The sequence below is a fragment of the Streptomyces sp. NPDC021093 genome (assembly GCF_044333135.1).
Lineage (GTDB): Bacteria > Actinomycetota > Actinomycetes > Streptomycetales > Streptomycetaceae > Streptomyces.
Genome location: NZ_JBIRQJ010000020.1, coordinates 1 through 115,343 on the forward strand (window position 1 = coordinate 1; position 115,343 = coordinate 115,343).

The 115,343-nt window shown below is 70.8% G+C and carries 85 protein-coding genes, 1 tRNA gene and 1 other RNA gene; 54 read left to right on the forward strand and 33 right to left on the reverse strand.

Features of this window, described 5'->3' with window-relative positions; genetic code table 11:
• Window positions 1-168 precede the first annotated feature (168 nt).
• The 5 genes from ACH4SP_RS41450 to ACH4SP_RS41470 are packed head-to-tail and all read right to left on the reverse strand — an operon-like array spanning window position 169 to window position 5,657.
• Complete coding sequence (locus tag ACH4SP_RS41450) at window positions 169-1,479, reverse strand: DUF58 domain-containing protein (protein ID WP_398423511.1); 1,311 nt, start codon at window positions 1,477-1,479, stop codon at window positions 169-171.
• A 12-nt stretch (window positions 1,480-1,491) separates the two neighbouring features.
• The gene (locus tag ACH4SP_RS41455; protein ID WP_398423513.1) at window positions 1,492-2,478 is read right to left on the reverse strand and encodes an AAA family ATPase; all 987 of its coding nucleotides are present in this window, start codon (window positions 2,476-2,478) and stop codon (window positions 1,492-1,494) included.
• The gene (locus ACH4SP_RS41460; RefSeq protein ID WP_398423515.1) at window positions 2,475-3,695 is read right to left on the reverse strand and encodes a DUF4350 domain-containing protein; all 1,221 of its coding nucleotides are present in this window, start codon (window positions 3,693-3,695) and stop codon (window positions 2,475-2,477) included. Before ACH4SP_RS41460 ends, ACH4SP_RS41455 begins: the two co-directional genes overlap by 4 nt.
• Window positions 3,692-4,381, reverse strand: coding sequence for a DUF4129 domain-containing protein (locus ACH4SP_RS41465; protein ID WP_398423517.1), 690 nt, complete (start codon window positions 4,379-4,381; stop codon window positions 3,692-3,694). The genes ACH4SP_RS41460 and ACH4SP_RS41465 overlap by 4 nt, the downstream gene beginning before the upstream one ends.
• Before the next feature lie 7 nt (window positions 4,382-4,388).
• Complete coding sequence (locus ACH4SP_RS41470) at window positions 4,389-5,657, reverse strand: glycerophosphoryl diester phosphodiesterase membrane domain-containing protein (RefSeq protein ID WP_398423518.1); 1,269 nt, start codon at window positions 5,655-5,657, stop codon at window positions 4,389-4,391.
• Window positions 5,658-5,806: 149 nt separating this feature from the next.
• Between ACH4SP_RS41470 and mtnA the strand changes: the two genes are divergently transcribed.
• From mtnA to ACH4SP_RS41505, 7 genes are all read left to right on the forward strand, one after another.
• Complete coding sequence (gene mtnA, locus ACH4SP_RS41475; protein WP_398423520.1) at window positions 5,807-6,952, forward strand: S-methyl-5-thioribose-1-phosphate isomerase; 1,146 nt, start codon at window positions 5,807-5,809, stop codon at window positions 6,950-6,952.
• Between the two features lie 4 nt (window positions 6,953-6,956).
• The gene (gene mtrA / locus ACH4SP_RS41480; protein ID WP_362430714.1) at window positions 6,957-7,646 is read left to right on the forward strand and encodes a two-component system response regulator MtrA; all 690 of its coding nucleotides are present in this window, start codon (window positions 6,957-6,959) and stop codon (window positions 7,644-7,646) included.
• Window position 7,647: 1 nt separating this feature from the next.
• Entirely contained in the window at window positions 7,648-9,849 is a 2,202-nt protein-coding gene (gene mtrB / locus ACH4SP_RS41485; RefSeq protein WP_398423523.1) for an MtrAB system histidine kinase MtrB, read from the forward strand.
• Between the two features lie 139 nt (window positions 9,850-9,988).
• On the forward strand, window positions 9,989-11,800 hold the full coding sequence (locus tag ACH4SP_RS41490; RefSeq protein ID WP_398423726.1) for an LpqB family beta-propeller domain-containing protein: 1,812 nt from the start codon (window positions 9,989-9,991) through the stop codon (window positions 11,798-11,800).
• Window positions 11,801-11,965: 165 nt separating this feature from the next.
• A complete protein-coding gene (locus tag ACH4SP_RS41495) occupies window positions 11,966-12,898 on the forward strand; it encodes a ComF family protein (protein ID WP_398423525.1) in 933 nt (310 codons plus the stop codon).
• A 313-nt stretch (window positions 12,899-13,211) separates the two neighbouring features.
• Window positions 13,212-13,907, forward strand: a complete 696-nt coding sequence (gene hpf / locus ACH4SP_RS41500) for a ribosome hibernation-promoting factor, HPF/YfiA family (protein WP_398423527.1) — start codon at window positions 13,212-13,214, stop codon at window positions 13,905-13,907.
• Between the two features lie 221 nt (window positions 13,908-14,128).
• Entirely contained in the window at window positions 14,129-14,890 is a 762-nt protein-coding gene (locus ACH4SP_RS41505; RefSeq protein WP_398423528.1) for a response regulator, read from the forward strand.
• A 24-nt stretch (window positions 14,891-14,914) separates the two neighbouring features.
• Here the strand turns inward: ACH4SP_RS41505 and ACH4SP_RS41510 are convergent, their stop codons facing one another.
• Window positions 14,915-16,090, reverse strand: a complete 1,176-nt coding sequence (locus tag ACH4SP_RS41510) for a winged helix-turn-helix domain-containing protein (protein ID WP_398423530.1) — start codon at window positions 16,088-16,090, stop codon at window positions 14,915-14,917.
• Window positions 16,091-16,099: 9 nt separating this feature from the next.
• A complete protein-coding gene (locus tag ACH4SP_RS41515) occupies window positions 16,100-16,711 on the reverse strand; it encodes a GNAT family N-acetyltransferase (RefSeq protein WP_398423532.1) in 612 nt (203 codons plus the stop codon).
• Between the two features lie 281 nt (window positions 16,712-16,992).
• Here ACH4SP_RS41515 and secA point away from each other — a divergent pair, with 281 nt between their 5' ends.
• Window positions 16,993-19,812 (forward strand): preprotein translocase subunit SecA, encoded by a 2,820-nt coding sequence (gene secA / locus ACH4SP_RS41520; protein WP_398423534.1) that lies wholly within the window; start codon window positions 16,993-16,995, stop codon window positions 19,810-19,812.
• A gap of 144 nt (window positions 19,813-19,956) precedes the next feature.
• Here secA and ACH4SP_RS41525 read toward each other — a convergent pair whose 3' ends face one another.
• Window positions 19,957-20,397 carry an Rv3235 family protein gene (locus ACH4SP_RS41525; RefSeq protein ID WP_398423536.1) on the reverse strand — a complete coding sequence of 147 codons (441 nt, stop codon included), beginning with the start codon at window positions 20,395-20,397 and terminating at the stop codon, window positions 19,957-19,959.
• A gap of 334 nt (window positions 20,398-20,731) precedes the next feature.
• Between ACH4SP_RS41525 and ACH4SP_RS41530 the strand changes: the two genes are divergently transcribed.
• Together ACH4SP_RS41530 and ACH4SP_RS41535 are read left to right on the forward strand one after the other, a co-directional pair.
• Complete coding sequence (locus ACH4SP_RS41530; protein ID WP_398423538.1) at window positions 20,732-21,241, forward strand: DUF6912 family protein; 510 nt, start codon at window positions 20,732-20,734, stop codon at window positions 21,239-21,241.
• 106 nt (window positions 21,242-21,347) lie between these two features.
• The gene (locus tag ACH4SP_RS41535) at window positions 21,348-22,004 is read left to right on the forward strand and encodes an HAD family hydrolase (protein WP_398423539.1); all 657 of its coding nucleotides are present in this window, start codon (window positions 21,348-21,350) and stop codon (window positions 22,002-22,004) included.
• A gap of 230 nt (window positions 22,005-22,234) precedes the next feature.
• Here ACH4SP_RS41535 and ACH4SP_RS41540 read toward each other — a convergent pair whose 3' ends face one another.
• Window positions 22,235-22,801 carry a DJ-1/PfpI family protein gene (locus tag ACH4SP_RS41540; RefSeq protein WP_398423541.1) on the reverse strand — a complete coding sequence of 189 codons (567 nt, stop codon included), beginning with the start codon at window positions 22,799-22,801 and terminating at the stop codon, window positions 22,235-22,237.
• 486 nt (window positions 22,802-23,287) lie between these two features.
• On the opposite strand from ACH4SP_RS41540, the gene ACH4SP_RS41545 reads away from it, so the two are divergent.
• Window positions 23,288-28,222, forward strand: coding sequence for an NAD-glutamate dehydrogenase (locus ACH4SP_RS41545; protein WP_398423542.1), 4,935 nt, complete (start codon window positions 23,288-23,290; stop codon window positions 28,220-28,222).
• A gap of 97 nt (window positions 28,223-28,319) precedes the next feature.
• Here ACH4SP_RS41545 and ACH4SP_RS41550 read toward each other — a convergent pair whose 3' ends face one another.
• From ACH4SP_RS41550 to ACH4SP_RS41570, 5 genes are all read right to left on the reverse strand, one after another.
• Window positions 28,320-30,230, reverse strand: a complete 1,911-nt coding sequence (locus ACH4SP_RS41550; RefSeq protein ID WP_398423728.1) for a serine/threonine-protein kinase — start codon at window positions 30,228-30,230, stop codon at window positions 28,320-28,322.
• 200 nt (window positions 30,231-30,430) lie between these two features.
• A complete protein-coding gene (locus tag ACH4SP_RS41555) occupies window positions 30,431-31,594 on the reverse strand; it encodes a serine/threonine-protein kinase (RefSeq protein ID WP_398423544.1) in 1,164 nt (387 codons plus the stop codon).
• A gap of 43 nt (window positions 31,595-31,637) precedes the next feature.
• Complete coding sequence (locus ACH4SP_RS41560) at window positions 31,638-32,951, reverse strand: glycosyltransferase 87 family protein (protein WP_398423546.1); 1,314 nt, start codon at window positions 32,949-32,951, stop codon at window positions 31,638-31,640.
• Between the two features lie 199 nt (window positions 32,952-33,150).
• The gene (locus ACH4SP_RS41565; RefSeq protein WP_398423548.1) at window positions 33,151-33,942 is read right to left on the reverse strand and encodes an ABC transporter ATP-binding protein; all 792 of its coding nucleotides are present in this window, start codon (window positions 33,940-33,942) and stop codon (window positions 33,151-33,153) included.
• Window positions 33,935-34,897, reverse strand: a complete 963-nt coding sequence (locus ACH4SP_RS41570) for an ABC transporter permease (protein ID WP_398423550.1) — start codon at window positions 34,895-34,897, stop codon at window positions 33,935-33,937. Before ACH4SP_RS41570 ends, ACH4SP_RS41565 begins: the two co-directional genes overlap by 8 nt.
• Before the next feature lie 122 nt (window positions 34,898-35,019).
• Here ACH4SP_RS41570 and ACH4SP_RS41575 point away from each other — a divergent pair, with 122 nt between their 5' ends.
• From ACH4SP_RS41575 to ACH4SP_RS41590, 4 genes are all read left to right on the forward strand, one after another.
• A complete protein-coding gene (locus tag ACH4SP_RS41575) occupies window positions 35,020-35,760 on the forward strand; it encodes a TetR/AcrR family transcriptional regulator (RefSeq protein WP_398423552.1) in 741 nt (246 codons plus the stop codon).
• A 95-nt stretch (window positions 35,761-35,855) separates the two neighbouring features.
• Complete coding sequence (locus ACH4SP_RS41580; protein ID WP_398423554.1) at window positions 35,856-36,581, forward strand: methyltransferase domain-containing protein; 726 nt, start codon at window positions 35,856-35,858, stop codon at window positions 36,579-36,581.
• Between the two features lie 350 nt (window positions 36,582-36,931).
• A complete protein-coding gene (locus ACH4SP_RS41585) occupies window positions 36,932-38,542 on the forward strand; it encodes a hypothetical protein (protein WP_398423555.1) in 1,611 nt (536 codons plus the stop codon).
• Between the two features lie 74 nt (window positions 38,543-38,616).
• Entirely contained in the window at window positions 38,617-39,441 is an 825-nt protein-coding gene (locus ACH4SP_RS41590; protein WP_398423556.1) for a TylF/MycF/NovP-related O-methyltransferase, read from the forward strand.
• Window positions 39,442-39,565: 124 nt separating this feature from the next.
• Here the strand turns inward: ACH4SP_RS41590 and ACH4SP_RS41595 are convergent, their stop codons facing one another.
• The 5 genes from ACH4SP_RS41595 to ACH4SP_RS41615 all read right to left on the reverse strand — a co-directional run bounded on the left by ACH4SP_RS41595 (window position 39,566) and on the right by ACH4SP_RS41615 (window position 50,546).
• The gene (locus ACH4SP_RS41595; protein WP_398423557.1) at window positions 39,566-42,403 is read right to left on the reverse strand and encodes a CDP-glycerol glycerophosphotransferase family protein; all 2,838 of its coding nucleotides are present in this window, start codon (window positions 42,401-42,403) and stop codon (window positions 39,566-39,568) included.
• A 254-nt stretch (window positions 42,404-42,657) separates the two neighbouring features.
• Entirely contained in the window at window positions 42,658-43,539 is an 882-nt protein-coding gene (locus ACH4SP_RS41600; RefSeq protein WP_398423559.1) for a carbohydrate ABC transporter permease, read from the reverse strand.
• Window positions 43,536-44,891 (reverse strand): carbohydrate ABC transporter permease, encoded by a 1,356-nt coding sequence (locus ACH4SP_RS41605; RefSeq protein ID WP_398423561.1) that lies wholly within the window; start codon window positions 44,889-44,891, stop codon window positions 43,536-43,538. Before ACH4SP_RS41605 ends, ACH4SP_RS41600 begins: the two co-directional genes overlap by 4 nt.
• 4 nt (window positions 44,892-44,895) lie before the next feature.
• The gene (locus tag ACH4SP_RS41610) at window positions 44,896-46,317 is read right to left on the reverse strand and encodes an ABC transporter substrate-binding protein (protein ID WP_398423563.1); all 1,422 of its coding nucleotides are present in this window, start codon (window positions 46,315-46,317) and stop codon (window positions 44,896-44,898) included.
• Between the two features lie 278 nt (window positions 46,318-46,595).
• Window positions 46,596-50,546 carry an FtsK/SpoIIIE domain-containing protein gene (locus ACH4SP_RS41615; RefSeq protein WP_398423565.1) on the reverse strand — a complete coding sequence of 1,317 codons (3,951 nt, stop codon included), beginning with the start codon at window positions 50,544-50,546 and terminating at the stop codon, window positions 46,596-46,598.
• A 584-nt stretch (window positions 50,547-51,130) separates the two neighbouring features.
• Between ACH4SP_RS41615 and ACH4SP_RS41620 the strand changes: the two genes are divergently transcribed.
• The 4 genes from ACH4SP_RS41620 (at window position 51,131) to ACH4SP_RS41635 (ending at window position 56,834) form a co-directional block, all read left to right on the forward strand.
• The gene (locus tag ACH4SP_RS41620; RefSeq protein ID WP_398423567.1) at window positions 51,131-52,837 is read left to right on the forward strand and encodes a serine/threonine-protein kinase; all 1,707 of its coding nucleotides are present in this window, start codon (window positions 51,131-51,133) and stop codon (window positions 52,835-52,837) included.
• Window positions 52,838-53,069: 232 nt separating this feature from the next.
• Complete coding sequence (locus tag ACH4SP_RS41625; protein ID WP_398423569.1) at window positions 53,070-54,323, forward strand: serine/threonine-protein kinase; 1,254 nt, start codon at window positions 53,070-53,072, stop codon at window positions 54,321-54,323.
• Between the two features lie 294 nt (window positions 54,324-54,617).
• Complete coding sequence (gene prfB / locus ACH4SP_RS41630; RefSeq protein ID WP_398423571.1) at window positions 54,618-55,724, forward strand: peptide chain release factor 2; 1,107 nt, start codon at window positions 54,618-54,620, stop codon at window positions 55,722-55,724.
• Window positions 55,725-56,063: 339 nt separating this feature from the next.
• A complete protein-coding gene (locus ACH4SP_RS41635) occupies window positions 56,064-56,834 on the forward strand; it encodes a hypothetical protein (RefSeq protein ID WP_398423573.1) in 771 nt (256 codons plus the stop codon).
• A gap of 135 nt (window positions 56,835-56,969) precedes the next feature.
• Here the strand turns inward: ACH4SP_RS41635 and ACH4SP_RS41640 are convergent, their stop codons facing one another.
• A complete protein-coding gene (locus tag ACH4SP_RS41640) occupies window positions 56,970-57,164 on the reverse strand; it encodes a hypothetical protein (RefSeq protein WP_398423575.1) in 195 nt (64 codons plus the stop codon).
• 267 nt (window positions 57,165-57,431) lie between these two features.
• On the opposite strand from ACH4SP_RS41640, the gene ftsE reads away from it, so the two are divergent.
• From ftsE to ACH4SP_RS41680, 8 genes are all read left to right on the forward strand, one after another.
• The gene (ftsE, locus tag ACH4SP_RS41645; protein WP_362411984.1) at window positions 57,432-58,121 is read left to right on the forward strand and encodes a cell division ATP-binding protein FtsE; all 690 of its coding nucleotides are present in this window, start codon (window positions 57,432-57,434) and stop codon (window positions 58,119-58,121) included.
• Window positions 58,122-58,131: 10 nt separating this feature from the next.
• Complete coding sequence (ftsX, locus tag ACH4SP_RS41650; protein ID WP_398423578.1) at window positions 58,132-59,052, forward strand: permease-like cell division protein FtsX; 921 nt, start codon at window positions 58,132-58,134, stop codon at window positions 59,050-59,052.
• Window positions 59,053-59,150: 98 nt separating this feature from the next.
• On the forward strand, window positions 59,151-60,338 hold the full coding sequence (locus tag ACH4SP_RS41655; protein WP_398423579.1) for a S41 family peptidase: 1,188 nt from the start codon (window positions 59,151-59,153) through the stop codon (window positions 60,336-60,338).
• Between the two features lie 18 nt (window positions 60,339-60,356).
• A complete protein-coding gene (smpB, locus tag ACH4SP_RS41660) occupies window positions 60,357-60,848 on the forward strand; it encodes an SsrA-binding protein SmpB (protein WP_398423581.1) in 492 nt (163 codons plus the stop codon).
• A 109-nt stretch (window positions 60,849-60,957) separates the two neighbouring features.
• Window positions 60,958-61,327, forward strand: a transfer-messenger RNA (tmRNA) gene (gene ssrA / locus ACH4SP_RS41665).
• A 362-nt stretch (window positions 61,328-61,689) separates the two neighbouring features.
• Window positions 61,690-62,541, forward strand: a complete 852-nt coding sequence (locus ACH4SP_RS41670; RefSeq protein ID WP_398423583.1) for a hypothetical protein — start codon at window positions 61,690-61,692, stop codon at window positions 62,539-62,541.
• 100 nt (window positions 62,542-62,641) lie between these two features.
• Window positions 62,642-64,768 carry a bifunctional polysaccharide deacetylase/glycosyltransferase family 2 protein gene (locus ACH4SP_RS41675; RefSeq protein WP_398423730.1) on the forward strand — a complete coding sequence of 709 codons (2,127 nt, stop codon included), beginning with the start codon at window positions 62,642-62,644 and terminating at the stop codon, window positions 64,766-64,768.
• Entirely contained in the window at window positions 64,765-66,576 is a 1,812-nt protein-coding gene (locus ACH4SP_RS41680) for an acyltransferase family protein (protein ID WP_398423584.1), read from the forward strand. The genes ACH4SP_RS41675 and ACH4SP_RS41680 overlap by 4 nt, the downstream gene beginning before the upstream one ends.
• A gap of 230 nt (window positions 66,577-66,806) precedes the next feature.
• On the opposite strand, the gene ACH4SP_RS41685 is transcribed toward ACH4SP_RS41680, so the two are convergent.
• Window positions 66,807-67,328 (reverse strand): GNAT family N-acetyltransferase, encoded by a 522-nt coding sequence (locus ACH4SP_RS41685; protein WP_398423586.1) that lies wholly within the window; start codon window positions 67,326-67,328, stop codon window positions 66,807-66,809.
• Window positions 67,329-67,456: 128 nt separating this feature from the next.
• Between ACH4SP_RS41685 and ACH4SP_RS41690 the strand changes: the two genes are divergently transcribed.
• From ACH4SP_RS41690 to ACH4SP_RS41715, 6 genes are all read left to right on the forward strand, one after another.
• Window positions 67,457-68,077, forward strand: a complete 621-nt coding sequence (locus tag ACH4SP_RS41690) for a CGNR zinc finger domain-containing protein (protein WP_398423587.1) — start codon at window positions 67,457-67,459, stop codon at window positions 68,075-68,077.
• 104 nt (window positions 68,078-68,181) lie between these two features.
• Complete coding sequence (locus ACH4SP_RS41695; protein ID WP_398423589.1) at window positions 68,182-68,772, forward strand: sigma-70 family RNA polymerase sigma factor; 591 nt, start codon at window positions 68,182-68,184, stop codon at window positions 68,770-68,772.
• Window positions 68,769-69,554, forward strand: coding sequence for an anti-sigma factor family protein (locus tag ACH4SP_RS41700; RefSeq protein ID WP_398423591.1), 786 nt, complete (start codon window positions 68,769-68,771; stop codon window positions 69,552-69,554). The genes ACH4SP_RS41695 and ACH4SP_RS41700 overlap by 4 nt, the downstream gene beginning before the upstream one ends.
• 131 nt (window positions 69,555-69,685) lie before the next feature.
• Window positions 69,686-72,058: a HelD family protein gene (locus ACH4SP_RS41705; protein ID WP_398423593.1), complete on the forward strand. Its 2,373-nt coding sequence runs from the start codon at window positions 69,686-69,688 to the stop codon at window positions 72,056-72,058.
• 450 nt (window positions 72,059-72,508) lie between these two features.
• A complete protein-coding gene (locus tag ACH4SP_RS41710; protein ID WP_398423595.1) occupies window positions 72,509-73,954 on the forward strand; it encodes an NAD-dependent malic enzyme in 1,446 nt (481 codons plus the stop codon).
• Window positions 73,955-74,305: 351 nt separating this feature from the next.
• The gene (locus ACH4SP_RS41715) at window positions 74,306-74,587 is read left to right on the forward strand and encodes an HU family DNA-binding protein (RefSeq protein ID WP_003954777.1); all 282 of its coding nucleotides are present in this window, start codon (window positions 74,306-74,308) and stop codon (window positions 74,585-74,587) included.
• 133 nt (window positions 74,588-74,720) lie between these two features.
• Here ACH4SP_RS41715 and ACH4SP_RS41720 read toward each other — a convergent pair whose 3' ends face one another.
• Window positions 74,721-75,353, reverse strand: a complete 633-nt coding sequence (locus ACH4SP_RS41720; RefSeq protein ID WP_398423598.1) for an HAD family hydrolase — start codon at window positions 75,351-75,353, stop codon at window positions 74,721-74,723.
• A gap of 52 nt (window positions 75,354-75,405) precedes the next feature.
• Window positions 75,406-76,176 carry a GntR family transcriptional regulator gene (locus tag ACH4SP_RS41725; protein ID WP_398423600.1) on the reverse strand — a complete coding sequence of 257 codons (771 nt, stop codon included), beginning with the start codon at window positions 76,174-76,176 and terminating at the stop codon, window positions 75,406-75,408.
• A gap of 246 nt (window positions 76,177-76,422) precedes the next feature.
• Between ACH4SP_RS41725 and ACH4SP_RS41730 the strand changes: the two genes are divergently transcribed.
• From ACH4SP_RS41730 to ACH4SP_RS41750, 5 genes are all read left to right on the forward strand, one after another.
• On the forward strand, window positions 76,423-77,586 hold the full coding sequence (locus ACH4SP_RS41730; RefSeq protein WP_398423602.1) for an ABC transporter substrate-binding protein: 1,164 nt from the start codon (window positions 76,423-76,425) through the stop codon (window positions 77,584-77,586).
• A 2-nt stretch (window positions 77,587-77,588) separates the two neighbouring features.
• Window positions 77,589-78,548, forward strand: a complete 960-nt coding sequence (locus ACH4SP_RS41735; RefSeq protein ID WP_398423604.1) for an ABC transporter permease — start codon at window positions 77,589-77,591, stop codon at window positions 78,546-78,548.
• Window positions 78,545-79,417 (forward strand): ABC transporter permease, encoded by an 873-nt coding sequence (locus ACH4SP_RS41740; protein ID WP_398423606.1) that lies wholly within the window; start codon window positions 78,545-78,547, stop codon window positions 79,415-79,417. The genes ACH4SP_RS41735 and ACH4SP_RS41740 overlap by 4 nt, the downstream gene beginning before the upstream one ends.
• A complete protein-coding gene (locus ACH4SP_RS41745; RefSeq protein WP_398423608.1) occupies window positions 79,417-80,541 on the forward strand; it encodes an ABC transporter ATP-binding protein in 1,125 nt (374 codons plus the stop codon). The genes ACH4SP_RS41740 and ACH4SP_RS41745 overlap by 1 nt, the downstream gene beginning before the upstream one ends.
• Window positions 80,542-81,654: 1,113 nt before the next feature.
• Entirely contained in the window at window positions 81,655-83,160 is a 1,506-nt protein-coding gene (locus ACH4SP_RS41750; protein WP_398423610.1) for a hypothetical protein, read from the forward strand.
• An 87-nt stretch (window positions 83,161-83,247) separates the two neighbouring features.
• Here ACH4SP_RS41750 and murA read toward each other — a convergent pair whose 3' ends face one another.
• The gene (gene murA, locus ACH4SP_RS41755) at window positions 83,248-84,588 is read right to left on the reverse strand and encodes a UDP-N-acetylglucosamine 1-carboxyvinyltransferase (RefSeq protein WP_398423612.1); all 1,341 of its coding nucleotides are present in this window, start codon (window positions 84,586-84,588) and stop codon (window positions 83,248-83,250) included.
• 265 nt (window positions 84,589-84,853) lie between these two features.
• Here murA and ACH4SP_RS41760 point away from each other — a divergent pair, with 265 nt between their 5' ends.
• The 11 genes from ACH4SP_RS41760 to ACH4SP_RS41810 all read left to right on the forward strand — a co-directional run bounded on the left by ACH4SP_RS41760 (window position 84,854) and on the right by ACH4SP_RS41810 (window position 99,702).
• Complete coding sequence (locus tag ACH4SP_RS41760; RefSeq protein ID WP_398423614.1) at window positions 84,854-85,450, forward strand: YqgE/AlgH family protein; 597 nt, start codon at window positions 84,854-84,856, stop codon at window positions 85,448-85,450.
• Between the two features lie 142 nt (window positions 85,451-85,592).
• Window positions 85,593-85,892, forward strand: a complete 300-nt coding sequence (locus ACH4SP_RS41765; RefSeq protein ID WP_185031735.1) for a DUF3039 domain-containing protein — start codon at window positions 85,593-85,595, stop codon at window positions 85,890-85,892.
• Between the two features lie 306 nt (window positions 85,893-86,198).
• Window positions 86,199-87,509 (forward strand): extracellular solute-binding protein, encoded by a 1,311-nt coding sequence (locus tag ACH4SP_RS41770; RefSeq protein WP_398423616.1) that lies wholly within the window; start codon window positions 86,199-86,201, stop codon window positions 87,507-87,509.
• A 316-nt stretch (window positions 87,510-87,825) separates the two neighbouring features.
• Window positions 87,826-88,800 carry a carbohydrate ABC transporter permease gene (locus tag ACH4SP_RS41775; protein WP_398423618.1) on the forward strand — a complete coding sequence of 325 codons (975 nt, stop codon included), beginning with the start codon at window positions 87,826-87,828 and terminating at the stop codon, window positions 88,798-88,800.
• Window positions 88,801-88,928: 128 nt separating this feature from the next.
• Entirely contained in the window at window positions 88,929-89,714 is a 786-nt protein-coding gene (locus tag ACH4SP_RS41780; RefSeq protein WP_398423732.1) for a carbohydrate ABC transporter permease, read from the forward strand.
• A complete protein-coding gene (locus tag ACH4SP_RS41785; RefSeq protein WP_398423620.1) occupies window positions 89,714-91,369 on the forward strand; it encodes a beta-N-acetylhexosaminidase in 1,656 nt (551 codons plus the stop codon). Before ACH4SP_RS41780 ends, ACH4SP_RS41785 begins: the two co-directional genes overlap by 1 nt.
• Window positions 91,370-91,765: 396 nt before the next feature.
• Complete coding sequence (locus ACH4SP_RS41790; RefSeq protein ID WP_398423622.1) at window positions 91,766-92,659, forward strand: FAD binding domain-containing protein; 894 nt, start codon at window positions 91,766-91,768, stop codon at window positions 92,657-92,659.
• Complete coding sequence (locus ACH4SP_RS41795) at window positions 92,656-95,061, forward strand: 2Fe-2S iron-sulfur cluster-binding protein (RefSeq protein ID WP_398423624.1); 2,406 nt, start codon at window positions 92,656-92,658, stop codon at window positions 95,059-95,061. Before ACH4SP_RS41790 ends, ACH4SP_RS41795 begins: the two co-directional genes overlap by 4 nt.
• On the forward strand, window positions 95,058-97,361 hold the full coding sequence (locus ACH4SP_RS41800) for a xanthine dehydrogenase family protein molybdopterin-binding subunit (protein ID WP_398423626.1): 2,304 nt from the start codon (window positions 95,058-95,060) through the stop codon (window positions 97,359-97,361). Before ACH4SP_RS41795 ends, ACH4SP_RS41800 begins: the two co-directional genes overlap by 4 nt.
• A gap of 167 nt (window positions 97,362-97,528) precedes the next feature.
• Window positions 97,529-98,083, forward strand: a complete 555-nt coding sequence (locus tag ACH4SP_RS41805; protein WP_398423628.1) for an AAA family ATPase — start codon at window positions 97,529-97,531, stop codon at window positions 98,081-98,083.
• A 443-nt stretch (window positions 98,084-98,526) separates the two neighbouring features.
• Entirely contained in the window at window positions 98,527-99,702 is a 1,176-nt protein-coding gene (locus ACH4SP_RS41810; protein ID WP_398423630.1) for a lactonase family protein, read from the forward strand.
• A 146-nt stretch (window positions 99,703-99,848) separates the two neighbouring features.
• Here ACH4SP_RS41810 and ACH4SP_RS41815 read toward each other — a convergent pair.
• Window positions 99,849-99,923: transfer RNA gene (locus tag ACH4SP_RS41815), tRNA-Cys, on the reverse strand.
• A gap of 581 nt (window positions 99,924-100,504) precedes the next feature.
• On the opposite strand from ACH4SP_RS41815, the gene ACH4SP_RS41820 reads away from it, so the two are divergent.
• From ACH4SP_RS41820 to ACH4SP_RS41835, 4 genes are all read left to right on the forward strand, one after another.
• A complete protein-coding gene (locus ACH4SP_RS41820; RefSeq protein ID WP_398423632.1) occupies window positions 100,505-101,986 on the forward strand; it encodes an MFS transporter in 1,482 nt (493 codons plus the stop codon).
• A gap of 363 nt (window positions 101,987-102,349) precedes the next feature.
• On the forward strand, window positions 102,350-104,131 hold the full coding sequence (locus ACH4SP_RS41825) for a DEAD/DEAH box helicase (protein WP_398423634.1): 1,782 nt from the start codon (window positions 102,350-102,352) through the stop codon (window positions 104,129-104,131).
• 606 nt (window positions 104,132-104,737) lie between these two features.
• Window positions 104,738-105,379 (forward strand): IclR family transcriptional regulator, encoded by a 642-nt coding sequence (locus tag ACH4SP_RS41830; RefSeq protein WP_398423636.1) that lies wholly within the window; start codon window positions 104,738-104,740, stop codon window positions 105,377-105,379.
• 288 nt (window positions 105,380-105,667) lie between these two features.
• Window positions 105,668-106,492 (forward strand): hypothetical protein, encoded by an 825-nt coding sequence (locus ACH4SP_RS41835; protein WP_398423638.1) that lies wholly within the window; start codon window positions 105,668-105,670, stop codon window positions 106,490-106,492.
• A 109-nt stretch (window positions 106,493-106,601) separates the two neighbouring features.
• Here ACH4SP_RS41835 and ACH4SP_RS41840 read toward each other — a convergent pair whose 3' ends face one another.
• From ACH4SP_RS41840 to ACH4SP_RS41870, 7 genes are all read right to left on the reverse strand, one after another.
• Window positions 106,602-106,847: a hypothetical protein gene (locus ACH4SP_RS41840; RefSeq protein WP_398423640.1), complete on the reverse strand. Its 246-nt coding sequence runs from the start codon at window positions 106,845-106,847 to the stop codon at window positions 106,602-106,604.
• A gap of 124 nt (window positions 106,848-106,971) precedes the next feature.
• Window positions 106,972-107,637: an ArsR/SmtB family transcription factor gene (locus ACH4SP_RS41845; protein ID WP_398423642.1), complete on the reverse strand. Its 666-nt coding sequence runs from the start codon at window positions 107,635-107,637 to the stop codon at window positions 106,972-106,974.
• A 135-nt stretch (window positions 107,638-107,772) separates the two neighbouring features.
• Window positions 107,773-108,738 (reverse strand): glycine betaine ABC transporter substrate-binding protein, encoded by a 966-nt coding sequence (locus tag ACH4SP_RS41850; RefSeq protein WP_398423644.1) that lies wholly within the window; start codon window positions 108,736-108,738, stop codon window positions 107,773-107,775.
• On the reverse strand, window positions 108,735-109,649 hold the full coding sequence (locus ACH4SP_RS41855) for an ABC transporter permease (protein WP_398423647.1): 915 nt from the start codon (window positions 109,647-109,649) through the stop codon (window positions 108,735-108,737). The genes ACH4SP_RS41850 and ACH4SP_RS41855 overlap by 4 nt, the downstream gene beginning before the upstream one ends.
• On the reverse strand, window positions 109,646-110,869 hold the full coding sequence (locus tag ACH4SP_RS41860; protein ID WP_398423649.1) for a betaine/proline/choline family ABC transporter ATP-binding protein: 1,224 nt from the start codon (window positions 110,867-110,869) through the stop codon (window positions 109,646-109,648). Before ACH4SP_RS41860 ends, ACH4SP_RS41855 begins: the two co-directional genes overlap by 4 nt.
• Window positions 110,862-111,509 (reverse strand): ABC transporter permease, encoded by a 648-nt coding sequence (locus ACH4SP_RS41865; protein ID WP_398423650.1) that lies wholly within the window; start codon window positions 111,507-111,509, stop codon window positions 110,862-110,864. Before ACH4SP_RS41865 ends, ACH4SP_RS41860 begins: the two co-directional genes overlap by 8 nt.
• A gap of 130 nt (window positions 111,510-111,639) precedes the next feature.
• Complete coding sequence (locus ACH4SP_RS41870; RefSeq protein ID WP_266653353.1) at window positions 111,640-112,110, reverse strand: Lrp/AsnC family transcriptional regulator; 471 nt, start codon at window positions 112,108-112,110, stop codon at window positions 111,640-111,642.
• Window positions 112,111-112,294: 184 nt separating this feature from the next.
• On the opposite strand from ACH4SP_RS41870, the gene hppD reads away from it, so the two are divergent.
• Window positions 112,295-113,443, forward strand: coding sequence for a 4-hydroxyphenylpyruvate dioxygenase (gene hppD, locus ACH4SP_RS41875; RefSeq protein WP_398423652.1), 1,149 nt, complete (start codon window positions 112,295-112,297; stop codon window positions 113,441-113,443).
• A 195-nt stretch (window positions 113,444-113,638) separates the two neighbouring features.
• On the opposite strand, the gene ACH4SP_RS41880 is transcribed toward hppD, so the two are convergent.
• Window positions 113,639-115,066 carry a tetratricopeptide repeat protein gene (locus ACH4SP_RS41880; RefSeq protein ID WP_398423654.1) on the reverse strand — a complete coding sequence of 476 codons (1,428 nt, stop codon included), beginning with the start codon at window positions 115,064-115,066 and terminating at the stop codon, window positions 113,639-113,641.
• Window positions 115,067-115,343: the final 277 nt, after the last annotated feature.

A 115,343-nucleotide genomic window follows, 5' to 3' on the forward strand; every position in this document is an offset into this window, starting at 1 on the left:
GGAAGCTAAGCCTTTCCGCGCCGATGGTACTGCAGGGGGGACCCTGTGGGAGAGTAGGACGCCGCCGAACAATCATTGTGGGAAAGCCCCGCACCAGGTAACTGGTGCGGGGCTTTTCTGCGTTTACGGCCAGGTGGAGTCCTTCGGCTCCGCTCTGACGTGAGAACGCTAGAGGCGACCGGTTGCTTTGAGAGCGAGATAGGCATCGGCGAGAGCGGGTGCCAGGTTTTCGGGGGTGGCGTCCACGACAGTGACCCCGTGACGCTTGAGTTTCTCTGCGGTCCGTTGGCGTTCTTCCTGGGCCTGAGCGCCGGCTGCGGCTTCGTATACAGACTCGATCGAGCCCCGGGCAGCGGCCATTTCCTCAATGCGGGGATCAGCCACCGAAGCGACGAGGACCGTGTGGCGTTGGGTGAGCTGAGAGAGGACGGGGAGAAGACCCTCTTCCACCGGAGCGGCTTCGAGGTTGGTCAGGATGATGATGAGAGAACGACGGGGAGCGCAGGCCAGAGCCGTAGCGCTGAGTCCACGGGTATCGGATTCCACCAGCTCCGATTCCAGCGGTGCCATGGCATTGACCAGAGCGGGAAGAAGCTCGCCTGCCGACCGGCCCTGGACCTGGGCGCGCGTACGGCGGTCGTAGGCGAGGAGGTCTACCCGGTCGCCGGCGCGTGAAGCCAGCGCTGCCAGTAGCAGAGCCGCGTCCATGGAGGCGTCGAGGCGGGGGACGTCGCCCACGCGGCCTGCTGAGGTGCGGCCGGTGTCCAGGACCAACAGGATGTGGCGGTCTCGTTCCGGGCGCCAGGTGCGGACCGCGACCGTGTTGTGGCGCGCGGTTGCACGCCAGTCGATGGAGCGGGTGTCGTCGCCGGGTACGTAGTCCCGGAGGCTGTCGAATTCGGTGCCTTCGCCGCGGGTCAACACGCTGGTACGGCCGTCAAGTTCACGTAGCCGGGCCAGCTTGGAAGGAAGGTGCTTCCGGCTGGTGAAGGGAGGCAGGACACGCAAGTTCCACGGGACCTCGTGACTGCCCTGACGGGTGGCCAGACCCAGGGGGCCGTACGAGCGCACGGTGATGCGCTGCGCCTGGCGGTCGCCCCGTCGGGTGGGACGCAACTCCGTGGTGAGGCGCCGGCGTTCGCCGGACGGGATGGTCACCGTGTGGCGGGAGGCGGCGAATTCGGTACCGGGTTTCCAGCTGCTGGGCGGCCAGGCGTCGCGGATGTGGGCGCGCAGGCGTCGCGGAGCAGGGTTGGTGACGGTGAGTTGGACTGTGGCGGTTTCTCCGAGTCGAACGGATGTGTCACCGGTTCGGGTGAATTGAAGCTTTCGCACTGGCGCGGCGAGAGCGTAGTCGCACAGAATTGCGAGTGTGAGGGGCGCGTTGATCGCGAGGATCCCCGACCAGTTCGGCGCGAGGATGCCGACGGGGAGGGAGCCGAGGGCGGCGAGCAGCGCGGTTCGTCCGGTGAGGGCCATGGTCGCCGGCGCTCAGCGGGGGACGGGGACGTGGGCGAGGACGGAGGTGATGACGGAGTCGGGGGTGACGCCCTCCATCTCCGCTTCGGGGCGGAGCTGGATGCGGTGGCGGAGTGTGGGGAGGGCGAGCGCCTTCACGTCGTCGGGGATGACGTAGTCCCTGCCGGTGAGCCAGGCCCAGGCGCGGGCAGTGGAGAGCAGGGCAGTGGCGCCTCGCGGGGAGACGCCGAGAGTCAGTGAGGGGGATTCACGGGTGGCACGGCAGATATCGACGACATAGCCGGTGATCTCGGGCGACACCGAGGTCTTGGCGACGGCGGACCGGGCGGCTTCCAGGTCCGCGGGACCGGCGACGGGACGTACGCCCGCTGCTTTGAGGTCTCGGGGGTTGAAGCCTTCCGCGTGGCGGGTCAGGACGTCGATCTCGTCCTGGCGGCCGGGGAGGGGGACGGTGAGCTTCAGGAGGAAGCGGTCCAGTTGCGCTTCGGGGAGGGGGTAGGTGCCTTCGTACTCGACCGGGTTCTGGGTCGCGGCGACCAGGAAGGGGTCGGGCAGGAGGCGCGAGACGCCGTCGAGGGTGACCTGGCGTTCTTCCATCGCTTCGAGAAGGGAGGCCTGGGTCTTGGGCGGAGTGCGGTTGATTTCGTCGGCGAGGAGGAGGTTGGTGAAGACCGGGCCTGGCTGAAAGGAGAACTCGGCGGAGCGGGCGTCATAGACCAGGGAACCGGTGACGTCGCTGGGCATCAGGTCGGGGGTGAACTGGACGCGCTTGGTGTCGAGTTCGAGGGACGCGGCCAGGGCACGCACCAGCAGGGTTTTGGCGACGCCGGGGACTCCTTCGAGGAGGACGTGGCCGCGGCAGAGGAGGGCGACGACGAGGCCGGTGACCGCCGGGTCCTGACCGACCACGGCCTTGGCGATCTCGGTACGCAGAGCCTCCAGGGAGGCACGGGCGCTGTCGGGGGTCTCGGCGGGGATCTCTGCGTGCTGGGCGCTCATGAGGCGCGGACCTCTCTTTCGAGGGCGTCGAGTTCGTCTGCCAGGCGGATGAGGCCGGCGTTGTCGGACGGGGCGGGGCCGAAGAGGAGGGAGTTGAGGTCTTTGGAGGTATGGGGGAGGTGAGAGGAGACGGATGGGAGGAGGGCGGCCGGTGAGTGGGAGTGGGCAGCTGGGACGCCCAGGAGGGAGGCGAGGCGGGTGCGGGTGGCGGTGCGCAGGGCCGAGGAGGCCCGGTCGCGGGCGTTGGCCTTGAGATAGAGACGTGCGCGGCCCTCCGTGGTCTCGGAGGCGCGGACGGCGACGGGCAGACGTTCCGTCACCAGGGGACCGAGACGGCGGGCTCGCCACAGGGCGGCGAGCACGGCGGCCAGGGCGAGTTGGAGGGTTCCCCAGAGCCAGCCGGGCGGGACCTGGGAGAGGAAGCCGTTGGTGGTGTCGGTGCTGGAGCGGGGTTCGCCGTCGGGGTCGGTGGCGTCGCTCGCTGACGGGTCGTTGAGGGAGGGGAGGTACCAGACGAGATGGGGTCGGGAGCCGAGGAGTTGGAGGGCGAGCGAGGCGTTGCCCTGGTGGGCGAGACGCTCGTTGTGGAGAGGGTCGGGGGCGCCGAGGAGGATCGTGTCGCCGGTGGAGGCGTTGAGGCGCAGCAGGGAGGGGCGGCCCTCGACGGGGTAACAGGCGTCGTGAGGTGCGTCGGTGGTGTAGCGGATGCCGCCGAGTTCCGCGGTACCGGCGGTGGTTGCCGCGGGCAGGGCGCAGCGGGGCTCGCGGGTGGTGACGGGTACCGACGTCGGTGCGGCGCGTACGCCCGGGGCGAGGGTGGGGACCGAAGGGGGGCCTGCGGCGACGAGGACGGTGCGGCCGCCGGAAGGAGCGGTGGCGCGGTGGAGCTCGGTCTGCTGGGACCGGGTGAGGAGGTTCGGGGAGGTGACGAGGAGGGTGGTGTCGGAGCCGGCAGCAGCGGTGGCTTCGGCGAGGGTGGTGACGACGCGGGTGGAGACGCCGCGGTCCTTGAGGAGTTCGGCGACGGCGCGGCTGCCCTGGGGGTCGGCGGAGCGGGGGTCGAGACGGCCGTGTTGCTCACCGGACTGGAGTACGGCGATGACGATGCCCGCAGTGAGGAGGACGCCGAGGACGAGGAGCAGGCCGCGGGTGCGCTTCCACACTTGGCGGGGAGTGGGGGAGACCGAGGTGGAGGGCGGCGCCGTGGTGCTGGTCATTCGGCGGCTCCATGGGGAGAGGCGCCGGACAAGGACGGCTTCGTACGGTCGAGGTCGAGGTCCAGTTCGCGCAGGCGCAGGTATGCGGGCTCGTCGGCGGTGCGGTCGCCGTATGTGACGTCGTCGAAGGTGCGGGCGGCGGCGTGCAGGCGGGCGGCGTGGTCGGGCAGGGTGCGGCCGACGTCGGCAGCGGCCTCGTCGGCAGTGCGGCCGGGGCGCGGGTCGAGGAGGGTGCGTTCTTCGAGGGAGCGGACGATGGCGCGCATCCGTTCCTGGACCGCCGGGTTCCAGCGGTGGGCGGAGGCGTGTGCGTCGGCGGCGGTGCGGTGTTCGGCGGCGCTGCGCGGGCCGTCGTCGAAGAGGGAGGCGGGGGAAGCGGGGGTGCGGCTCGGGGTACCGAGCCGCCACCACAGGCCGAGGATCAGCAGGGCGACGACCACAACGATGACGACCAGGCCGAGCGTGCCCCCGGGAGTTGCCCCGGAGGCCGCGTCGAAGAGGTTGCCGATCCATTCCCAGAGACGGTCGAGCGCGCGCTGGAGGAGGTTGGGGTCGTTCTCGTGGTACATCGGGTGGGACAGTTCGCGCTCCGCGGCTTCGCGGGCCGGGACGCGAGGGATGTCCACGGGAGGGTCGTCAGCCGTACGAACCCGCAGCAGTGTCGCAGTGTCCCCCGTCACCGACACCGGTGAATCAGCTCCCTGGAGTCTGGTCGGCGGGCTGTTCGGTGCCGTGGCCGGGGAGGCCTGCGGCGCGGGCGAGGTCCAGGTCGAGGGCTTCGCGGCGGATCCGCTGGTCGATGTAGAGCAGGACCGTCACCCCGGCGGTGAGCGGGTAGGTGATGGAGGCGGCGATCACCGATCCGATGCCGCTGATGATGAGGAAGCCCCAGCCGAAGTTCGGGTCGGCACCCTTGAGGAGGTTGCCGAAGCCGTCGCCGTCGACGAGCACGGCGATGAAGCCGAAGAACATTCCGATGATCATCGTCACGACGAAGGTCAGGAGCATCGTCAGCAGCATGATGCCGAAGACCCGCCACCAGGCGCCCCGGACCAGCTTCGCCGAGCGGCGCAGGGACTGGACGATGCCCTGACGTTCCAGCATCAGCGCCGGGGGAGCGAGGAAGAAGCGCACCATCAGCCAGATGGCGACGACGAATGCCGCGAGCCCGCCGAGTGCGGCGAAGGCCGCGCCGCCGGCGGAACCGATCAGGATGCCCGGCACCAGACCCACGGCCATGATCGCGAGGGCGCCGATGGGGAACAGCAGGGTGAGGCCGAGCAGCGGGACCAGCCGGGGCCTGGCCTCGCGCCACGCGTCGGAGAGATTCACCGGGCGGCCGAGCACGGACCGGCTGACCACGATGGTCAGCAGTGCCGTCGTGAAGAGCGTTCCGATGAGGCCGATCAAGGTGGTCGGGCCCATGCTGATCAGGGTGCTCTGCATCGACTCGCCGAGCTGGCGGACGGCCTCCGTCGGGTCGGCGTTCGGGTCGATGGTGACCGGCTCGGGCAGCAGATAGCGCTGGACCAGGATCTCCGCGATCTGCATGAGGACGGCGACGGTGACCGTCACTCCGAGCACCGTGCGCCAGTGGGCGCGCATCGTGGACACGGCACCGTCGAGGATGTCGCCGACGCCGAGTGGACGGAGCGGGATCACGCCCGGCTTGGCGGCGGGCGGCGGGCCGCCCCAGCCGCCCGGGCCCGGGGGTGTTCCCCAGCCGCCGGCCTGCTGCGGACCCTTCCAGCCCTGCCGGGGCGGGGTCTGGGCGTGGCTGCGCGGTGGGGCGGCGCCCGGCGCGGACCACTGGCCCGCGGGCGGCTGTTCCTTCGACCACTTCGAGGCGGGTGCCTGGTCGGCGTCCCGCTCGTCGGCGGGCTCGGCGGCCCCGGAGTTCTCCGGGGGACGGCCGTCGGAGGGGGCGGGTCCGGGCGAGGCCCAGCCCGGAGAGTCATTCATCGTCGCTCCTTCACGGTGCCCGTCCGCATGTGCGGCGGCAGGTTGGCAGCCATCGTGCCACGGGAGGTGCGTCGGCGGACCGGCCCCCGTACGCGCTCTCTCCCCTCGGCACCTTCAATTGTCGGTGCGGTACGGGGCAGACTGGGCGGATGGCTGATCAGGACGCACACAGCACGGTGGGCGCAGAACCGTCCGCACTGCCCTCGCTGCGATGGGAGGAGCCGCCGGAGGGGCCGGTGCTGGTGCTCCTCGACCAGACCCGGTTGCCGATGGAGGAAGCGGAGCTGGTCTGTACGGACGTGCCCGCCCTGGTGCAGGCAATACAGACCCTCGCGGTACGGGGTGCCCCGCTGCTCGGCATCGCCGGAGCGTACGGGGTGGCGCTCGCCGCCAGACGCGGGTTCGACGTGGACGACGCGGCGGCGCTGCTGGCGGGTGCGCGGCCCACCGCGGTCAACCTCGGATACGGAGTGCGGTGGGCCCTCGGGGCGTACCGGGAGGCTCTGGAGAAGGGGGCGGGGGACGCCGGAGCTGCCACGGCGGCGCTGGATGCCGCCCGGGAGCTGCACCGGGCGGACGCCGAGGCCAGTGCGGCGATGGCCGGGCACGGGCTCGCGTTCCTCGACGAGCTGCTGCCCGGCGGCAGCCATCGCATCCTGACCCACTGCAATACCGGGGCGCTGGTCTCCGGCGGCGAGGGCACGGCGTTCGCCGTGGCGCTGGCGGCGCACCGGGCGGGTCGGCTGCGGCGGCTGTGGGTGGACGAGACGCGGCCGCTCCTGCAGGGGGCGCGGCTCACCGCGTACGAGGCGGCGCGCAATTCGATGGCGTACACCCTGCTTACGGACAACGCGGCCGGCTCGCTGTTCGCGGCGGGTGAGGTGGATGCCGTGCTGATCGGGGCGGACCGGATCGCGGCCGACGGTTCGGTGGCGAACAAGGTGGGGAGCTATCCGCTCGCGGTGCTGGCCAAGTACCACCACGTGCCGTTCCTGGTGGTCGCGCCGTTGACCACGGTGGATCTGGACACGGCGGGCGGAGCGGCCATCGAGGTGGAGCAGCGGCCCGGGTCGGAAGTGACGGAATTCACCGCGGGGCTCTCGGCGACGGGTGCGGAAGGAGGCGGCGGACTGGTGGTGGCACCGCTCGGGACGCAGGCGTACAACCCCGCCTTCGACGTGACGCCGCCGGATCTGGTGACGGCGATCGTCACCGAGGAGGGCGTCGTTTCACCGGTGACCGGGACCGCTCTCGCAGAGCTGTGTGCCAGGTCACGACGGGCAACGATGAGCTAATGGGATGATGGCGTTTATGAAAGGTCGCGTTCTTGTAGTTGACGACGACACCGCACTCGCCGAGATGCTCGGCATTGTGTTGCGTGGAGAAGGTTTTGAGCCGTCGTTCGTCGCCGACGGTGACAAAGCGCTGGCTGCGTTCAGGGAGGCCAAGCCGGACCTGGTGCTGCTGGACCTCATGCTGCCCGGACGGGACGGCATTGAGGTGTGCCGGCTGATCCGGGCCGAGTCCGGAGTGCCGATCGTCATGCTCACGGCGAAGAGCGACACCGTCGATGTGGTGGTCGGTCTTGAGTCCGGTGCCGACGACTACATCGTCAAGCCGTTCAAGCCCAAGGAGCTCGTCGCCCGGATCCGGGCGAGGCTGAGGAGGTCGGAGGAGCCCGCGCCGGAACAGCTGGCCATCGGTGACCTGGTCATCGACGTGGCCGGTCACTCGGTGAAGCGGGAGGGCCAGTCGATCGCACTGACCCCGCTGGAGTTCGACCTGCTGGTCGCGCTGGCCCGCAAGCCCTGGCAGGTGTTCACCCGTGAGGTGCTGCTGGAGCAGGTCTGGGGATACCGGCACGCCGCGGACACCCGGCTGGTCAACGTCCATGTGCAGCGGCTGCGCTCCAAGGTCGAGAGGGACCCGGAGCGCCCGGAGATCGTCGTGACCGTGCGCGGTGTCGGCTACAAGGCCGGACCGAGCTGACATGAACCGAGGCAGCGCTGCTCCGAAGCCCGGGGAGCCGGGAGGCCGTACGGAGCGGGCTGCGGGACCGGGACCCGGACCTGGAGCCGACCCCGGACCTGGTCCGGGACCCGGTGCTTCTGGTCGTCCCGGGCGTCGTACGTCCCGGGCCGGCCGACTGCTCCAGGGCGGTCGGCTGCTCCAGGACGGGGCGCCCGGCGGGCCCGTGCTGCGTCTCGTCGTACGACTGGTGCGGCGTCCGCTGCTGCCGGCCGTACGGCTGTGGCGGCGCAACATTCAGTTGCGGGTGGTTGCCGCGACCCTGCTGATGTCGCTCGGAGTGGTGCTGCTGCTCGGCTTCGTCGTCATCAGCGCAGTGAAGAACGGGCTGCTCAACTCGAAGCTGGAGGCGGCTCAGAACCAGGCCCGCGGCGGTTTCGCCGCGGCCCAGGAGCGGGCCAGTGCCCCGGCGGACCCAGGCGGCCAGGAGGGCGAGAGCCCCGATCACAAGGCCGACCGCCGCAATGCCGCGAACTGGCGCTCCGACCTGGTGGAACAGCTCGCCAGCGGTGGCCAGAAGGCCTTCAACGTGGTGGCGCTCAGCGCCGTCTCCGACGAGGAGACCAGTCAGCCCGGACCGCGTGCCTCGGGCGGTGTCGACCCTCTGGCGAGCGTGCCGCAGGATGTGCGCGACGCCGTCGACGAGGGCGCCGAGGCGTATCAGCGGTACGTACGGATCGTCTACAGCAACGACGCACAGCCGTCCGAGCCCGGCCTGATCGTGGGCAAGCGGCTGAACGACGTGAGCGGGCAGCCGTACCAGCTCTACTACCTCTTCCCGCTGGCGCAGGAGGAGGCTTCGCTCAAGGTCGTCAAGAACACGCTGACGACCGCCGGACTGTTCGTGGTGGTCCTGCTCGGGGCGATCGCCTGGCTGGTGGTACGGCAGGTCGTGACGCCCGTACGGATGGCTGCCGGGGTCGCCGAGAGGCTCTCCGCGGGGCGCCTCCAGGAACGTATGAAGGTCACCGGCGAGGACGACATCGCGCGCCTCGGCGAGGCCTTCAACAAGATGGCGCAGAACCTGCAGCTGAAGATCCAGCAGCTGGAGGACCTGTCGCGGATGCAGCGGCGGTTCGTCTCCGACGTGTCGCACGAGCTGCGGACCCCGCTGACGACGGTACGGATGGCTGCCGACGTCATTCATGACGCCAAGGAAGACTTCGATCCCGTGACGGCGCGCTCGGCGGAGCTGCTGGTCGGGCAGATCGATCGTTTTGAGTCATTGCTCGCCGACCTGCTGGAGATCAGCCGCTTCGATGCCGGCGCCGCGGCCCTGGAGGCCGAGCCGATAGATCTGCGTGAGGTCGTACGGCGTGTGATCGACGCGGCGGAGCCCCTGGCCGAGCGCAAGGGCAGCGTCGTCCGGGTCGTCGGGGACGAGCAGCCCGTGGTCGTCGAGGCCGATGCCCGGCGGGTCGAGCGGGTGCTGCGCAACCTCGTCGTCAACGCTGTCGAGCACGGCGAGGGACGGGATGTGGTGGTACGGCTGGGGGCCGCCGGAGGCGCTGTCGCCGTCGCCGTACGGGACTACGGCGTGGGGCTGAAGCCCGGAGAGGCGACCCGGGTGTTCAGCCGCTTCTGGCGGGCGGACCCGGCACGCGCGCGCACCACCGGCGGCACCGGGCTCGGCCTGTCGATCGCCGTCGAGGACGCCCGGCTGCACGGCGGGTGGCTGCAGGCCTGGGGCGAGCCCGGCGGTGGATCGCAGTTCCGGCTGACCCTGCCTCGCACGGTCGACGAGCCGCTGCGCGGATCGCCCATACCGCTGGAGCCGGAGGACTCCCGGCGCGCGCGTGCGCGCGTGGCGGAGGCGGAGCGGGCGGGCAGTGGTTCGGACGGTGCGAACACCCGGCTGGCCACCGTGCCCGTACAGCCGATGGGGGAGCGGAGGTCCGGACCGATATCCCCGCCCCGTACGGCCACCGTGCCTGCGGCGGATCCGACGGCGCTGCCCGGCAGCGGTGCACGGGTGGTGTCGCGACGGGCGGGGGACGAGCCGCGTGACGGTCACGGCGACGGCGGAAACAGTGACGGCAGTGGCGACGGCAACAGTGACGGCGGCAGCGGCGACAGCAGCGGTGGCTACGGCGGCGACGGCCGCGCGACGGGCGAGAGCGCGCCGCAGGACATGGACCGGGAGGACATTCCGCGTGGGCGTTGAGCGTCGTGGCAGCGGCAGTGGCAGGAGTGACGGCGCCGGCAGGAACGGTGGCGCCGGGAGCAGTGGTGGCGCCGCTAGCAGTGGTGGTCCGGAGCGTGGCCGGAAAGCGACCGTCCTCGTGGTGGCCGCCGGACTGCTGATGACCGCCGTGGGCTGCGGGTCGATGCCCGACCACGGGGACGTACGCGAGGTCAAGGGTCCCCAGGCGGTCGACTCCCAGGTACGGGTCTACAGCGTGCCGCCGCGCTCCGGGGCCAGGCCGGACGAGATCGTCGAAGGCTTCCTGGAGGCGATGAAGAGCGACGACCCCGGGTTCGACACCGCCCGCAAGTACCTGACGAAGAGCGCCTCCAGGGAGTGGAACCCGAGCGAGGCCACGGCTGTGCTGGACGAAGGCCCGAGCAGGCAGGAGCCGTCGGTCCGGGACAACGGGGCGACGCCCGTGTACACGCTCACCGGACGGCAGGTCGCGCTCCTCGACAAGCAGAGCGCCTACCAGCCCGCCAAGAAGCAGTACAGCCAGAAGCTCCGCCTGGTCAGGGAGAAGGGTTCCGACAAGAAGCCGGACAGCGGCGAGTGGCGCATCGACACACCGCCGAAGGGACTGGTGCTCGGTGCGTCCGACTTCCAGCGCATCTTCCGGTCCGTCAACAAGTACTACTTCGCGTCGGACTCGGCGACCATCGACCCCAAGGAGCGGTGGCTCGTCGCCGACCCCGTGTACGTACGCAAGCGGACCGACCCGCAGTCCCGGCTGGACCCCGTGGCGCAGGCTGTCACGGCTCTGCTGGACGGCCCCTCCAACTGGCTGAAGCCCGTGGTCAGTTCGCGCTTCCCCACCGGTGCCACCCTCAAGGGCGGCGTCAAGGCCCTGACGATCGGCGACCACAACTCGCTCAAGGTGCCGCTCAACGCGAAGGCGGCGAACGTCAATCACCGGGGCTGCATGGAAATGGCCGCCCAACTGCTCTTCACGCTCCGGGACCTGACGTCCACGTCGAGGCTCGAACAGGTGGAGATCGAGGACAGCGAGGAGTCCCAGCTGTGCGTACTCACCGGCGACCAGGCCGGCGCGTACGCACCGGGCGGCAGTTCCAGGACCCCCGACTTCCAGTACTTCCTGAACGACAAGCAGCGTCTGGTGCGGATCCCCAACGATCCCAACGACGTGGACACCAATGAGGCGAAGCCCGTCCCGGGGGCGCTCGGTGAGAACGGTCCGCAGCTGAAGTCGGTCGGTGTGTCGCGGGACGAGAGGTACGTCGCGGGAGTGTCGGCCGACGGGCACCACCTGCGGGTCGCTTCGATGGCGGCCGGCAGTGGTGCCCCCGACCCGCTGTACACCAGCAAGGCGAAGACCAAGGAACCGCTGTCCGCGCCCAGTTGGGACAGTCGCAACGACCTGTGGATCGCGGACCGGGACCCGAAGGCGCCGCGGCTGCTGCGCATGGCGGACGGCACGGGCAAGCCCGAGGAGATCCCGGTCGAGGGCCTCGGTGACGGGTACGTCGACTCGCTGCGGGTGTCGGCCGACGGAGTGCGCATCGCGCTGCTGGTGGTCGACGAGAAGGGCCGCAAAACGCTGCGGGTGGGCCGGATCGAGCGTCGCGGCGCGGGGGAGGAGAGCGCGGTCGCGGTCGTCGGACTGCGGGCCGGCGCACCGCAGATGGAGCAAGTGACCGCCATGTCCTGGGCGGGGCACAGCAGGCTGGTCGTGGTGGGTCGGGAGAAGGACGGGGTCCAGCAGATGCGGTACGTCCAGACCGACGGCTCCACGTCGGCCGCGGGTCTCCTGCCCGGCGCCAACCAGGTGACGGCGGTCGCCGCGTCGGACGTGGACCGGTTCCCGTTGCTGGCGCAGTCGCAGGAGGACGGCATTCTGCGCCTGTACCCCGGGGCCAACTGGAAGACGGTGGCACGGGAGGGGTCGCTTCCGGTCTACCCGGGGTAGCGGGGGCCGTTTCTGGTCTGTCCGGGGCGGCACGGGGTCGCTCTCGGTCCTCCCGGGGCGGTGGACCGATGCTCCGACTCACTGTTTTCCACAGGGAGTTGAGGGTCTTCGGCAGGTTTTCCACAGGAGTGGCACGGTCTTGGCGGCCGTGGGCACAGTGGAGGCATGCGAGAACTACGGGGATGGTGGCGGGAATTCGCCGGTCTGGTGCTGCCGGTGGCCTGCGGCGGCTGCGGCAGGCCACGCGCACCGTCGGGTGTGTGCGAGGAGTGCGCGGGCGCGCTGTACGGGGGTCGGCCGGGGCGGGTGCGGCCCGCGCCGGAGCCGGCGGGACTGCCCGCCGTCCACGCGGCGGCACGGTACGAGGACGCGCCGCGTGCGGTGCTGCTCGCGCACAAGGAACGGGGCGCGCTGGGGCTGGCACGGCCGCTCGGGGCCGCATTGGCGGGGGCGGTGCGCAGCGCAGTGAACGACCCCGTCCGAGGCGGCGGGGACGGGGCTGCGGGTGCCGGGGGAGGGGCCGCGGACGGTGTGGACGAGGCTGCTGACGGCGTGACGAGTGGGGCGGGGGTGGCGTATCCCCGGCCCGGATGGGTAAACGGTCCAGCAGTGGACGCGACGCAGGAGCTGGTACTGGTGCCCGTGCCGTCCGCGCGGCGTTCGGTCGGCGCGCGGGGGCACGACCCGGCGCGGCGGATCGCTTGTGCGGCCGCAGCCGAGCTGCGCCGGAGCGGGACACCGGCCAGGGTCGCGCCGGTCCTGCGGCAGCGGCGCACGGTGGACGACCAGGCGGGCCTGAGTGCCCGGCAGCGGCTGGTGAACCTGTCCGGGGCCCTGGAAGTGGTGGCGGGTGGCCGCAGGCTGCTGGAGGGCGGCCGGGTGGTCCTGGTGGACGACCTCATGACCACGGGTGCGTCGCTCGTGGAGGCGGCTCGGGCCTTGGCAGCACCGGCCGGAGTACCGGAACGTGCCGTACCAGGACGCCGAGTACCGGTACGGAGATCGACGGGGCGAAGACCCGGAAATACCGGAAACCGGGGTCCTGTCGCTGCGGTTGTCGCGGCTCCGCCGATATCTTTCGAAATAAACTGGAACTGAACGGGAACTTGCATCGTTGCAGGTAGTGAGAGGGAAAAACCACCTGAACGGAGGTACGCGCCGGTAGCGGGTGCCGACACCCGGCCGGGCGGGCTATGTTCAGAAGTGAGGAATAGCGGTTGCTGTGCCTCACTTATTGCACTGCCGTGCTTCAGGTTTTCCCTCGCACCCCGAGAATTCGGGGGTGTGGATCTTCCCGACGGGGGAGGAGGAGGTGAAGTCGCCAAGTCCGAGACTTCGGGACTGACCGGAGTCTGGTGCAAGAGGGAGACGCTCCGCCAGCGAGCGGAGCAATCCGGGAACGGAGTTCTGCGTGGACATCGTCGTCAAGGGCCGCAAGACAGAGGTACCCGAGCGGTTCCGCAAGCACGTGGCGGAGAAGCTCAAGCTGGAGAGGATCCAGAAGCTCGACGGCAAGGTGATCAGCCTCGACGTGGAGGTGTCCAAGGAGCCGAATCCGAGGCAGGCGGACCGCTCGGACCGTGTGGAGATCACGGTTCACGGGCGAGGGCCCGTCATCAGGGCAGAGGCGTCGGCGGGCGACCCGTACGCGGCGCTCGACCTGGCGACCGGCAAGCTGGAGGCGCGGCTGCGGAAGCAGCACGACAAGCGCCACACCCGCCGCGGCACCGGCCGCCTGTCCGCCGCAGAGGTCGGCGCGACGGTGCACGATGCGGCGGTCATCGACGGAGACGGCCGTCTCGCCGTGGACCAGGCCGAGTCGGACACGTCCGTACCCACGAAGAAGATCGGTTCGCTCGAAGTACAGGGCGACGGGCCGCTGGTGGTCCGCGAGAAGACCCATGTCGCCGCACCCATGTCGCTCGACCAGGCGCTCTACGAGATGGAGCTGGTCGGGCACGACTTCTACCTCTTCGTCGAGGCGGAGACGAAGGAGCCCAGTGTCGTCTACCGGCGGCATGCGTACGACTACGGAGTCATCCGCCTGAACACGGACCCGCTTGCCGATTCCGAAGCCGGCGGTGCGGGTGGCGCACTCGGCGGCTGACCGTCAGGGCGGCGGCGCCCGGCGCGCCGTGCCACCTGGTGATGGTGCCCCCGGAGAGCGTGTGCGCCTCCGGGGGCACCCTCGTGTGCGTCCTGAAGAGGCCGTTCCGTCGCACGGGCATGGAATCATGTCACCGCAAGTCAAGAGGTGCTCTGCGGACTGTGGTTGGCGCAGCACATGAACTTCGGGCCATGGTCTCAGCGGCCTCAGGGGGAGGAACGATGGCGGACAGCTTCGGTCCGGTGCAGAGCGGCCGATACGCCCGCGGCGCCGACCGCGTCGCCGATGCCGAGACGGACACGGACGTGGGCGGGTCCCGCAAGGAGCCGATCAGGGTTCTCGTGGTGGACGACCATGCGCTCTTCCGGCGGGGGCTGGAGATCGTTCTCGCCCAGGAGGAGGACATCCAGGTCGTCGGTGAGGCCGGGGACGGGGCCGAGGCCGTGGACAAGGCGGCCGATCTGCTGCCGGACATCGTGCTGATGGACGTACGGATGCCCAAGCGGGGCGGGATCGAGGCGTGCACCTCGATCAAGGAGGTGGCCCCCAGCGCCAAGATCATCATGCTGACGATCAGCGACGAGGAGGCCGACCTCTACGACGCGATCAAGGCCGGTGCCACGGGATATCTGCTGAAGGAGATCTCGACGGACGAGGTCTCCACGGCGATCCGGGCGGTGGCGGACGGCCAGTCGCAGATCAGCCCCTCCATGGCGTCGAAGCTGCTGACCGAGTTCAAGTCGATGATCCAGCGCTCCGACGAGCGGAGACTGGTACCGGCGCCCCGGCTCACGGACCGGGAACTGGAAGTACTGAAGCTCGTCGCCACCGGGATGAACAACCGGGACATCGCCAAGGAGCTGTTCATCTCGGAGAACACCGTGAAGAACCACGTGCGCAACATCCTGGAGAAGCTGCAGCTGCACTCCCGGATGGAGGCCGTGGTCTACGCGATGCGCGAGAAGATCCTCGAAATCCGCTGACCCCGAAGCCCGTGGGCCCCACGGCTAGCCGAGCTCATGCCGCAGGGGTTTGTGCAGCTCGGAGGGGGTGGTGCGGTCCACCCGCAGCTCCGTGCAGCCGACCCAGGAGGCTGCTTCCCGGAGGGCCTTCGCCATGGCGGGGACGGCCTTCGGAGAGTCCAGTGAGACCTGCCGGGCAACCAGAGTGGTGCCCTCCCGGGCCGGGTCCGCACGTCCCAGCAACCGGCCGCCCGAGAGCAGCGGCATCGCGAAGTACCCGTGGATGCGCTTCGGTTTGGGGACGTACGCCTCCAGGCGGTGCGTGAAACCGAAGATGCGTTCCGTGCGCGGGCGGTCCCAGATCAGGGAGTCGAAGGGCGACAGCAGTGTCGTGCGGTGCCGGCCGCGCGGGGCGGTGGCCAGGGCCTCCGGGTCCGCCCAGGCGGGCTTCCCCCAGCCCTCGACCTCGACCGGAACCAGGCCCGAGTCTGCGATCACCGCGTCCACCTGGGCGTTTTTCAGCCGGTGGTAGTCGGAGATGTCCTCCCGGGTGCCGACCCCCAGTGAGCGGCCGGCGAGAGCGACCAGGCGTCGTACGCACTCGGAGTCGGTCAGGTCGTCGTGCTGGAGCTCGCCGGGAATCGCGCGCTCGGCCAGGTCGTACACCCGCTTCCAGCCGCGTCGCCGGGTGCAGACCACATCGCCGTACATCAGGGCGCGCTCGACGGCGACCTTGGACTCCGACCAGTCCCACCACTCCCCGCCGTTCTTCGCGCCGCCCAATTCCGTTGCCGTGAGGGGGCCTTCGGCGTGGAGCTGTTTGATCACCCGCTCGTACGCGCCCTCCGTCAGCTCGTGGTGCCACTGCGGGCGGGAGCGGTAGGCGCGGCGGCGGAAGGCGAAGTGCGGCCACTCCTCGACGGGGAGGATGCAGGCGGCGTGCGACCAGTACTCGAAGGCGTGCGCGTCCTCGGAGTCGGGGGACCAGTACGCGGACTCGACCTTCGGGCGGTCCACCGCGCCCAGCCGGGCGTACGGAATGAGCTCGTGCGAGCGGGCCAGTACGGAGATCGTGTCGAGCTGCACCGCGCCCAGGTGCCGGAGCACGCCCCGCACTCCGGCACGGCGGTCCGGCGCCCCCACAAAACCCTGCGCGTGCAAGGCGATCCGACGTGCTTCGTCGGTGGAGAGAGCGACGGCTGCGGGCGGCTGGAAGGTCATGCCGAAAGACTAGAGGGCGGCACTGACATCGGGCTCCGGCGCCCGGCTTCCGGTGGCCGGGAGGTACGGATGCAGACCTGGCAGGCCCAGGTCCGAGGGGAGCAGCGAACCGACCCAGGCGTCGCGTGCGGTGCCCTGGTGGACCGTGGCTGCGCGCTGCACACCCTCCATGGTGAAGCCGAGCTTCCGGGCGACGGCACGCGACGGTTCGTTGCCGACCTCGGCCCGCCAGAGCAGCCGGTCGACGGCATGGGCGGCGAGGGTCCAGCGGATCACCTCCGTCGCCGCCTCGGTGACGTAACCGCGTCCTCTATGAGGCTTCGCCGTCCAGTAGCCGAGTTCCCAGGTGCCGGGCAGCAGGTGCAGGCCGACGCCGACCGCGCCGAGCAGCGGGCCGCCGCCGCGCGGACGCACCGCGAAGTGGAAGCCGGTGCCGGTGCGCAGGCCCTCGCCGGAGATCTGCTCGACGAAGAAGACGGCGTCCTTGCGCTCGTACGGCGAAGGAATGGTCGTCCAACGCAGGATGTCCGGGTCCTGGACGGTGCGCAGCACTTCGTCCGTGTCGGCGTCGGCGAAGGGCCGCAGTTCGAGGCGCCCGGTGGTCAGCACGAAGGGTTCCATGAACAGATTGTGGTCGGGGAGGGGGCGGCGGGCGAACACTTTTCGAGTGGTGCCCGGCACCTTCGGCGGGTGCCGTGCGTTCATCTGGGTACGCGTGCCGTGTGTGCACCTTGTGGATGCCGGTGCGCCTTCGTAGTGACGGACCTCCCGAGGCGGCTGGGTCCTCGCTTACGATGGCCGTTGCGGTGGGGCCCGCCTGCCGTGCCCGCGCCAAAGTCAGTACCGACCCAAAGTCACACCGACCCAGTGCACAGGCCCGACCGGCAAGGAGACCAGCCTCAGTGTCCGTCTTCAACAAGCTCATGCGTGCAGGCGAAGGCAAGATCCTGCGCAAACTGCACCGCATCGCGGACCAGGTCAACTCCATCGAAGAGGACTTCGTCAACCTCTCCGACGCCGAGTTGCGCGCCCTGACCGACGAGTACAAGCAGCGGTACGCCGACGGCGAGAGCCTCGACGACCTGATGCCCGAGGCCTTCGCGACCGTCCGCGAGGCGGCCAAGCGAGTCCTCGGCCAGAGGCACTACGACGTCCAGATGATGGGCGGCGCCGCCCTGCACCTCGGGTACGTCGCCGAGATGAAGACCGGTGAGGGCAAGACCCTCGTCGGCACGCTGCCCGCGTACCTCAACGCCCTTTCGGGCAAGGGCGTGCACCTGATCACGACGAACGACTACCTGGCCGAGCGCGACTCCGAGCTGATGGGCCGGGTGCACAAGTTCCTCGGTCTGGAAGTCGGCTGCATCATCGCCAACATGTCGCCCGCCGAGCGCCGTGCGCAGTACGCCAGCGACATCACGTACGGCACGAACAACGAGTTCGGCTTCGACTACCTCCGCGACAACATGGCGTGGTCCCAGGACGAGCTCGTCCAGCGCGGCCACAACTTCGCGATCGTCGACGAGGTCGACTCGATCCTGGTCGACGAGGCCCGTACGCCGCTGATCATCTCGGGCCCGGCCGACCAGGCCACCAAGTGGTACGGCGACTTCGCCAAGCTGGTCACCCGCCTCAAGAAGGGCGAGCCGGGCAACCCGCTGAAGGGCGTCGAGGAGACCGGCGACTACGAGGTCGACGAGAAGAAGCGCACCGTCGCCATCCACGAGCCGGGCGTCTCCAAGGTCGAGGACTGGCTCGGTATCGACAACCTCTATGAGGCGGTCAACACGCCTCTCGTCGGTTACCTCAACAACGCCATCAAGGCCAAGGAACTCTTCAAGAAGGACAAGGACTACGTCGTCATCGACGGCGAAGTCATGATCGTCGACGAGCACACCGGCCGTGTGCTGGCCGGCCGCCGCTACAACGAGGGCATGCACCAGGCGATCGAGGCGAAGGAAGGGGTGGACATCAAGGACGAGAACCAGACCCTTGCCACGATCACCCTGCAGAACTTCTTCCGCCTCTACGACGGTCTGTCCGGCATGACCGGTACGGCGATGACCGAGGCCGCCGAGTTCCACCAGATCTACAAGCTGGGCGTCGTACCGATCCCGACCAACCGGGACATGGTCCGCATCGACCAGTCCGACCTGATCTACCGCACCGAGGTCGCCAAGTTCGCGGCGGTCGTCGACGACATCGTCGAGAAGCACGAGAAGGGCCAGCCGATCCTGGTCGGCACCACCTCGGTCGAGAAGTCCGAGTACCTCTCGCAGCAGCTCGCCAAGCGCGGTGTGCAGCACGAGGTGCTCAACGCCAAGCAGCACGACCGTGAGGCGCCGATCATCGCCCAGGCCGGCCGCAAGGGCGCCGTCACCGTGGCCACGAACATGGCCGGCCGCGGTACGGACATCAAGCTCGGCGGCAACCCCGACGACCTCGCCGAGGCGGAGCTGCGTCAGCGCGGCCTCGACCCGGAGGAGCACATCGAGGAGTGGGCCGCCGCGCTGCCCGCCGCCCTGGAGAAGGCCGAGCTCGCCGTCAAGGCCGAGCACGACGAGGTCAAGGCGCTCGGCGGGCTGTACGTACTGGGCACCGAGCGGCACGAGTCCCGCCGCATCGACAACCAGCTGCGCGGCCGCTCCGGCCGTCAGGGCGACCCGGGCGAGTCCCGGTTCTACCTGTCGCTCGGCGACGACCTCATGAGGCTGTTCAAGGCCGCGATGGTCGAGCGCGTCATGGCGATGGCCAACGTCCCCGACGACGTACCGATCGAGAACAAGATGGTGACCCGCGCGATCGCGTCCGCGCAGTCGCAGGTCGAGCAGCAGAACTTCGAGACCCGCAAGAACGTCCTGAAGTACGACGAGGTGCTCAACCGGCAGCGCGAGGTCATCTACGGCGAGCGCCGCCGCGTCCTGGAGGGCGAGGACCTGCACGAGCAGATCCGGCACTTCATGGACGACACGATCGACGCGTACATCCAGGCCGAGACCGTCGAGGGCTTCTCCGAGGAGTGGGACCTGGACCGCCTGTGGAGCGCCTTCAAGCAGCTCTACCCGGTGAAGATCACCGTCGACGACCTGGAGGACGCGGCGGGCGACCGCGCCGGGATCACCGCGGAGTTCATCTCGGAGTCCGTCAAGGACGACATCTACGAGCAGTACGAGTCCCGCGAGAAGCAGCTCGGCTCGGAGATCATGCGCGAGCTGGAGCGGCGCGTGGTGCTGTCCGTGCTGGACCGCAAGTGGCGCGAGCACCTCTATGAGATGGACTACCTCCAGGAGGGCATCGGCCTCCGTGCCATGGCGCAGAAGGACCCGCTGGTCGAGTACCAGCGCGAGGGCTTCGACATGTTCAACGCCATGATGGACGGCATCAAGGAGGAGTCCGTCGGCTACCTGTTCAACCTGGAGGTCCAGGTCGAGCAGCAGGTCGAGGAGGTTCCGGTGCAGGACGCGGGTCCCTCGCTCACCAAGGAGGACGCGGTGCCCGCCGGCGTCGCGCGTCCCGAGATCCACGCCAAGGGGCTCGAAGCGCCGCAGCGGCCGGACCGGCTGCACTTCTCCGCGCCCACCGTGGACGGTGAGGGCGGGGTCGTCGAGGGAGACTTCGAGAACACGGCCGACGGGCCGACCCGCTCCGAGTCGGACGGGATGACCCGCGCCGAGCGCCGCAAGGCGCAGAAGAGCACGGGCGGGCGTCGCCGGAAGAAGTAGCTCCGCCTCCTCGGTGGCCGCCTGCCTCGGTGGCCGTCGATGCGGCAGCCGCCGGTTCGGTGGTTCCGCCGGTTTGTAAGGTCCGGGCGCGCATCCCTTGCGGGGTGCGCGCCCGGACGCGTTTCCGGGGCCGCCCGGCCCGGGTCAGACCCCCGCCGGTACGCGTTCGCCGCCGAGCTCGATGGCCGTGCAGCGCCAGCGCTGGTCGGCGCTCTGTTCCAGGCGGAAGGCCATGGCGCGGAGCTGCTCGCCGGCCCCGATCCTGGCGAAGGCCTCGATGACGTCGGGCCGGGGCCGGAAGCCGCCGCAGCTGCGTACGACGGGGCGGACGCCCCTGGTGCGGAACGGGGTCCGCGGCGCGAGCTCAAGCAACTGGTCGTACGCCCCCCTGAACATCAGGTTGAGCATGCTGTGTGCGGGGCGCTCGCCGCTCAGCACGGCGAGCAGGCGCTCCGCGAACTGGTGCTGCGGGGTTGCCGGGACACGTGGCCTGCGCACGGCCGTGACGGGGCCCTGGCGGCTCTGGCGGCCCGGGCCGCTGGAGCCGCTGCGGGTGCCGCCGGGCCGGGTCGTCGTCCTGTTCATGCTGATCGCCCCGCTCTGCCTGGCCGGTGGGATACCGGACGGTAACTTTTTGCCTGGGGATCTTGTACGGGCCCGGCGGGCAGCCCGGCAAGGGGCGCGCGCGGCAGCGGCGAGGGGGTCTGCGAATCACCTATCAGAGTGGCCCCGGGCCGGGGTGCGGGCGCGGACGCGGGGGGCGCGCGGCGCAGAGTGGACGTGATCGAGGGGGTACCGCCGCCCCGATGGGGGACCCGGAACGTATCCTTGAGGCCTGTCGGGAGGCCTTTTCGGTCGGTGAAGCCTCCGTCCCGAAGACCTCCACGACCAGACGACCCCGACGAGAAGAGCGGCAGTCATGCGCGCCTACGTACCCCTGACCCTTCCTGCTCTCGCAGCGGCGTACAAGGCCGGTGAGCTGGCGCCCGGCCCGCTCGTCGCGTACGCCGTGACGCCGGGGCTGCGCGAGTGGTACGTCTCGGACGACATCGAGGAGCTGGAGTACGCGGCGCTCGGGCGCGCGGCAGCGGCCTCGCTGCGCCTGGTGGCGGGGGACCCGGCGGCCGAGCGCCGCAGGGTTGTGCTCGCCGTCGACGTGGCTGACGGCCTGGTGACCGCGGACCCGGACGGGCGAGGCATGGACGCCGGTGCGATCGGTGAGGTGCGGGTCGAGGGCTCCGTACCGGCGAAGAGGTTCGCGGCGGTGCACGCGGACGCCGACGACGCCAAGGACGACGTGACGGCCGCCGCGGCGGCGCTGGGGGCGGCGGACCTCGGGGACGACGACGCACAGTTCACGGTGGACGGGGCGGAGGACCACGAACTGCTGTGGTTCGGAGTGCAGGAGATTCCCGGACTGATCGGCTGACTTCCGCTCGTCTCCGGCCGGACGGGTCAGACTGGCCGGAGGCGGACGACCTGGGGTTTTTCATCCGGGCGACTGCGTTGTCAGACCCCGTGGGTACCGTTCTTTCATGAGGACGCACCTGGTCTGGGACTGGAACGGCACGCTGCTCGACGACATCCACGCGGTCATCGGGGCGACCAACGCCGCCTTCGAGGAGATCGGGATCCCGCCGATCACCCTGGAGCGCTATCGCGAGCTGTACTGCATACCGATCCCGCGCTTCTACGAGCGGATGATGGGCCGGATGCCCACGGACGCGGAATGGCTGGTGATGGACGCCGCCTTCCACCGGCACTACGTCTCGCTGCGCGCGGCCTGCGGGCTGACCGAGGGCGTCGAGGAACTGCTCACGGGATGGGGTGCGGCAGGACGCAGCCAGTCGCTGCTGAGCATGTACGGACACGATGAACTGGTCCCGGTGGTGCGGGGATACGGCATCGAGCGGCACTTCGTGCGGGTCGACGGCAGGACCGGCCCGTCGGGCGGTACCAAGGCGGCGCACATGGTGCGACACCTCGCGGCGCTGGACGGGGTCGATCCCCAGCGGGTGGTGGTGATCGGTGACGCCGTCGACGACGCACTGGCGGCCGCACACGTCGGAGCGGGCGCGGTGCTCTACACGGGCGGCTCGCACAGCCGGACGGTCCTGGCGGCGGCCGGGGTTCCGGTGGTGGACTCGCTCGCGGACGCGGTGCGGGTGGCCGAAGAGATATCGGCAGCCTGAGCACCTGCACCTGAGCACCTGCGCCCGCGCACCTGCTCCCGCGCTTGAGTGCCCGAGTCTGGGTCTGATTGCCTGTGCCTGACGGCGTCGCCCGGACACCGCCCCCTGGCACCTGACACTTCCGCCAGGCTCCAGGCTTCAGGCTCAGGCTCCAGCGCCCGAGGCCCGCCCGGCCCGGCGCCTTTGGTCGTACGGTGTCCGGAGGCGCCGGGCGCAGGCTGTCTGGTGTCTCAGGTCACCGGTGCCTTCGCCCTGAGCACCGTCAGGAACTCGCGCATCCACCGCGAGTGGTCCGGCCAGGCCCTGGCCGACACCAGCGTGCCGTCGACCACCGCCTCCGCGTCCTGGAAGGTGGCCCCGGCGCTCTGCATGTCCAGTTCCAGCGCCGGATACGCGGTGACCCTGCGCCCGCTCAGCGCGCCCACGGCCGCCGTCAGCAGCGGGCCGTGGCAGATCTGAGCCACTGGCTTGTCCGTGTCGAAGAACGACTTGAGGATCTTGCGCAGTTCCGGGTCGTTGCGCAGGTACTCCGGTGCCCGTCCGCCGGGCACGACCAGCGCGACGTAGTTTCCGGGGTCCACCTCCGAGAAGGCGAGGTCGGCCGGCCAGGTGTAGCCCGGCTTCTCGGTGTACGTGTCGTACCCGGCCTCGAAGTCGTGCACCACGAAGCGGAGCTGTTTGCGGGACGGCGCCGCGATGTGGACGTCGTAGCCCTCCTCGCGCAGCCGCTGGTAGGGATAGAGCACTTCCAGCGACTCGGCGGCATCGCCCGTGACGATCAGGATCTTCGCTGACATGGCGGCTCTCCGGGGGAGTGGACGGACGGTGGTCCGGTCAACGTGCCCCCGGGCGCGGCTTTTGCCAAGAGGGCGTGCGCCAACCCAGTACGCCCCCGGGCAACCCGGTGCGCCCTGCTGCAACGCCCGTGCTGCACGGGGCCCTTGCAGCACGGGTGGACAAAGCGTCGAACTTCTCCGCGTTATGTCCAACGACCGGCGAATAACGCCTCCCGGGCAAGGGGGGATAGCCTGGTCCCGTGATCAGCGCGATACGCCTCGGGGGCGGTGCAGCCCCCGGCCTTCGCCCGGCGCACTACCGTGCCCGGGCCCTCGCTGGTTTTCCGAACCCGGACGCGACGCCAAATATGCCGAAAATCGTCATGGGTGTCACCGGTAACTCTCATCGCGGCATAACGTCGACATCGACCGGAAACCCCGCGTCGTGGCGTTGTGTCTCCTTCTTCACCTACGTCACGCAACGGCGCGCGACAGGAGCCAGAGGACATGCAGACCAAGCTGGACGAAGCCAAGGCCGAGCTGCTCGCACGGGCCGCCCGGGTAGCTGAGAACAGCCCGGCGGGGGGACTAACTCCGACTGGGTCCGAGAGTGAAGGGGCGCCCGACCAGGACGCCCTACTCGCGTACCTCCAGCGCTACTACCTGCACACGGCCCCGGAGGACATCGGAGACCGCGATCCGGTCGACGTCTTCGGTGCGGCACTTTCGCACTACCGCCTCGCGGCCAACCGCCCGCAGGGTACGGCGAACGTACGGGTGCACACGCCGACGGTGGAGGAGAACGGGTGGACGTGCAGTCACTCCGTCGTCGAGGTAGTGACCGACGACATGCCCTTCCTCGTTGATTCGGTAACGAACGAACTGTCCCGGCAGGGCCGCGGCATCCACGTCGTGATCCACCCGCAGGTACTGGTGCGCCGTGACGTGACCGGCAAGCTCATCGAGGTGCTCTCCAAGCAGATCACCGGCGAGCTGCCGCACGACGCGACCGTCGAGTCGTGGATCCACGTCGAGATGGACCGCGAGACCGACCGTGCCGACCTCAAGCAGATCACCGCTGACCTGCTGCGCGTCCTGTCCGACGTCCGTGAGGCCGTCGAGGACTGGGAGAAGATGCGCGACTCCGCGCTGCGCATCGCCGACGAGCTGCCGAACGAGCCGAAGGCCGCCGACCTCCCGGACCAGGAGATCGACGAGGCCCGCGAGCTGCTGCGCTGGCTGGCCGCCGACCACTTCACCTTCCTCGGCTACCGCGAGTACGAGCTGACCGGCGACGACTCCCTCGGAGCCGTGCCGGGCACCGGCCTCGGCGTCCTGCGCTCCGACCCCCAGCACCACGAGGACGACGAGACGCACCCCGTCTCGCCCTCGTTCAGCCGACTGCCCGCCGACGCCCGTGCGAAGGCCCGTGAGCACAAGCTCCTGGTCCTGACGAAGGCCAACAGCCGCGCGACCGTGCACCGCCCCTCGTACCTCGACTACGTCGGTGTGAAGAAGTTCGACGCCGAGGGCAACGTGGTCGGCGAGCGCCGCTTCCTCGGCCTGTTCTCCTCCGCCGCGTACACCGAGTCCGTACGCCGCGTGCCCGTCATCCGGCGCAAGGTCGCCGAAGTCCTCGAAGGCGCGGGCTTCACGGCCAACAGCCACGACGGCCGCGACCTGCTGCAGATCCTGGAGACGTACCCGCGCGACGAGCTCTTCCAGACGCCCGTCGACCAGCTGCGCTCCGTCGTCACGTCCGTGCTGTACCTCCAGGAGCGCCGCCGGCTGCGGCTGTACCTGCGCCAGGACGAGTACGGGCGCTACTACTCGGCGATCGTCTACCTGCCCCGCGACCGCTACACCACCGGTGTACGGCTGCGGCTCATCGACATCCTCAAAGAGGAGCTCGGCGGCACCAGCGTCGACTTCACCGCGTGGAACACCGAGTCGATCCTCTCCCGCCTGCACTTCGTCGTACGCGTCGAAACCGGTACGGAGCTGACCGTCCTCACCGACGCCGACGTCGAGCGGATCGAGGCCCGCCTCGCCGAGGCCGCCCGTTCCTGGGCCGACGGCTTCGCCGAGGCCCTCAACGCCGAACTGGGCGAGGAGCGCGCCGCCGAACTGCTGCGCCGCTACGGTCACGCCTTCCCCGAGGGCTACAAGGCCGACCACTCGCCGCGCTCCGCCGTCGCCGACCTGCTTCACCTGGAGCAGCTCGGCGAGGGCGAGAAGGACTTCGCCCTCAGCCTCTATGAGCCGGTGGGCGCCGGACCGGGCGAGCGCCGCTTCAAGATCTACCGGACCGGCGAGCAGGTCTCCCTGTCGGCCGTGCTCCCGGTCCTCCAGCGGCTCGGCGTCGAGGTCGTCGACGAGCGGCCGTACGAGCTGCGCTGCGCGGACCGTTCGCACGCGTGGATCTACGACTTCGGGCTGCGGCTGCCGCAGCACCTGATCGGTGGCGACTACCTCGCCGACGACGCCCGTGAGCGCTTCCAGGACGCCTTCGCGGCCGTCTGGACGGGTGCGGCCGAGAACGACGGCTTCAACTCCCTCGTCCTGCGCGCCGGGTTGAGCTGGCGGCAGGCCGTGGTGCTGCGCGCGTACGCGAAGTACCTGCGGCAGGCCGGCTCCACCTTCAGCCAGGACTACATGGAGGACACCCTCCGCAACAACGTCCACACCACCCGGCTGCTGGTCTCCCTCTTTGAGGCGCGGATGTCGCCCGGCCGCCAGAATGCGGGCACGGAGCTCACCGACGGGCTGCTCGAAGAGCTCGACGGGGCGCTCGACCAGGTCGCCTCGCTCGACGAGGACCGCATCCTGCGGTCGTTCCTCACCGTCATCAAGGCGACGCTGCGGACCAGCTTCTTCCAGCAGGCACAGGACGGAAAGCCGCACTCCTACGTCTCGATGAAGTTCGACCCGCAGGCGATCCCGGACCTCCCCGCGCCCCGCCCGGCGTACGAGATCTGGGTGTACTCGCCCCGCGTCGAAGGTGTGCACCTGCGCTTCGGCAAGGTCGCGCGCGGCGGTCTGCGCTGGTCCGACCGGCGCGAGGACTTCCGTACCGAGGTGCTCGGCCTGGTCAAGGCGCAGATGGTGAAGAACACCGTCATCGTGCCGGTCGGAGCCAAGGGCGGCTTCGTCGCGAAGAACCTCCCGGACCCGTCGGTCGACCGCGACGCGTGGCTGGCCGAGGGCATCGCCTCGTACAAGACGTTCATCTCGGCGCTGCTCGACATCACCGACAACATGGTGGCGGGCGAGGTCGTACCCCCCAGGGACGTCGTACGGCACGACGAGGACGACACGTACCTCGTGGTCGCCGCCGACAAGGGCACCGCGACGTTCTCCGACATCGCCAACGAGATCGCCGTCGCGTACGACTTCTGGCTCGGTGACGCCTTCGCTTCCGGCGGCTCCGTCGGCTACGACCACAAGGGCATGGGCATCACCGCCCGGGGCGCGTGGGAGTCCGTGAAGCGGCACTTCCGGGAGCTCGGACACGACAGCCAGACCGAGGACTTCACCGTCGTCGGCGTCGGCGACATGTCCGGCGACGTCTTCGGCAACGGCATGCTGCTCTCCGAGCACATCCGGCTCGTCGCGGCCTTCGACCACCGGCACATCTTCATCGACCCGAACCCGGACGCGGCCCTCTCGTACGCCGAGCGCCGCCGCCTCTTTGAGCTGCCCCGCAGCTCCTGGGCCGACTACAACAAGGAACTGCTGTCGCAGGGCGGCGGCATCCACCCGCGCAGCGCCAAGTCCATCCCGGTCAACGCCGCGATGCGCGAGGCGCTCGGACTGCAAGTGGGCGTCTCCAAGATGACCCCCGCAGACCTGATGCAGGCCATCCTCAAGGCGCCGGTGGACCTGCTGTGGAACGGCGGCATCGGTACGTACGTGAAGTCGTCCGTCGAGTCCAACTCGGACGTCGGCGACAAGGCGAACGACGCGATCCGCGTCAACGGCGAGGACCTGCGGGTCAAGGTCGTCGGCGAGGGCGGCAACCTGGGTGCGACGCAGCTGGGACGCATCGAGTTCGCGCGGGCCGGGGGCCGGATCAACACCGACGCCATCGACAACAGCGCCGGTGTGGACACCTCCGACCACGAGGTGAACATCAAGATCCTGCTCAACGCCCTCGTCACGGACGGGGACATGACCGTCAAGCAGCGCAACAAGCTGCTCGCGACCATGACCGACGAGGTCGGCACCCTGGTGCTGCGCAACAACTACGCGCAGAACACCGCCCTGTCGAACGCGGTCGCGCAGTCGCCCTCGCTGCTCCACGCCCACCAGCGCTTCATGCGTCGCCTGACGCGGGACGGCCACCTGAACAGGGCCCTGGAGTTCCTGCCCAACGACCGTCAGATCAGGGAACTGCTGAACAACGGAAAGGGCCTCTCGCAGCCCGAGCTGGCCGTCCTCCTCGCGTACACGAAGATCACCGTCGCCGACGAGCTGATCTCCACCGGTCTGCCGGACGACCCGCACCTGCGGGTGCTGCTGCACGAGTACTTCCCGCACGCACTGCGCGAGAAGTTCGCCGAGCAGATCGACGCGCACGCGCTGCGCCGCGAGATCATCACGACGGTGCTGGTCAACGACACCGTCAACACCGGTGGTTCGACCTTCCTGCACCGGCTGCGCGAGGAGACCGGCGCCTCCATCGAGGAAGTCGTACGGGCACAGTTCGCGGCCCGCGCGATCTTCGGTCTCAGCGACGTCTGGAACGCCGTCGAGGCCCTCGACAACAAGGTCCCGGCCGACGTCCAGACGCAGATCAGGCTGCACTCGCGGCGCCTGGTCGAACGCGGCACCCGCTGGCTGCTCGGCAACCGCCCGCAGCCGCTGGAGATCGGCGAGACCATCGAGTTCTTCAGTGCGGGCGTGGCGCAGGTCTGGGCCGACCTGCCCAGGCTGCTGCGCGGTGCCGACCTGGAGTGGTACCAGGGCATCCTGGAGGAGCTCACCGCGGCGGGCGTGCCGGAGTCCCTGGCACTGCGCGTGGCGGGCTTCTCGTCGGCCTTCCCGATCCTCGACGTGGTCGCCATCGCGGACCGCATCCAGAAGGACCCGATGGACGTCGCCGAGGTGTACTACGACCTCGGTGACCGGCTCGGCATCACGCAGCTGATGGACCGCATCATCGAGCTGCCGCGCGCCGACCGCTGGCAGTCCATGGCCCGAGCCTCCATCCGCGAGGACCTGTACGCCGCTCATGCCGGCCTGACCCAGGACGTCCTGTCCACCGGGAACGGCGGCTCCACGCCGGAGCAGCGCTACAAGGCGTGGGAGGAGAAGAACGCGGCCCTGCTGGGACGTGCGCGCACCACGCTGGAGGAGATCCAGGGCTCGGACGACTTCGACCTGGCGAACCTGTCGGTCGCGATGCGGACGATGCGGACGCTGCTGCGCAACAGGGTCTGAACCGCAGGCTGATCGCAGTCCGATCGCGCAGGCCTCATAGAGGAGGGCCCCACCGCAACAGCGGTGGGGCCCTCCTCTATGAGGCGGCGAGGCCGCGCTACTGGCTGATCTTCCAGAGCGTCAGGTTGCCCACGACGGTCGGCACGTCGGACGCGCTGGAGGCGGCGGTGATCTGCGTGATCTCGTACATGGCGAGGTTGCCGTCCTGGGTGACCATGCACAGCCGGGTCCCCTTGGGGACGGTGCCGCGCTCCCCGAAGCTCCGGGGGCCGATCGAGTCCGGCAGGGCGTTGGTCTCCGCCCCGGTGCGGCATTCCTGGGGAGTGATGCCCGCACTCTTGCCCATCGTGGCCTCGAAGTCCCACTCCGTGTCGCGGACCGTCAGGTCGCGGACGTCGGAGGTCATGTCTCCCTCGGCGACGGTCTTGGGGAGGTCGAGGTCCACATAGGTGGTGGAGAGGCTGTTCGGCGTGCGGATCGTCAGCGGCTTGCTCTTGAAGACCTCCGTGTACGTCGCGGTCTCCGGCGGCGCGGGAACGGGTGTGCCGCTCGTGTCCGACGTGGGTTCCTCGGCGGCCGGGGTGGAGGGCTGCTGCGTGGGGGTGGCTGCGGTGGGGGTGGACCGGCCGGCCGGCTTGCCGTTCGCCTCGGTGCCGCCCTTGTCCTTGTTGCCGAGGAAGTACACGGCGGCCCCCGCGCCCGCGCCGACCGCGACCACCAGGGCGACGGCGACCAGGATCGCCTTCGCCTTGCCGCGCTTCTTCGCGGCGGGCGCCTGGGTGACCGGGGCGTCAGGGGCGGGCGGCTGGGGCGCTCCCAGGTTGAACGTCGGGGTGCCCTGGCCGATGTGGGCCCCCTGAGCGGTCGGGGTGTGCTGGTACGTCGGCGGATGCGTGGGCGCCCCGAACTGGCCCGTCGGGGGCGCCTGCTGGGGCACTCCCTGAGTGATCGGGTTCTGGGTGGGCGGGTTCAGGGTGAGCGGGCCCTGCGTGGGCGGCCCCTGGGGGGCCGGGGGCTGCTGCGGCACCGGAGGCTGCGGGGGTGCCTGCGTGGCACGGGCGGCCTGTGCGGTCTGCGCCTGCTGGGCCGCGTACTGGGCCGTCTGTTCCCTCCGTACGATCTCCTCGGCGACCGGCTCGGGCAGCCACCCGGTGAACTCCCTCAAGGGGCGCCCCGCCGACTGCTCGCACAGGGCCATCAGTTCGCCCGGCGTGATGCGGTCCGCCGCGTCCGCCGTCAGGCAGCGCTCCAGGAGCGGGCGCAGGGAGTCCGGGTAGCCGGAGAGGTCCGGCGGCCGGTGACCCGCGTTGGCGATCTGCGCGGCCACGGTGATCGCGCCGCCGTCGCCGAAGGGGTGCCGTCCGGTGGCGGCGACGGCCGCGATGAGGCCGAGCGAGAAGACGTCGCTCGCCGGGCCGACCTGCTCGCCCAGCGCGTGCTCGGGCGACATGTACTGCGGGGTGCCGATGAGGCCGCCGCTCGCGGTGAGCTGGGTGGCGTCGGCGGCACGCGCGATGCCGAAGTCGATGACGAAAGGACCGGCAGAGCCGATCAGGATGTTGCTCGGTTTGAGGTCGCGGTGCACGACCCCGGCGGCGTGGATCGAGGACAGCGCGAGCGCCGCGCAGCCGACCAGCTGGAAGACGGCCGCCTCGGGCAGCGGGCCGAAGTGCCCGAGCACCTCGTGCAGGGCGAGCCCGGGCACGAAAGCGCTGGCCAGCCACGGCTGCGTACCGCTGGTGTCGTGGTCGACCACCGGCACGATGTGGTAGCCCTGCACCCGGCGGGCGGCCTGCACCTCCTGCTCGAATCGGCGCCGGAAGTCCGGGTTCTGGCCGTACTCACGGCGGATGACCTTGAGCGCGACGGGCTGGTTGCCGCGGGTGTGCGAGAGGTAGACGGTGCCCATGCCGCCCTCGCCGATGCGGGCGTGGAGGTGGTAACCGGCGGTCTCGCGCGGGTCCTCCGGGCCGAGCGGACTGAGGATGTCGCCGACGGAGTTGCTGATGGGGAGCCTCCCGGGTCGAAGGGTGGGGACGGTAGGGGTGGTGCCACGCGGTCGGTACGCGCGTGGCGTCGATCGGCGGGGTCGATCGACGGGACCGGCCGACGAGGTCGATCGGCGGGGTCTTTCGGCGGGTCGATCAGTGGAGCGGGTCGACCGGTGGAGCGGATCGACCGGCGGAGCGGGTCGGGGCGTGGAGCGGGTCAGGTCGTACGGCGGACCCGGCGGGACCACTCGTCCGCCCGGGGGTCCTGCACGGTCATCGGCACCGTCGGCGCGAGCACGGGCGGCGGGGGTGCGTGCGGAGCGGGAGCGGTCACCGTGGGCGCCTCGGAGAGGGCCGTGCGACTGTCGGGACGTACGGCCGCCTCCCGGGCCCGTACAGCGGCAGCCACGGGCTCGGGAAGCCACCCCGAGAAGTCCCGTACGTCGCGTCCGACGGCCGCACGGCACATTTCGGCCACCTCCGCGGCGGACGGGCGGTCGTCGGGCAGGGCGGCGAGGCAGCGCCCCAGGACAGTGCGCAGCGGCTCGGGGCAGCCGCTCAGGTCCGGCGGCTCGCGGTCGGTACCGGCGATGCGGGCGGCGACCGCGAGGCCGTTGCCGCGCCCGTACGGATGGTGGCCCGTGGCGGCGAGCACACCGATCAGGCCGAGCGCGAACACGTCGGCGGCGGGCGTCAGCCGCCGTCCCAGGGCGTGCTCGGGGGACATGAATTTCGGAGTGCCGACGAGACGCCCCACGGTGGTGAGGGTGACGGCGCCCGCGGCACGCGCGATGCCGAAGTCGAGCATCCAGGGCCCGTCGGACGCGAGCAGCAGGTTGCCCGGCTTCACGTCGCGGTGGATGACTCCGGCGGTGTGGATCGCGTCGAGGGCGCGGGCGGTGCAGCACAACAGCTGCAGGACGGCCGGGACGGGCAGCGGGCCGTGCGCGTCGAGGGCGTCGTCCAGGGCGATGCCCGGCACGAAACGGGTGGCCAGCCACGGGGGCGTACCGCCGCCGCTGCCCGGGGAGTTGCCGCTGTCGTGGTCGACGACCGGGACGATGTGGTAGCCGTGCACCTGCCGGGAGACCTCGACCTCGCGGGCGAAGCGCTGCCGGAACTGCGCACTGTCCGCGTACTCCCGGCGGATCAGCTTGAGGGCGACGGGCTGGTTGCCGCGGGTGCGGGTCAGGTAGACGGTGCCCATGCCGCCCTCGCCGATGCGTGCCTCCAGCACGTAACCGGCAAGCTCGCGCGGATCGTCCGCCCGCAGCGGCACCAGCGCGGTGCTGCCGGTGCTCTGTCCGGCTCTGCCGTTGCCGTTGCCGTTGCCTCTGCCGGCGCTCCGGCCGCTGTCCGTGCTGCTTTCCCCGTCGCGCATGCCCAACTCCCCCTGGTGCCCCCGTGGTCGGCGCGAGGGGAGCCTACCGTGCTGCGGGAGGGGCCATGGAGGAGACCCAGAGGCGGCGGCACGACAACAGGGCGGCGGCCAGCAGGAGCCCGTTGCGCACGACCATGAGCAGGCACCCGTAGGCGCTGCCCGAGGTGACCTGCCCGTACGCGAGGGGATAGGCGAGGGTGCTGACGGCAGCCGCTGCCAACAGCAGTGCGACGACCGGACGTTGAACCGTACTGCGTGCGGTGAGGCAGACCGCGGACAGGCCGATCAGCCAGATCATGTACTGCGGGCTGATGACACGGCTCGTGACGACGAAGAGCAGTACGGCGCACAGGGCTGCGTCGCACGCCGTCGCCGGAGTCCAGCTCCGCGCCTTCACCCTCCAGACCAGCAGCCAGACGAACGCGACCGCGGTCAGCATCAAAGAGGCGTGCGCGACCGTTGAGACGTAAGGGCCCATGAACTCCATGGCGCCGTACCGGTATTCGACGCGGTAGGCCCCGGTGCTCGGCAGTCCGGCCAGCCGTGCGAGGGAGAGCAGGGTGCCGCCCATGGACTCGATCTGCACGCCACGGTTGCCCTGCTGGCGGAGGAAGTCGAAGGTGTGCGAGAAGGCCAGCGCCAGGACGCCGAGAAGCACGGCCGCCGACGCCACGGCCGACCCCCAGGCCGCTCTGGTGGTACGTCCCCTGGGCGTGCCGAGGAGCGCCAGCGCCGGCCACACCTTCACCAGCGCACCGGCCGCGGCGAGCGCGCCGCCCAGCCACGGCCGGCGGCGCAGGGCGAGCAGCGAGAGGGCGGCCAGGGCCGTGACCTGGACGTCGTACCGGACCAGGGGGACGTGCAGCAGCAGCGGCAGCCCCGCGACCCACACCCAGGCGCCGGACAGTGGGGTGTGCCGCAGCCACGCGCGCGTACGCGCACGCGCGGCGCCGGTGGTCTCCGTGCCGACGGGGGTGCGGTCGCCGGACCTGGCCAGCGCGACGGTGACGACGGCGTCGACGAGGAGGGTGAGGGCGACGAACGCCTGGAAGTAGCTGAGCCCCGGCAGCAGGGCGGGGGACAGGATCACCAGGGCGGCGCCGGGCGGGTACTGCCACATGACGTCGTCGAGCGGGAAGGCGCCGGTGATCAGCTGCTCGTACCAGCCGTGGTAGATGCGGTGGACCTCGCCGTTGATCTCGTCCCCGACTTGGCCGAACAGACCGGCGACCAGGGCGACCTGGAGGAGGCGGGTGACGCACCAGGCGGCGGCGAGCGGGACGGGGGAGGGCCGGGGAGGGGCGGCGGGGGCCGGGGGAGCGGCCGGGGTGCTGGAGGCGAGCTGCTGGGGCGTCATCGCCGGGATCTTAAAACGTCCACGTCCGGTTTGCGGTCCGGCGGCCCCGGGAGCCGGCCCGCCGGGCCCTTCCGTACCTGGATCGCCAGGCCTTTCCCGCCCGCCCATCGGGCCCCTCCTCGCTGGCTCACCGGGTCCTTCGTCATCCGGCTCACCGGGCCCTTTCTCGCCCGGCTCACCGGGTCCTTCCTCGGCCGCCTCACGGGGCCTTTCCTCCGGTCGACTCCTCGTAGGCGGCGACCACCTCCCGCGCGGGCCCGTCCATCCGAAGCGTGCCCGATTCCAGCCACAGCGCCCGGTCACAGGTGTCGGTGATCGTCCGGTTGTTGTGGCTGACGAGGAAGACCGTGCCGGCCTCCTCGCGCAGCTCGTCGATCCGCTGCCGGCTGCGGTGCTGGAACCGGGCGTCTCCCGTCGACAGCGCCTCGTCGATCATCAGCACCTCGTGGGACTTGGCCGCGGCGATGGCGAACTTGAGCCGGGCCGCCATGCCCGAGGAGTACGTCCGCATGGGCAGCGACACGAAGTCGCCCTTCTCGTTGATGCCGGAGAAGTCGACGATCGAGTCGTAGCGCTCCCTGACCTGTGCGCGCGTCATGCCCATGGCGAGGCCGCCGAGCACGACGTTCCGTTCGCCCGTCAGATCGTTCAGCAGCGCGGCGTTCACGCCGAGCAGTGAGGGCTGCCCCTGGGTGAACACCCGGCCCCGGTCGGCGGGGAGGAGCCCGGCCACCGCTTTGAGGAGCGTCGATTTGCCGGATCCGTTGGAGCCGATCAGGCCGATCGCCTCGCCCCTGTGCGCGACGAAACTGACGCCCTTCACGGCGTGCACCTCGCGCACGGACGGAGACGGTGCGCGGGAGACGAGCCGGCGGAACGCGGAGACGGCGCTGCCGCGTCCGGTGCCCGCGGTGTGCACCCGGTAGACGACGTGCAGGCCGTCCACGACGACCGTGGGGGTCCCGCTCACGGGATCGATGTGCTCAGCCACGTCCGTACCGCTCCTCCGCCAGCCAGAAGTACACGAAGCCGCCCGCACCTGCGACGAGCGCCCAGCCGGCTGCCAGCGCCCAGACGTGCGGCGGGAGTCCGGCCGCGCCGTAACTGTCGATCAGCGCGTACCGCATCAAAGAGATGTAGACGGCCGCCGGGTTGCACTCCAGGAGCAGACGCACACCCGCCGGGATGCTGTCGTCCTTGAGCAGGTTGGCCATGCTCCACATCACCCCGGACGCGTACATCCACGTACGCAGCAGGAACGGCAGCAGTTGCGCCAGGTCCGGGGTCCGGGCCGCCAGCCTGGCCAGTACGAGCGACAGGCCGGTGCTGAAGACCGCCTGGAGCGCCAGCGCGGGGATCGCCAGCAGCCAGGACGGCTGCGGGAGTTGACCGCAGCAGACGAGGATCGCGGCCAGCACCCCGAGCGAGATCAGCAGCTGCTGCAGCTGGAGCAGGGCGTACGAGACGGGCAGCGCGGCGCGTGGGAAGTGCAGGGCGCGCACCAGGCCGAGGTTGCCGCTGATCGCCCGGGTGCCCGCCGTCAGGGTGTTCTGCGTGAACGACCACACGAAGACCCCGGTGACCAGGTACGGGACGAAGTCGGCGACGCCGTCCTTGGTGTGCATCAGCTCGCCGAAGACGAAGTAGTACACGGCCGCGTTGAGCAGCGGGGTCAGCACCTGCCAGAGCTGGCCGAGCCGTGCCTGGCTGTACTGCGAGGTCAGCCGGGCGGTGGCGAAGGCCGCGACGAAGTGGCGGCGGGACCACAGCAGGCGGGCGTACTCGGGCAGCGGGGCGCGGGCGCCGCTCACGGTGAGGCCGTGCCGGGCGGCGTATGCGCCGAGATCGGGTGGGAGGGTCGGTGCCGGGCCGGTTGGAAGGGGTACGGCCTGACCGGGTGGAAGGGATACGGCCTGGCCGGACGGGAGGGCTGCTGGACGACTCATGCGGGCTGCTTTCGCCGAGACCTGAGATGACGTCGGGACGGACCCGTATCGTCGTGGCGTTGACAGTAGGTCGAACCGACGTCGAAACGCAACCGTTCCGTCGTGACGCTAGGATGCGGGCCATGACGAGCGACCAGAGCGGCCGGACGAACGGGCGGACGAGCGGCCGGACGGGCGGCCGGGCCGGAACGACGGGCGACCGGGCGGAAACGACGGGCGACCGGGCGGAAACGACGGGCGACCAGGCGGACCCCCTGTCCTCCGCCGCCTCAAAGAGGGCGCCCGCCGGTGCGGCGGTGCTGCGGGAGGACGTCACCGACGCCATCCGCGCCGCCGTCTTCGCCGAGCTGGCCGCGGTCGGCTACGCACGGATGTCCATCGAAGGCATCGCCCGCCGTGCGGGAGTCGGCAAGACCGCCGTCTACCGGCGCTGGCGCTCCAAGCTGCACCTCGTCCTCGACCTGGTGCAGGCCTTCGCCGCGGAGGGGCTCCCCGCGCCCGCCACCGGCTCGCTCCGCGGGGACGTGCGCGCCCTCCTCGAAGTCGCCTCGCACGCGCTGCGTCACCCTGTCGCCTCACAGGTCATCCCTGACCTGCTCGTCGAATCCGTGCGCAACCCGGAGATCGCCCAGGCCATCAGGGCCGCCCTGCTCGACCCCCAGCACGGAGTCGCGGCCGGAGTCGTCCGGGACGCCGTTGCACGTGGCGAACTGCCCGAGGGGGCCGACGTGGACCGGGCTCTGGACCTCATCGTGGGACCGCTCTACTGGCGACTGGTCGTCGTCCGCACCGAGCCGCCCGCCGGGCACGCCGCCTATCTGGACGGCCTCGCGGACGCCGCCGTCGCCGCGCTCGTCACCTGAACGGATGCCGCCTTCGGCACAATGTTGACAACAGGGGTGAAGAACAAGCCCCGTTGAGGGATCCTCCTTGGGCTGACGTCACAGGGAGAGAAACCATGCACCAGTCCGCTTACGACCAGATGGCACTCTGCGTGAAGGAGTACATGCCCGTATCGAAGCGACACCGCGTTGTCGACCTCGGTTCGCGCATTTCACCTGGTCAGAGCCTGACCCATCGTGCCCTGCTGGCCGACCACAAGATCGACTACGTCGGTGTCGACGTCCTCGACGGGCCGAACGTGAACCGGGTCATGACCGACCCGTACCGCATTCCGCTCAAGTCGCGCAGCGCCGACATCGTCCTCTCGGGCCAGGCCTTCGAGCACATTCCGTTCTTCTGGGCCTCGATCATGGAGATCGGCCGCGTACTGCGTCCCGGCGGGCACGCCTTCATCACCGCGCCGTCGCGCGGCAACGCGCACGACGCACAGGACTGCTGGCGCTACTACCCGGACGGCTTCCGGGCGATGGCCGCGTACTGCGGTCTCGAACTGCGCGAGGCGTTCACCGACTTCCCGCCGTCGAAGGGCATCCGGCACGACTACCAGGCCATCGACGCCAAGCACGCCTACTGGGGCGACTCGGTCGGCGTCTTCCGCAAGCCGCGCCGCGCACCCCACCTGCCGTACCGCATCTCGCGCGCGATCGTGCGCGAGGTGACGATCCGCTGGGCGAACCACATCGGCGGCGTCGAAGGCATCCCGGTGCCGGGTGCGATCGCCGGACGCGAACTGGCGGGCAGGCCCAAGCAGGTTCCGGCCCCGGCCGAAGCGTCGAAGTAGGGCACAGGGCGCAGACGCAGGGCACAGCAGCAGCCGCGCACGGTGGCAGCGGACCAGGCACACTCCGAGCAGCCCTGGTCCGCCGCCCGTGCCCAAGGCGCCGCCCGCGCCCACGGCACCCACGCGCCCATGACGCTGCCCGCGCCCACGGCACCGCACGTGCCCATGATGCTGCCCGCGCCCACGGCACCGCACGTGCCCATGACGCCGCCCGCACCGGAGGTGTGCAGCCCGCGCCCGAGGTGCCCCCGCGCTGTCACCCGAACGCCCGCACGTCGAAGGCCGAGGGCCCGCTCCGGGCCGTTGCAGGGTGACGGAGGACAGCGATTCCCTCCGGAGGGCGGCGCAGCATGGCCACCACACATCCCGCCGCCCCCTCAAGAGAGTGCGACGGCGTGCGGGACAGCGGCCTGCGCACGGGCGTCGGTCACGGCCCCGGGGAAACGGCGCGGAACTGCCCCCGGCAGCGGGTGACGGCGCCCGATCTGGTCCTCTGCGGCATCCTCTGCTTCCTCTGCTGCGTCGCCTGGCGGCTGCCCTGGGCCGGCGACCTGGGCCAGCACGCGGCGGTCATCGACCGGCTGCGGCACGACCTGGCCGACCCCGGCAGCCCTCTCGTGGACCGCCCGGGCAGCGGCAGCCCGTACTACACGCCCTACACCGTCGCGGCCGCTCTCCTCGCCCGTGCGACAGGCGCGGCGTCGCTGTCGGTGATGAGCGTCTGCGGGATGGTCAACTCCCTTGCGCTGCTGGCCGGACTCCGGATCTTTGTCCGGACATTGACCGACCGCCTCTGGGCACCCGCACTCACCGCACTGTGCATGCTCTTCCTGTGGGGAACGCAGCTGTTCCTGTGGAGCGGCCATGCGTCGCTGTCCGCCCTGTGTCTGTCGCTGTCGTACCCGAGCCTGTTCGCCTTCGCTCTCGGCCTGTACCTGTGGTCGCGCCTCTTGAGGGCGGGGCGCGAGGACACCGGAGTAGTCCACTGGGCGGTGACCGGGCTGCTGGCCGGCTGCCTCGTACTGATCCACCCCGTGATGGCCATGGGGGCGCTGATCGGCTGCTCGGCGATGTTCGCGGGGACGGTGCGGCGGATCGGCCCGCGCACCTTGGCGCGCTGCACCGCGGGCGCGGTCACGGCGGCACTGCTGCTCGTCGTCTGGCCGTACGGCAACATCCTGTCGCTCCCGGACGCCTCCGCCCTGGACGCCTTCCACATCTCGGCCTACGAACTGATCCCCCAGCACTACGGGTTGGCACTCATCGGCCTGCCCGTCCTGCTGCTCAGGCTGCGCCGCTCCCGGCGCGACCCCCTGGTGCTGATGTGCCTGGGTACCGCCACCGTGGCCGTGTGCGGCTGGTTCACCGGGCACTACACGTGGGGGCGGGTCATTCCCCATCTGTTGTTCGGGCTGCAGTGTGCGCCGGCGGTCGAGCTGTGCGCCCCGTGGCCGCGCGGCGTGCGCGCCCGGACGGGCCGGGGCCTGCTCGCCGCGGTCTTCGCCGTCGCCCTGTTGAACGGCGCCCGGGTGCAGGCGGGCGCGCTGCTGTACGTGGTGCCCGCCCATCGGCTGCCCGTGGCCTTCACCGCCAAGGCGCAATACCTGCCCACCTGGCCGGGATTCGACTGGGCGGCCCGCCATTTCCGTTACGGAGAGGTGGTGTTGACCAATGACTACGAAGCTCTGCGGATGCTCCCGGGCTACGGCGTCTACACGGTGATGCCGGCCTGGCCCCAGCCGGAGATCCCCAGGTCGGAGAGCATGCGGCGGACCGCCGACGTGGCCCTGGCCCTGGACGCGCGGGCGACCGGGAGCGAGAGAAGGAAAGCGGTGTGCAGAGGAGGCGCCGACTGGCTCGTCCTCACCGGAGGACAGTCAATCCCGCCCGGTCAGGGCTTTGTTGAGACGGCGGAAGGCCCCGACGGGGTACGGCTGGTACGCGTCGCTCTCCGCTGTTGACGCCGGTAAACCACGTGACTGAATGTTGACGAGATATAGGCGGGAGCTCGCTTTTCCGCGTACTGTCCGTGCGCATGGTATGGCGTAACGCCGTGAATGGCGTCCTTCAGCAACTGACCGGCTACCAGCTGCGACGCGTCCCGGTTCCAGGCCAACGACCCCGTCGGGCAGCGCGTCCCGCGCCTGTCGCCGCGGCCCCCGCGCCCAAGCCCAACCCCGGCATCAAGTTCCCCGCCGACTACGACGACGGTGCGAAGGACATCATCCGTGCGGTGAAGCCGTTCTCGATGACTTCACCGGAGCGTCTCAACGCGTTCATCCTGGCCACCCGCCACGTCGTCAAGCACAACATCCCCGGCGCGATCGTCGAGTGCGGTGTGTGGCGCGGCGGCAGCATGCAGGCCTGCGCGAAGACCCTGCTGGCGGAGGGGGTCGAGGACCGCGAGCTGTACCTCTTCGACACGTTCGAGGGAATGACGCCGCCCACCGACGAGGACAAGCGCCTCGACGGAAAGTCCGCGCAGGAACTCCTCGACGTCCAGGGCAAGGACCGGCCGATCTGGGCCGTCGCCACCCTGGACGACGTCAAGTCCGGCTTTGAGAAGGTGCCCTACCCGGACAAGCACATCCACTACGTGCAGGGCAAGGTCGAGGACACCGTTCCGGGCGAGGCACCGGAGCAGATCGCCATCCTGCGCCTGGACACCGACTGGTACGCCTCGACCAAGCACGAGCTGGAGCACCTCTACTCGCGTCTGGTGAGCGGCGGCGTACTGCTCATCGACGACTACGGGTACTGGCAGGGCTCGCGGCAGGCCGTCGACGAGTTCCTGGAGGAGACGGGCGAGCAGTTGCTGCTGCTGCGCATGGACGAGGGGCGCATCGCGATCAAGCCGTGAGGCGCTGAGCAGGTGAGGCGTTGAGTACGGGGGAGGGGCCTGGCGGTTTCCGTTCGGGCCCCTCCCGCACGCGTGCGTCGCACACATGTGCGTACGTACGTGTCTGTTCGCATGCCGGCCTGCTTCAGCGCAGCTCTGCAGGCAGCAGGTCGGAGACGGCCTGCGCGGTCGCCTGCGCGGTCGCCTGTGCGGGTGTCTGCGCAGGCGCGTGCGCTGTCGTCTGTGCGTCCTGCTGGGCGGGCAGTACGGACGTGGCGGCCGTCGACCCGGACGCGGGGGCCGGAGCGCGGTCCTCCAGCGGTACGAAACGGGGCAGACCCTCGGTCTGGCCGAGGAACACACGGCGGACGACGCGCTCCGCCGCGAACCCGTCGTCGTACGGGCAGAACCGGGCGCGGAAGGCGGCACGCAGCTGCGCGGAGCGCGAGCCGCGCCAGTGGCCGGTCCGGAAGATGTCGATCAACTCGTCGTCGTTGCGGGCGATCGCGCCCGGCGGGAACTCGCGGATGTCGAAGTAGGTGCCGCGGGCCGCCTCGTACGCCTCCCAGTCGTCGATGTGCAGGACGATCGGACGGTCGAGGTTGGCGTAGTCGAACATCAGCGACGAGTAGTCCGTGACCAGGGCGTCCGAGGCCAGGCAGAGTGACTCGATCGAGTGATGTTCGCTCACGTCGACGATTCGGGCGCTGCTGTGGGAACTCGCGTGGTGCAGCGGGCCGTTGGTGAAGTAGTGGGCACGGGTCAGGATCACGTGCCGGGGCCCGAGGGACCGGGCGATGCGTTCGAGGTCGAGCGTGAGGCGCTGGGTCCGCCGGTAGTCGCGGTGCGTCGGAGCGTAGAGGACGGCGGTGGTGCCTTCGGGAATGTTCAGCGACTCGCGGATCCGGGCGACGTCGCCGGCGGTGGCGGTCTGGAAGACGTCGTTGCGCGGATAGCCGTGTTCGAGGGTGGTGTAGGCGGAGGGGTAGGCCTTTCCCCAGACGAGGGAGGAGTGGCGGTTGGAGGAGAGCAGGTAGTCCCACTTGTCGGTGTTCGCGAGCAGCTTCTCGAAGTCCATGTCCGCGGCGGGGCGGTCCTGGAGGTCGAGACCCATCGACTTCAGCGGGGTGCCGTGCTGGGTCTGCAGGAGGACCTGGCCGGGGCGTTTGGCGAGACGGTGGTCGAAGTTGACGTTGTTCACCAGGTACTTGGCGCGGGCCAGCGCACTCCAGTACGCGGCCGAGCCGGGCCGCAGCCGGCGGGTGCCGGTCGGGACGGTGTGGGCATGCGTGGGGGTGGTGAGCCACAACGTGCGGATGTGCGGGGCGAGTTCGCGGACCTTGGCCTCCAGGGCGGCCGGGTTGCAGGAGTAGCCGCGGCCCCAGTACGCGGCGAACACCGCCTGGTTGTCGCGGACGGGCAGCCGTAGCTGGATGCGGTAGTGCAGCTGCATGGCGGCAGACCGGGTGATGCGCAGGACGGCGCGGGTCCGGCCGGTGACGGTGCGGCGCACGGCCTGGGCGAGGGCCAGCGTCCGGTACGTGCGGTGGCTGCCCAGCCGGACGAGTGCCTGCCGCAGCCGGGTGCGGGGCGAGGGGGCCGCGATACGGGGCGCGGCGGGCGTGCCGACGGCGCCGAAGCCGACGGTGACCACGGGGCCCGCGGCGGCGATGCGCAGGGCGTCGTTGTCCTCGGCGGCGGTACCAGGGGTGGTACGTGCTGCGGCGCCCGCGGCGGTGCTGTCCGCGGTGGTGGCTGCGGCGCCCGCCGCGGTGCCGAACGCGGTGGTGGCCCCGGGGCCTGCTGCGGCGTTGTCAGTGGCTGTGGTGGCTGTGGTGGCAGTTGCGTCTGTGGCTCCGCCGCGTGCTGGGGTGTCGCGTGCTGCGCTGCCGTCCGTGGCGGAGGTTCCCTGGGGTCGGCCGGGGCCGCCTTGAGCGACACCCGTGGTCGTGGCGGGGGTCGGGGAGCTTGTCGACGAGGCGGTCTCGTCGGTGACTGCGGCCTTGGCGACCGCGGTCGCGGCGGCGCGGGCCGCGGCGTTCCGGGCGGCGGCGCTGCGGGCGGCGATGCCGCGGGGGCGGGCCGGGGTGCGGGAGAGGGCCGCGTCCGGGGTGCGGTACTTGCGGCAGTGTGCGCGGGCCCGGCGGAAGAACTCGGCGCGGCAGCCCTTGGGGAGGCGGCCGGGCCGGGTGAAGACGGTGCCGAAGTGGTCGATCATGCGGCGGTAGATCACCGGCCGCCAGCCCGCCAGTTCCGGGCGGGCGTCGAGGAACGCGAAGACCCGGTCGTACTGGTCGAACAGGTCGAAGTGCTTGCGGGAGGTGGTGGAGAGGATGTTGCCCTGGCGGCGCTGGCGGTAGTGGACGCACACCTCGTCGAGGGTGGAGATCGAGGACGCCGACATCAGGACGGGGTAGGTCCAGGGGGTGTCCTCGTAGTAGCCGGACGGGAAGGCGAAGTCCTGGCGTTCGATGAATTCGCGGCTGTACGCCTTGTTCCAGGCGACCATCAGGACACGGAGCAGACCGGGCCGGTCGGCGAGGGCGAAGGAGGCGGGGCCCTGTTCGTGCAGCTCGGCGCGGAACTGGTTGCGTTCTGCCTCGCCCGTCCAGAACGTACGGGCGTAGTCGAAGACCAGGACGTCGGGGGAGTCGGACTCCTTGAGACGGTCGGAGATCGACTGGAGGGCGCCGGGGGTGAGGGTGTCGTCGCTGTCGAGGAAGAGGAGGTAGTCGCCGCGGGCCAGTTCGAGCCCCATGTTGCGGGCGTTGCCCAGGCCGCCGTTCTCCGTCAGGTGCACGGGGCGGACCCGGGGGTCCCGGGCGGCGTACTCGTCGATGAGGTCGCCGCACGCGTCCGGTGAGCAGTCGTCCACCGCGATCAGTTCGAGGTCGTCGAAGGACTGGGTCAGCACCGAGTCCAGGCACTCCTCCAGGTATTCCTGGACCTGGTAGGCGGGCACGATCACGCTGAACCGGGGCACGGCACATCCATGGGGTCGACGCGGGCAGGACGGCCGCGCCCGGCAGGCGGGCGCGTCGTATGCCCGGCAACGGACCCTGGACCGGGACGGTTACGCGGGATGTGGCATACGGGGGAAGTTAGGAGAACGGGTTACCCGTAAGGGTGGTTCGGGGAGCCGATCCCGAACCACCCTTACGCAGCGGAGAGTTGGCGTGAGTGGTGAGTGGTGAGTGGTGAGTGGTGAGTGGTGTGAGTGGCTGGTCGGTCCGGTGGCTACTTCACCGCCCCGGCCATCACGCCCGACACGAACTGCTTCTGGAACGCGAAGAACACGATCAGCGGGATCACCATCGAGATGAACGCACCCGGTGCGAGGACGTCGATGTTGTTGCCGAACTGGCGGACCTGCTGCTGGAGCGCCACCGTGATCGGCGGGTTGGTGGCGTCCGCGAAGATCAGCGCGATCAGCATGTCGTTCCACACCCACAGGAACTGGAAGATGCCCAGCGAGGCGATCGCCGGACCGCCCAGCGGCATGACGACCCGGGTGAACAGCCGGATCTCGCCCGCCCCGTCGAGCCGTGCCGCCTCCAGGAGTTCGCGCGGGATCTCCGCGAAGAAGTTACGGAGGAGGAAGATCGCGAAGGGGAGGCCGAAGGCGACGTGGAAGAGGACCACGCCCATCGTCGTCTCGAAGATGCCGATCACGCCGAACATCTTCGCCACCGGTACGAGCGCCACCTGTACCGGCACCACCAGCAGCCCCACGACCGCCATGAACCACCAGTCCCGGCCCCGGAAGTCCATCCAGGCGAAGGCATATCCGGCGAGCGCGCCGATCACCACGACCAGCACCGTCGCGGGCACGGTGATCAGGGCCGTGCTGAGGAGGGAGTTGATGACCGTGTCGTTCTCAAGGATGGCCGAGTAGTTCTTGAGGGTCAGCTCCGCGGGCGCGGTGAAGACCTTCCACCACCCGGTCGCGGCGATGTCGGAGGCGTCGCGAAGCGAGGAGATCATCAGCCCGACGGTCGGCATCAGCCAGAACAGCCCGACCAGGATCAGGAAGATCCGCATCACACCGCCGCCGGCCCCGGCCGCGATGCGTGCCGGAAGGGACCGCTTCGCCTTCACGATGTCGGTGGCGACTGTCATCGGCCCTGCTCCTTCCGCATGCGACGGATATTGAAGAGCATCACCGGGATCACGAGCAGCAGCAGGAACACCGCGATGGCACTGCCGATGCCAAGGTCCGCATCGTCCCCGAACGACGACTGGTAGAGCTGGAGCGCGAGGACGTTCGCATCGTCCAGCGAGTCGCCGGGCGCGATGATGAAGACCAGGTCGAAGATCTTCAGGACGTTGATCATCAGGGTGACGGTGACGACCGCGAGAACCGGAGCCAGCAGGGGCACCGTGATCCGGCGGAACACCTGCCACTCGTTCGCCCCGTCCACCCGCGCGGCCTCCAGGAGTTCACGCGGCAGACTCGCCAGGCCCGCCGCGATCAGCACCATCGCGAATCCGGCCCACATCCAGACGTACGAACCGATGATGGCCGGGGTCACCACGCTCGGCCCGAGCCAGTTGACGCCGTTGTACTGCTCGCGGAAGTTGCTTGCCGGGAGCCGGAGTTCGGCTCCGTCCGCCTTGGCGGAGAGCGAGAAGGAGCCGTCCGCGGCGGCCTCGGTGGAGTCGACCACCTGGCCGTCCTTGACCGCCTCGATCTTGATGCCCTTGAGGCCCGACTCCTTGCTGTCGATCACGTTCGGCTTGCCGCCGCCGCCCTTGGTGAAGTCCAGCCACGCCGTCCCGGTGACCCGGTCGGGAGCCGTCGGCGGGGCCTTCGCGGGCTGCGCGTCGCCCGGCATCTGGGCCGGAGCGACGCCGATCAGCGGCAGATTGACCTGCTGCCCGGCCCGTACCGGCTGTTTGGTGAGGTACGCGCCGCCGCCCGCCGCCTTCAGCGGATGCACCGGCAGCGGACGGGCCTTGGGGAAGCCGGAGGACTCGGCGAACGTGTCGTGCACGCCCACCCAGACCGCGTTGGCCACCCCCCGGTCCGGGTCCTGCTCGTACACCAGCCGGAAGATGATGCCCGAGGCGAGCATCGAGATCGCCATCGGCATGAAGACGACCAGCTTGAACGCGGTGCCCCAGCGGATCCGCTCGGTGAGCACGGCGAAGATCAGGCCGAGCGCGGTGGAGACGGTCGGGGCGACGACCACCCAGATCAGGTTGTTCTTGATCGCGGTGAGGATGGTGTCGTCGGTGAAGAGGCTGGCGTAGTTGTCGAACCCGGCGAAGCCGGTGCCCGCCTTGTCGAAGAAGCTGCGGTAGACGGAGTACCCGATCGGGTAGACCACGAGCGCGCCCAGCAGAACCAGCGCGGGCAGCAGGAAGCCGGCCGCGACCAGTTTGCGTGTGCCGGTCACGCTCTTGTGCTTGTCCGGGGTGGCGGGGGGCGGCGTCACGCTGGCCACGGCCCCCGCGGTCGGTGAGGTCATGGCGTCAGTTCTTGTACGCCGCGGCCGCGTCGGTCTCCAGCTTCTGCTGCGTGCCCGCGATGTCCTTCGGGTTCCGCAGGAAGTCCTGGAGGGTCTTCCACTCGCCCTTGCCCGGCGTGCCGCCGAACGACTGCGGCGCCTGGTCCGACATGTCGAAGCGGAAGTCGTCGCCCGCGCCGACCAGCGCCTTCGCGATGTCGCGCAGCGTGTCGTTGGGGTAGGCCGACATGTCCAGGGACTTGTTCGGCGAGATGAAGCCGCCCGCGCCCGCCGAGATCTTCGCCGCGTCGGTGGAGGCCAGGAAGGTCATCAGCGCCTTCGTCGCCCTGGTGTCCTTCAGCGCCACCGCGACGTCGCCGCCGGTCACCACCGGGGACTTGGCGCCGACCGCCGGGAACGGGAAGACCTTGGCGTCGGTGCCGAGCTTGGCCTTCGTCTGGCCGATGTTGACCGCGACGAAGTCGCCCTCGAAGACCATCGCCCCCTTGGGGGTGTCACCGCCCGTGAAGGTCTGCTCCACCGACTTGGGGAACGGGGTGCCGACCGCGCCCTTGGCGCCGCCGACCAGGTAGTTGTCCTTGCCGAAGAGCTGCGCGAGGGTGGTCAGCGCGTCCTTCACGGACGGGTCCGTCCACTTGATCTTGTGCTGGGCGAGCTGGTCGTACTTCTCCGGGCCCGCCTGCGAGAGGTAGATGTTCTCGAACCAGTCGGTGAGCGTCCAGCCGTCCGAGCCGCCGACCGAGACCGGGGTGACGCCGGACTGGGAGATCGTCTCGGCGGTCTTCAGGAAGTCCGGCCAGGTCTTGGGCTCGGTGGCGCCCGCGTTCTCGAAGGCCTTGGTGTTGTACCAGACCAGGGACTTGTTGGCGGCCTTGTAGTACACCCCGTACTGGGTGCCGTTCACGGCCGCGATGTCCTTCCAGCCCTTGGTGTAGTTCTTGTCCAACTGGGCCTGGGTGCCGGTGTCGAGTGGCTTCAGCCACTTCTTCTCGACGGCCTGCTTGAGCGCCCCCGGCTGCTGCAGCAGGGCCACGTCCGGGGGAGTGCCGCCGGAGATCTTCGAACCGAGGTACGTGAGCATGGCGTCCTGGGTCGGCACATAGCTGACCGTCGCCCCGGTGCGGTTCTCGAACTCCTTGAGCACCTTCTTGAAGTTCTCGCCCTCGGGCCCCGTCCAGACCGCGATCACCTGGAGCTTCTCGCCGTCCAGCTTGGGCAGTTGAAGGGTGTCCGCAGGAGGCTTGGGGGCGCCCGAGGCGCTGCCCGTCGCCTTGCCGTCGCCCGGCTTGTCCTCACCGCCGCACCCGGTGAGCGCGAGTGCGCCCACGGCGGCGAAGGCGACGGCGGCCCGGCGGGCCTGCCTGCCCGACCTGCCGGCACTGCTCCGCCGGTCCTGCTGGTTTCGCTCGCGAGAAGTTGTGCGCATCACTGGCCCCGTCTCTCCCGTACACGTACTGACCGGCCCGACCGCCGCTCTCTACTGTCCCGTTTACGTTCCCGTGGGTCAGTCCTACGCCCGGCGGTGGTGGCCCGCAATAGTGCCTTCGGTGTCAACTCGGCTTTCGTAATGGCCTCGTGACGTCAAGTCAGGACGCGCACGGCGTCCGGCGGGCGATCGCACGACGTCGGACCGGTGGCCCGTGGTGTCGGTGCGACGGCCTCGTGATGTCGGGTCGGCGGTCCCGGTGATGTCGGGTCGGCGGATCAGCGCACCTCCTGGGGTGTGTCCAGTGGGGGCACGGGGGCGGCGTTGACCGTACGGGCCGCGCGGTCGAGGGCGCTGGCCAGCAGTGCGAGGTCGGTGGGGCCGTTGCCCAGCTCGCGGACCGGGCGGCGGGTGGGCGGGTCGCCCATCCGCTCCCACTCCAGCGGGACCACGGTGGGCCGCTGGGTGGCCGTCCGCGGGATGCGGCCGGTGACCCGGCCGCCCTGGAACGGCGTCACCGCACCGTCGGCGTGCAGCAGCCGGCCGCGGCCGGGGGCGGGCTCCTCCGGAGCGGGTGCGGCGGGCGGCGGGTCGAGTACCACCCGCAACAGCCGCTCCCCCTTTGCCAGTTCGGTGTCGGCCGTACGGTCGGGGCGGGCCGTGGCCGCCACCAGATGCACCCCGAGCCGCTCGCCGTGTCGGGCCACCGCCTCCAGGGCGCGTACGACAGAACCGGCGGAGGGTCGTCCCGTACTGCCGAGGGCGGGCGCGACCAGGGCGTCGAAGTCGTCGACGAGCACCACGAGCCGGGGCAGCGGCGAGGGCCCGCAGCCGGCCTGGGCCTGCCGCTCCCGCTCCCGCGTCGCCGCGGGCCGCAGCCGCAGGGTGCCGGTGCCGGGGGCTTCGACGTCGGCACGGGTGTCGGAGCGGGCCTCCGCACGGGCGCCACCGTGGGTGTCCGTGCGCTGGGCGCCGATGGAGGCGTACGGGGCGCCCGCCCTGCCGGGAGCGCTCCCGGCGCCGGGTGCCGCGCCCGCACCGGTGCCCGCCCCCACGCTCGTACCGGCGCCGGACGCGGCATCGGGGTAACTGCCGCTGCCCGTACGGGTGCTGGTGCTGCGGGTCCCGAGGAGGTCCGACCCGGAGGCCGAGGAGGCCGAGGAGGCCGCGGAGGCGGCAGAGGCCGTTGTGGCGCCGGAGGTCCCGGAGGTCCCGGTGATGCCCGCCCGGGAAGCCTCCGGGGCCCGGCGCTGGCCCACCAGGTGGCCCGCGGCCGCCTCGGGTCCCGGAGAGGGGTGCGGGGTGCGGCCCGCGTGCCAGTCGGCGAAGCCCAGGGCGCCCAGGAGTTCGTCGCGGCGCTTCAGCTCGGCGCCCAGGGCCTGCGCGAACTCGCGCATCCGCACCGGGTCAGAGGCCACCAAGTGCGTGGAGACGTGCGGGAGTTCGGTGCAGGCGCGCAGCCCGTCGCCGCGGTCGCCGCCCGCGCCGTCGACCAGGATCAGGCCGAGCCGGTCCGGCCGGGCCGCCGCCGCCAGCGAGGCCGCCGCCGAACGCAGCAGCTCCGTGCGCCCGCTGCCCGCCGGGCCCTCGACCAGCAGATGCGGTCCTTCGGTCGCCAGGTCCGCGCAGACCGGGCCGCGCGGGCCCGCCCCGAGCACCGCCCACGCGCGCGTGGCGCCCGGAGCCTGCTCGTCGTCGGCCGCCGCGGCCCAACGGGCCATCAGCGAAGCGGGAGTCGCCCTGGCCAGGCCCAGCTCGTCGAGCAGTCGGGCCGTCGAGGGAAGGGCCGCGACCGAGAGCCGGCCCGGCCTGCCGCCGGACGCCGTGCCGCCCGCGCCGGGGCCGTACCCCTGCCCCTGGCCCGTGGTGTCCGCCGCGTCCGTGCGCAAGGGGGCCAGGGCCCGCGCGAAGCGCTCCGCCCATGCCGCCGACACCGCGTCCACCGAGGCGAGGGTGCCGTGCCCGGCGCTCTGCCCGCCCGCGGTGCGCAGCACTCGTACCGCCGTGGCGACGTCACCGCTGAGCAGCGCCACCGCCCCGCACTCGCGGAAGGCGGGGGACACCGCGCAGGCCGCACCGTACGTCGCCTCGACCGGTGAGAGAGGGGAAGCGGCGGCCGTCTCCGCGAGGCACAGCAAGTGGATGCCGTGCGCCGAGCCGTGGGCCGCGAGCCGGGCCGTCGCCTCGCGCAGTCCGGCCGAGCCGGGGTCGCCGTCGACGATCACCACCGTGCGCGGACCGCCCGGATCCAGGGGGCCTTCCTCCGTGCGCCGTACGAGCTCGGCCACGCGCGCGGACGCCTGGTCGCGGTCGTACGCGAGCAGCAGCCGGCAGTCCTGGCCGTGCGCGGGGCGCAGGTGCGGCAGCCAGCCGAGCCAGCCCCACTCCCGGGCCCGCTCCTCGATCGAGCGCGCTCGGTCCGCGCTGATCAGGACGATCTCCAGATCGGTGGGGGAGTGCAGCGCGGCGAGCTGAGCCACCACGGAGCGCGCCAGTCCGGCCAGCCGGGCGCGCGGTCCGGCAAGACCCAGCGCACCGGCCTCCCGCAGCCCCACCGTGACCGGCACCGCGGGCAGCGTCGTCCCCGCGCCGCCGGGCGCGGACCGGTCCGCCGTGCCGAGCCGGAGAACCAGGGACTCCGGGTGGCCGGGCCCGCGCTCCCACAGCCGGGGGCCCGGCTGGAGCGCGGTGAGCAGCAGCGTCGCCGCGTCGGGCCAGGTGTCGGGGGCCACGGCGGGGGCGCCGCCGGTGCCGTGGGCGCCGCCGCGCGCGGCGGAGGCGTCGGCCTCGGACGGTGCCGCGGCGGTCCGGGCGCCGGTGGTCGCGGAGTGCGGGGGCGTCGTGCCCGCGCCGTCGCCCGCGTAGTCGTGGGTGGCCTCGCCACGGCCTCCGGCGAGGCGCCGCGCCCAGCCCCCTATGCCGCCGCGCCGCCGGGGCTCGTCCCTGCGGTCGTCGCCGCGGTCGTCCCCCCGGCCGCTGCCTGCCCCGGCCGCCGCTCCGTGGTCGGTGCCCCGGCCGCCCGTCTCGACGACCCGCCCCGATCCGTGCGTACGGTCGGAGGTCCCGCCGAAGGGGCCCTGCCCCCTGCCCGCCGGGGGCGCCGCGGGGCTCCCGGGTCCGGCGGGGTGCCCCGGTCCGGTTCCGTACGCCCCTTGGCCGTCGGTCGGCCCGGTTCCGTACGCCCCTTGGCCGTCGGCCGGTCCGGTTCCGTACGCCCCCTGGCCGTCGGCCGGTCCGGTTCCGTACGCCCCTTGGCCGTCGGTCGGTCCGGTTCCGTACGCCCCTTGGCCGTCGGTCGGTCCGGTTCCGTACGCCCCCTGGCCCCCGGCCGGGTCGGTCCGGATGTCGGGGCCCGTGCCCTGGGCGGGTACCGTCCCGTAACTCCCCTGGTGGGGACCGCTGTTGGCCGCGGACTCCGCCGCGCGGCCGCTCACCTTGTGGTGCGCGGCACCGCCGCCGTACCGCCCGGGGGAAGCTGCCGGGGTGGCGGTGGAGGTCCTGGTCACCCGCAGGTGGCCCTCGCCGTCGGGGGCCGTGGCGAGCGCCGTGCCGTGCGCGCCCGCGGGCGCGAGGCGCAGGGCGGACTCGCCGACCCGCAGCAGGGCACCGGGGGCGAGCCGGACCTCGCGGGCGCCGACGTCCGTGCCGTCCAGCGTCGTGCCGTTCGTGGAGCCGAGGTCGGCGACCGTGACCCGGCCGTCCCCGGTGAGCGTCACCGTGCAGTGCAGCCGGGACACGTCGGGGTCGTCCAGCGGTACGTCCGCGTCGGCCGAGCGGCCGATCCGGACCTGCCCGCCGTGCAGCAGGTGCACACCGCCCGCGTCGGGGCCCGCCACCACCTGGAGCTGGGCCAGGTCGGACAGCTCGGGCGCCTCTGCGTCCGCCGGGGACTGGAGCGACAGGACCGCGCCGTCCACCAGCGGGGGCTCGCCCAGCGCGCACCGCTGCGCGTCGAGGCGCTCGCGCCCGGCGTACACCACCACCGCGCCCGTGGTCTCCGGACTGCCCTGGCCCTGCACGGCGGCGGCGAGGCCGGAGGCGACCGCGGCCAGCGCGGTCCCGGCGGGCGCGGTCACGAGCACGTCGCAGACCGCGGCGGCGGCCCGGGGCACGGGCCCGGAGGCCCCCGGCGCCGCGGCACCCGGAGCGGTCCCGGGTGCCGGGCCCCCCGTGGTCGTCACTCTGCTCTGGCCGCTGCGCGGCGCGAGGACGGTCAGCCGGATCTGCATCGCGTCAGCGGTCCCTTCTGCGCGCGGTGCCCGGCGGCGGGGCCGAGGAGGAGCCGTCCAGCCCGCCGCCCCCGCGAAGTCCCCCCACCCGGCACGGACGCGTCGTCCGGTACAGGTCGGCACCCACCACGGGGTGTTGAGGGACTCGTGCGCCCTCGACTACCCCAGAGGTCTGTGCTGATGGCATCCTCGCACCTGCCACTGACAACCCGCCCGCCGCCCGTCGCCAAGTGATCTTGAATGGTCGGCTGTGGACGCAAAAGAGCCCGTATGAGGCACGCTCGGACACTGCCGGGGCGGTCCGGCGGCAGTGCCGGGGCGGCCTTGCCGAACGACAGTGACACACCCCGCACGGGTGTGCGGCAACCATCCGCAAGACGTGCGCGTCTTCCCCGGGAACACGTGTGCAGTGCGTACGCGGCACTTTCCGCCGCTCGTTCCGGAATGCGGGACGCGCGTTCGGCCGGTGCCCCGTTCGGCGGCACTAGAGTTGGACAACCGGAATAACCGGCAGCGGGAACATCAGCAGCCCGACACGCGAACCACGATCAGGGTCAGTCACCGACCAGCAGGGAGTGCATGACGTGCGGCCGGTAGGCAGCAAGTACCTGCTTGAGCAGCCGCTCGGGCGCGGAGCCACAGGCACCGTCTGGCGGGCCCGTCAGCGGGAGACCGCGGGAGCCGAGGCGGCCGTCGCGGGCCAGCCCGGCGAGACCGTCGCCATCAAGGTCCTCAAAGAGGAGCTGGCGAACGACGCGGACGTGGTGATGCGCTTCCTGCGCGAACGCTCCGTACTCCTGCGGCTGACCCACCCCAACATCGTGCGCACCCGCGACCTCGTCGTCGAGGGCGATCTCCTCGCCCTCGTCATGGACCTGATCGACGGTCCGGACCTGCACCGCTACCTCCGCGACAACGGCCCCTTCACACCCGTCGCCGCCTCTTTGCTGACGGCGCAGATCGCCGACGCCCTCGCCGCGAGCCACGCGGACGGCGTCGTGCACCGCGACCTCAAGCCCGCGAACGTACTGGTCGACGAGCGCGACGGTGCGATGCACCCGATGCTCACCGACTTCGGCATCGCCCGCCTCGCGGACTCCCCCGGCCTCACCCGCACCCACGAGTTCGTCGGTACGCCGGCCTACGTCGCGCCGGAGTCCGCCGAGGGCCGCCCGCAGACCTCCGCCGTCGACATCTACGGCGCGGGCATCCTGATGTACGAACTGGTCACCGGCAGGCCCCCGTTCGCCGGCGGCACCGCCCTGGAGGTGCTGCACCGGCACCTCAGCGAGGAGCCGCGCCGCCCCACCACCGTCCCCGAACCCCTGTGGACGGTCATCGAGCGCTGCCTGCGCAAGGAGCCCGACGAGCGGCCCAGCGCCGAGAACCTGGCCCGTGCGCTGCGTACCGTCGCCGCCGGAATCGGCGTGCACTCCACGGCCGCGCAGGTCGAGGCGGCCATGGGGGTCGGTGCGCTGCTCGCACCCGACCCGGCGCCCGCGCCCGTGCCGGACACCGGCTCGGTGAACGAGGCCGACCCGACGCAGGTGCTGCCGAGCAACGCGGGATCGTACGACCCCAACGGCGCGACCAGCGTGCTGCCCTCCACGGGCGGGAACGGCCCGCGCGGCGCCGCCGACCCGACCGCCGTCATGCCGCCGGTGCCCCCGCACCCGGCCGGGGCGCCCGCCGGTTCGCCCTCAGGGGCCGGGCCCGAGGACCCGCACCCCTGGCAGAACCAGCTGCGCGCGGCCCGCGACCGCAACGAGCAGACCTCCGTGCAGTACCTGGACCCGAGCCAGGACCCGCTGCGCCGCCGCCCGCAGCGCCAGCAGCAGCAGCGCGGGCAGCAGCCCCCGATGCCGCCCCAGCACCAGCAGAACCAGCAGCAGTACCCGCCGCAGCAGCAGCGCCCGCCCCAGAGGCAGCAGCGCCAGCAGCCGCCGCAGCAGAACTACGTGCCTCAGCACCACCAGCCCCAGGCGCCGCCCCCGCAGCAGCAGTACGCGCCCCAGCCCCAGCAGCCCCAGGCGCCCGCCCCGCGCGAGCCCCGGCCGCCGAGGGAGCCGCGGCGCCGCAGCGCCAACCCGATGCGGATTCCCGGCCTCGGCTGCCTCAAGGGCTGTCTGGTCACGGTCGTCCTGCTGTTCGTCGCGGGCTGGCTGGTCTGGGAGCTGTCCCCGCTCCAGGGGTGGATCGGCACCACGAAGGGCTACTTCGACCAGATCGGCGACTGGTTCACCAGCGTCAAGGACTTCTTCGAGAGCCTGGGCGGCAGCTCCAAGCCGTAACGGGGAAGAGGACGCCGGTACGGGGTGCCGGGAACGGAGTGCCGGGAACAGGGCGCCTGGAGCGGGGCGCCTGGAACGGGCTCCGGGTGCTCACTGGGGAGACATGTCGACTTCCGGGGGTGGATTTCACCCCCGGAGTGCGGAATGACGCCGTTCAGGGGCCATCCTGGGCACTCAACGCCTCGTCGGCGGCGTACTTTGAGGGCCGACGCCAGCCGCTGAGGGAGCAGTCTTGGCACGGAAAATCGGCAGCCGGTACACCGCCCACCAGATCCTGGGGCGCGGCAGCGCGGGCACGGTATGGCTCGGCGAGGGTCCCGAGGGACCCGTCGCCATCAAGATGCTGCGCGAGGACCTGGCCTCCGACCAGGAACTCGTCGGCCGCTTCGTCCAGGAGCGCACCGCGCTCCTCAAGCTCGACCACCCGCACGTCGTCGCGGTGCGCGACCTCGTCGTCGACGGCAACGACCTCGCGCTCGTCATGGACCTCGTACGGGGCACCGACCTGCGCACCCGCCTCGACCGCGAGCGCAGACTCGCCCCCGAGGCGGCCGTCGCCATCGCCATCGACATCGCCGACGGTCTCGCCGCCGCGCACGCGGCCCAGATCGTGCACCGCGACGTCAAGCCGGAGAACGTGCTGCTCGACATGCAGGGGCCGCTCGGCCCCGGCGGCTCGCACCCCGCGCTGCTCACCGACTTCGGTGTCGCCAAGCTGATCGACACCCCGCGCCGCACCAGGGCCACGAAGATCATCGGTACCCCGGACTACCTGGCCCCCGAGATCGTCGAGGGGCTGCCACCGCGCGCGGCCGTGGACATCTACGCGCTGGCGACCGTCCTGTACGAGCTACTCGCGGGCTTCACGCCGTTCGGCGGGGGGCACCCGGGGGCGGTACTGCGTCGGCACGTGACCGAGACGGTCGTTCCGCTTCCGGGGATTCCGGAGGAACTGTGGCAGCTCATAGTGCAGTGCCTCGCGAAGGCGCCCGCGTCGCGGCTGCGGGCTTCGGAGCTGGCGGCGGGGCTGCGCGAGCAGCTGCCGCTGCTGGTGGGGATGGGACCGCTGGACGTCGACGAGCCGGATTCGGAGCCACAGGCTCCGACGGAGTCGGTGGCGTACGAGGGTGAGTCGGGGGACCGCGACGAGGACCCGCAGCCGCGCCGGGGAGCGGTTCCGCTTGTGCCCGGTACGACGCTCGACTCGTCCAACAGGGACACACACACGTCGATGCGGGTGCCGGCGCCGGACGAGCTGGCGGGCGGCCCGCTGGGCACGGCGCGGGTGCCGCGGGCGACCGGGGACCGGCGGCCGGGGTCGGCGCGGCACCGGTCGGAGGTGCGGAAGCGGCGGCTGATCATGACGACGGCGGGGGTGGCCCTGCTGGCGGCGGTGGGGGTCGGCGGCTGGCTGGTCGCCTCGTCGGCGGACGAGGGGGCGGGACCGGGGCCGGGGACCAGCCAGTCGGGGACGGCGGAGCCGTAGGGCGGGGCGGGGGCGTTTGCGCCTGCGGCGGGCTCCGGTCCCTTTGTGCTGCGGCGCTGTGTGGCCGTGCCGTGCGGGCCGGTGGGTGGCGGGCCTTGCCTGCGGCGCTGCCCCTCCCCGCCCCTTCACCTGAACCGCTCGCCGCGGGGCAAAGACGGGTCACGGCTCGCGCCGGTGGGGGCTGGTGTCCCGGGCTGCGCCCGGTGCACGGCTGCGCCGCGCGTCCTCAAACGCCGGACGGGCTGAATGGGACGCCCGGACCGGCCTTCACCCCGTACCGGTTACGCTGGTGCGGTGGCAGTCGTCGATGTATCCGAAGAGCTGAAGTCCCTCTCCTCGACCATGGGGTCGATCGAGGCCGTCCTGGACCTCGACAGGATGAGGGCCGACATCGCCGTGCTCGAAGAGCAGGCCGCGGCGCCGTCCCTGTGGGACGACCCCGATGCCGCCCAGAAGATCACCAGCAAGCTCTCGCACCTCCAGGCCGAGCTCCGCAAGACCGAGGCGCTGCGCGGTCGGATCGACGACGTCGCGGTGATGTTCGAGCTGGCCGCCGACGAGAACGACGCCGACGCCCTCGCCGAGGCCGAGTCCGAGCTCGTCTCCGTACGCAAAGCGCTGGACGAGATGGAGGTCCGTACCCTCCTCTCCGGCGAGTACGACGAGCGCGAGGCCCTCGTCAACATCCGCGCCGAAGCGGGAGGCGTCGACGCCTCCGACTTCGCCGAGCGCCTCCAGCGGATGTACCTGCGCTGGGCCGAGCGGCACAACTACTCCACCGAGGTCTACGAGACGTCGTACGCCGAAGAGGCCGGCATCAAGTCGACCACCTTCGTCGTCAAGGCTCCGTACGCCTACGGCACGCTCTCCGTCGAGCAGGGCACGCACCGGCTGGTGCGCATCTCGCCGTTCGACAACCAGGGGCGCCGGCAGACCTCCTTCGCGGGCGTCGAGGTCCTCCCGGTCGTCGAGAAGACCGACCACGTCGAGATCGACGAGTCCGAGCTGCGCGTGGATGTCTACCGCGCGTCGGGCCCCGGCGGCCAGGGCGTCAACACCACCGACTCGGCGGTGCGCCTGACGCACATCCCGACCGGCATCGTCGTCTCCTGCCAGAACGAGCGCTCCCAGATCCAGAACAAGGCGAGCGCCATGAACGTCCTCCAGGCGAAGCTCCTTGAGCGCCGCCGCCAGGAGGAGCAGGCCGCGATGGACGCCCTCAAGGGCGACGGCGGCAACTCCTGGGGCAACCAGATGCGTTCGTACGTCCTGCACCCGTACCAGATGGTCAAGGACCTCCGTACGGAGTTCGAGGTCGGCAACCCGCAGGCGGTCCTCGACGGCGAGATCGACGGCTTCCTCGAAGCCGGCATCCGCTGGCGCAAGCAGCAGGAGAAGTAGGCGGGCGAGCAACGAAGGAGCGCCGGGACCCTGAGGGGTTCCGGCGCTTCCGCGTTCCCGGTACGAGAGCGGACATGTCACGGTGCTGTGTACATCGCGCGGGCAAGTGTTCGTAAAACCGACACAACGCCCGGAACGACCTTGACGCAATTCTTAGGGCTGGGGGAGTGTGGCGGGCAGCATGCGTATGTCTGGGGCGGGTGTGAACGGGGGCGAGCGGGCGGCCTCTTGAGAGGCGGTCCCGTGAACTGACATCCCCGCCGAAGCCGTTGCCCCTGCATTGCTGCTCCATCGACTCGATTTCGAAGAGCTCAGCCAGCTACTGGGGGTAGCAACCAGATGACCAACAAGATGCGCGTCCGCGTCGCGCGGATCGCCGCCGGTGCGGTGATCGCCGCCGGTGCGTCGCTGACCGTCGCGGGTGTCGCCCAGGCCGCCGGTACGGGCACGGACGCCCAGGGCGGCGTCGGCGTGGAGATCAACGCCGGTATCGACGCGGCGGACCCGGGCGACCCGGCCGACCCCGCGGACCCGAAGCCGCCGGCCGACCCCGCGGACCCGGCCGACCCGGCCGATCCCGCGGACCCGGCGGACCCCGCCGATCCTGCGGACCCGGCCGATCCCGCGGACCCGAAGCCGCCGACCGACCCGACCGACCCGGCCGACCCCACGGACCCGAAGCCGCCGACCGACCCGACCGACCCGGCCGACCCCACGGATCCGGCCGATCCCACGGACCCGGCCGACCCCTCGGACCCGAAGCCGCCGACCGACAAGCCGAAGCCGCCGACGGACAAGCCCAAGCCTCCGCCGACGGACAACCCGAAGCCGCCGACCGACCCGACGAAGCCGCCCACCGGCGACCCGACGGCTCCCGGCAGCACCGGCGGCAACGACAACACCGGCCAGTCCGGTGGCACCGGTGACAACACCGACGTCGACAGCATCGCCAACCGTCCGGTCGAGCAGGCCAAGCCGAAGGACGAGCTGGCCGCGACCGGTGCGGGCGACACCACGCTCCTGCTGGCCGGCGCCGCGACGATGATCGCGGGCGGCGTCGCCTTCCGCTTCCTGCCCCGCCTGGGCGGCCGCGGCGGCGACGCGGCCTGATCCGCGACCACGGCGGAGTCCGCAGCCACAGCGGAGTCCGCAGTCACAGCGGTGAGTAGGCGGCCGCACTGCGACAGAGGAGGGGCCCGGGGTGCACACCAGCGCCCCGGGCCCCTCTTCGTACGTATCGAACCGCTACGCGGCCTGGTGGGCCACCAGGGCCATCGCCGTCACCAGTATCAGCAGCAGCGCGATCAGCGCCGCCGGGCTGAGCTGGGAGAACGGGTTCTGCTGCTGCTCCAGGCGCTGCCTGCTCGCCCGGCACGTGGGGCAGCGGCCCTCGGCCACCGGTCCCGCGCAGTTCGCGCACACCAACCGGTCATAGGTCATGCGCTCTCCTTTTCCGGTCACCGGCCGCACACTCCGAGCAACGTCCCTCGACACTTCGCGTTCTCTCCCCATAACGCCCGGGGAAACGCATCCGTTCCCCTCCACTGTGCCAGCTGGCCGCCCGATCGGCGCGGCCCGAGGTCGCCGGCCACCCGCGGGCACACGGCAAACCGGAGCAAACCCCTCATCGCAGGGAAGCAGCCTGCGGGCGTACGGCCGGGTCGCGTATGGTCACGCACACCTACTCCCGGCGACCGTGGTGCACCTGTGATCCGATTCGACAACGTGTCCAAGTCCTACCCGAAGCAGAACCGGCCCGCCCTGCGGGACGTCTCCCTGGAGGTCGAGAAGGGCGAGTTCGTCTTCCTGGTCGGTTCCTCCGGCTCCGGCAAGTCCACCTTCCTGCGGCTGCTGCTGCGCGAGGAGCGCGCCAGCCAGGGTCAGGTGCACGTCCTGGGCAAGGACCTCGCGCGCCTGTCCAACTTCAAGGTGCCGCAGATGCGCCGCCAGCTCGGCTGCGTCTTCCAGGACTTCCGGCTCCTCCCCAACAAGACCGTCGCCGAGAACGTCGCCTTCGCGCAGGAGGTCATCGGCAAGCCCAAGGGCGAGATCCGCAAGGCAGTCCCGCAGGTGCTCGACCTGGTCGGCCTCGGCGGCAAGGAGGACCGGATGCCCGGCGAGCTCTCCGGTGGTGAGCAGCAGCGCGTGGCCATCGCGCGGGCCTTCGTCAACCGCCCCATGCTGCTGATCGCGGACGAGCCGACCGGCAACCTCGACCCGCAGACCTCCGTCGGCATCATGAAGCTGCTGGACCGCATCAACCGCACCGGCACCACTGTGGTGATGGCGACCCACGACCAGCAGATCGTCGACCAGATGCGCAAGCGCGTCATCGAACTTGAGAAGGGCCGTCTCGTACGCGACCAGTCTCGCGGCGTCTACGGCTACCAGCACTGAAAGGACGCCGATGCGCGCCCAGTTCGTCCTGTCGGAGATCGGTGTCGGTCTCCGAAGGAATCTCACGATGACCTTTGCCGTCATCGTCTCCGTGGCTCTCTCCCTCGCTCTCTTCGGCGGCGCCCTCCTGATGCGCAACCAGGTCAGCGAGATGAAGAGTTTCTGGTACGACAAGGTCAACATCTCCATCTACTTCTGCAACAAGAACGACGCCGAGACGGGTGTGGCGCAGTGCGCCAAGGGCGCCGTCACCGCCGAGCAGAAGAAGCAGGTCGAGACCGACCTGAAGAAGATGGACGTCGTCGAGAGCGTCTTCTACGAGAACGCGGATCAGGCGTTCAAGCACTACAAGGAGCAGTTCGGCAACACCCCGATGGCGAACGTCATCACGCCGGACCAGATGCAGGAGTCCTTCCGCGTCAAGCTCAAGGACCCGCAGAAGTACAAGGTGGTGGCCACCGCTTTCGCGGGCCGTGCGGGGGTGCAGTCCGTCGAGGACCAACGCTCCATCCTCGACCAGCTCTTCGAGCTGATGAACGGCATGAACGTCGCGGCCCTCGTCCTGATGGGCCTGATGCTCGTCATTGCGCTGATGCTGATCGTGAACACGGTGCGCGTGTCCGCGTTCAGCAGACGGCGCGAGACCGGCATCATGCGGCTCGTCGGCGCGTCCAGCTTCTACATCCAGGCGCCGTTCATCATGGAGGCCGCCGTCGCGGGCCTCATCGGCGGTGCCTTCGCCTGTGTGCTGCTCGTGCTCGGCCGGTACTTCCTGATCGACCACGGCATCGCGCTCGCCGAGAAGATGGAACTGGTGCAGTTCATCGGCTGGGACGCGGTCCTCACCAAGCTGCCGCTGGTGCTCGCGATCAGTCTGTTGATGCCCGCGCTCGCCGCCTTCTTCGCACTGCGCAAGTACCTGAAGGTGTAGCCGCGGCCTCCACCGTGTGACAACAGCCCCACCCGAACCCCGTGTTCCCTGCGGCATCCCGCCGTACGGGGCACGGGGTTTGTCCTAGACTCGTCGCCATGTCAGGCCCGGAGTTCGGTGTCCGGCCCCGCGGACTCTGCCGCGGGGCGGCCCTGACATTGGTCTTCGCGGGTGCGCTGGCCACCGTCTCGGCGACCGGTTCATGGAGCGACGAGGACGGACGGCAGCCGTCTTCGGCCATCAGGCCCGCGGGGGTGAGCGCCGACCGCGACGCGGTGTCCCGGGCCGCGGCCGCGGCGGTCGCCGACGGAAAGTCCGGCAAGAAGGCCGCCCAGGAAGAGGTCAGCCGCAGCGGCGACCGGTGGGGCGCGGTCTACGACCCGGCGGAGTACCGGGAGTTCGCGCAGTCCCTCGACGGCGAGTACACCGGCGTCGGCCTGTGGGCCAAGCGGCTGGCCGACGGCGGGGTCCAGGTCGCCCGGGTGCAGCCCGGCAGCCCCGCCGCGAAGGCGGGCGTACGCAAGGGGGACACGCTCCGCACGATCGACGGCCACCCGGTCGACCGGCGGCCCGTCACGGAGGTCGTCTCGCTGCTGCGCGGCGAGCGCGCGGGCTCACCCTCCGGCACGTCCTCACCGGCCGGTACGTCCGTGTCGCTCGGCCTCCGGCGCGGTACGCACACCTGGACCGAGAAGCTGCGCAGGGCCACCCTCGACACCGAGGCGGTCACCGTGGAGAAGCTGTCCGACGGGTCCCTGCTGATCAAAGTCGCCTCCTTCACCAGGGGATCGGGCGAGCGGGTGCGGGAGGCGGTGCGCGGGGCTCCCGCGGGCAAGGGCGTCCTGCTGGACCTGCGGGGCAACGCGGGCGGGCTGGTCGGCGAGGCCGTCACCGCCGCGTCGGCCTTCCTCGACGGCGGTCTGGTCGCGACGTACGACGACCGGGGAAGACAGCGGGCGCTGCACGCCCAGCCGGGCGGGGACACCGAGAGACCGGTGGTCGCGCTCGTCGACGGCGGCACGATGAGCGCCGCCGAGCTGGCGGTGGGCGCGCTCCAGGACCGGGGCCGGGCGCTGACCGTCGGCTCGCGGACCTTCGGCAAGGGCTCGGTGCAGAAGCCGAGCCGGCTGGCGGACGGCTCGGTCGCCGAGCTGACGGTCGGCCACTACCGCACCCCCGCGGGACACAACCTGGACGGGCGGGGCATCACCCCGGACCTCGCGGTCACCGAGCGGGCCCGGGAGCGGGCCCAGACAGTATTGAGTGGCCTGCAGGGGGGCTCGTAGTGCGAAAATGACCGCACTATGGCTAAGGAAAAGGACCCCAAGCGCAAGATCATCGCGCAGAACAAGAAGGCCCGGCACGACTACACCATCATCGACACCATCGAGTGCGGGCTGGTGCTGATGGGTACCGAGGTGAAGTCCCTGCGGCTCGGCCGGGCTTCGCTGGTGGACGGCTTCGTGCAGATCGAAGGCGGCGAGGCGTGGCTGCACAACATCCACGTACCGCTGTACTCGCAGGGCACCTGGACCAATCACGCGGCCAGGCGCAAGCGGAAGCTGCTGATGCACCGGGCCGAGATCGACAAGCTGGAGTCCAAGTCGAACGAGACGGGCCACACGGTCGTCCCGCTCGCCCTGTACTTCAAGGACGGCCGGGTGAAGTGCGAAATCGCGCTCGCCAAGGGCAAGAAGGAGTACGACAAGCGGCAGACGCTCCGCGAGAAGCAGGACACGAGGGAGACGAACCGCGCGATCGCCGCGGTGAAGCGCAAGGAGCGCGGGCACCTGTAGGCGCCGCTCGCAGGTCCGCACGGAAATAGGTTGGCACCGTCGGACGTTGGTCACGTACGATGGCAACGCACCCCACTTGGTGATGGGGCGCACCTTGAAAAATCAACATGGGGATGATCGGTTTCGACAGCGGATGTCGAAGCAGGGGAAGCGTGTCGAGGAAGCGGCAATGATCTCGTAAACCATATGTCGCAACCAATAATCGCCAACACCAAGCGCGATTCCTTCGCCCTCGCTGCCTAAGTAGCGACTTGCGAAGTGTCAGCCCGGGGGTGATCCCGACCCGGATCCTGGCATCATCAAGGGATCTAAACTCCTAGACCCGGTCACGGGGCCTGGGAGGAAATCAAACAGTGACTGAGCCCGTCGGAGACTTGTCTGCGTGATCTCCGGGGCCGAGAAAATCGCAGCAGACTGCACACGGAGAAGCCCTGTTTTTGCACCGTTGGACGCGGGTTCGATTCCCGCCATCTCCACAATTCCCATGTGAGGCGAAGGCCCGGCTGCTACGGCAGCCGGGCCTTCGTCGTATCTGCCCGCACCCCGTTCCGGCCGCCCGACTCGTTGTCGTATGCGTCACGTGATGTCTTATCCGCCCTAGAGATAGGGGGTAAATGGTGCGAAACGGACATGGAATGACTCATTCCGGCGGACGGTATGTCATTGATGTGTGACAAGGGGCCACTCGCGAGAAGCCGGGTCACCCGAGTGCGTTACATTCATCCTCCGGGTGCAGTGTGATAGGGACGCTTGGACGGGTGGGGGCCCGGATCAATGGCAGAGTCCAGCTAGTCGCGTGCGCCCACCGATGAATCAGTCAGTGGGGGATGTGCGGACAGCTATGGACAACATGAAAAAGGGTGCCCAGACCGGGCAGACCCGCCAGATACGCCAGATACGCGACGTGGACGACCGGACAATGCAGCTCGACTCCGTCGGGTCGCAGTTCACGCGTCGCGAGGAGGCGGGCCCCGTACTCCCCGAGCTGCCCGCAGAGGGCGGCAACGGCCCGGTGTTCGTCGACGAGAGCGGCCGGCGGGGCAAGAAGTTCCGCAGACTCGGCTGGGTGCTCGGTGCGGTCTGCGCCTGCTACGCGGCAATGCTCGTCGCCTCCCTCATCGGCGGCAGTTCCATAGCGCCCGACCTCTTCCTCCCCGGCGTCAAGGCCGAGGAGAAGTCCGACAAGGTCAAGTCGGACCCCAGTCCCACCCCGTCCGTGCCGAAACCGGACGGAATCCCCCCGGTCTCCGACAACCAGCAGCCCTCCGGCCAGGGCCGGCAGACGCCCGGCACCGGCAAGGTCCCCGCGGGCGGCGCCAAGAAGGACGAGCCCAAGGAAACCCCGGCCAGCAAGAAGCCGCCGACCGATCCCGGCAAGGCCGCGGGCGGCAACGCGGCAGCGGGCGGCGCGGGAGCGGGCGGCAACCAGAAGCCTCCGCCGGTCGACCCGGCGGGCGGCACCGGCCCCGGCGGCACTCCCGGCGGTACCCCCGGCGGTGGTGACCCCGGTGGCACTCCCGGCGGTACCCCCGGTGGTGGCGACCCGGGCGGCACTCCGGGCGGCACTCCCGGTGGTGGTGACCCCGGTGGCACTCCCGGCGGTACCCCCGGTGGCACTCCCGGCGGTGACGACGCCGGTGGTACGCCCAGCGGCGGCGAGCCCGTTCCTGACCCCGCCACCTCGACTCAGTAGAAGGCACGGCACGTAGATGTCCAACCCCCGCAGGCGTTCCTCATCGGGCGCCCGCCGCTCCGCCGCGCGCAAGCGCAGCCCCAGGCGGCGCTGGTTCCCCATGCGTTACCTGTTGCCTTCGCTGATCCTCGTCGCCCTGATGGCGATGCTGATGCTGCGCGGCTACGTACACAGCGAGATCGAGTCCGACCAGCGGGTCCGTCCGTCGATCGACGCGGACACGGTGCCCGACAACATCCTCAAGGGTGGGCCGGTCATCGATGCCACGAAGCCCAAGGAGAAGAAGCCCGAGGCGCTGCACGTCCGGGACAAGCACGTCGTCATCACCTTCGACGACGGCCCCGACCCGACCTGGACGCCGCGCGTCCTGGACAAGCTGAAGCAGTACGACGCCCACGGCGTCTTCTTCGTCACCGGCACCATGGCCACCCGCTACCCGGAGCTGGTCAAGCGGATCGTCGACGAGGGCCACGAGCTGGGGCTGCACACCTTCAACCACCCCGACCTCTCGTACAAGACGCGGGACGGCATCGACTGGCAGTTCTCGCAGAACCAGCTGGCGATCGCGGGTGCGGCCGGCGTGCACACCTCGCTGTTCCGGCCGCCGTACTCCTCCACCTCCAGTGCGATGGACAACGCCAGCTGGCCGGTCGCCGAGTACGTCGGCGAGCTCGGTTACCTCACCGTCGTCAACGACACCGACAGTGAGGACTGGAAGCGCCCCGGCGTCAAGGAGATCATCAAGCGCGCCACGCCCAAGACCACCAAGGGCACCATCGTCCTGATGCACGACTCGGGCGGTGACCGCTCGCAGACCGTGGCGGCGCTGGACCAGTTCCTGCCGGACATGCAGAAGCGCGGCTTCAGGTTCACCAACCTCACCGAGGCGCTGGGCGCACCGACCGCGCACACCCAGGTCACCGGTCTTGAGCTGTGGAAGAGCAAGGCGTTCATCGCCGCGATCACCGTCTCCGACTCCATCACCGACGCCCTGACCTGGGGTCTCGCGATCGTCGGCTCGCTGGTCATCGCCCGCTTCGGCCTGATGCTGATCCTTTCGTTCGTGCACGCCCGCAAGGTCCGCAAGCGAGGCTTCCGCTGGGGGCCCGAGGTCACCCGGCCCGTCACGGTCCTCGTGCCCGCCTACAACGAGCGCGAGTGCATCGCCAACACCGTGCGCTCGCTGATGTCCAGCGACCATCCGATCGAGGTCATCGTCATCGACGACGGCTCGACGGACGGCACCGCCGACATCGTCGAGCAGATGCGCATCCCCAACGTCCGGGTGGTCCGCCAGCAGAACTCGGGCAAGCCCGCGGCCCTCAACAACGGCATCCGGCACGCCCGTTACGACATCATCGTGATGATGGACGGCGACACGGTCTTCGAGCCGTCCACGGTCCGCGAGCTGGTCCAGCCGTTCGGCGACCCGCGCGTCGGCGCGGTCGCGGGCAACGCCAAGGTCGGCAACCGCGACTCCCTGATCGGCGCCTGGCAGCACATCGAGTACGTGATGGGCTTCAACCTGGACCGTCGCCTCTACGACATGCTCGGCATCATGCCGACCATCCCCGGCGCGATCGGCGCGTTCCGCGCGGACGCCCTGCACCGGGTCGGCGGCATGAGCGAGGACACCCTCGCCGAGGACACCGACATCACGATGGCGTTCCACCGCGACGGCTGGAAGGTCGTGTACGCGGAGGACGCGCGCGCCTGGACCGAGGCGCCGGAGTCCGTGCAGCAGCTGTGGTCGCAGCGCTACCGCTGGTCGTACGGCACCATGCAGGCGATCTGGAAGCACCGCCGCGCGATCATCGAGAAGGGCCCCTCGGGCCGCTTCGGCCGCATCGGCCTGCCGATCGTCTCGCTCTTCATGATCGTCTTCCCGCTGCTCGCGCCGCTGATCGACATCTTCCTGATCTACGGCCTGGTCTTCGGCCCGACGGGCAAGACCGTCATCGCGTGGTTCGGCGTGCTGATGCTCCAAGTGGTCTGCGCGGCCTACGCGTTCAGACTGGACAAGGAGAAGATGACGCATCTGATCTCCTTCCCGCTCCAGCAGATCCTGTACCGCCAGATCATGTACGTCGTCCTGCTCCAGTCCTGGATCACCGCCCTCACCGGCGGCCGGCTGCGCTGGCAGAAGCTGCGCCGGACCGGTGTGGTCGAGGCGCCGGGGGCCCTGCCGGGCCAGCGGCGCGAAGAGGAGAGGTGGCCGGTCGGATGAGCCACGGTTATCCGGGCCCGAACGGCAACGGCCACTCGGAGGACCCCGAGTACTCCGGCAACTCGGAGTACGACGCGGACGGCTTCCCGCGACAGCTGGACAGCCACCGGGCGCCGCCGCCCCAGCAGGGCGGTGGCGGCGGTGGCTGGCCGACGGTGCGCAACAACCCCGGCCCGTCCATGTACGGACAGGGCCAGCAGGGCAGCGCCTACCCCCAGGCCGGGAACCACGTGCCGCAGGCCCAGCCCCAGGGCGGTGGCTGGCCGCAGACGAACAACCGCCGCCCGCAGGGCGGATACCCGCAGCAGGGCGGCTACGCCCCGCAGGAGGCGTCCGCGTACCCGGGCGCCGGTTACGCGGAACCGGGCTACGCCGACCAGGCCTACGCGGCGGAGGGCGCCACCACGGCGTTCCCGGCCCACCCGGGTCAGGGCGGGCAGCAGGAGGAGACTCCCGCGTTCGCGCGGGCCGCGGTCGGTGCGCCGACCCGGCAGCAGCCGGCCTGGGGCCGCGGCCCCGAGGCGGGCGGCGCGGTCGCGGGCGGCGCGGTGGACGATCCGTACGGGCCGAGCACTTCGGCCTGGCCGGAGACGGCCGACCCGGCCCTGACAGCGGAAGCGGATTCCGGTGCTCCGGGAGCCGAGGCAGCGGAGAAGGACGCCGAGGCGGCCCCGAAGAAGCCCGGCCGCGACCGCTACCTCGACCTGCTCCGCTCCATCGCCCTGGTCCGGGTCGTGCTCTTCCACGTCTACGGCCAGGCGTGGATGACGATCATCTTCCCGTCCATGGGCGTGATGTTCGCGCTGGCGGGCTCGCTGATGGCGCGCTCGCTGGCCCGGCCCGCGTTCAGCGTCATCAAGAGCCGCGTGCGGCGACTGATGGTGCCGGTGTGGCTGTTCGCGATCGTCACCCTCGCGCTGATCTTCAACGGCGGCTGGAAGCCCTCCGCCGGCGAGGACGGCGAGTCGGTCATCTGGTGGTGGATCAAGCTCGCCTGGTGGTTCGTGCCCGTGGGCGCGGCCTCGGGACCGGACGAGATCGGCTCTCCTGGCGGTCTGCTGGACGTCAGCTGGGCCGCGCAGACCTCGGGTCCGCTCTGGTACATCCGGGCGTACCTGTGGTTCGTCATGCTGTCGCCGCTGATGCTCAAGGCGTTCCGCAAGCTGCCGTGGGTGACGCTGCTGGCGCCGCTCGGCATCTGCCTCGTACTCGGCCTGAAGCTGGTCGAGATCCCGGGCGAGACCGGCAACGCGATCCAGGACTTCTCGACGTTCGCGGCCTGCTGGATCCTCGGCTTCGCGCACAACGACGGCACGCTGAAGAAGCTCAAGGCGTACATGATCCCGTCGTTCGCCGCCGTCCTGATGTGCCTCGGCCTGTGGTGGGCCGGCACGCACATCGGGGAAGCGGGCTGGAACTTCGACGAGATACCCATGGCCAACGCGCTGTGGTCGCTCGGCTTCTGCGCGATCCTGCTGCACTACTCGCCGTCCTGGCAGGAACTCCCGGACAAGCTCAAGGGCTTCGACACCCCGATCACGCTGGCCAACAACCGGGCCGTGACGATCTACCTCTGGCACGAGATGGCGATCATGCTGACCATCCCGATGATCGACCAGATGTGGAGCCTGCCGGTGGTGGGCGAGCTGATCAGCCCGTATCTCGGCAAGCTGTACCAAGTCCTGATGTTCATCCTGGCGTGGCCACTGATCGCGGCGGCGATCGCCTCGTTCGGCTGGGCGGAGGACGTCGCGGCGAAACGGAAGCCGAGACTCTGGCCGAACGGGGCGAAGAAGAAACAGAAGTAGTAGTCGTAGCTTCTTGAGGGAGCGGGGGGGGGGGCGGTCGCGGAGGGGCGTGCCGTAGTGGGGGGCCGCCCCCTTGCCCACCCGTCCCGCCCCGCTGCCCAAGGAGGCTAGGGGGCAGGCTTTTAGGGGCGCGGGGAACTGCGCGGCCAGCCACGACGCACCCGCACGAAGACCACCCCGCCGCCCTGCGCCCAGCAGCCCGCTCGACGCCAACCCGCCGTCGCCCAGGCCTACCCTTCCCGCCGCACGTGCAGGTGCCCCTTGCGTGGGAAGTCCTGATGCGGCGGCAACTCCCGAACGAAAGCGAAGCCCGCCTTTTCGGCGACCCGGCAGGATCCCACGTTGTCGATGCCGTGGAAGAGCTCCAGTTCCTCCAGGCCGTACGTGGCGAACGCCCACTCCGCCAGCGCCGCAACCGCCCGCGGCGCCACCCCGCGCCCCCGCATCAGCCCCGCCGTCCAGTAACCGACCTCCGCAGTCCGCGTCCCCGGCTCCAGGCGCTTGAGTACGACGTTGCCGACCACCTCACCGGTGTCCGCCGTCAGTACCGCGTACGCCAGCCGGGTGCCCTCGGCATGCCCCTGGGCCTGTACCTCCAGCCATGCCGTGATGTCCTCCGTCGAGGCGTCATGGAGGAAGGTCTCGGACATGTCGGAGGTGCGGCATATCTCGGTGAGCGCGGCGGCGTCCGCAGCCTTCCAGGGGCGCAGCGTCAGACCGTCGGTGTTCAGGGCGGGCTCGGTGATCGTCATACGCCCACGGTACTGACGCCTACGGACCCGGTACCGGGGGTTCCGGTGCGGGGCGGCGCCAGGCACTCTGAAGACAGCGGTAGCTGGAAAATCGGCGGCGACCACCGGCGATCCCGGAGGGCATCGGCATGGGCTCGGGCGACGTGGGCAGCACAGGCACACGCTCAGTTAACTCAGGTACGGGTACAGGCCCCCCACCCTGGTGGTTCGACTCCGGCCGTGTCTGTCTGGACCTCCTCGCGACCCGCGCCAGGGGCGAGGAACTGCTGTGCGGGACAAGCGAGTTGGCCGCCTGGCTGCTCGGTGCCCGGTTGGTTCCCGTCGGTACCCCGCTCGGTGGCATGGACGTCGGCTGGGTGCAGGCATTCCGGCAACTCCGCGCACTCATAGGAGAGTTGCTGGAGGGCGGTTGCTCGGACGCCGCCCTCGAACCCGTCAACTCCCTTGCTGCCGTGCCCCCTCCCGCACCCCGCGCGGCCCGCGTCCCGGACGGTTCGCTCGTGTACGTCCTCGCCGCCGAGCCCCGCTGCGAACAGCTCCTCGCCGCCGTCGCCCGGGACACGGTGGGTCTGCTCACCGACCCCGCCGCGCGGGCCGCCCTGCGTCGCTGCGAGGGTGACAACTGCCGTCGCCTGTACCTCGACACGTCCCGCGGCCGCCGTCGCCGCTGGTGCTCCAGCGAGGTGTGCGGCAACCGGGAGCGGGTGGCCCGCCACCGCCGCCGCGCGGCGGTCGCCGCGCAGGCGTGACCGGAGGGACGTAAAAGATCTTGCTCGTCCGCTGAGTCGCCCGCACCCACTCGCCCGTACTCCACGTCGAGGAAATCCGAGAGGGTCTCGACCGGGAGGTTCAGGTGCGCGAAGATGCCGCCGTGGCCGATGACCGTCCGCACCGTCGGGCACGGCATCGCAGCGCGGAGCAAGCCGTCAACTCACCACCTCCAGAAGAGGAGTTGATGCGCTCGCTCTACCGCGACCATGCCGGTCCACTGCTCGCCTTCGTACTGCGTCTCGTCGCCGGTGACCGCCAGCGTGCCGAGGACGTGGTGCAGGAGACGCTCATCCGTGCCTGGAAGAACGCCGGTTCGCTCAACCGGGCGACCGGCTCTGTCCGCCCCTGGCTGGTGACGGTCGCACGCCGGATCGTCATCGACAACCACCGCAGCCGGCAGGCCCGGCCGGTGGAGGTCGATCCGTCGCCGCTGGAGGTCATGCCCGCGGAGGACGAGATCGACAAGGCGTTGTGGCTGATGACGCTCAGCGATGCGCTCGACGACCTGACGCCCGCCCACCGGGAAGCGCTCGTCGAGACCTACTTCAAGGGACGTACGGTCGGTGAGGCGGCCGAGGCCCTCGGCGTACCCAGTGGGACCGTCAGGTCCCGGGTCTTCTACGCGCTCCGCTCGATGAAGCTGGCGCTTGAGGAACGAGGAGTGACGGCATGAGCGCACCGGAGAGGGGCGGCGCACAGGAGAACGAGTCCGTCCACGACGCCGTCGCCGCGTACTCCCTCGGCATTCTGGACGAGGCCGAGTCCACCGCCTTCGAGGCACACCTGGCCGGCTGCGACTTCTGCGCCGCCCAGCTCGACGACCTCGCAGGAATGGAGCCGATGCTGGCGGCGCTCGCCGAACCACCGGGCCCGCCACGGGAGTTGACGCCTCCTCGGCCCGCACTCCTCGAAGGCCTCCTCGACGAGGTCACCGCCCAGCGGGACCTGCGCGCCCGCCGCAAGCGGCGCGGCCTGTACCTGGTCGCGGCGGCAGCGGCGGTGGTGATCGGCGGCTCGGGCGCGGTCGTCGTGGCGGCGGCGAACAACGATCCGGGACCCGTCCGGGCCCTCCCCGACCCGCATCCCACCAGCCCCGCCGAGGACGCCTTCTTCCACCACATGGAGGAGAAGCGGGAGGCCACCGACCCGGTCACCCGGGTCAGCGCCGTCGTCGGCACCGAGAAGAAGGGCTGGGGCACCCACACCGTCCTGGAGCTCAAGAACGTCAAGGGCCCCCTCAAGTGCAGCCTGATCGCCGTCTCGAAGAAGGGCGAGGAGGAGGTCGTGAGCAGCTGGTCCGTGCCCAAGTGGGGGTACGGCATCCCGGACAGCCCGAACAAGAGCGCCAAGAACCCGCTGTACGTCCACGGGGGCGCGGCCATGGCCCGCAACGATATCGACCACTTCGAGGTCCGCACCTTCGACGGCAAACGGCTCGTGCAGGTCGACGCCTGATTCCCCGCCCGCGACCCCCGCGATCTCCCGCCCGCGACTCCCGCACCGCTTACGAAAAGTCGACGCCTGACATAACGGTCCCCTTCGCGTACGGTTGACGGCTGCCCAGTGCACGTCAGAAGGGGGCCTCGGTGGCCGCGCAGGATGCCGCTGTCGATTCGGTCCGCGACCGAGAAATCGGCGTGGAACAGGATCATCTGGATCAGGTGTACCGCCGTCTTGAGGAGAAGATCCACGAGGCCGAGTTCCTGATGAACGACGCCGCCCAGCGGGGTCAGGTCGGTACGCCCGGCGCACTCGCCGAGCGCGACGCGCAGGTCTTCCGGGCGGGGGTGCACCTCAACCGTCTCAACAACGAGTTCGAGGACTTCCTCTTCGGCCGGATCGACCTGCTGCACGGCAAGGACGGCAAGAAGGGCCCGGACGGCGCGTTCACGTCGATCGAGCCCGCCGACGACGCCGTGCAGGGCGATCTCACCGCCGAGATCGGTGAGACGCTCCACATCGGCCGCATCGGAGTCCTCGACTCCGACTACGCGCCGCTGGTGATCGACTGGCGCGCGCCCGCCGCCGCGCCGTTCTACCGCTCCACGCCCAAGGACCCGGGCCGGGTGGTGCGCCGCCGGGTCATCCGGTCCAAGGGCCGTCAGGTCCTCGGTGTCGAGGACGACCTGATGCGGCCGGAGCTGGCCGCGCACCTCGGCGGCGAGAAGCTGGCCGTGATCGGGGACGGTGCGCTGATGGCCGCCCTCGGGCAGGCCCGCAGCCACACCATGCGCGACATCGTCTCGTCCATCCAGGCCGAGCAGGACCTGGTCATCAGGGCCCCCGCCGCCTCCGTCACGGAGGTCGCGGGCGGTCCGGGCACCGGCAAGACCGCCGTCGCCCTGCACCGCGCCGCCTACCTCCTCTACCAGGACCGCCGCCGGTACGCGGGCGGCATCCTGATCGTCTCGCCGACCCCGCTGCTCGTCTCGTACACCGAAGGCGTCCTGCCGTCCCTCGGCGAGGAGGGCCAGGTGGCGATCCGTGCGCTCGGCTCGCTCGTCGACGGCGCCGAGGCGACCACGTACGACGAACCGAACATCGCCCGCATCAAGGGCTCCTCGCGGATGCTGAAGGTGCTGCGGAAGGTGGCACGAGGGGCCCTGGAGGCCCCTGTGGCCGCGGAACTCCCGGAAGAGGAGGGTCAGCTTTCGTTCGGCGGCTTCGACGGGCCTGAGGGCGATCTTGAGGAGGACGGGGCGAAGCCCGCCGTACGGACCGACCTGCTGCGCGTCGTCGCCTTCGGCGCCCGCCTGGAGCTGGAGGCGAACGACCTCCAGCGGATCCGCAACAACGTCCTGAGCGGCACCGCCCCGGTCAACCTGCTGCGCCCGCGCGCCCGCAAGCTCCTCCTCGACGCCCTCTGGTCCAGGTCGGGCGGCCGGGGCCGGCACACCGACCCGGAACTCGCCGCCGAACTGCGCTCCTCCTTCGACGAGGACGTGGCCTCCGAGGACTCCTTCCTCGCCTTCCTGGACGCCTGGTGGCCGGAGCTCACCCCGCGCGGGGTGCTCGCCGCCATGTCCGATGAGAAGCGCCTGGCCCGGTGGGCCCGCCGCATCCTCAACCCGCGCGAGGTCCGTCAGCTGGCCCGCTCGCTGCGCCGCGACGAGCTGTCCGTGCACGACGTGGCCCTCCTCGACGAGCTCCAGCTCCTGCTCGGCACGCCGGCGAAGCCCAGGAAGAAGCGCGAGTACGACCCGCTGGACGCGCTGACCGGCCTCGAAGAGCTGATGCCGCACCGCGAGGAGACCCAGTGGGAGCGCGCCGAGCGGCTCGCGGCGGAGCGCACCGAGTACGCGCACGTCATCGTCGACGAGGCGCAGGACCTCACGCCGATGCAGTGGCGGATGGTCGGCCGGCGCGGCCGCACCGCGACCTGGACGATCGTCGGCGACGCCGCCCAGTCCTCCTGGACCGACCCCCAGGAGGCCGCCGAGGCACGCGACGAGGCGCTGGGCTCGCGCCCGCGCCGCAAGTTCGAGCTGACGGTCAACTACCGCAACCCGGCGGAGATCGCGGAGCTGGCGGCGAAGGTGCTGGCCCTCGCCGCGCCGGACATGCGCTCCCCGCGCGCGGTGCGCTCGACGGGTGTGGTGCCGAGGTTCGTCGCAGGCCAGGACGACCTTGAGGCTTCCGTACGGGACGAGGCGCGCCGCCTCCTGGCGCAGGTGGACGGCACCGTGGGCGTCGTCGTCGCCATGAACAGGCGTGTGCAGGCCCGGCGTTGGCTCGCCGAGCTCGGGGACCGGGTGGTCGCGCTGGGCAGCCTGGAGGCCAAGGGGCTGGAGTACGACGCGACGGTGGTGGTGTCCCCCGCGGAGATCGCCGAGGAGTCCCCGGCCGGGCTGCGGGTGCTGTACGTGGCGCTGACGCGTGCGACGCAGCAGCTCACGGTGGTGTCGGGGAAGCGGGACGCCGCCGATGCGGACGGGGTTCCGGCGCTGCTGCGGGGCTGATTTCGAGTCGAGCCCCCACAGGGGAATCACTTCCGGGGAGGGTTTGTTAGTCTCGAATGTGACACCGGCTCGATCCAAGCCCCCGGGCCCAACCTTAGTCGCTTCGAGCGACCACTTGCCGCGAGGCGAGCATGGCGGGTCGGTGTCGCCCAATCGTTGAGGAAGAGGTCCGGAGCGCTCCCAGGAGCGCTCCGGACCTCTTCGTTTTGGTGCTTCCCCGGCGCCTCCCCGGTGCTTCCTCGGCGCCTCCCGGTGCCTCTTGGCGCTTCCGCCGATTCGCTTTGGGGCTTCCACTGAGGCGAGTGTTTCTCGTATGGTGGAAAACTGTTTCCGAAACCGGAGCACTCATTACCCGCTACTCGCAGGTAGGTGCGACGATCGGACTGCGCCGCACGGCTCCCGGCCGGAGCGGCGCAGCAATGAAGCTAGGGAAAGCAGAGGAAGTCGGCCATGGCAACGGCGCCCAGCGTCTCGTACTCGATGACGGTCCGACTGGAGGTCCCCGCGAGCGGGACCTCGGTCAGCCAGCTCACCTCGGCCGTCGAAGCCTCCGGCGGCTCCGTGACCGGCCTCGACGTCACCGCATCCGGCCACGAGAAGCTGCGGATCGACGTCACGATCGCCGCTTCCTCGACCTCGCACGCCGACGAGATCGTCGAGAAGCTGCGCGGAGTCGACGGCGTCGTGCTCGGGAAGGTCTCCGACCGTACGTTCCTGATGCACCTCGGCGGCAAGATCGAGATGCAGTCGAAGCACCCCATCCGCAACCGTGACGACCTCTCGATGATCTACACGCCGGGCGTCGCCCGCGTCTGCATGGCCATCGCCGAGAACCCCGAGGACGCCCGCCGCCTCACCATCAAGCGCAACACCGTCGCGGTCGTCACCGACGGCTCCGCAGTGCTGGGCCTGGGCAACATCGGCCCGATGGCGGCCATGCCGGTCATGGAGGGCAAGGCGGCCCTGTTCAAGCGGTTCGCCGACATCGACGCCTGGCCGATCTGCCTGGACACCCAGGACACCGACGCCATCGTCGAGATCGTCAAGGCCATCGCCCCCGGCTTCGCGGGCATCAACCTCGAAGACATCTCCGCGCCGCGCTGCTTCGAGATCGAGGCCCGGCTGCGCGAGGCACTGGACATTCCGGTCTTCCACGACGACCAGCACGGCACCGCGATTGTGGTTCTCGCCTCACTCACGAACGCGCTGCGGGTGGTCGGCAAGTCCATCGGCGACGTACGCGTCGTCATGTCGGGCGCGGGCGCGGCCGGTACGGCGATCCTGAAGCTGCTCATCGCGGCGGGCGTCAAGCACGCCGTCGTCGCCGACATCCACGGTGTGGTGCACGCCGGCCGCGAAGACCTGGTCGCCGCCGACGCTCCCGGTGCCGGCGGCGCGGCGCTGCGCTGGATCGCCGACAACACCAACCCCGAAGGGGTGACGGGCACCCTCAAGGAGGCCGTCGTCGGCGCCGACGTCTTCATCGGCGTGTCGGCCCCGAACGTCCTCAACGGGGACGACGTGGCCGCCATGGCCGAGGGCTCGATCGTCTTCGCGCTCGCGAACCCCGACCCCGAGGTCGAGCCCGCAATCGCCCGTCAGACAGCGGCAGTTGTGGCCACGGGCCGCTCGGACTTCCCGAACCAGATCAACAACGTGCTGGTCTTCCCCGGCGTCTTCCGCGGCCTCCTGGACGCGCAGTCCAGGACCGTCAACACGGAGATGATGCTGGCCGCTGCGAGCGCGCTGGCGGACGTCGTCTCCGAGGACGAACTGAACCCGAACTACATCATTCCGTCGGTCTTCAACGACAAGGTCGCGGGTGCCGTCGCGGGTGCCGTTCGTACCGCGGCGAAGGCTGCCGGGGCGACTGTGACGGGTCCCACGTCCGCCTGACGCGCGGCGCGTCGCGGGTCGCAGCGCATCCGGGGCACCTCTAGGGTGGCGGGCAATGCACGCAGCGTTTCATGGCCGAGCGCTGCGGCCCGTAAGCAGTCCGCTTCAGTTAGTCGACGGAGCGTCACCACGGCGAGGCAGTGGCGCTCTTCGTGTGACTCCGACGGGTGCCGGATTGGCTTTCCCGCCGCTGGTGGGGGCAGGATGCGTAATCGGGCGCGAGGGTCTGGAAAACAGACCCGGGTCCGGGGACTGTCCGAAGCCCCTGGCAGCATCGGCTAAAGCTGTACCCATCATGCGGCTCCGCCGCGTGGCACGCCTCACAGGCAAGAAGAACACGGGAGTAACAACATGAACCGCAGTGAGCTGGTGGCCGCCCTGGCCGACCGTGCCGAGGTGACCCGCAAGGACGCCGACGCCGTGCTGGCCGCGCTCGCCGAGACCGTCGGCGAGATCGTCGCCAAGGGCGACGAGAAGGTCACCATCCCCGGCTTCCTGACCTTCGAGCGCACCCACCGTGCCGCTCGTACCGCTCGTAACCCGCAGACCGGCGACCCGATCCAGATCCCGGCCGGCTACAGCGTGAAGGTCTCCGCGGGCTCCAAGCTCAAGGAAGCCGCCAAGGGTAAGTAACACCCCTAGGCATCAAGGCAGAACCGTAAGGGGGCGGCCGTCCGGAATACGCCGGACGGGCGCCCCCTTCGGCGTGCCCGGGGGATTTCCCGTACGCACGGAGCCACTGCCGTACGGGGCCGCTCCGCGAGGCTCAGCGCCCGCCCAGCTCCACGTCCTCCAGGGAGGTCACCACGACCGTCCTGGGGCCCGCGTCGATGCCGGGCACCGAAGGGACGGCGAGCAGGCGGCAGCCCGCCGCCAGCGCCGCCGCCGCACCCGTGGGGGTGTCCTCCACGGCCAGGCAGTCCGCCGGGTCCACGCCGAGCGCCCTCGCGGCTGCCGCGTACGGGTCCGGGTGGGGCTTGCCGCGCTCCGTGTCGCCCTGCGCGACGGAGGTGGCGAAACGGTCGACGCCCAGGCCCTTCAGGACCAGATCGGCGACCTTGCGCTCGGACGCGGTGACGAGCGCCACGGGCACGCCGAGCTCACGGGCCCGGTCCAGGAGGCGCAGCGCGCCGGGCTGGACGGTGACCCCGGCTGCCACCAGTGCGGTGAATTCGCGGTCCAGCCTCTCCGCCGTACCGGTGATGGCGTGCGTGTCCGCGAAGAGGGCCGCCGCGGTGGCTATCGCGGCCCCGGCGAACGGGGCCAGGACCTCGGACGTCGGGGCGATGCCGTGCTCCTCGAACAGGGCGGCGACGACCTCCAGCCACTGGTGCTCGGTGTCGACGAGGGTGCCGTCCATGTCGCAGAGGAGTGCGGCGGGCGGGGCGATGACGGGCATGCGGTGAAGACCTCTCGGCTCGGGGGCTCGGGTGGGCTGCGTACGGGCCGGTTCAGGGGGCCTGCGTGGGCTGCGTACGGGCCAGTGGGTTGGCGCCGACGGAATTGCGGACGGTGAAGACCACCGAACCGGGCACATAGCGGTCGTCCCCGGTCTCCACCGGGCGGCCGTCGGCGGTGGTCGTGGTGCGGCGCACGCGCAGCAGCGGGCTGCCGCGCCGGACGCCGAGCTCCTTGGCGTCGGCGGTGCCCGCGGCGACCGCGTCCAGGTGGTGCTCGCCGTGCGCAAAGACCAGTCCTGTGGCGTCCCTGAGGGCACGGGTGACGGACTCGCAGTCGTCGGGCAGCGCCTCGACCGCGTCGGCCGTCCAGCCCGTGTATACGGTGCGTTCCAGCAGGACGGGGGAGCCGTCCAGGGTGCGCAGCCGGCGTACCCGCAGGACGGGGGAGCCGGGGGCCAGCCGCAGCAGGGCCGCCTCCTGGTGGCTCGCGCCCGCGCGCTCCGAGGCGAGGACCAGGCCGCCGGGGGTGTGCCCCGACGCCCACGCCCACTCGGAGAAGCTGCGCAGTTCGCCGAAGCTCTGCCGGGGCGCCGTGGACAGCACGACGCTGCGGGCGCCCTGCCGGGAGCCGACCAGGCCCTCGGCGAGCAGCGAGCTGACGGCCTGGCGGACGGTGCCCCGGGACACGCCGTGCAGGCCGGCCAGTTCGGACTCCGAGGGAAGGGTGGAGCCGACCGGGTACCGGCCGTCGGCGATGGCCTCGCGCAGAGCGGCGGTGATCTGCTGGTGCCGCCGGTTCGGCGGGTGGTGCGGCTGGTTCACATCGCTCCTCTTCGGTGAGTGACGATGATGACACCTGTGCGCAACAGTGCGCACCAGGACAGGGCCGGGGCTCTACTTCTCACCACTTCACCCACCCCTAAACCACCTTCCCGGTAACGCTTTTGACCTGCAGTTTTCATCTTCCGGACGGTTGGAAACGGGGCGTCTGGGCTGTTAGATTCCGCTGGCTTACTGACTGATGGCTTGTCCAGACAGGTGGGCCGGCCGACGACCCAGGAGTACACCGTGCATCCAGCTCGTCCGAGTTCTCTCCGACCGAGCCGTTCCCTTCTCTTCGCGACCGCGGCCGTCGCGACCGCCGCACTGGCCACCGGCTGCGGCTCGGCGCCCGAGTCGGTCGCCGCCGCGAGCAAGGCCGCGCAGGCGACGTCGGCGGCGGACCTCGGCGGGATGGACAAGCTCGTCGCGGCGGCCGAGAAGGAGGGCGAGCTGAACGTGTACGCGCTCGCCCCGGACTGGGCCAACTACGGCGAGATGGTCGCGGCCTTCCAGAAGCGCTACCCCGGCATCAAGGTCAACAACGAGAACCCCGGCGGCAGCAGCCAGCAGGCACTCAACGCCGCCGCCAAGCGCAAGGGCCAGGACCGCGCCGTCGACGCGCTCGACCTGGGCACCGCGTACATGCAGAGCGCGAAGGCGCAGAAGCTGCTCGCCCCGTACAAGGTCACCGGCTGGGACGCGATACCCGCCGCGCAGAAGCAGCCCGACGGCTCCTACCTGAACAACTACGGCGGGTACATCTCGATCGGCTGCGACGCGAAGGCCGTCGCCAAGTGCCCGGAGACCTTCAAGGACCTCCTGGACCCCGCGTACAAGAACAAGGTCGCCCTGAACGGCAACCCGGCCGAGTCCAGCTCCGCGCTCGCCACCGTCTTCGCCGCCTCGCTGTCCAACGGCGGCTCCCTCGACGACATCCGGCCAGGACTCGACTTCTTCAAGCAGCTGAAGCAGAAGGGCAACTACGTGCCCGCCGAGTCGACGCTGGCCACCATCCAGAAGGGCGAGACCCCGATCTCGATCGACTGGGACTACCTCAACCTGGGATACGGGGAGAAGCTCAAGGCGAAGGGCGTCGACTGGAAGGTCACCGTCCCCTCCGACGGCCAGTACTCGAACTACTACAACCAGGGCGTCAACAAGCACGCCCCGCACCCGGCCGCCGCCCGCCTGTGGCTGGAGTTCGTCTACAGCAAGGAGGGCCAGAACATCTGGCTCAAGGGCTTCTCGCGGCCCGCCATGCTGGAGGTCATGGTCAAGGACGGCACCGCCGACAAGGCCGCAGCCGCCAAGATCCCGAAGGTCTCCGGCACCCCGAAGACCGTGACGCCGCAGCAGGAGGCGAAGGCCAAGGAGGCCGTCGTCCAGGGCTGGGGCAAGGCGGTCAGCTGAGCATGGCCGAACAAGTCCTCACCCCCGTCACCCCCGCCGCTTCCGTCGCCTCCGGAGACGGAGTGGCAACCTCCGCACGTCCGGCACGTTCGGTGCGCCCCGGGGGCGGCCGGCGTGCGGGGGCGCGCAGGCACCGGTGGCCCGCGGTCCTCCCGTTCTTCCTCTTCCTGGCCGTGTGCTTCGGGCTGCCGGCCGGGACCATGGCGTACAACGCGTTCGTCGTGACCGACCAGGTCACCGGCGAGAGCGCCTACAGCCTCACCAACGTGACCGGTTCGCTGTCCGGGGCGTACGCGACCGGGCTGGTCGGCAGCGTCAAGCTGTCGCTGTTCAGCGCGCTGCTCGCGACCGTCTTCGGGGCGCTGATCGCGCAGGCCGTCGTCACCTCGAAGCGGCCGACGCTGCGCAAGCTGGTCGTCTCCGCCTCCGGTGTGCTCGCCAACTTCAGCGGGGCGCCGCTCGCCTTCGCGTTCATCGCCACGCTCGGCACGACGGGCACGCTGACCAAGCTGCTCTCGCTCCAGTCGACGGGCTTCAGCCTGTACAGCTTCACCGGGCTCGTGCTCGCCTACCTGTACTTCATGGTGCCGCTGATGGTGGTCACCGTGCTGCCCGCGCTCGACGGGCTGCGGGTGCAGTGGCAGGAGGCGGCCGCTTCCTGCGGCGCCACCCGGGGGCAGTTCTGGCGTCACATCGGGATTCCGGTTCTCACCCCGGCGCTGCTCGGGGGAGCGGTGCTGATGTTCGGCACCGCCTTCGCCTCGCACGCCACCGCGGCGGTGATGACCGGCAGTTCGGTACCGCTGATCACCCTCCAGATCTCGAACGCGCTCAACGGCAATGTGCTCGTCGGGCAGGAGAACCTGGCGCTCGCGATGAGCCTCAACATGGTCGTGATCGCCCTCGTGGTGATGGCCGTCCAGATTCCGCTTCAGCGCAGGAGTGCACGATGGCTCGGATGACGTCGCGTTCGGCCCTGACGTCCCGCGGCCCCGTGCTGTCGGTGGCCGCGCTCTACTTCCTCGTACCGATCGGGGCCGCGCTCTGGTACACGCTCGACAGCGGCGGCGGGATCAGCTTCGACGCGTACACCCGGGGGCTCACCTCGGAGGGGATGGCCGGCAGCCTGCTGCTGTCCGTGACGATCGGGCTGGCCACGGTCGTCCTCGGGCTGCTCCTGATGGTGCCGACGTCGGTGGCCGTCGCGCTGTACTTCCCGAAGCTGCGCGGCGTTGTGTCCGTGCTGTCGATGATGCCGCTCGTCGTGCCGCCGATCGCGCTCGTCGCGGGCGTCAGCACGGTGCTGTCCTGGCAGCAGGACCTGGCGACGACCCCGCTCTACGGGACCTTCCAGGCGCTGCTGAACAAGGACTTCCCGCTGATCCTGGTGCTGGTCTACACGGTGATGTCACTGCCGTTCCTGCACCGCTCGCTGGACGCGGGGCTGCGCTCCCTTGACCTGCGGACCCTGGTCGAGGCCTCGCGCAGTCTGGGCGCCTCGCGCACCCAGACGCTGCTGCGGGTCGTCCTGCCCAACCTGCGTTCCGCGGTGGTCGGCGGGGCGGTGCTCAGCCTGGCGATGGTGCTCGGCGAGTACACCGTGGCCTCGGTGCTCGGCTTCGCGCCGTTCGCGGTGTGGATGGTCGAGGTCGGCGACGCCGAACCCCAACTGTCCGCCGCCGCCTCGATGTTGAGCCTGCTGATCACCTGGGGGCTGCTGCTCCTGCTCACCACCGTGGCCGGAGGGCGGGCGCGTGCCCGTACCCGTGGCCGTGCTCGTGACCGTAGTCGTGACCGTGACCGTGAATCTTCGAAGAAGGCTGTTGTCTGATGAGTGTTGCCGTACAACTACGGGGCCTGCGAAGGGAGTTCGGGGCGACCGTCGCACTCGACGGGCTCGACCTGGACATCGCGGCCGGAGAGATGGTGGCACTGCTCGGCCCCTCCGGGTGCGGGAAGACCACCGCGCTGCGGATCATCGCGGGCTTCGAAACCGCCGACGGCGGTGAGCTGTTGATGGGCGGTGAGGACGTCACCTCGGTGCCCGCGAACCGCCGCGACATCGGCATGGTCTTCCAGTCGTACAGCCTCTTCCCGAACATGACCGCCGCACAGAACGTGGCGTACGGGCTGCGGGTACGGGGTGTCTCCGCCACCGAACGTGACGACCGGGCAAGGGAGTTGCTGGAACTGGTCGGGCTGCCGGGACGAGAGGGCCACTACCCGCACCAGCTGTCCGGCGGCCAGCAGCAGCGCGTCGCACTGGCGCGGGCGCTCGCCGTCCGGCCCAAGGTGCTGCTCCTCGACGAGCCGCTGTCCGCGCTCGACGCGAAGGTGCGGCTCACGCTGCGCGAGGAGATCCGGCGGATCCAGCTGGAGCTGGGCATCACGACGGTCTTCGTCACGCACGACCAGGAGGAGGCCCTCTCCATGGCCGACCGGGTCGCCGTGATGAAGGACGGGCGGCTCGAACAGTGCGCCGCGCCCGCGGAGTTGTACGAGCGGCCCGCGACGCCGTTCGTCGCCGAGTTCGTCGGCACGATGAACAGGCTGCCGGGCGTCGTCCGCGAGGGCGGAGTCGTCGAGCTCTTCGGCCGCCGACTGCCGGTGCACGGCGATTCGCCGAAGGCGGGGGCAGAGGTCGACGTACTGCTGCGGCCGGAGGGCTTCTCGGTACGGGCGGAGGGTACGGAGGACGCGGACGGGGCTTCCGGGGTGGCGGCGACCGTCAAGGTGGCGACCTTCCTGGGGGCGACGACCCGGCTGCAGCTGCGTGCCGACGCGGGCGGCGAGTTCAAGGCGGACCTGCCGAGTTGGGAGGCGTCGGAGCTGGGCGTGGGCGCGCGGTGCGTGGTGACGCCGCACGAGAACCCGGTACTGGTGTCGGAGCGTTCGCCGCGTACGGAAGGTGCGTCGGGGGCGGGAGCGAAGGTCGAGGTCACGGCGGGGAAGTAACGCTCGGGCGTCCTGACGTCACAGCCGTTGACGGCCCCCGTACGGTGCCGGATCGTGGGCGGAGCCGGGTGGGGCGGGCCGGTACTGCCGGTGAGTTTCGCCCATGCACCCGAGCTACGTGCTAGATCGGGGGGCGGCATGGGGGCGGACGACCGGCAGGATCCGGCGGGACGGCAGGGACAGTCGGGCCAACCGGGACAACCGGGCGGGCGGGACCCACGGGAACCGGAGGACCGGCCCGGACGGCGCGACCCGCGGGAACCGGAGGACCGGCCGGGGGCGCGGGAGGCATCCGAGCCGGAGGACCGGCCGGGCGTGCGGGATTCGCGAGGGCCGGAGGACCGGCAGGCGGTGCAGGAACCAGGCGCCCCGGAGGACGGGTCAGGATCGCGGGGGCAGCCTGAACGGCCGGACGCGCACGGTCGGTTGGAAGCGCCGGGCCCGTCGGCCCAGCAGAGCCAGCCTGGTCCGTCGGGCCCCTCGGCCCAACAGGGCCAGCCGGAGGGGTCCTTCGGACCGCCGCCGTCTCCGCCACCGCCTTCGCCACCGCCTTCCGGGTCCGGGCCTTCGCCTTCCGGGGGCGAGGGGCGTGCTCCCGCTCCGGGTGCCGGTGCGTCTGCGGGTGAGCCATGGGGCCATGGGCCTTCCGGCTGGGGACCTGCCGGGGGCGGGCCTCCTGACGGGGGGCCTTCCGGTGGTGGGACTCCTGACGGAGAACCCGATACCGGAGTGCCGCCCGGTGGAGCGCCTGCCTACGGTGGGGCTCCCGGTGGGGCTCCCACGGGCGCGACCTCTCCTCACGGTGGGGCTCCCGCAGGCGGACCTCCGGGCAGTGGGCCTCCCAGTGGCGGGCTTCCCCGTGGTGGGCCTACCGGCGGCGGGGCTCCCGGGTACGGGCCCGGTGGCGGGCCTCCGGGCGGTGGACCTCCCGGGTACGGGCCCGGCAGCGGTCCTCCCAGCAGCCGTCCTCCCAGCGGCGGTCTTTCCAGTGGTGGACCTCCCAGTGGCGGACCTCCCGGGTACGGGTCGGCCGGTGGGGTTTTCGGAGGGGCGCCGCCGCCTCCGCCGCAGCCACCGCCGCCTCCGCCCGGGCAGCCGCCGACCGTTGGGCCGTTGCCGGAGGCCGATGAGGTGCGGGCCGTCGGGGCCGGGTTGCTGAATCTTTCCGGGCTCGGGCTCGGGTACGTGCTGCTGCGGCAGTGGGTGCCTGCTGCCGTGTGCCTGGCGGCGACCGTCGCGTTGCTGGTGCTCGTGCTGCCGGCCGATGTGGACGGCACGTCGGGGTGGCTGGTCGTCGGGTATGCCGTCCTGCTGGTGCTGGCCGCTCTCGACGGGGCGCGGCAGGGGTTCCGGGCGCGACGGCCGCTGCCCCTGCGTCCCCAACTGGCCGTGCTGCTCGGGGTGGTGCTGCTGGCCGTGCCTGCCGGTGGGGCGGTCGTCTACCGCGGGGCGCAGCACGAGGCCGTCGAGAAGATGCTGCTCGGGCGGCTCGCCGAGGCGGACCGGGACGTGGCGCGGGCGAAGGGGCGCGACTTCGCCGCGGGGGAGAAGGACTACCGGACGGCCCTGGTCAAGTACCGCCAACTCGTGGGCGAGCACGCGGAGTCCAGGGCGGCGAAGCTCGTGCCTGACCGGCTCGACGCGTACTACAAGGCGGTCTCCGCCCCGTACGGACAGGGCGAACACTGCGCGGCTGTACGGCCGTTGACGTACCTGCGCACCGTTCCCGGTCAGATCGACGAGGGGGTGCTCGGGAAGCTGGCGGGGTGGCCGGACCGGCCGCTCGCCGTCTCGCTGTACGAGTGCGGGATGCGGGGACTCGGAGTGGCGGCCTCTGCGGGCGGTGAACTCGGCGAGCTGATGCGGACGTTCCCCGAGTCCGAGCAGGCCGGGAAGGTCGAACCCGGCATCCGCGCCCGGATCGCCGACCGTACGAAGGCGCTGAGCGGCAGCGACCCCTGCCCGGTCACCGAGGAGCTGCGGAAGATCGGCACCACCGCGGGCGGGCTCCCCGGCTCCGCGGCCACCACCCTGCGCAACGACGCGAACGCGGCGGTCGAGTCGGGCGTCTGGTCCTGCGGCCTCGACCAGTTCCGGGACCGGAAGTTCTCGGCGGCCCGTACGACGATGGCCGACTTCGCCGCCACGTACAGGAACAGCGGCAACGCGGCCCGTGCCCGCACCATCGCCATCGCGGCGGAGATCGCCGCGGAACGGCCGGCGGCGGGCGACCGGCTGCCGCCGACGGGGACGCCGGGCGGGGACCGGATGCCGGTCGTCGTCAGCAACGACGCGCCGACGGCGACGGTCATCCTCTACACGGGGCCGATCACCGGGAGCCTCACGATCCCCGGGTGCGCGGGCTGCACCGCGTACCCGAGCACGCAGGCGGCGAAGGGAAAGGCCTGCAAGGATGGCCGAAAATCGTACCCGAAGGGCAGGCTGCTGCTCCCGGCCGGCACGTACCACCTGCTCTACAAGGCGGCGGAGGGCGGGCGGAAGAGCAACTCGGCCTACGGCCAGCGGATCCAGGCGGGCTACACGTACACCGGGTGCAGCTACGAGACGCGCGGCAGCCTGCAACTGCCGGGCACGGACACCGTGAACTACGGGCGCTGAGCAGGGTGCTCCACGCGCCCGGGGGCGGCCACCGTGCTCACGGTGGCCGCCCCCGAGGACGTACGGAAGTGCTGTCGAGCGCCGTCGCTAGACGAGCGCGCCGCCCGGCAGTTCGACCTTCGCGCCGAGCTTTTCGAGCTTCTCCATGAAGTTCTCGTAGCCGCGGTTGATCAGGTCGATGCCGTGCACACGGCTCGTGCCCTGGGCGGCGAGGGCCGCGATCAGGTACGAGAAGCCGCCGCGCAGGTCGGGGATGACCAGGTCGGCGCCCTGGAGCTTGGTCGGGCCCGAGACGACCGCCGAGTGCAGGAAGTTGCGCTGGCCGAAGCGGCAGTTGGAGCCGCCCAGGCACTCGCGGTAGAGCTGGATCTGCGCGCCCATCTGGTTGAGCGCGGAGGTGAATCCGAGGCGCGACTCGTAGACCGTCTCGTGGACGATCGACAGGCCGGTGGCCTGGGTGAGGGCGACGACCAGCGGCTGCTGCCAGTCGGTCTGGAAGCCGGGGTGGACATCGGTCTCCAGCGCGATCGACTTGAGCGCGCCGCCCGGGTGCCAGAAGCGGATGCCCTCGTCGTCGATCTCGAAGGCGCCGCCGACCTTGCGGTAGGTGTTGAGGAAGGTCATCATCGAGCGCTGCTGGGCGCCGCGCACGTAGATGTTGCCCTCGGTGGCCAGCGCGGCGGACGCCCAGGAGGCCGCTTCGAGGCGGTCCGGGAGCGCGCGGTGCGTGTAGCCGTCCAGCTTGTCCACGCCGGTGACGCGGATCGTGCGGTCGGTGTCCATCGAGATGATCGCGCCCATTTTCTGCAGGACGCAGATCAGGTCTTCGATCTCCGGCTCGACGGCCGCGTTGGACAGCTCGGTGACGCCCTCGGCGAGGACGGCGGTGAGCAGCACCTGCTCGGTCGAGCCGACCGAGGGGTACGGCAGGCGGATCTTGCAGCCGCGCAGCCGCTGCGGAGCCTCCAGGTACTGGCCGTCCTCCCGCTTCTCGATGGTCGCGCCGAACTGCCGCAGCACCTCGAAGTGGAAGTCGATCGGCCGGCCGCCGATGTCGCAGCCGCCCAGACCCGGGATGAACGCGTGTCCCAGGCGGTGCAGCAGCGGGCCGCAGAACAGGATCGGGATGCGCGAGGAACCCGCGTGCGCGTCGATGTCGGCGACGTTCGCGGACTCGACGTGCGAGGGGTCCATGATCAGCTCGCCCGGCTCGTCGCCGGGGCGGACCGTCACGCCGTGCAGCTGGAGCAGCCCGCGTACGACGCGCACGTCGCGGATGTCGGGCACATTGCGCAGTCTGCTCGGCCCGCTGCCGAGGAGCGCCGCGACCATTGCCTTGGGCACGAGGTTCTTGGCGCCGCGGACGCGGATCTCGCCCTCCAGCGGGGTGCCGCCGTGGACAAGCAGTACATCGTCTGTGCCGGTCATGTATCTCGCGTTCCGGAATCGTCGGACAGGGGGCCAAGAGCAAAGGGTAATGGGCCGATGGCCCCGTTCCGTGTGGTCGAACGGGGTGGACGTACGTCATGAATTCGCCACAACACGCTCTGTCCGACGGCCATCACCGGAGGGTTACGGTCCGTTTGTGCTGCGTGCTGCGCGCTCCCACTGCTGCCGTGCGCCCTGAGCTGCGGACCTTTTCCGGCTGTCACGGACTCCCCGCGGAGAGCGAATCTGCGGGATCATGTGGCGCATGACGGAGGTGTCCTCGCTCACAGGGCGGCTGCTGGTGGCGACCCCGGCACTCGCGGACCCGAACTTCGACCGTGCGGTCGTACTGCTGATCGACCACGACGACGCGGGCTCGCTCGGCGTGGTGCTGAACCGGCCGACGGCGGTGGGCGTCGACCAGATCCTCGCCCCGTGGGCGGAGCTGGCCGGTGCGCCCGGGGTGGTCTTCCGGGGCGGTCCCGTGTCGATGGACTCGGCGTTGGGCGTGGCGGTGGTCCCGGGTGCGGATCCTTCCCCAAGCTCTCGGCTGCGCTCGGGCAGGGGATGCCCCATCGGGTGGCGGCGGGTGCACGGCGCGATCGGGCTGGTGGACCTGGACGCGCCGCCGGAGCTGCTGGCCGCCGCCCTCGGATCGCTGCGCATCTTCGCCGGGTACGCGGGATGGGGTCCGGGCCAACTGGAGGACGAGCTGACCGACGGGGCCTGGTACGTGGTGGAGTCGGAGCCGGGGGACGTGTCCTCGCCGGAGCCGGAGGGGCTCTGGCGGGCGGTGCTGCGGAGGCAGCGGAGCGGGCTGGCGATGATTGCGACGTATCCGGACGATCCTTCGTTGAACTAGTCGGACCTAGTTGGACCTAGTCGGACCTAGTTGGATCCAATTGGACCTGATGGGACCAGGAGGGGCCTCGCGTCGAACCGGGAAGGACCTCGGCGGTGCTGGGAAGGACCGGGGCGCGAGGGGCCTTGTACCCTTGGCTCGTATGAGCACTCTTGAGCCCGAGCCCGAGCGCGGGGCAGGTACGGGGACACTTGTAGAGCCGGTTCCTCAGACGTCGCGCGGCGACGGGGACCACGAGCGGTACGCCCATTACGTCCAGAAGGACAAGATCATGGCGAGTGCCCTGGAGGGCACTCCCGTCGTGGCGCTCTGCGGCAAGGTGTGGGTGCCGGGGCGCGACCCGAAGAAGTACCCGGTCTGCCCGATGTGCAAGGAGATCTTCGAGTCTCTCGGCGACAAGGGTGGCAAGGGCGGTAAGGACGGCAAGGGCGACAAGAAGTAGCTCTTGAGGCCGGGTCCTTTCGGGTCCGGCGTGTTCGTCCGATCTTGGGGACGGCCCCCGCGGTGCGCTTCGGCGTGCTGCGGGGGCCGTTTTCGTGTGCTTTCTCGTGTGCTTCTTCATGGGTGCCTCGGCGTGCCCCTTCGGGTGCCTCTTCGTGCGCTCCTCCGTGTGCCCTTGGTGCCGTTTCGCGTTCGGGTCTTGTCCGCAGTGAGGGCGCGCTCTAGTCTCCTGCCTGTTGTGTTGTGCAGTACGAAACGTCCGTTGCACATGATGCAACGTGCGCTCACTCGACAGGGGTTCACGTACATGAAGCGCATCGCCCGAACTTCCCTGCCCGCAGCGGCACTTGTCCTCTCCTCCGTGCTGGCCGCCTCCGCCTGCGCCCCGCAGACCTCCGGCGGCGGTGCCAAGGAGGACGAGAAGAGCGGAACGCTCCGCGTCTGGCTGTTCCAGGAGGTCGCCAACAAGCCCAAGGAGCAGGTCGTCGAGCGCGCCGTCGCGGCCTTCGAGAAGGCCCATGCGGGCGCGAAGGTCGAGGTCGAGTACATACCCGTCGACACTCGCGCCCAGCGCATCAAGGCCGCCTTCAACGACCCGAAGAGCGCACCGGACGTCATCGAGTACGGCAACACCGACACGGCCGGATACGTCAAGGACGGCGGACTCGCCGACGTCAGCGCCGAGTTCGCGGCGTGGGACGAGGCGAAGGACGCCGACCCGACGGCCAAGCAGTCCGTCACCGTCGACGGGAAGGTGTACGGGGCGCCGCTCTTCGTGGGCGTGCGCGCGCTGTACTACCGTACGGACGTACTGAAGGAAGCCGGGGTCGAAGTCCCCACCACCCAGGCCGAGTTGATCACCGCCGCGAAGGCGCTGCACAAGGCGAAGCCGGGGCTGTACGGGCTCGCGGTCGGCGGTGCGTACACCTACGGGGCGATGCCGTTCGTGTGGGCCAACGGCGGTGAACTCGCCACCGGCAGCGGCTCCTCGTACAAGTCGGCCATCAACAGCGAGGCGTCCCGCAAGGGCATCACCGCGTACACCTCGCTCTTCGGTGACGACAACTGCCCCGCCGCCAAGTGCGCCGAGATGGGCGGCAACGACACCATCACGGCGTTCGCCGCGGGCAAGGCCGCGATGGCGATCGGCGGCGACTTCAGCCATGCGGCCGTCGAGGCGGGCAAGGCGAAGGGCAAGTACGCGGTGGTGCCGCTGCCCGGCGTCGAGAAGGGCTCGGTGGCTCCCGCCTTCGCCGGCGGCAACAACATCGGTGTCCTGAAGAGCAGTTCGCACCGCACGCTCGCCGTCGACCTGATGAAGTCCCTGACGGCGAAGAAGACGCAGGGCGAGCTCTTCGACGCGATGGGCTTCCTGCCGACGTACGGGGACGTGCGTGCGGCGGCGGCGAAGAGGAAGCCGTACGTGGCGCCGTTCGTGAAGACGCTGGCCGCGGGCACCAAGTTCGTTCCCGCGTCGCCGGGTTGGGGCAAGATCGACGCCTCGCTCGTACTTCCGACGATGTTCCAGCAGATCGTCAGCGGCAAGAAGGACGTGACGGCGGCGTCCGACGAGGCGGCGAAGAAGATGGACGAGGCGTTCGGGGCGTCGGCGAAGTGAGTCACGTACAGGTAGCTGCGGGGACGCGGGCGCGGGCGCGGGCCCGCGTGCGGGTGCGGGCGTGGGGGCAGGCGCAGGCGCAGACGTGGGGGCAGGCGCAGGTGCGAGGGCGCGGCGGCGCGGGCTTCGTGCTTGTTCGGGTCCGGGGGTGCGGTGGTACGGGCTCGTTGGTGTGTGCGCGGGCGCGGGAGCACGGTGGTGTGGGCTTCGAGTCTGCGCGGGTCCGGGGGTACGGCGGCGGGGGCTTCGAGCCTGCGCGGGCTCGGGGGTACGGCGGCGCGGGCTTCGAGTCTGTGCGGGCGCGGGGGGTGGCGGTGTGAGTTCCGTGCCGCTGAAGACCCGGGAGGCCGCGCCCCGGGCGGAGGGTGCGGCTGCCGCCAAGCCTCCGCGGCGCGGCAAGGGTGGATCGCCGAGCTCCCGGGGCGGGTGGACGCCCTGGCTCTACCTCGCCCCCGCGCTCGTCGTCCTCGCCGCGCTCCTCCTCTACCCGATCTACCAACTCGGCCTGATCTCCTTCCTGGAGTACACCCAGGCCCAGGTCAGCGGTGGTGAGCCGACCTCCTTCCGGGGATTGGGCAACTACACCGACCTGTTCGCCGACGAGCAGTTCTGGCAGGTGCTCGCCGCGACCGTCGGCTTCGCTGCGGCCTGTGTCGTCACCACGCTCGCGGTCGGCTGCGCGCTGGCCGTACTGCTGACGCGGATACGGGCGCTGCCCCGGCTCGCGCTGATGCTCGCGGCGCTCGGGGCGTGGGCGACGCCCGCGGTCACCGGCTCCACGGTCTGGGTGTTCCTCTTCGACCCCGACTTCGGGCCGGTCAACCGGCTGCTCGGGCTTGGCGACTTCTCCTGGACGTACGGCCGCTTCAGCGCCTTCGCGCTCGTACTGCTCGAAGTGGTGTGGTGCTCCTTCCCGTTCGTGATGGTCACGGTGTACGCCGGGATCCGGGCGATCCCGGGGGAGGTGCTGGAGGCGGCGTCGCTGGACGGGGCTTCGCAGTGGCGGACCTGGCGGTCCGTCATGGCGCCGATGCTGCGCCCGATCCTGGTGGTCGTGACGATCCAGTCGATCATCTGGGACTTCAAGGTCTTCACCCAGATCTACGTCATGACCAACGGCGGCGGCATCGCCGGCCAGAACCTGGTGCTGAACGTGTACGCCTACCAACAGGCCTTCGCCTCGTCGCAGTACAGCCTCGGCTCGGCGATCGGGGTGGTGATGCTGCTGATCCTGCTGGCGGTGACGCTCGTGTACCTGCGGCTGATGCGACGTCAGGGGGAAGAGCTGTGAGTGCTCTTGATGTGTCCGGGCGTTCCGGTACGGAATCGACCGGGCGCTCCCGGTCCCGCTCCCAGTCCCGGTCGAGGTCCCGCTTCCGGGTACGCCGTCCGTGGCGGCTCGCGGCGGAGGCCTCCGCGCTGCTGATCGCCGTCGCGGTCGCCTTCCCGCTCTACTGGATGGTGCTCTCCGCCTTCAAGCCGGCCGGGGAGATCCAGTCCACGGAGGCCAGGCCCTGGACCCTGGCCCCGTCCCTGGACTCCTTCCGGCGGGTCTTCGAACAGCAGGACTTCGGGCGGTACTTCCTCAACAGCCTGCTGGTCGCGGGATCCGTGGTGGTGCTCTCGGCACTGATCGCGTTCCTGGCGGCGACGGCGGTGACCCGGTTCCGGTTCAAGTTCCGCACCACGCTGCTGATCATGTTCCTGGTGGCGCAGATGGTGCCGGTGGAGGCGCTGAGCATCCCGCTGTTCTTCCTGATGCGGGACTTCGGTCAGCTGAACACGCTGGGCGCGCTGATCCTGCCGCACCTCGCCTTCTCACTGCCGTTCGCGGTGTGGATGCTGCGGGGGTTCGTGAAGGCGGTGCCGGAGGCGCTGGAGGAGGCGGCCTACATCGACGGGGCGAGCCGTACCCGCTTCCTGTGGCAGATCCTCTTCCCGCTGGTCTTCCCGGGGCTGGTCGCGACGAGCGTCTTCTCGTTCATCTCGACCTGGAACGACTTCCTGTTCGCGAAGACCTTCATCATCAGCGACACCGCGCAGTCGACGCTGCCGATGGCGCTGCTGGTCTTCTTCAAACCCGACGAGAACGACTGGGGAGGGATCATGGCTGCGTCGACGGTGATGACCATCCCGGTACTGGTCTTCTTCGTACTCGTACAACGGCGCCTGGTCTCGGGGCTGGGCGGAGCGGTCAAGGACTGATGGAAACCGACGGACTGTTGGAGGCAAAAGTGACGAACCTGATTCCGGCCCCGGTGGCCGTGGACGGCCCTCACCCGGGCACGGAGTGGCTGGACGAGGCGTCGGTCCTGTACGCAGGAACCGGTACGGAGTCCACCGCACGGTGGCTGCGCGCCACGCTCGGCTCCGTGCTCGGCCTGCCACTGGCGCCCGCGGCGGAAGCCGACGGCGCGGCGGTGCGGCTGCTGCTCGACGACACCCTGGCCGCGGAGGCGTACCGGATCAGCGTGGCCGACGGCCGGGGCGTCGAACTGCGGGGAGGCACCGAAGCGGGCCTCTTCTGGGCGGCCCAGACCTTGCGCCAGCTGCTCGGTCCCGAGGCGTTCCGCAGTGCGCCCGTCTCGGCCGGCCCCACACGGTGGGGCATCGCCCACCAGGTGATCGACGACGCGCCCCGCTTCGGCTGGCGCGGCCTCATGCTCGACGTCGCCCGGCACTTCATGCCCAAGAACGACGTCCTGCGCTACCTCGACCTGCTCGCCGCGCACAAGCTGAACGTCTTCCACTTCCACCTCACCGACGACCAGGGCTGGCGCATCGAGATCAAGCGCCACCCCCGCCTCACCGAGGTCGGCTCCTGGCGGCCCCGCTCCAAGTGGGGGCACCGGGCGTCCGAGTTGTGGAACGACACCCCGCACGGCGGCTTCTACACCCAGGACGACATCCGCGAGATCGTCGCGTACGCCGCCGCCCGCCACATCACCGTCGTCCCCGAGATCGAGATCCCGGGCCACTCCCAGGCCGCCATCGCCGCCTATCCGGAACTCGGCAACACCGATGTCGTCGACACGACCTCGCTGGGCGTCTGGGACACCTGGGGCGTCAACCCCAACATCCTCGCCCCGACCGATCACGTACTGCGCTTCTACGAGGAGGTCTTCGAGGAGGTCCTCGACCTCTTCCCGTCCCGCTTCGTGCACATCGGCGGCGACGAGGCCCCCAAGGACCAGTGGAAGAAGTCCCCGACCGCACAGGCCCGCATCGAGGAACTCGGCCTGGCGGGCGAGGACGAGCTCCAGTCGTGGTTCGTCGGGCACTTCGACAGCTGGCTCGCCGACCGCGGCCGCCGGCTGATCGGCTGGGACGAGATCCTGGAGGGCGGCCTAGCCCCCGGCGCCGCGGTCTCCTCCTGGCGGGGCTACGCGGGCGGCATCGCCGCCGCCAAGGCCGGCCACGACGTCGTCATGTGCCCCGAGCAGCAGGTGTACCTGGACCACCGTCAGCACGGCGGCCCCGACGAGCCGATGCCCATCGGGTACGTCCGCACGCTGGAGGACGTCTACCGCTTCGAGCCCGTACCGCCGGAGCTCTCGGCCGAGGAGGCCCGCCATGTCCTCGGCACCCAGGCCAACGTCTGGACCGAGGTCATGGAGAACCGCGGCCGCGTCGACTACCAGGTCTTTCCCCGCCTCGCCGCCTTCGCCGAGGTCGCCTGGTCGGCTCTGCCCGCCCCCGCCGCACGGGACTTCGCTGCTTTCGAGTCGCGAATGACCGCCCACTACGGACGGCTCGACGCCCTCGGTGTCGACTACCGACCGCCGGGCGGGCCGCAGCCGCATCAGCGGCGCCCCGGGGTGATCGGACGCCCGATCGAGGGGTCGCCCCCAAACGTGTGAGCCGGGCGGTGGGATCCGCGCGGCGCCGCCCCGGCCCCGGGACCGTTTCCCCGGGCTGGGGCGGTCGCACGTCGTCAGCCGTGCGACCGCCTGAACACCCAGTCGTACGACCGCCTGAACAACCAGCCGTACGACAATCCCCCAGCGCCCTGAAATGCCCCAAGACGGTCATTCACGCCTCATCCACACCGCATCGCCAATTTACGGGATTTCGCCGATTTCCGGGATTTCGGGGATGAGGGACGAAACTGGATCCATGCCCTGACCCGGGCGAGAAGTCCCATGGCGGACCCTCGCGTCGGGCGGATCCGAAGATGTGCCAGAGTTGCCACGTCCGGGCCGGGAGCACGTACCGTACGGCGCAACAAGGCGGGACACCGGGAAGGGGCAGCTGGGTTGACCACGCACGCACCGCAGGCGGCGCAGTCCGTGACGCTGCCTGCCTCGATCGACGAGGCCGTGGCGGCACTCACCGCCATGCCCGCCGCCGTGCCCGTCGCGGGCGGCACCGACTTGATGGCCGCCGTGAACTCCGGGCACCTCAGGCCCTCCGGCCTCGTCGGCCTCGGCCGGATCAGCGAGATCCGCGGCTGGCAGTACCAGGACGGACACGCCCTCCTCGGCGCCGGCCTCACCCACGCCCGCATGGGCCGCCCCGACTTCGCGGCGCTCATCCCTGCCCTCGCCGCCGCCGCCCGCGCGGCGGGCCCGCCACAGATCCGCAACGCGGGGACGCTCGGCGGCAACATCGTCACCGCCGCCCCGACCGGCGACTCCCTGCCGGTGCTGGCCGCCCTCGAAGCGACCCTGGTCGTCGCGGGCCCCGGAGGACAGCGCGACCTTCCGGTGTCCCATCTCCTCGCGGGGCGCGCGATGCTGGAGCCCGGCGAGCTCATCGCCTTCGTGCGGGTACCGCTGCTGCACGCGCCGCAGGTCTTCTTCAAGGCCACCGGCCGCACCGGCCCCGGCCGCGCGACGGCCTCGGTCGCCCTGGTCCTCGACCCGGCACGACGCGGAGTGCGCTGCGCGGTGGGTGCCATCGCACAGATGCCGCTGCGCCCGCTGGAGGCCGAGGCCTGGATCGCCTCGCTGATCGACTGGGACGGAGAGCGCCGCCTGGCCCCGGAAGCCTGCGAGGCCTTCGGCGAGTACGTCGCCGCCGCCTGCATCCCGGACCCGCCCCAGCCGGCCGAGGGGGAAGAGCCGCAGTCGCTGCCCCCCGCCGTACTGCACCTGCGGCGCACAGTCGCCGCGCTGGCCCGACGAGCACTGGGGAGGGCACTCTCGTGACCGACAACACCGAGCACCCCGACCACATCGGCAACCCCGACCACATGGGCAACCCCGACCACACGGGCAGCCCCGACCACATGGGCAACCCCGACCACATTGGGAACGCCGATCACCCGGGCATTGCCGATCACCCCGGCAGCGCTGCGCTCCCCGGTATTGCCGATCTCCCCGGTATTGCCGATCACGCAGGGCACCGTCACGAGGTCGGCCCGGCAGTGGGACCCGCGTCGGCCGGCTGGCAGCCGACGCCGCAGAGCGGTGAGTACGACGCCGACGCCACGGCGTTCGTCCAACTCCCCGAGGGTTTCGACCTCTCCGGCACCGGCGACCCGCTGGCCGCGCCCGGCCACGACTACGTTCCGCCGCACATCTCGGCTCCCTTGGAGACCGGAACCTGGAACGTCCACCTCCACCAGGACCCCCAGGCCTTCCAGCCGCAGTTCCACGAGACGCAGCAGCCGCATCAGCCGCAGCCGCACGGACATCAGCCGTTCCCGTCCCACGAGCAGCAGCTGCACGGGTCGCAGTCGCACGGGTCACAGCCCCACGAGTCGCAGTCGCACGGGTCGCCGCTGCACGGGTTGCCGTCGCATCAGCTGCAGCCCGACCAGCCGCATGAGTCGCACGAGTCGCATCAGTCGCATCAGCCGCAGTCCCACGGGCCGTCGGCGGGCTGGCCGGTCGCTGGCCACGACGCGGGCGCCACCAGCCAGTGGAACTTCACCGAGGCCTTCGACACCGCCCCGTCTCCCGCCCCGTCTCCCGCGCCTGCTCCCGCTCCGGCCCCGGCCGCCGGCCCGGCAAGCTCCTTCGGCCCGGACTCCGGCCTGCCCACCGGGCAGTGGACGATGCCGCCCGCCGACGAGGAAGCCCCGGACGACTCCGGCGAGTTCCCCGCCACCCCGGCGGCGCCCTGGCACGCCCCGGGAGCTCCGGCGACCCTGCCGGGCGGCGCCCCCGCACCCTGGGCAATCCCGGGAATGCGGACCGCTGCGGCTCCGCCCGCCGCTGTCCCGCAGGAGCCGTCGGCCGACGCGCCGCCGGCCGAGCCCGCACTCACCCCTGATGCCGAGGAAGCACCCGGCGCCGAAGCTGTCGCAGATGCCGGCGCAGATGCCGACGCAGGTACGGACTCGGGTTCGGCCTCGGGTACGGAGGCCGGGCACGGCCTCACTGCCGAGTCCCTCCTGGTCGCAGGCCCGGAAGACGGTCCGGGTGCACCCGCAGCGGTCGCCGGAACCGCCCCGGCCGACGACGGTACGCAGGACAGCCGGGCCAGCAGCGTCAGCAGCCAGGACAACAGGGACAGCCAGGCCGACCAGGGGAGCGAGGACGGCCAGGAGACCGCGCCACCGGCCACGGAGCCGGACTCCGCCCCCGCCGGCCCCGATCTCGATGTCGACCCCGCCTCCACACCCGAGGCATCTGTAGCTTCCGCGGCTTCCGTGGCTTCCGTGGCAATCGGAACCACCGAGGCGCCGGCCCCGGACGCCCCGGCCCCGGACACCCTCGTGGCCGAAGCGGACGCCGACGTAACTGCCGGGCCCGAGGCTGAGCGCGATCCCGAGCCCGAGACGGCGCCCGAGGCTGAGGCCGGGCCCGACGCGGCCGCAGAACCGGGAACAGCGGCGGAGGCCGGAGTAACAGAAGCCGGAGCAACAGAAGCCGGAGCAGCAGAGTCCGGAGCCCCGGCCGCGCCCGGCACCGACCCCGTCGCCGGGTATGCCCCGGAAGCCGGTATCGAACCGTCCTACGCCGCCCCGCACGAGCCCGCCCACTTCTTCCACAACGAGCCCAGCGAACACCCGCACGCCTCCTACGTGTTGCGGGTCAACGGCGCCGACCGGCCCGTCACCGAAGCCTGGATCGGCGAGTCGCTCCTCTACGTGCTGCGCGAACGCCTCGGCCTCGCCGGAGCCAAGGACGGCTGCTCCCAGGGAGAGTGCGGCGCCTGCGCCGTCCAGGTCGACGGCCGACTCGTCGCCTCCTGCCTGGTGCCCGCCGCCACGACCGCCGGCTCCGAGGTCCGTACGGTCGAAGGACTGGCCACCGACGGCGAGCCCTCCGACGTCCAGCGCGCCCTGGCCAACTGCGGCGCGGTGCAGTGCGGCTTCTGCATCCCGGGTATGGCGATGACCGTCCACGACCTGCTCGAAGGCAACCACGCGCCGACCGAGCTGGAGACCCGGCAGGCCCTGTGCGGCAATCTCTGCCGCTGCTCCGGCTACCGGGGCGTACTCGAAGCCGTGCGTGACGTCGTCACCGAGCGCGAGGCCAGCGCCGAGGCCGCTGCCACCGGCCACACCACCGACGAGCCCCGCATCCCGCACCAGGCGCCCCCCGGCGCGGGCAGTGCCCAGCAGACCTTTCAGCACCCGCACGACGGAGGCATGGCGTGAGCAACGACGCGGCCACCGCGACCGCAGCGGTCGGCGGCACGCAGCAGGAACCGCCCGCCCACGGCCTCGGCGCCTCGCTCCCCGCGTCCGACGCGCGCGCCAAGACCGAGGGCACCTTTCCCTACGCGGCCGACCTGTGGGCCGAGGGCCTGCTGTGGGCCGCGATCCTGCGCTCCCCGCACGCGCACGCCCGCATCCTCTCCGTCGACACCAGCGCCGCGGTCGCGATGCCGGGAGTCCGCGCCGTCGTCACCCACGCCGACGTCCCCGGTGACCCGCACTACGGCCGCAAGATCGTCGACCGCCCGGTGTTCGCCTCCGACCTGGCCCGCCACCACGGCGAGCCGATCGCCGCCGTCGCCGCCGACCACCCCGACACCGCCCGGCTGGCGGCTGCCGCGATCGCCGTCGAGTACGAGATCCTCGAACCGGTCACCGACCCCGAGAAGGCCTTCGCTGCCGAACCCCTGCATCCCGACGGCAACCTGATCCGGCACATCCCGCTCAGCTTCGGCGACCCCGAGATCACCGGCGAGGTCGTCGTCGAGGGCCTCTACCGGATCGGCCGCCAGGACCCCGCCCCCATCGGCGCCGAGGCTGGCCTCGCCGTGCCCCGCCCGGACGGCGGCGTCGAGATCTACACCGCCTCCACTGATCCGCACACCGACCGCGACCTGGCCGCCGCCAGCTTCGGCCTGGAACGCGAGCGCGTGAAGATCGTCGTCACCGGCGTGCCCGGTGCCACCGGCGACCGCGAGGACGCGGGCTTCCAACTCCCGCTCGGCCTGCTGGCGTTGCGTACGGGCTGCCCGGTCAAGCTCGCCGCGACCCGCGAGGAGTCCTTCCTCGGCCACGCCCACCGCCACCCGACCCTGTTGCGCTACCGCCACCACGCGGACGCCGAGGGCCGCCTGGTCAAGGTCGAGGCACAGATCCTGCTCGACGCGGGCGCGTACGCCGACGCCTCGTCCGAGTCCCTCGCCGCCGCCGTCTCCTTCGCGTGCGGCCCCTACGTCGTCCCGCACGCCTTCGTCGAGGGCTGGGCCGTCCGTACCAACAACCCCCCTTCCGGCCACGTCCGGGGCGAGGGTGCCCTCCAGGTCTGCGCCGCGTACGAGGGCCAGATGGACAAGCTCGCCGCCAAGCTCGGCCTGGAACCGGCCGAACTGCGCATGCGCAACGTCATGGCCACCGGTGACCTCCTGCCCACCGGCCAGACCGTTACCTGCCCGGCCCCGGTCGCCGAACTCCTGCGCGCCGTACGGGACTTCCCGCTGCCCACTCTCCCCAAGGACTCCCCTGAGGAGGGCTGGCTGCTGCCCGGAGGCCCCGAGGGTGCAGGCGAACCGAGCGCCGTGCGCCGCGGCGTCGGCTACGCCCTGGGCATGGTGCACATGCTTGGCGCTGAGGGTACCGACGAGGTCTCCACCGCCACCGTGAAGGTCCACGACGGCGTCGCCACCGTCATCTGCGCCGCCGTCGAGACCGGCCAGGGCTTCTCGACGCTCGCCCGCCAGATCGTCCAGGAGACCCTGGGCATCGACGAGGTGCACGTGGCTTCCGTCGACACCGATCAGCCCCCGGCGGGTCCGGCCACCCACGGCCGCCACACCTGGGTCTCGGGCGGTGCGGTCGAGCGGGCCGCGAAGATGGTCCGCACCCAGCTCCTCCAGCCGCTGGCGCACAAGTTCGGCATGTCCACCGAGCTGCTCTCCATCGCCGACGGCAAGATCACCTCGTACGACGGTGTCCTGAGCACCACCGTCACCGAGGCCATGGACGGCAAGGAACTGTGGGCCACCGCCCAGTGCCGCCCGCACCCCACCGAGCCCCTGGACGAAAGCGGGCAGGGCGACGCCTTCGTCGGACTCGCCTTCTGTGCCGTCCGCGCGGTCGTGGACGTCGACATCGAACTGGGCTCGATCCGGGTCGTGGAGATGGCGGTCGCCCAGGACGTCGGCCGCATCCTCAACCCGGCGCAGCTCGCCGCCCGTATCGAGGCCGGTGTCACCCAGGGCGTCGGCGCAGCCCTGACGGAGAACCTCCGCACCCCGCGCGGCCTGGTCCGCCACCCCGACCTGACGCACTACGCCCTGCCGACGGCCCTGGACGCCCCGGACATCCGCATCGTCAAGCTCGTCGAGGAGCGCGACGTGGTCGCCCCCTTCGGCGCCAAGCCGGCGAGCGCGGTACCGGTCGTCACCTCGCCCGCGGCGGTGGCGTCGGCGGTGCGGGCGGCCACCGGACGCCCGATCAACAGGCTGCCGATCAGGCCGCAGGCAGCGGTGAGCAACCCCTGAACCCGGGCCCCGACCCGGGGAGCCCGGCCGGCTTCCCGGGGCCGGCGGGGAGGCCCGTGCGCTACAGGCCCGGCATCGCAGGCCCTTCGCGCCGCAGGCCTTGAACGGCGAGCCCGTAGGGCGAAACTCGCGAGCTGCGTACGGCAGTTCTGCGTACGGTTCCTTTCATGGTCGACTCCAAGATTGCAGAACTGGACTCCGCCGTCGTGCTCGTGACCGGAGCGATGGCGGCCGGGAAGTCCACCATTGCCCAGGCGCTCGCCGAGCGCCTGCCCCGCGCCGCCCACGTCCGCGGTGACGTCTTCCGGCGCATGGTCGTGTCCGGGCGGGCGGAGATGGCGCCAGGCGCGGGCGAGGACGCGCTGGCCCAACTGCGGCTGCGCCACCGGCTCTCCGCCGGCACCGCCGATGCGTACGCGGCCGAGGGCTTCACCGCGGTCGTGCAGGACATCGTCATCGGCAAGGACCTGGACGAGTACATCGGCCTGGTGCGCACCAGGCCGATGTACGTCGTCGTGCTCGCCCCCGACCCTCAGACCCTCGCCGTCCGCGACGAGGGTCGGGCGAAGACCGGATACGGCGGCGGTTGGACTCCCGAGGTCCTGGACCGGGCCATGCGCGAGGAGACTCCGAAGAGAGGGCTGTGGCTGGACTCCTCCGGTCAGACTCCGCAGCGCACCGTCGACGAGATCATTGCGCGGCTGGACGAGGCCAGGCAGTAGGGCGCTGCCGCGCCGCCCGCAGATTTCGGGGCACCTCATGCAGTCAGACATCTCTATGCAGTTCACAAGGAACCGGCCGCCGCGGCGGCTCACCCGCATCACTCGCGAACGCGAATTCTGCGAGTGGAAATGAGTGTGGCAGCCGGGTCTGACAATCGGGGATCTCCACCCGTCGGCCGAGCCCCGGGGCACGCCCCCTTGCCCCCGTACGGCGGCCCAGGCCACCATGCGGGCGCAACACGACTGGCGGATGGGACTCAAGAGGCGGGTGGGACTCCATGGACGCAATGCGCGGGGCGCGTGAGACAGACAGGGACCATGAGGTACGGGGTGCGCCTGAGGCAGGCACGGCGCGAAGGGCGTCCGCAGGTGGCCGGGGTGCTCAAGCAGGCCTGAGCCGCCGCGCTTTCGGCGTTCTCGCAGGTGCGGGAATCACCGCGGCGGTGCTGCCCGGGAGCTCGGTCGCGGCAACGGCTCCGGGTCCGGCTCCGGCTCCGGGTCCGGCTCCGGGTCCGGCTCCGGGTCCGGCTCCGGGTCCGGGTTCCGCGCCATCGCCGACTCCGGCCGGACCGCGCGCCGCCTTCCTAGGCACGTACACCACGAATCCGGGCGGTGGCACCGGCATCGGCCTCGCCTCGTACCGGCAGGGCAGCGGCGGAATCGTCGCGACCGGTGTGCTCGACGGGGTCGTGAACCCCTCGTACCTCACGCTCTCGCCCGACCGGCGGACGCTGTACGCCGTCAACGAGCAGGCCGAAGGGGCCGTCACCGCCGTCCGGTTGAGGGCGGGGCGGCCTCCGGAGGTGCTGGGCAGCCGTCCCACCGGCGGGGCCGATCCGTGCCACGCGTCGGTGCACCCCGGCGGAAGGTTCCTGCTCAGCGCCAACTACACGGGCGGCAGCATCGCCGTACATCCCATCGGGCGTGACGGCGCGTTGGGCGAGGCCTCCGACATCGTCCGGCACACCGGTTCCGGGCCCGACCCGGAGCGGCAGGAGGGGCCGCACGCGCACATGGTGGTCACGGATCCGGCAGGCCGCCACATCCTCGCCGTCGACCTCGGCACCGACTCCGTGCACACCTACCGCCTGGACGAGCGGAAGGGGCAACTCCGGGAAGTGGGTCGGGCGGCGACGCGTCCCGGTGCCGGGCCGCGGCACCTGGCCCTCCACCCCTCGGGGAAGTACGCGTACCTCGTCAATGAACTCGACAACACGCTGGTGGTCTGCGGATACGACTCGCGCACCGGCACACTGAAGCCGGGAGAACCGCAGGCCACACTTCCGACGGGGACAGATCCCGGCGAGCGCAACTACCCGGCAGGAGTGGTCGTTTCGGCCGACGGGCGCCATGTGTACGTCTCCAACCGAGGCCACGACAGCATCGCCGTCTTCTCCGCCGGCCGCGGAGGCGCCCGGTTGCGGCTCCGGTCGGTGACGCCGTCGGGCGGCTCGTACCCGAGGCACATCACGCTCGACCCGGCGGGCACGCTACTGTTCGCCGCGAACCAGAAGTCGGGGTCGGTCACGACCTTCCGCGTGGACCGGGGAACGGGGCGGCTCACCTCGGCAGGACCGGCGCTCGAAGCGCCGATTCCGGTTTGCGTATTGCCGCTCTGAGCAGGGGATTTGATGCGCGGACGGCCGATTGTCAGTGGCGTCGCCTAATCTTTTCCGTACGCAGAATTTGCGTGCGGAAGAGAGGTGGAGGTGGTGCGGCACGCGGCGCTGGAAAGACCGGTGGCCAGCGCGGAAAGGGCTGGTAATGGAGGCCGTGATCGGAATCGAACCGACGTAACTCGCTTTGCAGGCGAGCCCCTGAGCCATTCGGGCACACGGCCGTGTGCTTGTTTGTTCCTTGACAACTCCAGAACGGTAGAACGGAATTGGGCCCCGTTCAAGGCCCCGGGCGCGCCGCAATAGGACTGCCACACCCCGTTCACAGAACGCTGTTCACGGCGCTGTTCACGGCGCTGTTCACGGCGCTCCGAGGAACGAGGTCACCACTGCGCGGAGAGGGGCTGGATCGTCCGCGCACGGATTGCGGTCCACGGACAGCGGCCCGCCCGTCCCGGGAAGCCACCGCCATTCGCCGTGGGGAAAGGAAGCCGCGACCGTTTCCCCACGAGAACGCCTGTGATCGTGTCCAGATCGCTCGTCACCACGAGCACCGGGCAGGGCACCTCTCGCAGGTTTGCCAGGACCGCCTGCCGGCCGCGGCGTCCGCACCCGGCCCCCGGTAGAAGAGTGCGGCGTCCGACGTACGAGCGGTGGCGCGGCATGGCCGTACACCTGCCCCGTCCTGGCCCTGAGCACGGGTTTTGTCGTGCACTGATCCTGCTTCGGTCGTACGACCAAGGGCGGAGCCGGGTACCGCCCGGAGACAGGGTTCAACCCGGGATACGGCCCTTACTCTGGGCCTATGACCGCCCTGGGACCACGCGACGTCGATGTCGCACCGACCGACATATCCGCCGAGCCCCCGCCCTCGTCCGAACCCCAGCCTTCTCCCGAGGGGGTGCTGGGCAAGAGGCACCGGGCGCTGAGCATCGGCATTGTCTCGGTCGTCCTGCTGATCGCCTTCGAGGCGACGGCGGTCGGTACGGCGATGCCGGTCGCCGCACGCGAACTGCACGGCATCCCCCTGTACGCCTTCGCGTTCTCCGCGTACTTCACCACCAGCCTCTTCGCGATGGTGCTGTCCGGTCAGTGGGCCGACCGGCGGGGCCCTCTCGCGCCGCTGACCACGGGGATCGCGGCCTTCGCCGTCGGTCTGCTGCTGTCGGGCACGGCGGGCACGATGATGCTGTTCATCCTCGGCAGGGCCGTCCAGGGACTGGGCGGCGGACTGGTGATCGTCGCGCTGTACGTGGTGATCAGCCGTGCCTATCCGGAGCGGTTGCGCCCGGCGATCCTGGCGGCGTTCGCGGCGAGCTGGGTGGTTCCGTCGGTGGTCGGGCCGCTCGCGTCCGGGGCGATCACGGAGAGCCTCGGCTGGCGCTGGGTGTTCGTCGGCATCCCGGCCCTGGTGGTCTTCCCGCTGGCACTCGCCCTGCCCGCGATACGGCGGATGGCAGGCGGTCCTGCCGACCCGGATGCGCCGGTCCCGCCCTTTGACGGCAAGCAGATCCGGCTGGCGCTGGGGATCTCGTTGGGCGCAGGGCTCCTCCAGTACGCGGGCCAGGACCTGCGGTGGCTGTCGCTGCTGCCCGCGGCGGTGGGTGCGGCCCTGCTGGTGCCGGCGGTGCTCGGGCTGCTGCCCAAGGGCACCTACCGGGCGGCGCGCGGGCTGCCGTCGGTGGTGCTGCTGCGCGGGGTCGCGGCAGGTTCGTTCATCGCGGCGGAGTCCTTCGTGCCGCTGATGCTGGTCACCGAGCGGGGGCTGTCGCCGACCATGGCGGGACTGTCGCTCGCGGTCGGCGGCGGCACCTGGGCGTTCGGCTCGTTCGTCCAGTCACGCCCGCGCATGGAGCCGTACCGGGAGCGGCTGGTCTCCTTCGGCATGGTCCTGGTGGCGGCGGCCATCGCGGTGGTGCCGACCGTACTGATTCCGTCCGTGCCGGTGTGGGTGGTCGCCGTCGCGTGGGGCTTCGGCTGCTTCGGGATGGGCATGGTCATCGCCTCGACCAGCGTCCTGCTGCTGAAGCTCTCCGCCCCGGAGGAGGCGGGCACCAATTCGGCCGCCCTCCAGATCTCCGACGGTCTGTCCAACGTGATGCTGCTGGCGATCGGCGGCGCGGTCTTCGCGGCTCTCGGCGGAGGCACGGTCGCGGCGCACTCGACGGGAGTGGGCGCGGGCGGCGGTTCCCACCCGGCGGCGTTCGCGGCGGTGTTCCTGCCGATGGCAGGCGTGGCGCTGGTGGGGGCCTGGGTGGCCACGCGGCTGCGGGAGCGGGAGGCGTAGGGGCGCGACCGGGCGGGGTCCGGACCAGGTCCCGGCAGGCTCCTCGGCTCCTCGGCTCCTGAGCTCCTGGGTTCCCGGGCTCCCGGGTTCCGCGCCAGGTCCCGGCGGGTTCACGGTTCACGGGCTCCGGGCTCACGGGCTCCGGGCTCCGGGGCCGATCGGGTGTGCGGCACCTTCGGGGCATGCCCGTGAGGTCCGTGTGAGGACTGTGAGTTGAGTCCCACCCACGGCCCGGCCGGACGTGCTCACCGCGCGTTCCGGTCGGGGCGCCGGTAAGGTGGCCCGGTTGTCGTACGGGACCGGGCCGTGCCCCGGTCATTCTCCGCGACAGCTGCCACGTACCCGACGCTGCGACCGGAGACCGTGACTACTACCGCCTCCCACCACCTCTCACCCGCCTTCCCCGGCCGTGCCCCCTGGGGTACCGCCAACAAGCTGCGAGCCTGGCAGCAGGGGGCGCTGGAGAAGTACATCCAGGACCAGCCGCGCGACTTCCTCGCGGTGGCGACGCCCGGCGCCGGCAAGACGACCTTCGCGCTGACGCTCGCCTCGTGGCTGCTGCACCACCATGTGGTTCAGCAGATCACGGTGGTCGCCCCCACCGAGCACCTGAAGAAGCAGTGGGCGGAAGCCGCCGCACGGGTAGGGATCAAGCTCGACCCGGAGTACAGCGCGGGACCGCTGAGCAAGGAGTACCAGGGCGTCGCGGTGACGTACGCAGGTGTCGGCGTACGGCCGATGCTGCACCGCAACCGGTGCGAGCAGCGCAAGACCCTGGTGATCCTCGACGAGATCCACCACGCCGGTGACTCGAAGTCGTGGGGCGAGGCCTGCCAGGAGGCGTTCGACCCGGCGACCCGTCGGCTGGCCCTGACCGGTACGCCCTTCCGGTCGGACACCAATCCGATTCCCTTCGTGGAGTACGCGGAGGGGAACGACGGGATCCGGCGCTCCTCGGCCGACTACACCTACGGATACGGCAACGCCCTGGCGGACGGCGTCGTCCGGCCCGTGATCTTCCTCAGCTACAGCGGCAACATGCGGTGGCGCACCAAGGCCGGTGACGAGATCGCGGCACGGCTCGGCGAGCCGATGACCAAGGACGCGATCGGGCAGGCCTGGCGGACGGCGCTCGCGCCCACCGGCGAGTGGATCCCGAACGTGCTGGCCGCCGCCGACAAGCGGCTGACCGAGGTCCGGAAGGGGATTCCGGATGCCGGTGGCCTGGTGATCGCGACCGATCAGGACTCGGCCCGCGAGTACGCCAAGATCCTGAAGAGGGTCACCGGGCAGAAGGCGACCGTCGTGCTCTCCGACGAGAAGGCGGCGTCGAAGAAGATCGACCAGTTCGCGGCGGACGAATCCCGCTGGATGGTCGCGGTGCGCATGGTGTCGGAGGGCGTCGACGTGCCGCGCCTCGCGGTCGGCGTGTACGCGACGACGATCTCGACCCCGCTGTTCTTCGCGCAGGCCGTCGGACGTTTCGTACGTTCGCGGCGCAGGGGCGAGACGGCTTCGGTGTTCGTGCCGACGATCCCGATGCTGCTCGACTTCGCGAACGAGATGGAGGTCGAGCGGGACCACGTCCTTGACAAGCCCAAGAAGGGCAGCGAGGAGGAGAACCCGTTCTCCGAGGAGGACAAGCTCCTCGCCGACGCGGAGCGGCTGGAGGACGAGGAGACCGAGGACCAACTGCCGTTCGAGGCGCTGGAGTCCGACGCGGTCTTCGACCGGGTGCTGTACGACGGCGCCGAGTTCGGAATGCAGGCGCACCCGGGCAGCGAGGAGGAGCAGGACTACCTGGGGATCCCCGGACTGCTTGAGCCGGACCAGGTGCAGCTACTGCTCCAGAAGCGGCAGACCCGGCAGATCGCGCACAGCCGCCAGAAGCCGGCCGCCGAGGCCGACCTGCTGGAGAAGGCCGCCGAGGCCCGGCCGGTCGTCACCCACAAGCAGCTGCTGGAGCTGCGCAAGTCGCTGAACACGATGGTCGGGGCGTACGTCCACCAGAGCGGCAAGCCGCACGGTGTCATCCACACCGAACTGCGGCGGGTCTGCGGCGGGCCGCCGAGCGCCGAGGCGACGGCCGGGCAGCTCAAGGAGCGGATCAAGAAGGTGCAGGAGTGGGCCACCCGGATGCGGTGAGCGTCCGAGGGGTGGGTCGGCCGGGTGCCTCCGCGCGCTGAGGCACTGACACCCGCAGCCTGCGGTGGCTGCCGTGAGGCCCGTGGGTTCAGTGGGGCCAGTGGGTTCAGGTGGCCCAGCAGGGGTCCTAGGCGGCCACACGGTTCAGTGGGGTCCAGGCAGGTCCAGCGGGCCCGGGGTGCGACTGAGGGCGGGATCCGGATCTGTGCGTGTTCCGGGTCCCGCCCTGCCGTCCAGCGAGGACGGGATCAGTCCGAGGGGCGGCCCCCACGGTCGGCCCCCGGCATGTCTGTCACGGTATTGCGCAGGTCAGCGCAGGCATATGTCCAAAAGTCCCGCCCCGTCGTGACTTTGGTCCCGAGGGGTGGGCGATCGCCTACGGAATGATCAACTCCCTTCCTGCGCCCGGATTCTGGACGAGGTCTTCCGCTGAGCGGACTGGATCGCTACCTTTCCCGCAACGCATAACGCCCCGTGGCAGTGCCGCCCCGGAGCGCAGCCGGTGCCATGGCCTGCCGGCGGCCTCTGCGCGCGTCGCCGATGGGACCGGTGACGTGCACGATGCGTAAGAGGACCGCTCGCACTCACCACAGAGGAGTGGGCGTCGTGACCGCGGAGACTTCCCAGACGCTCGACAGAGGACTGCGGGTCCTCAAGCTGCTCGCCGATACCGACCACGGGCTGACGGTCACCGAGTTGTCCAACAAACTCGGCGTCAACCGCACCGTCGTCTACCGGCTGCTGGCCACGCTCGAACAGCACGCGCTCGTACGCCGGGACCTGGGTGGCCGCGCCCGGGTCGGGCTCGGGGTGCTGCGGCTGGGACGGCAGGTCCACCCCTTGGTGCGGGAGGCCGCGCTGCCCGCGCTCAGGTCCCTCGCCGAGGACATCGGGGCGACGGCCCACCTCACGCTCGTCGACGGCGCGGAGGCCCTTGCCGTCGCGGTGGTCGAGCCGACCTGGACGGACTACCACGTGGCCTACCGGGCGGGCTTCCGCCACCCGCTGGACCGGGGCGCCGCGGGCCGGGCGATCCTGTCCGCCCGGCAGACCGCAATGACCGAGCCCGGCTACACCCTCACCCACGGCGAGCTGGAGGCCGGTGCGAGCGGGGCCGCGGCCCCGTTGATAGGGGTCACCGGGGTGGAGGGCAGCGTGGGCGTCGTCATGCTGTCGGACTCGGTGCCGGAGCGGGTCGGACCCCGGGTGGTCGACGCGGCCAAGGAGGTCGCGGACGCGTTGCGCTGAGGGCGCGGACGCGCGGAACAGGTGGTGCGGACGCGTTGCGCTGAGGGCGCTGACGCGCTGGGCAGGCGGTGCGGGCGTGCGGTGTAGGTGGTGCGAGCGCGCTGGGCTGGGGGTGCGGGTGTGCCGAGCTGAGGGTGCCGACGCGCTGAGTAGGCGGTGCGGGCGCGCTGGGCTGGGGGTGCGGGCGGGTTGTGCTGAGGGCGCGCGATGGCAGGGTGCGCTCCGGTGGTGGCAGGGGCGCGCTCCCGTGGGCGCAGGGGGTGCGGGAGCGGCCGTTAGATTGGGGGAGTGCTCCCTCTTCTCTCTCGGCTCTCCCGCAACAGCCGTCTCGCCGTCTGCGCCCTGCCCGTCGTCGTACTGCTCGGAGTGGCCGCCCTGGCGCCGCTGCCGTTCGCGGTGGCCCAGCCCGGGTCGGCCACCGACGTCCTGGGCAAGGACAGCGAGGGCCGTCCGGTCATCAGCGTGACCGGTGTGCCGACCCGGGAGACCACCGGGAAGCTGCGGATGACGACCATCGTGGCGACCGGCCCGTCCATCGACCACCGGGTCGGTGAGCTGGCCGATGCCTGGTTCCGGGACGACCGGGCGGTCATGCCGCACGACGTCGTCTACCCGACAGGCGGCGACGACGAGGAGATCGCCGAGTACAACAAGGGGGAGATGCTCAAGTCGCAGAACAGCGCCGTCTCCGCCGCGCTCGGCTACCTCGGTGACAAGGGCAAGGACGCGAAGGGCAAGAACGCCAAGGTCGATCTCCACCTCGCCGATGTCGGCGGCCCCAGCGCCGGGCTCCTCTTCACGCTCGGCATCATCGACAAGATCGACGGCAACGGCGCGGGCGGCGACCTGACGGGCGGCCGCGACATCGCCGGTACGGGGACCATCGACGCGGACGGAACCGTCGGCCAGGTCGGCGGCGTACCCCTGAAGATCAAGGGAGCCAAGGCGGACGGCGCGACCGTCTTCCTCGTACCGCAGAACGAGTGCTCGCAGGCGAAGACCGGCCTGCCGGCCGGGATGCGCCTGGTTCCCGTGAGCACCCTCGACGGGGCTGTGACCGCGCTCAGGGAGCTCGCGAAGCCCGGCGGGACGGGGACGGTCCCGAGCTGCTGACGGGGCCCGCCTCCCACGCGCAGCGCCTCCAGGTGGAGCACCTGCACGCGGAGCGCCTGCACATGCAGCGCCTGCACGTGGAGCCGGCCTCCTGCGCGGAGCCAGCCGCTCAGGCGGTGCCGGTCGTACGGAGCCGGTGTTCGCCCGTGGTGGTGGCAGCGGCGGTCGTACGGACGAGGCGCAGGCCCAACTCGACGAGGGCCCAGCCGAGTTGAGTGCGTATGCGGTGGGTGTGTGCGGGGTGGCGGGAGGTGTCCTCGCGCGCCGCGGAGCGGGCCTGGCGCCCAACGGCGGCCTGCTGCCGCAGTTCTGCGGAACGGGCGGCGTGGAGGTGGCGGAAGGTGTCGGGGTGCATGGCAGTGCTTCCTCTCGGTTCGGTCTTCGTCGTACCTGGGGGACATGCCTGGGAGGCACGTCTGGGGGACGTGCCTGGGGGTGTGCCTGGGGGAGGAGTGCGGTGCTGGGTCCGGTGGGGTGGGTCAGTCCTTGGGCAGGGGGAAGCCGTGCAAGTGGAAGCGGAACTTCTCGCTGCCCCCCGCGCCCTTGTCCTTGCCCTTGGGGCGGTAGCTCTCGATCAAGTCGCCGATGCGGCTGCTGAGTTCACTGGCCTGCTCCGGTGTCAGGGGCAAGGTGTAGTCGCTCAGGGTGGAGGTCTTGCGCCATTCTTCCGACCAGTCGCGCGAGGTGCCGAGCCAGGTGCTCAGGTCCCGGGTGTGCGTGTTGGCGACCTCGTGCATGAAGAGGTCCGAGGCGCCGCGCAGTGTCGGGTCGGGGCTGTCGGCCAGTGAGCCGTCGTAGTGGGTTCCTTGGTGGGTGGACTGCCACCAGCGCTCGCGGCCCTTGCCGCACTCCGGGGCGTCCTCCACGAAGCCGTACGTCGCCAGTTGGCGCAGGTGGTAGCTGGTGGCGCCGCTCGACTCGCCCAGGCGTTCACCCAGTTGGGAGGCGGTGGCAGGCCCGAAGTCCCGTAGTGCGCGCAGGAGTTGGATGCGGAGGGGGTGGGCGAGCCCGCGCAGGGTGCGTGCGTCGAGGTACTGGACCTTCCGCGCCGAGGCTTGGCGGCCCAAGGCCTCACTCTGGAGTTCCTGGAGTTCCTGGTGGGTTTGGTGGTCCTGGCCGTCCAGCGGGACGTCGTCTTCGGGCATGGCCCCACCGTAAAGTTGCAAAGATTCCGTTGCAAGGGTTTTTTGCAACTACTTCTTTGCAAGTCTGGGCGGGTCCAACGCCCCACCCGCTGCCATCACCCGCTACCACCACCCGCCACTCCCACCCGCTACCCCTCACCCCTCCTTGATGAGCCCCTCTCCCACCAGCCACTCCTTCGCCACCGCATGCGGATCGTCGCCGTCCACGTCCACCTTGGCGTTCAGGTCCTGTGCCACCTCGTTGCTGAGCTTCGCCGTGACCGGGGCCAGCAGGTCGGCGATTGCCGGGTGCTTCTTCAGGGTTTCGCTGTTGACCTCGGGGGCCGCGTTGTAGTTGGGGAAGAAGCGCTTGTCGTCCTCCATCACCACCAGGTCCATCGCCTTGATCCGGCCATCCGTTGTGAAGACCTCGCCGTATGCGCACGACGAACCTCCGGACACCTGGGTGTAGATGATCCCGCTGTCCATCTTCGCGATGTTGGACGGCCGGATCCGCATCCCGTACGCCTTCTGCATCCCCGGCGCCCCGTCGTCCCGCGAAGCGAACTCGGGGGCCACGCACAGCGTCACCGCCGACGGGTCCTTCTTCGACAGGGCCGCCACGTCGGACAGCGTCCTCGTGCCGTACTTCTTCTGGTTGGCCTTGTTCATGGCCAGCGCGTACGTGTTGTTGAGGGTGGCGGGCGGCAGCCAGCTGATGCCGTTCGCCGCGTCAGCGGCGCGTACCGCCTCCCACTGCTTCTTGGGGTCGGTGATCGGCTTGTCGTGCCCGAGGTAGGTGATCCACGCGGTGCCCGTGTACTCGTACATCACGTCCGCGTCGCCGCCCTTGACCGCTTCCCGTGCCCCGATCGAGCCCTGGATCCCGGTCCGGTCGAGCACCTTCGCACCCGCCGCCTCGAAGACGAGCCCCAGGATCTGCCCGAGGATGAGCTGCTCCGTGAACTCCTTGGAGGTGACGGTCAGTTGGGCCCCCTTGAGTGGCAGACCCGCACCGACCGTGCCCGGCCGTACGTCGTCCACCATCGGGCTTCCGCTGGTCAGGCCGCACCCGGACGCCAGTACGGCGAGGGCGACCAGTCCCGTGGCGCAGCGCCTCATGCCCCGACCTCCAGTCCACGCGGCCGCAGCAGCAGTTCCACCAGGGACGCCAGCCAGTCCACGAACAGCGCCAGCGCCACCGTCAGCAGCGACCCCAGCACCAGGACCGGCATCCGCTGCGTGGTGATCCCCGTCGTGATCAGGTCGCCGAGCCCGCCGCCTCCGCCGAAGGCGGCCAGCGTCGCCGTGCCCACGTTCAGCACCAGCGCCGTCCGTACGCCCGCCAGGATCAGCGGCACGGCGAGCGGCAGCTCCACCTTCGCCAGCACCCCGGCCCTCGACATGCCGATGCCGCGCGCCGCCTCAAGCAGCGTCGGATCGTTGGCCCGCAGCCCCGCGATCGTGTTGGAGAGCACCGGCAGCACCGCGTAAATGATCATCCCGATCAGAGCGGCCCGCTTCCCGATCCCCAGCCAGATCACCAGCAGTGCCAACAGCCCGATCGCAGGCGTCGCCTGTCCGATGTTGGCGAGCATCGTCGCCGCCGGAGCGGCCCTCCGCAGCCCCGGCCGGGTCAGCAGGATGCCCAGCGGAATCGCGATGATCAGTACGAAGAAGGTGGAGATCGCGGTCAGCTCGACGTGCTCCTTGAAGCGCAGCCAGACGTTGCCGTCGGCGAGCGCGTTCTGCGCGATCGAGTCCAGGTCGGCGGAGCGGAACCACACCCAGGTCCCCAGCAGCACCACCGCCAGCACCGCCGGCATCAGTACCACCTTCAGCCATGTCACCCGGCGCGGCAGCCGCTCGGCGGCCACCGCCGACCCGACCCCGGCAGCCTCCGCGGCCCCGCCGCCCTCGTCCCGGAACGCGACCCCCTTGACCTCGTGCTCGCCCTCGGGCCGCCCCCGCCCCCGCCCTCGCCCCCGCTCGCCCTCGGGCCGCCCCCCGTCGGCGCCGCCCGCCGGACTCACGAGAGCTCCTCCGGATCCCGTACGGACGGAGAGCGGTGCTCCGCCGCCTCCAGCCGGTCGGCCTCCAGCATTTCCTGCACGGAGTTCATCAGCGTCGCCATGTCGACGACCCCGGTGAACTCCCCGCGTCGCCCGGTCACCGCCACCCGCCCCGCGTTGTCGATCAGTACGGCCTCCAGCGCGTCCCGCAGCGTCGCATCCCGGGTGACGGTGTCGTGCACGAGCGTCCCCGCCCGCGCCAGCGAACCCTTCGCCCGCATCAGGTCGCCCCGCCGCAGCCACTTGTACGGCCGCCGGTGCCGGTCGAGCAGGAGCAGTTCGTTGGTCGACGAGTCCCGCAGCTTGTCGAAGATCTCCTGGAGGGGGTCCTCGACCGTCACCGTCGGGAAGTCCGCGATCTCCACGTCCCGCACCCGGGTCAGATTCAGCCGCTTCAGCGCGGCTCCCGCGCCCACGAACCCGGACACGAAGTCGTCCGCCGGATTGGTCAGGATCGCCTCCGGAGTGTCGAACTGGGCGATGTGGGAGCGGTCCCGGAGCACCGCGATCCGGTCCCCGAGCTTGATCGCCTCGTCGAAGTCATGGGTGACGAACACGATCGTCTTGTGCAGCTCGTGCTGGAGCCGGATCAGCTCGTCCTGCAGATGGTCCCGGGTGATCGGGTCGACGGCCCCGAACGGTTCGTCCATCAACAGCACCGGCGGGTCGGCGGCCAACGCCCTTGCCACACCCACCCGTTGCTGCTGTCCGCCCGACAGCTGGCGCGGGTACCGGCCGCGGAACTGGCCCGCGTCCAGCCCCACCAGATCGAGCATCTCCTCGACCCGGGAGTTCACCCGTGCCTTGCTCCAGCCGACCATCTTCGGTACGAGCGCGATGTTCTGAGCCACCGTCATGTGCGGGAACAGGCCCGACGACTGGATCGCGTACCCCACCTGCCGGCGCAGCTTCACCGGATCCATGTCCGTGACGTCCTCGCCGCCGATCCGGATCCGCCCGGACGTCGGCTCGATCAGCCGGTTGATCATCTTCAGCAGCGTCGTCTTGCCGCCGCCGGAAGGGCCGACAAAGACGACGGTCTCCCCGGCCCGGATCTCCAGGCTGACGTTGTCGACGGAGGGGTACGGATTGCCCGCGTACTGCTTGGTGAGGTTCTCCAGCCGAATGGCGGCGCCGGACGCAGCGCCCCGATCAGCGGCGCCGGACGTGGACTCAGGCATGGATCCCCCTAGGGATGGTCAGACGCCCCACCAGGACGTACACGGCATCGAAGAGCAGCGCGAGCAGTACGATTCCCAGCGTCCCTGCCAGCACCTGATTGAGCGCGTTCTTGCTGCCCAGCGACGCGATCCCGCGGAAGATCTCATTGCCCAGACCGGGCCCGGATGCGTACGCGGCGATCGCCGCGATTCCCATCAGCATCTGCGTCGCGACCCGGATCCCGGTCAGGATCGGCGGCCACGCCAGCGGCAGTTCCACCCGCACCAGACGGGCCGACCGCGACATTCCGATCCCGCGCGCCGCGTCGACCAGCGTCGGGTCGACGCCGCGCAGCCCGACGATCGCGTTCCGAACGATCGGCAGCAGCCCGTACAGCACCAGCGCGATCACGGTCGGCGCCACGCCGAGGCCCACGACCGGGATCAGCAGACCGATCAGCGCCAGCGACGGCACGGTCAGGATCCCGGAGGCGGCGGTGGTCGCGAGGTTCCCGGCCCACTCGCTGCGGTACGTGAGGATGCCGATCAGTACGCCCAGTACGGTCGCCACGACCATGCACTGGAACACCGCGCTGGCGTGCTGAAAGGCATCCGCCAGCAACTGCTGGTACCGGCTGCCGAGGTACTCCCAGAAGTTCACGGGCCACTCCTCGACGTCGACAGGTGGACGAAGGCACTCGCCAGCTCGGGAACACTCGCCCGCTCGGGAACACGCGCCGGCTCCGGAACACGAGTCAGCTCAAGAGCACGCGCCAGCTCCGGAACACGCGTCAGGTCAGACCGGAAGCCTGCTCCACCAGCGGGATGATCCGCAGCGGAACGGGGTTCTCCATGACGATCGCCGTGGAGGCCCGGACGATGCCATCAAAACCTACAACCCGGTCAATCACACGTTGAAGGTCCGCATTCGACCGTGCGACGAGGCGGCACAGCATGTCACCGTGCCCTGTTGTCGTGTGCAGCTCCAGGACCTCGGGCACCGACCCCAGGTGCGCCCGTACGTCCGCGCCCTGCCCCTGCTTGATCTCCAGCGTCGCGAACGCCGTCACCGGGTATCCGAGCGCCGCCGGGTCCACGTCCGGGCCGAACCCCCTGATGACGCCATTCGACTGAAGCCGGTCCATCCGCGCCTGCACGGTCCCGCGGGCCACACCCAGCCGTCGCGACGCCTCCAGCACTCCTATCCGGGGCTCACGGGCCAGCAGCACGATCAGCCGCCCGTCCAGCTCGTCCACGGCCACTCGCACTCCCGGGGCTAGTCGACGCCAGTCATCGCCAGTCATCGTCACTCAACGCCAGTCATCGCTGGTCAACCACTGGTCATCCTGTACAGATCGCCCGCCCATCCTCACTCTTCACTGCACACATTGACCAGCGTTTACGCAAACTATTGCGCACCTTGCGATGTGGGGCGACGCTCGCCCCATGACTGAGACCACTGAGCACACCACCCCCAGCACCGCGCGCGAGGCCGACCCCTTCCCGGTCAAGGGAATGGACGCGGTCGTCTTCGCCGTCGGCAACGCCAAGCAGGCCGCCCACTACTACTCGACCGCCTTCGGCATGAAGCTCGTCGCGTACTCCGGACCGGAGAACGGCAGCCGCGAGACCGCCAGTTACGTCTTGGAGAGTGGCGCAGCCCGCTTCGTCCTCACCTCCGTCATCAAGGCCGCCACCGACTGGGGCCGCTTCCTTGAGGCCCATGTCGCCGAGCACGGCGACGGCGTCATCGACCTTGCCATCGAGGTTCCTGACGCGCGCGCCGCGTACGCCTACGCCGTCGAGCACGGCGCCACCGGCATCGAGGAGCCGTACGAGACGAAGGACGAGCACGGCACCGTCGTGCGCGCCTCCATCGCCACGTACGGACAGACCCGTCACACCCTCGTCGAGCGCAGCGGCTACAGCGGCCCCTACCTGCCGGGCTTCGTCCCTGCGAAGCCGATCGTGGAGCCCCCCGCCAAGCGGATCTTCCAGGCCATCGACCACTGCGTCGGCAACGTGGAACTCGGCAAGATGAACGAGTGGTGCGCCTTCTACAACAAGGTCATGGGCTTCACGAACATGAAGGAGTTCGTGGGCGACGACATCGCCACCGAGTACAGCGCGCTGATGTCGAAGGTCGTCGCGGACGGCACCAAGAAGGTCAAGTTCCCGATCAACGAGCCGGCGATCGCGAAGAAGAAGTCGCAGATCGACGAGTACCTTGAGTTCTACGGCGGCCCCGGCGTCCAGCACATGGCGCTCGCGACCAACGACATCGTGGCCACGGTGAAGGCCATGCGGGCCGCGGGCATCGAGTTCCTCGACGTGCCCGACAGCTACTACGACACCCTCGGCGAGTGGGCGGGCGAGACCCGCGTCCCCGTCGAGATCCTGCGCGCCGAGAAGATCCTCGTCGACCGCGACGAGGACGGCTACCTGCTGCAGATCTTCACCAAGCCGGTCCAGGACCGCCCGACCGTCTTCTTCGAGATGATCGAGCGGCACGGCTCCATGGGCTTCGGCAAGGGCAACTTCAAGGCGCTCTTCGAAGCGATCGAGCGCGAGCAGGAGAAGCGCGGCAACCTGTAGCCCTCCGGCCCGGCTCCGGCAACTTCCCCTGTCGGAGCTTTGCTTGGCCCCTAGTTGGCCCCTGCTCGGCCCCGGCTCGGCCCTTACTCGACCCCGCTTGGCCCTCGCTCGACCCCCGCGACCCCACGGACCTGCCCCGTGGGGTCGCGGTGTCCCTCACCGCGACCGACGCGAAGGGGGCGGGCTTGACCCGTGTCAGCGCTTCTTGCGGGGTGCGGGAGCCGCCGTACGGGCCTCCTGGTTCCGCGTGCCCGAGCCCTGCCGGGCGGACTGCCCGGAACCGCTCCCGGACTTCTTCGGCCGGTACGCCCACACGTTGCGCGGCCCGCCCTCCGGCGGATCGCCCAGCCGGGCCAGGGACGTCTGTGCGCGCGGCGCCCAGAGCGGGGAGAAGACCGGGTTCACGCGCAGCGCCTCCTCCAAGTGCCGTCGCGCGGCCCCGTAGTCGCCCGTCGCCCGTTCGATCTCGCCCCGGTGGTAGAGGAAGAGCGCGCTGCGCAGCCCCTGTTTCGTCGCCTTCTTGGCGTACTCCACGGCCGCCTCGTCGTCGCCCGTACGGTGCAGCGCCCAGCCCAGGGCGTCCGCGACCTCGGGGCCCGGGCGGCGCGACCACTCCTCCCGCAGCAGTTCCACGGCCGTTTCCGCGTCGCCGTGGTCGGCCTCCAGTCGGCCGAGCAGCAGGTCGCCGTGCACGCCCTGCTTGCTGTTCCAGGCGACCTGGGCGCGGGCGACCCCGTACTGGGGCTCGCCGTTCCCGCCGACGGCTTCCGTCAACTCACCAAGCTCCAGTGCGTATTCGGGACGCGGGGTCAGGGTGAGGGCCGTCCGGTAGGACTTCACCGCCTCCGTCGTACGCCCCAGCGCCGCCAGCACCCGCGCACGGCCGGCGATCGCCGCGCCCTGCTTGCGGTCCAGGGTGAGCGTGGCGTCGTAGAAGCCGAGGGACTCCGTCAAGTCGCCGCGTTCCCAGGCGAGTTCGGCGGCGCTGCGCAGGTGCTCGGCCTTCTCCTGCGGTGAGTCCGCGACCGCCGCCGCCTCCGACACCAGGACCGCCGCGTCCTCCCGCCAGCCCTTGTCGCGGTATGTCTGCGCCGTCCAGCCCAGCGCCACTGCCCCGCCCCGGCTCTCCGTCAGCTCCTCCGCGGTCCGTGCCGCGGCCTTCGGGTCGCCGAGTCGCCCGTAGCTGTCGATCAGCAGCGGGTACGTCGTCCACTCCTTGGGCGACTGCCCCCGCACGATCTCGCCCCACCGTCTGGCCTCCGCGAAGTCACCGCGGGCATAGGCGAGTTGGGCCAGCGCGGCCACTCCGGCGACATTGCCCTTCTCCGCGGGCCGCACGGCCAGGGAGCGCTTCACCGCGGCCTCCGCCTTCGGGTAGTAGGCCGCGTCGGCCGCCCGCAGGCCCCGCACCACCAGCGCCGTACCGAGCGCCGACCACGCACCGTCGTCCCGAGGGTTCGCCTTCACCCGGGCGTTCAGGGCGGCCAGTGAAGTCGCTGCCCCCGGGGCGCCCGCCGCCGGTTTCGCCGCCGGTCGCTCCCGGTCCCCCGACTGGGGCAGCAGGACGAGCACCCCGGCAGCCAGCGCTGCCGCCGCCACCGAGGCGATGGCGGCACGCCGCACCAGAGGCGAAGGCTTCCTCGGCTTCGGACCGGGCACAGTCCCGCCCACGGGCCCGCCCGCAGTCCCGGCCACGGGTCCGCCCGCAGTCCCGCCCACAGGCCCGCCCACAGGCCCGGCCACAGGCCCGGCCACAGGCCCGGCCACAGGCGCAGGCCGCACCGTCGCCCCCGCCCCCGGTCCCAGCGCCGCCCCCGCCCCCGCCCCCGATTCCGGCGGTTCGACGGCGGGCTCCCTGACGAGGTCCGTGGCGGGCTCCGGCTCCATGGCGTCCATGCCG

Excerpts from the sequence above, each read along its gene's own strand:
- ACH4SP_RS41495 (WP_398423525.1), top strand. The coding sequence starts at position 11,966 with ATGCGAGAACTACGGGGATGGTGGCGGGAATTCGCCGGTCTGGTGCTG.
- ACH4SP_RS41740 (WP_398423606.1), top strand. The coding sequence starts at position 78,545 with ATGACGTCGCGTTCGGCCCTGACGTCCCGCGGCCCCGTGCTGTCGGTG.
- ACH4SP_RS41850 (WP_398423644.1), bottom strand. The coding sequence starts at position 108,738 with ATGAGGCGCTGCGCCACGGGACTGGTCGCCCTCGCCGTACTGGCGTCC.
- mtrA (WP_362430714.1), top strand. The coding sequence starts at position 6,957 with ATGATGGCGTTTATGAAAGGTCGCGTTCTTGTAGTTGACGACGACACC.
- ACH4SP_RS41525 (WP_398423536.1), bottom strand. The coding sequence starts at position 20,397 with ATGAACAGGACGACGACCCGGCCCGGCGGCACCCGCAGCGGCTCCAGC.
- ACH4SP_RS41505 (WP_398423528.1), top strand. The coding sequence starts at position 14,129 with ATGGCGGACAGCTTCGGTCCGGTGCAGAGCGGCCGATACGCCCGCGGC.
- ACH4SP_RS41530 (WP_398423538.1), top strand. The coding sequence starts at position 20,732 with ATGCGCGCCTACGTACCCCTGACCCTTCCTGCTCTCGCAGCGGCGTAC.
- ACH4SP_RS41455 (WP_398423513.1), bottom strand. The coding sequence starts at position 2,478 with ATGAGCGCCCAGCACGCAGAGATCCCCGCCGAGACCCCCGACAGCGCC.
- ACH4SP_RS41600 (WP_398423559.1), bottom strand. The coding sequence starts at position 43,539 with ATGACAGTCGCCACCGACATCGTGAAGGCGAAGCGGTCCCTTCCGGCA.
- ACH4SP_RS41515 (WP_398423532.1), bottom strand. The coding sequence starts at position 16,711 with ATGGAACCCTTCGTGCTGACCACCGGGCGCCTCGAACTGCGGCCCTTC.
- hppD (WP_398423652.1), top strand. The coding sequence starts at position 112,295 with ATGACTGAGACCACTGAGCACACCACCCCCAGCACCGCGCGCGAGGCC.
- ACH4SP_RS41845 (WP_398423642.1), bottom strand. The coding sequence starts at position 107,637 with ATGCCCGAAGACGACGTCCCGCTGGACGGCCAGGACCACCAAACCCAC.
- ACH4SP_RS41580 (WP_398423554.1), top strand. The coding sequence starts at position 35,856 with ATGCACCAGTCCGCTTACGACCAGATGGCACTCTGCGTGAAGGAGTAC.
- ACH4SP_RS41785 (WP_398423620.1), top strand. The coding sequence starts at position 89,714 with ATGGAAACCGACGGACTGTTGGAGGCAAAAGTGACGAACCTGATTCCG.
- ACH4SP_RS41765 (WP_185031735.1), top strand. The coding sequence starts at position 85,593 with ATGAGCACTCTTGAGCCCGAGCCCGAGCGCGGGGCAGGTACGGGGACA.
- ACH4SP_RS41590 (WP_398423556.1), top strand. The coding sequence starts at position 38,617 with ATGGTATGGCGTAACGCCGTGAATGGCGTCCTTCAGCAACTGACCGGC.
- ACH4SP_RS41570 (WP_398423550.1), bottom strand. The coding sequence starts at position 34,897 with ATGAGTCGTCCAGCAGCCCTCCCGTCCGGCCAGGCCGTATCCCTTCCA.
- ACH4SP_RS41460 (WP_398423515.1), bottom strand. The coding sequence starts at position 3,695 with ATGACCAGCACCACGGCGCCGCCCTCCACCTCGGTCTCCCCCACTCCC.
- ACH4SP_RS41545 (WP_398423542.1), top strand. The coding sequence starts at position 23,288 with ATGCAGACCAAGCTGGACGAAGCCAAGGCCGAGCTGCTCGCACGGGCC.
- smpB (WP_398423581.1), top strand. The coding sequence starts at position 60,357 with ATGGCTAAGGAAAAGGACCCCAAGCGCAAGATCATCGCGCAGAACAAG.
- ACH4SP_RS41670 (WP_398423583.1), top strand. The coding sequence starts at position 61,690 with ATGGACAACATGAAAAAGGGTGCCCAGACCGGGCAGACCCGCCAGATA.
- ACH4SP_RS41555 (WP_398423544.1), bottom strand. The coding sequence starts at position 31,594 with ATGCGCGACGGGGAAAGCAGCACGGACAGCGGCCGGAGCGCCGGCAGA.
- ACH4SP_RS41535 (WP_398423539.1), top strand. The coding sequence starts at position 21,348 with ATGAGGACGCACCTGGTCTGGGACTGGAACGGCACGCTGCTCGACGAC.
- ACH4SP_RS41840 (WP_398423640.1), bottom strand. The coding sequence starts at position 106,847 with ATGCACCCCGACACCTTCCGCCACCTCCACGCCGCCCGTTCCGCAGAA.
- ACH4SP_RS41745 (WP_398423608.1), top strand. The coding sequence starts at position 79,417 with ATGAGTGTTGCCGTACAACTACGGGGCCTGCGAAGGGAGTTCGGGGCG.
- ACH4SP_RS41635 (WP_398423573.1), top strand. The coding sequence starts at position 56,064 with ATGACCAACAAGATGCGCGTCCGCGTCGCGCGGATCGCCGCCGGTGCG.
- ACH4SP_RS41470 (WP_398423518.1), bottom strand. The coding sequence starts at position 5,657 with ATGAATGACTCTCCGGGCTGGGCCTCGCCCGGACCCGCCCCCTCCGAC.
- ACH4SP_RS41700 (WP_398423591.1), top strand. The coding sequence starts at position 68,769 with ATGAGCGCACCGGAGAGGGGCGGCGCACAGGAGAACGAGTCCGTCCAC.
- ACH4SP_RS41510 (WP_398423530.1), bottom strand. The coding sequence starts at position 16,090 with ATGACCTTCCAGCCGCCCGCAGCCGTCGCTCTCTCCACCGACGAAGCA.
- ACH4SP_RS41805 (WP_398423628.1), top strand. The coding sequence starts at position 97,529 with ATGGTCGACTCCAAGATTGCAGAACTGGACTCCGCCGTCGTGCTCGTG.
- ACH4SP_RS41760 (WP_398423614.1), top strand. The coding sequence starts at position 84,854 with ATGACGGAGGTGTCCTCGCTCACAGGGCGGCTGCTGGTGGCGACCCCG.
- ACH4SP_RS41605 (WP_398423561.1), bottom strand. The coding sequence starts at position 44,891 with ATGACCTCACCGACCGCGGGGGCCGTGGCCAGCGTGACGCCGCCCCCC.
- ACH4SP_RS41640 (WP_398423575.1), bottom strand. The coding sequence starts at position 57,164 with ATGACCTATGACCGGTTGGTGTGCGCGAACTGCGCGGGACCGGTGGCC.
- ACH4SP_RS41770 (WP_398423616.1), top strand. The coding sequence starts at position 86,199 with ATGAAGCGCATCGCCCGAACTTCCCTGCCCGCAGCGGCACTTGTCCTC.
- ACH4SP_RS41715 (WP_003954777.1), top strand. The coding sequence starts at position 74,306 with ATGAACCGCAGTGAGCTGGTGGCCGCCCTGGCCGACCGTGCCGAGGTG.
- ACH4SP_RS41585 (WP_398423555.1), top strand. The coding sequence starts at position 36,932 with ATGGCCACCACACATCCCGCCGCCCCCTCAAGAGAGTGCGACGGCGTG.
- ACH4SP_RS41615 (WP_398423565.1), bottom strand. The coding sequence starts at position 50,546 with ATGCAGATCCGGCTGACCGTCCTCGCGCCGCGCAGCGGCCAGAGCAGA.
- ACH4SP_RS41685 (WP_398423586.1), bottom strand. The coding sequence starts at position 67,328 with ATGACGATCACCGAGCCCGCCCTGAACACCGACGGTCTGACGCTGCGC.
- ACH4SP_RS41735 (WP_398423604.1), top strand. The coding sequence starts at position 77,589 with ATGGCCGAACAAGTCCTCACCCCCGTCACCCCCGCCGCTTCCGTCGCC.
- ACH4SP_RS41675 (WP_398423730.1), top strand. The coding sequence starts at position 62,642 with ATGCGTTACCTGTTGCCTTCGCTGATCCTCGTCGCCCTGATGGCGATG.
- ACH4SP_RS41820 (WP_398423632.1), top strand. The coding sequence starts at position 100,505 with ATGACCGCCCTGGGACCACGCGACGTCGATGTCGCACCGACCGACATA.
- ACH4SP_RS41610 (WP_398423563.1), bottom strand. The coding sequence starts at position 46,317 with ATGCGCACAACTTCTCGCGAGCGAAACCAGCAGGACCGGCGGAGCAGT.
- ACH4SP_RS41710 (WP_398423595.1), top strand. The coding sequence starts at position 72,509 with ATGGCAACGGCGCCCAGCGTCTCGTACTCGATGACGGTCCGACTGGAG.
- ftsX (WP_398423578.1), top strand. The coding sequence starts at position 58,132 with ATGCGCGCCCAGTTCGTCCTGTCGGAGATCGGTGTCGGTCTCCGAAGG.
- ACH4SP_RS41450 (WP_398423511.1), bottom strand. The coding sequence starts at position 1,479 with ATGGCCCTCACCGGACGAACCGCGCTGCTCGCCGCCCTCGGCTCCCTC.
- ACH4SP_RS41680 (WP_398423584.1), top strand. The coding sequence starts at position 64,765 with ATGAGCCACGGTTATCCGGGCCCGAACGGCAACGGCCACTCGGAGGAC.
- ACH4SP_RS41655 (WP_398423579.1), top strand. The coding sequence starts at position 59,151 with ATGTCAGGCCCGGAGTTCGGTGTCCGGCCCCGCGGACTCTGCCGCGGG.
- ACH4SP_RS41560 (WP_398423546.1), bottom strand. The coding sequence starts at position 32,951 with ATGACGCCCCAGCAGCTCGCCTCCAGCACCCCGGCCGCTCCCCCGGCC.
- mtrB (WP_398423523.1), top strand. The coding sequence starts at position 7,648 with ATGAACCGAGGCAGCGCTGCTCCGAAGCCCGGGGAGCCGGGAGGCCGT.
- ACH4SP_RS41690 (WP_398423587.1), top strand. The coding sequence starts at position 67,457 with ATGGGCTCGGGCGACGTGGGCAGCACAGGCACACGCTCAGTTAACTCA.
- mtnA (WP_398423520.1), top strand. The coding sequence starts at position 5,807 with ATGGCTGATCAGGACGCACACAGCACGGTGGGCGCAGAACCGTCCGCA.
- ACH4SP_RS41860 (WP_398423649.1), bottom strand. The coding sequence starts at position 110,869 with ATGCCTGAGTCCACGTCCGGCGCCGCTGATCGGGGCGCTGCGTCCGGC.
- ACH4SP_RS41575 (WP_398423552.1), top strand. The coding sequence starts at position 35,020 with ATGACGAGCGACCAGAGCGGCCGGACGAACGGGCGGACGAGCGGCCGG.
- ACH4SP_RS41540 (WP_398423541.1), bottom strand. The coding sequence starts at position 22,801 with ATGTCAGCGAAGATCCTGATCGTCACGGGCGATGCCGCCGAGTCGCTG.
- murA (WP_398423612.1), bottom strand. The coding sequence starts at position 84,588 with ATGACCGGCACAGACGATGTACTGCTTGTCCACGGCGGCACCCCGCTG.
- ACH4SP_RS41490 (WP_398423726.1), top strand. The coding sequence starts at position 9,989 with ATGACCGCCGTGGGCTGCGGGTCGATGCCCGACCACGGGGACGTACGC.
- ACH4SP_RS41720 (WP_398423598.1), bottom strand. The coding sequence starts at position 75,353 with ATGCCCGTCATCGCCCCGCCCGCCGCACTCCTCTGCGACATGGACGGC.